The sequence below is a fragment of the Campylobacter sp. RM12651 genome, assembly GCF_022369475.1.
Classification (GTDB): Bacteria; Campylobacterota; Campylobacteria; order Campylobacterales; family Campylobacteraceae; genus Campylobacter_E.
Genome location: NZ_CP059600.1, coordinates 1,903,158 through 2,017,137 on the forward strand (window position 1 = coordinate 1,903,158; position 113,980 = coordinate 2,017,137).

Here is a 113,980-nt window from a genome sequence, read left to right on the forward strand (position 1 = left end):
CAATGGTAAATTTAATGCTCCAGCAAATTTAAATATAGAAATTAATGGCACTCAAATTAGTGGCAGTGTATCAAATGTAGCTGATATAGCAACTGCTATTAATGGAGTAAGTGGTAAAACAGGCGTAAGAGCTGATATAGTAAATGGAAATAGACTTATTTTAGTAAATGATAATAAGCAAGGCACAACAGCAGCTATGAAAAACATAGTTTTAAGAGCTGGAAATGGTGCAACTCAAGATAACACAGGTCTTTTAAATGCAGCAATAGACCATCAAGATGGCAATGGTGCTAGTATTAAAGTAATTACTGCTTATCAATATACTTATGATCCAAACCCAACTAATACAGCACACGCATTAAATGCTAATATGGAAAGAACATTTAATACCACAGAAGATTTAAGAGAAGCTATGCAAAAAGATGCAAGGCTTTATGTAAATTACGATGGAAGACAAGTAACTGATGCTGATTGGGGCACAACTGGGACTAAAAATGATGGAGTTGAAATCATAGTAGATGCTAAAGGACAATTCGTTATCAAAAATCCTAAAGGAGACGCATTTAATGCTGATGATGGCGATGTATTTGATATGAGCACAGAAGCAATCAACGAAAGAGCTAGATTATTATTTAATGGTAATGGTCAAGGGGTAAATTTTCCTAATGGTATGCAAAGACCACCTTTAATAGCGTGGGATCAAGCAACTCCAGCAGAACAAGCTCAATTTATTGAACTTAACCCTGTTGTTAAAACTCCGGCAAATGCTAATCAAAACGAAGATGATTTCAATATGTTCTTAAGCATTAGCAATCTAACAAATCCGGCAAATAATGTTAATGAAAACGATAAGTTTATGAAAACAATGCAAGGTATGCAAGGAGCACTCACAAGTGGAGATGGAATTCGTCAAACTCAAGGGCTTTATATGAGCGCACATAGTTCAAGTATTGATATATTTGACTCACTTGGGACAAAACACTCAATCAAATATGACTTTACAAAAATCGGCTACACAGATGATGGTGGCACAGAGTGGGGAATAGTAATTCAAGTTCCAGAGCCTTGTGAAATCAACATTAGTGGCGAAGGTCCAAAAAATGTCCTAACAGGAACAATTAGATTTAATAGCGATGGTTCATTACAAGGATTTAGCCCAAGTTCAGTAAGCTTTACAGCAAACAACGGCTCAACTCCTAATCAAAACATAGATTTTTATTTCGGTAATCCAAATGATTTTGATGGAATTACAAGTTATGATAGAGAGAGCAATACAAGTGGTATTTCTCAAGATGGCTTTAGTGGTGGGGACTTAAATGGAATTAGAATTGATGAAAGCGGAACGATAATAGGAAGCTTTACGAATGGTAGAAGCTTTGGTCTAGCACAAATTGCGATGGCGACATTTACAAATAACGAAGGTTTAGAAGCTGAAGGCGGCAATGTTTTCACTCAAACATCAAACTCAGGTGAGCCAGTAATCGGAGCTGCTACAACAGGTGGTCGTGGTAAAATCCAAGCATCTAGCCTTGAAATGTCTAACGTTGATTTAAGCACATCTTTAACAAACTTAATCGTAATTCAAAGGGGTTATCAAGCAAACTCTAAGACAATTACTACAAGTGATCAAATGCTTAACACACTTTTACAATTAAAACAATAATTCTTAGGATTTAAGCTTAGCCTTAAATCCTATTTAAAATTTCAAAATTTTCATTATAATAATTAAAATTTATAAAGGATTTTTATGCTTTTTATTTATTATAAAGACAATTTAAATGTATTAAAACGCACTATTAATATCAATGAAGAAATACCTGAAAATACTTTATGGGTAGATTTGTTTAATTTCAACCTAGATGAGATTGCTTATATAGAAAATAATTTTAATATTAAAATTCCAAACGATGATGAAAAATACAACATAGAAGAAAGTGCGAGATATTGGGAAGAGCAAGATACTATTACTATTAATAATGTGTTTTTAAATAAAGACGCTCTAAATCAAACAACCACTACAAAAGATACGATTACATTTTTACTAAATAAAAAAGTATTATTTACAATCCGTGCTAGAGAAATTCCGACCTTTGCTTCTGTAGAAAACATAATTCTAGCAAATCCAACTCATTATAAAAGTGGCTATGAGATATTAAGCGAGATTTTTGATATGAGAGTGGATAAAGATGGAGATGTGCTAGAGTGGATTGATAAAGTTTCAAGATTGCTAAAAACCGAGATTTTAGAGCAAAAAAATGCTCTTGATTATGATTTTTACCTTGCTAAGATTTCAAATCTTCAAGATTTAAATATGCAGATTAGGTATTCGTTATTTGAGAAGAAAAAGACCTTATCATCACTTATTAAAAGCGATAAAATAGGCGTTCATATTAAAGAGAATTTAGACATAATTTTAAAAGATTTAAATTCTTTAATAGATTTTAGCCTTTCGCAACTTGGGATTTTAGATAATATACAGACGATTTTAACTAGCAAAATTGACATAGAACAAAACAAAATCATAAAGCTTTTTACCGTTGTTACCGTTGCTATGATGCCGCCTACTTTAATAGGGACAATTTATGGAATGAACTTTGAGAATATGCCTGAATTAAAATTCCAATATGGGTATTTTATAACCTTGAGCCTAATGATAATCTCTACAATAATACCTATTATATTTTTTAAGAAAAAACGCTGGTTGTAAGGGTGGATTTAAAACAATCATAAATATTTTTTATGCTAGTTTTTTGATTTTGCTTAGTTTTTATAAAAAAGGTGCTAAGAATAGCACCTTAAAATAATTACAATAAAAATATATCGCTAAAATCTAATTTATGTTAAATTATTTATTTTGCTATTATTTACAATGCTAATGCAAGTTGGAATTAATATATTTTTATCTTTTATACACTAGCACTAAATCATTTTTGATATGATAATCTCTACAATATTTTAAATCACTTGCAATGCGTAGTTTTTATAAATCAGCTCTTAGACTTTTGTTAGATTTTATCAGCTTTGCTTAGCTTGTTGTATTGTTTTTTTGTATTGCTTTGATAGATGGATTTCATATATTCTTACTATCCATAGCTTTTTTATACTCATCGTAATTTTTACACTTAATTACATTGCCACTTTCAACTTCTTTTAACGCTTTGTAACACTCATCGCTATTATAGTAATGATTGGCTGGGTATTCAAGAAATCTTACTTTTTGTTTTTTTAATCTTTATCGGCTCATTAAATGCCTTTACTAATTCTTTTAAAGCCTTTAAAAATACGGATTATTATTTGTTGTAATTGTTACATTTATATTTGTTACTTTTGTAATCGTTAGTATTATTAAGCGTTAAGTGAAATTCTAATTTTAAATTCTTAAAAGTGTAAAATGTTTTTTGATTATGTTTTTTAAAAAGTTAAAGAAGTAAAAAAGGTGCTAAGAGTAGCACCTTTTTTGTTATTACAAATAATCTTTAAAACTATTGTAATAATCCTAGTTGTTTTTAAGGCGACAAGCACCTTAAAAACTCCATTCATTAACGCAATAATCTTTATTGCGTTTTTAAAGATAGCCGAAGCTATCTTTAAAACTATTGTAATAATCTCATTACGTTTTGTTGAACAGCGTTAGCTTGGCTCATTGCATATACACCTGATTGAGCTAGGATTTGGTGCTTACTAAATGTAGCACTCTCAGATGCAAAGTCAACATCTCTAATATTACTTTCAGCTGATTTAACATTTACTTGAGTAACTGAAATATTATTAACAGTTGAAACAAGTTGGTTTTGCACAGAACCAAGGTCACTTCTAATTGCTTCAAGAGCTTTTTGAGCTGATTCAGCAATATTCATCATTGCTTGTGCACCTTTTAAAGTCATTACACCTGCTGCGTAGCCGTTAGTATTGTCCCCATTATCTCCAGCTTGCCATTCTTCATTGTTAAATCCCATAGCGTCAGCTTGAGCTCTACTAATTGTTGCATTAGTTTCTCTTAAACTCACTGTTGCTTCGCTAACATTTTTATCAAATCCTAAAGCTGAATTACTTGTAAAGCCATTAGCGTCTTTAACTTCTACTTGAATATCTCTTCCGTTATTTGAAACAAGGCTTAATCTTCCCATATTAGTTGAGTTAGTTGTATTTAAGCCTATAATTGAGCTAAGACCTTCGTTATTAGGCTCATTTAGACCTGCTTTAACACCAGCGAAGAATTGTAAATATGAGTGAGCTACCATACCTTGTTGAGCTTCTGCTGTATTCATTGATTTATCAGCAGCTGCATTTACTACTTCTTCTAATTTTTTAGTTAATTTATCTATAGTAGCGTTAGCATCAGCTTTAGTTGTTTGATTTTTTAAACTAGCAAATAAATCAGTAATTTCTTTAGCTGTAGTTGGATTAGCACCATTAGTGAATGCCGTATTTGCTAGATTTGCAGCACCTATAGCAGCCACATCAAGATTTTTAAAGTCTACTTCTTTTGCACCAATAGGCTTAGCAGTTGTTTCAAAAGTTTTTAAATCAGTTCCTAAAGTTTTTACTGCAGTCATATCTGCAGGTGCTGCTTTAGCTGCTGCATCCAATTTACCTTGTAATGTATTTAAAGCATCATTAACTGTTTTAACATCATCTTTTTGATCGTATGCTGCAAGGTTACCTAACTCTTTATTAGCAGCTGCAGTCGTTGCTGTTGCATAAGTTTGAGCTGCTGCAGTAATAGCTGTTTGTAAATCATCTTGTTTACCTGCAGCTAATGCGCCTTTATTTGCTGTATTAAATGCATCTAGTTTATCAGTGATATCAGCAAAATCAGTTGAATTTTTAATTATATCTTTTAATTTTTCAGCAGCAGCATTACCTTTAACTTTATCTAAATCTTTACCTGCATCAGCAGCTTCTCCAATATATCCATTTAGTGCTTGAATAGCTGCATCTTTAAACTTATCTAAAGCTTTTTGTTCTTCTGTATGGAAAGCATTATAAGCATTACTTGCTGCTGTAGCTTGTTTAGTCTTAGTTAAACCATCGTTATAAATAGCTGCATCTTGCACTCCGTGAGCGTTTTTAACATCTCCGAAACTATTTTCCCCAACTAAAATACCACCATTATTTGCAGTCCAAGTATCAACTAAACTTAAATCCACACCTTTTTTATTGTTGCCATTTACTGCATCTCTTACTACTAAAGAATGAACATCATTAGCTCCATTAGGAACTTTCACATTATCCTCAACCTTAATTCCCCTACCATCTCTATTTGATAATACAAGTCTACCTTTAGTATCTACAGAAGCTTCTACCCCTGTTTGATCTTTAACAGCATTAATAGCAGCTCTTAAAGCACCATTAGCGTCTTTTTCTTGAACGCTTACTGTTCCGATTTTTACACCATTGATTGAGAAATTTGAAGTAGTTTCACCAGCTTTAATAGGTTGCTCAAATGTTGAAATAGCAGTTACACTGGCTTTAATACCTGTCTTATCACTAGCTTTATTAATTGCTTCTGCTAACGCTCCAAGACCTGTGCTAGCACTTACATCGCCTTTACCATTTGTAAGTTTTACAGGTTCTATTGTCACATCATTAATACCATCAACATTTTTAAATGTTACACTAGCAGTTCCTGTCAAATCCGCCGCTCTCACATTATGCCCAGTCTCAAACCTAGTTAAACCAATCTTATCACTTGTAGTTGCCCCTATACTAGCCTTAACTGTCTCATTTGAATATGCACCAATTTGAAATTCTTTGTTTGAAAACGTTCCACTTAGAAGCTTTTGACCATTGAATGATGTAGTATTACCAATATTGTCTAATTCTTCCATAAGTCTTGAAATATCAGCTTGAAGTGAGCGTCTTGTTTCAGTTGTTTGACCATCTTGAGCTGATTGAATAGCTTTATTCTTAATTGTATCAAGTATTTTTATTTGCTCATCCATAGCCTTATCAGCTGTTTGAATAATACCAATAGCATCATTAGCATTCATAATAGCTTGACCAAGAGAACTTGCTTGACTTCTTAAACTATCAGCAATTGCCATACCTGAAGCATCATCAGCAGCAGAGTTAATTCTAAAACCTGAGTTTAACTTGTTTAAAGAACTGTCAATTGATCTATTGTTCATAGATGCGTTTGCATGAGCGCTTAGCTAGTGGGGGTTTGGGGATTAAAGTCTATCCCACATATTCACCCCCAAAATATCGCCTAAATCATCTAAAAATATTTCTATATTGCAAGGCTCGATACCAAAGTTTAAAAGCTCCTTGCCTAAATAAATTTGCGTAAATATTCTAGGGCTTGTTTTTCCATTCTTTTCATACACCTTAAACATATCAGCCCCGTGAAAAGCTCTATTTCTAATCATTCTATAAAGGTTTAAAGCAATTTGCACTTGTATGTGTGTATAGATTTCGGCTATTGAGCCATTGTTTATCTTTATTCTATCTTTATTATTAGAGCAGTATTTTCTAAACTCAAATCCTTTACTATTAAAAACAATATTTTCTAATTTTTCATCAAATATAAGCCTAATCAAAGCCCCTAAACTAGGAGCGCTATGACCTTCGCAAATACTTATATATTCATCTAAAACTATATTTTTTACTCTTTTTCTTATTTCGTTTTCAATAGCTAAAATTTTGCCACTAATATGCTTTATAAATAGTATATTTTCAATCATTTTAACCTACCTTTAAGCAAATATTAATCAATTTTGTATAACATCTCATCACATCTTAGGGGCGAATGGGTCGCCCCCCGCTTTTGCGGGTCTTTCATCAAAACTTTTCACAAATATTTCACATTTTTTAATTTTGTTGACTTATTAGAATAAAAAATGTTAATATATTTCCGACAGTTCCCTAAGAGCCTCTTAACAATGCGCAACCCTTAAGGACTTTAAAAGCTGATTATGGATAAAAAAACATATAATAAACCCCACAGAACTTGGCAAGAACAATTAAAATTGTTAAGATCTAAAAATTTAACTATTTTAAATGAAGATTTTGCTTTAGAAAAATTAAGAAATTTAAATTATTACAGATTAAGTGCATATTTTTTACCTTTTTATGATGATAATAAGAATTTTATTAAAAATACCATTATGGGCAATTGTAGAAGTAATGTCGTTTGGCACTTTATTTAAAATAAAACACCAATATGAAAGAAAAAACAATAAATATTATTAAATAAATAAAATTGTATTAAGACTTTTTTCTCGGTAGCGTTGTTTTTAGATAATCAATATGTTCTGCTAAATCTTCTCTTATTTTCATATGCATTGGATCAAGCACAAAATGAAGCCCTTCTTTTCTAGCTAATTTAGCAGCAGGGACAAAATCACTGTCTCCAGAAATTAACACTATTGTATCCACCAATTTTTTATAGCTTAAATGAGCAACATCTAAACCTATTTTCATATCAATACCCTTTTGTTTTGCTTTATAATGTAAGTCATCAGCACCAATATCATCAAATTGTATTTTACCCTTTAATAAATCATCATATTTATCGCTATTAATTTGCCATTTTGCATTTTTTTCATCTAAATATCCAAACCTAAGTGCAAAACAAGGTAAATTTATAATTTCTTTGTGAAGGTTATTTCTTAGTTCAGCTACAGGACTATTTGATAAATCAATAGATTTTTTACTTATTGGATTATGGCATTTTTTCATAAGCGGCTTACAATCATAAAAATATATTCTATAAAGCATTTCAAAGTCCTTATCAATATGCTTCATACAATGTATTTGCAAGGCTTTTGCTAGTGTCTTGTAATCCAAATCTTGAGTTCTTACTTTAAAAAATTGACAATACATTTTGATATAAAACTCACCATCAACTAATATTGCAACTTTTCTTTTCATTATCTTCCTTTTTTAAGCCTAGGTCAAGAACGCCTAGGCTTTAATGCTAAGGGTTTGCTAGTTTATAAATGTCTTAAACAGGTACTGCCAAAGCATATTGAACCCATTCTAAAAATTAACAGTTAATGATTAGTAATTAAATATTCAATGTTCAAGCATTGATTAAGTCCTTTATAACACACAAATATTTCACATTTTCACAAGTTTTTCACAAAATCCTAATTCTAATTTCAAATTCCGTGAAATTTTGCACTCTCAAATCCTATTCATTTCGGTTAGCTCGTTTAAAAACGAGCTAACACAAGGCTTTTTACGATTTTTTCCTAACAGAAAAAATCACAAAAAGCCACCTATCCCCACATCACAATCACATTTTTAAAAATTTTTTCACATCACCCCTAAAGTTATTTTTTAGCACACCGATATAGTTGTAACTTGATAAGGAAATCAAGACAATTATTTTTTTAAGGAGAAAATTATGGGATTCAGAATTAACACAAACGTGGCGGCGCTAAGCGCTCATGCAAACGCATCTATGAACAATAGATCAATTGACAGTTCTTTAAACAAGTTAAACTCAGGTTTTAGAATTAACTCTGCTGCTGATGATGCTTCAGGTATGGCAATTGCTGATAGTTTAAGAAGTCAAGCAAGTTCTCTTGGTCAAGCTATTATGAATGCTAATGATGCTATTGGTATTATTCAAACAGCTGATAAGGCTATGGATGAGCAAATAAAAATACTTGATACAATTAAGAATAAAGCTATTCAATCAGCTCAAGATGGTCAAACAACTGAAACAAGACGCTCACTTCAAGCTGATATTTCAAGACTTATGGAAGAATTAGACAATATTGGTAATACTACATCATTCAATGGTCAAAAGCTTCTAAGTGGAACGTTTTCAAACAAAGAATTTCAAATTGGTGCATATTCAAATGAGACAGTTAAGGCTAGTATAGGGGCAACTACAAGTGATAAGATTGGTTTAACTAGGTTTGAGACTGGGCATAACGTAAGACAAAGCGACCTTGCTTTAGGAGATAAAATTAATCTTACATTTAAAAACGTAGATGGAATTAATGATGTTACATTTGAGCCAGTGCAAATTGCTCAAGGTAATAATATTAAAGCAGGTCAAGGTTTAGGTGCTTTAGTTGAAGCTATTAATAAATCTACTGATAAAACAGGTATTAAAGCTTCTGTTACGGTTCAAAGTGTATTTGAACAACCTATTAAAGCAGGAACTACTTTACAAGGCTTTAGTATAAATGGTGTTACTATTGGTTCTATTGAAGTTAAAGATAAAGATGGAAATGGGGCTTTAAGAGCTGCAATTAACTCTGTAAAAGATCAAACAGGGGTTGAGGCTAGTGTTGATGAAAAAGGAAGATTAGTACTTGCTAATAGAGATGGTAGAGGTATTAAGATAACTGATGGGGTGGATAAGAGTTTTCAGGCGAATGGAGCGGCGTATACTGAAACAACAAGTAAAACTGTAGCAGATAAACATGTATTGTATGCAAATGGACCAACTGGTCAAAATACTAAGCAAGAACAAAAAGCAATAGATTTTGCAGATGATAAAACTTGGACTACAGGTTCTGCAGTAGCTGGAACAGCACCAACTGCAGATACAGCAGGTTCTATTTATAATGCAAAAAATACATTTGAAGATATTCAAGCAGCTCATTATGAAATGGATGCGAGAATTGCAGCTGATGGTGCTACTAAAGCCAAATCGGCAATACAAACTGATGGAACTATAAACTTTAAAACAGGTGTAGCAGGTAAAGCTTTAAGTGCTGATAAGATTGGTGCTTTACATTCAACAGCAAATGCTGCTGTAACCAATCCTGGCGCAGGCAAAGATGTATCTGACGCATTAAAAGCATTACAAGAAGATGGTTTAAAATTAGAAGATGCTAATAAACTAATAGATAATGCTGTAAGTAAATTACAAGTATTTGTTGATGCAGCTAAAGGTAAAACTATGGCTACAGCTGAAGGTGAAGATGGAATGGCGGCTCACGCTATGATACAATTTTTAAAAGGTGTTAAAGAAGGTATCAATGAGCCTAATAGAGCTGGTCTTAAAGATATGATAGGCTTAACTAGTGACAATAAGACTAACTTCGGAAGATTAAGTTTTTCATCAACTAATGGTAAAGACATAGTTGTAGAAGCTACTAGGGATTATAAAGATATAGATGGTAATATAAAAACTATGGATATTACTAGCTCAATAGGCTATGATAAAAATGTTTCTGAAAAAACAGTTAGCTTAAGAGAAACTAATGCTACTATAGATAGAGAAACAGCAGATGCAATGGGCTTTAATGCTAATGATTGGCAAGCAACTGATGCAGGAGATAATAAGAATGGTTATGCTGCAGGTGTAATGACTTTAAAAGGCGCACAAGCAATGATGAATATTGCTGAATCAGCTCAAAAAGCTCTTGAAGCAATTAGAAGTGACCTTGGTTCTGTCCAAAACCAACTTGTTTCAACTGTTAATAATATTTCAGTTACTCAAGTAAATGTTAAATCAGCTGAAAGTAATATTAGAGATGTTGACTTTGCATCTGAGAGTGCTACATTTAGTAAACACCAAATCCTAGCTCAATCAGGTGTATATGCAATGAGCCAAGCTAACGCTGTTCAACAAAACGTAATGAGATTATTACAATAGTAATAATGAATGGAGTTTTTAAGGTGCTTGTCGCCTTAAAAACTACTAGGATTATTACAATAGTTTTAAAGATAGCTTCGGCTATCTTTAAAAACGACTAAATTATTACAATAGTTTTTAAGGTGCTATCCTTAGCACCTTTTTTACTTCTTTAACTTTTTAAAAAACATAATCAAAAAACATTTTAAACTTTTAAGAATTTAAAGCAAGAATTTTACTTAAAACTTTATAAATTAAACATATTTAGTATAAGATAACGATTATAAAAGGAGTAAATATGAATGTAATAGTAAAGATGAATGATAATCCGCACTTTTTAAAGGCTTTAAAAGAATTAGCAAAGGCATTTAACGAGCCGATAAAGATAAAGAAAGAAAAAAGCAAATTAGATGATTTTTATAATAGTAAAGAATTTTTAGATTCTATAAAAGAAGCAAAAGAATTAAAGGCTGCGTATTTGCGTGGGGAAGTTGAATATATGGACGCTGAAAAATTCGTAGAAGAAAGTATGAAATGGTGAAGTATCAAGTAAGGGAGACTAAAGCTTACAAAACAGCCTTTAAAAAACTAAGCAAAGCTGATAAAGAATTAACAAATAAAATTATTTTAAGATTGGCAAATGATGAAGTCTTAGAGCCGATTTATAAAGACCACGCTTTGCAAGGTAAATTTAAGGGCTATAGAGATTGCCATGTGAAAAACGATTTAGTATTAATCTATGAAAAAGATAAAAATATTCTAACGCTAACTTGCATTAATATTGCAAATCACAGCAATTGATTCAAAAAATAATCTTTTTAAAAAAAATAATAGCTTAAACATAAATTTGAATTTATCATATTATTGATTTAATACTATTTAGGCTATCTCTAAATCAAAATACAAAGCTTTGGTAATAATAAAAATATTGCTTTATATTTTTTAGTTTTTATGTGTAAATTATTGTTTTAAATTCTTTATTTTTTAATACTTAAAAAAAATCAATATCAGTGAGATTTCAAGTGATTTTATGAGTAAAAAATACAATTAAATGCGTAAAAGTAACATAAAAATAACTAAACTTTTAAGAAATTTGTGGATAAAAATTATAAATCTTAGCTATCTTTACCGCTTAGTAATTTGGCAAGATTTAAGAAGTAGTTTAATACAAACAATAACTTAGCAACTTAAGTTTTCTTACTTTTAAAGAAAATTAAAATATTTTTATTTGAATTATTATTTTAATTCTTTATTTTTTGTATTTAGTAATGCGAGTGAATGAATAAAGATTATTATTTAATGGTTATTTTTGCTTCTTTATATCAAAAATTAAGCTTTGCGTCATAATTTGAGTATATTTAGGCGATAAGATAAATGTATTTTGAAACTCTTTATTCTTAAACTCATTAAAAAACCCAATAAATAATATTTATCGGCAAGATAAAAACATATAAAGATTTTGCACCTTTAAAATAGGTGCAAAATAAATTAAAAACTCTTTCTTAAAGTCATATTAAGCGAATAATCCACATTCAAATCACCAAAAAATGTCCTTTCAAACTCGGTCATTAGCCTTAAATTATTCGTGAAATTATAATTAAATGAAGCATTAGTTAGCATTCTTGTATCTTTTTTACCTTCAATTTGTCTAATTACATTTAAATCTCTTATGGTTTTATCGCCGTTTTTAGCTAAATCAGCAGCAATTCCAACCCCAAATCTAAATCCAAATCTTGAATCTTCGCTACTTTGCTTACCAAAACTTAGCATTGTTTTTGTATTAAATGGAACGAATGATTTGCTTTCTAATTTTATATGCTCGGCTTTATTTTCAAGGCTAATCGCACTAACATAGCCACTAATTAACTCAACGCTAGGCTCTAAATAATAATTATTCATATAAAATCTATTGCCTAATTCTACGCTTGCTACTACGCTTTTAGAATGATTATTCGCGTTAATATAAATCGCTTTATTATTGCCATTATTTAGCGTTAGAGTATAGTCATTTTTATAATCAACATATTTTGCAATCATATCAATATAAAAACCATTATTAAAAATAAAGCTTGAATAAAGTCCCCCGCCTATGCCTTTTACTTTACCTTCTAGCATATTTTTTGTATCTAGTTTATAAATTGAATTAGTAAAGATAATTCCCGCATAAGCATTGAAATCATCCATTTCGCTAATCTTATCAGCACCGATTTGTAATTCATAATATTTGGTCTTATTATCTTTTAGATACGAACTTGCTCCACCGAAATTCCTAATCCAAATTCCGCCATTTGCAACCTCATCTCTTAGCTCTCCCATACGCTTTTGCATATTGTTCCACTCTAAAACATAGTTAAAAAATGCTTGATTTAGCGTGTTTTTAGCTGTATTTATTGAACTTTCTTTCTCTCTTACGAAGAAGTATTCTTGATAATGGCCTTTTGTTTCTACATTGCTTGGATTGTTGCTAGGATTTGGGTCAAGCTCAACTATAACAGGCTCTTCTGGGTTATTTGGAGTGCTTGGCTCATCTGGTATTGTAGGCTCATTTGGTGTTGTTGGGGTGTCTGGCTTAGGCTCAACTGGTTTAGTATCAGGCTCGCTTGGAGTTGTTGGAGTGCTAGGAATACTAGGTTCGCTTGGATTATTAACACTAGGCTCATTTGGATTAATAGGCTCACTTGGAGTTGTGTCTGTGTTAGTTGGCGGAGTTGGTTTAGTATCAGGCTCACTTGGTTTATTTGGAGTGCTAGGCTCATTTGGTGTTGGGCTTGGCTCTGGTGATGGAGTAGATGGTATTTTTTCAAGATACCATTTAGCTGTGCCGTTTTCATCATAGTATTTTACATTAGGTTTAAGGTCGGCAAATACTGAAGCTTCACCCTTAATATCAAAATAATTTTCAGCCACTAAAGTATCATTAGCCAAACTTGCTATTAGTATTTTATCATCTCCGTTTAAAAAGTCTTTTTGGATTAGCAAGGTATTATTAGCTCCACTTGTGCTTTTGCTTATATTTAAAGCATTAGTTTTGCTTTCGTAAATATATGTTGTATTGGTTGAGTTTAGGCTACTTGCGTTTATATTTGCATTAATCATTGCACCATTAAACTCAAGGCTAGAACTATCATCAGCTGTTATTGTGCCTTTAAAATCTGTGCCATTTAAAAGGCTTAGTTTTGAATTGGTTTTCAAATCAAAATTTGAATTAATTTTGATATTTTTAGCAATGCTTTTGCCTTTTGTTACTTCTTCTTGATATTTTAGATTATTATAATAACTTTCATTTTCTAAACTTCCTTGAAATTCTGTTGCAATAGAATTTGCCTTTATATTTTCTCCATCAAATCTATCTATATAAGCTAAATTATCGCCAATTTTAATAGTTGAAGAAATAGAATTAATGTTTTTAATATCCACATTTGAATGTTTTAAAATATCAAGACTAGCTTTATCTAAAGTTAGGCTAGCCATTTTATAATTTCTCTCTTCCCAATCTTCTTGATCTAGCCTTGTAGGGGTAGTAAACACTTCTTCTTTTAGCTTATCTTTTACATCTTGTGATACATAATTATGCACTATTGGATGACCTTGTAAAACTAAATTTCCGTTTTTAAATTCCATATTTTGAATATCTAAACCACCATCATAAACAGCGTATTTACCACTATTATTGTGATTTTGAACTATATTAATATTTCCTTTAATATTTCCGTGATAAATAGTATTTGTAGGTTCTGTTGTAGCAAATTTATTGATTTCAAGAGTGCTTAAGTTAGTGCTAGTATTTGTTATCACTGCATTATTATCACTCGCGTAAAAATTATTAAGATTAATATTGTTTCCATTTAAATCAAGCTTACCTGCATTCTCGCCAAAATATAAATAATTTGTATTTATTTGATTTGCGTTATTTATCTTTAAACTTGAATTATTAGTCATATAAATACTACCAAAAGTTGTGCCTGAAGAATTTTTAAACTCAACTTCACCCCCACCTATTCTAAAACCTGCATTAGGGCTACTTGAATTAACTATCAATTTACCCGCACCAATTTTATGTAAATAATCATTTTTTGCTGTTTTAGGGTCATAATTTACAACCGAATTAGCACCTATATCAAGACCGCCGTGTAAAAAGTCAAAATTACCTTTAATATCATAAGTTAAATTATCTTTTATAATCAATGCACTAGAACCTAAATCAGCATTAGCACTAAGAGTTAAAGAACCACCATTTATATAAATATCCTTATCGTTAGCCATTGCTAATACTCTTTTATTGTAATTTAATTTTGTTTGAGCGCCCAACAAACTATAATAGTGTTTAAACGATAAATCAGCTCCCATTGTTTTTTCAAGTTCTACCAAACCATCTTTTAAAGAATCAGCATCAAGTATTAAATTAGCCGTAGTGCTTATATTGTGAATTTTATTAAAATTATCCATAGTGTGATTATTTACTAAATGATAATTAGTATAAGTACAAGTTACACTATCTCCTTTACAATCAGTACCACTAGTAACACCTACCATATACCATTTCTTATCTTGATTATCCCAAACATATAATGCACTTCCACTATCTCCTTTAGAACCAGTACTTGAGAATTGAATTCTATCGCTACCTAATATATTTAGCATATATAAACCATATTCATTTTTAAAGCTATTAAAATCGCTTAAATTTGCAATTCCACCTGTAAAGTATTTATTATTAGTGCTTATTGTTTCAGCGTCATTTCTTTGCTCGGTAATTTTTTGAATACCTGTTCCATTTCTTACAAAAAGTGTATATCTAGAATTATCATATAAAGCAGCCTTACCGCTAGTATCCGAACAGCTCAAACCACCATTTTTACAAGCTTCATAATTTGTGTCTTTTCCATTCTCATCATAGTATTTTATTGGAGCAATATCTGCTTTAGTATTTAAATTAATCTTATTCATTCTAAGCTCAACAAAATCTTCTATATCAGTTCTTGGAGGACAAGTTGTATCAGCACAGTTTTTAAAATAATCATCAAAATTATTAGAAGCACTAACAGCAGTCGTTCTAACTCCACCAAATTCTATTACTGAACCAGCTTGAATTAATTTATCTTTTCTACTAATCATATGAGCTGCCGTTAAAACTCTGTTTGTTCCTATATTGGTAAATTCTCCCCTAAACAAATCCCCCGTTTTATTACTAGCACTAAAATCAATCATAGGCATAGAATAAAAACTATCTACTTTTAAAGTCCCATCTTTAGAACTTACGCTAAGCCCTGTTGTCCCTACTTTAAATTTGCCTTTATTAGCACCAAAATCTAAATAATCTTGATACGAAAATCTACTATCAACGGCACTTGCATTTAAACTAGAATATAAAATACTCATTAAAATTATTGATTTTTTCAACATTTTTTTGCCTTTTTTTATAAAAAATAATCGTTATTTTATAATGTTTTTCTTAAATTAAAAATCTAGAATTTAAAAACGATATTTAAATTCTTTAAATCAAATTCTAAAAACAAATTATTCCTTAACTAACTTAAGATATTTTTCCAAATTACAAAGGATTTTAATGAAAGAAAAATTAGCAAAACTATATTTAACATTTTTTTATTCAGGTCTTAGTCCGTTTGCAAGTGGCACAATGGGGACTATTGCGGCATTACCATTTGCTTATTTGTTACTAATTTACACAGATAAAAGCACTTTAATGCTATTAAGTATTGCAATTTTTATTGCAAGTATTAAAATCATTGACGATTATGAAAAAACTCACGAACACGATGCTAAAGAAATAGTAATTGATGAGGTTTGTGGGGTTTTTTTGGCGATTGGTATGAGTTTTAACAACTCTTGGTGGCATTTTGCTTTAGCTTTTATCTTATTTAGGCTTTTTGATATAACTAAGCCAAGTATTATTGGTAAAGTTGATAAAAAGCTAAAAGGTGGCTTAGGCGTTATGCTTGATGATTTACTTGCAGGATTTTTTGCAGGTCTTTTATGCCTTGTAATTCAAGGAATTTATTTAAATTATTTAAAGGATTTATTATGAAAAAAAGTTTAATTTTATTAGCTTCTAGTGCGGCTTTTGCTTTAGATATTGGTGTAGTTTTACCACTTAGCGGTAGCGTTGCAGCATATGGAAATGCGGCACTTAATGGAATAAAAGTAGCAAATGCAATGCAACCAACTTTAAAAAATGGAGAGCAAATCAATTTAAATATAGTTGATACAAAAGGCGATAAAATAGAAGCCATCACAGCAACTGAAAGAGTTTTACCAAAAGTTAGTGCAATAATTGGAGAAATGATTACTGCAAATACTATAGTGGTTATGAATACAGCTGAAGCGAAAAAAGTGCCTGTAATTGCACCAGCTGCTACAAATGATAAATTATTAAAAGGTAAAAATTACGCTGCTAGAGTGTGCTTTAATGATAGTTTTCAAGGCGAAGCTATGGCAAAATATTTATTAGCTCAAGGTAAAAAAACAGCAGTAATTGTAAAAGACCAAGCGACTGATTATTCACTAGGTTTATCAAAAGCTTACAAAAAAGAATTTATTCAAGGTGGTGGAGAAATATTAAAAGAATTAATTATTACAAGTGGAGATAAAGATTTTAACGCTATTTCAGCTCAAATTGCTAGTTTAAATCCTGATGTAGTGTATTTGCCACTTTATTATCAAGAAGCAGCACTTTTTGTAAGACAAGCAAAAATCGCAGGTGTTAAAAGTATAATCGCTAGTGCTGATGGGGTTGCTGATGAGCAATTTATCAAACTTGCAGCAGAGTATTCAAACAATCATTTATATACAGATAGCTTTGATGCAAATGTTCCACCAACAGAACTTAGCAAAAAATATTTAGCAGAATATGCAAAAGCTTATAATGGAAGTCTTCCATCAAATTTTGCTGCAATTGGTGCTGATGCTTATTTTGTATTAGTAGAAGCTGCAAATCGTTGCGAGCAAATCACTAGCGAATGTATAAATCAAGAGATTAAAAAAACTAAAGATTACGAAGGCGTTAGTGGGATTATTAGCATAGATAGTACAGGAGAGACAAAAAGGTCTTTAATTATTAAAGAAGTAGTAAATGAAAACGCAGTTTATAAAGATAGCGTAAAGTAAGGGAGCAAAATGAAAAAAATATTATTTTCTTTAGCATTATTAACAAGTATGAGTGCTGATATTTTAAGAGTAGCAACAGCACCTAATTATCCGCCTTATGAATATTTAGAAAACAACGAATTAAAGGGCTTTGATGTTGATATTATTAAAGAAATTGCTAAAAGAAATAATTTAGAAGTGGAGTTTAAATATATGGATTTTGACGGATTAATCCCAAGTCTTAAGAGCAATAAAGTGGATTTAATCGGAGCAATTATGAAAAAAACTCCAGCAAGAGCTAAGGCAGTAGAATTTACAATTAATTTTAAAGATAGTTCTAATTATTTCATAAAAAGAATAGAAAATAATGAAAATCAAGAAATTAAAAATTGTAAAGATTTAGATTTTACTAATACGCTTTTTGGGGCTGAACTTGGCTCGGTGCAATATGATATAGCAAAAAGATCTAGCCAAAAAGAAGTAAAAGGCTTTGCAAATTCTAGCATTAGCATACTTTCATTACAAAGCAAAAAAATAGATGCTATAGTATTAGATAAGGTTGCTGCTATTAATTTTTTAAATAAAAATCCTGATTTGCAAGTAGTTTGCGAGTATAAAGACGAAGATTCGCAAGGATTTGCCGTAAATAAAGGTAATACAAAATTACTTGAAATAATAAATAAAAGCCTACAAGAAATGCTAGATGATGGCACAATAAATGAAATTAGTAAAAAGTATAAAATAAATTAATGCTAGTTCATATTTGTTGTAGCGTTGATTCGCACTTTTTTTTGCAAGAATTAAGAAAATTAATGCCTGATGAAGAACTCATCGGGTATTTTTATGACCCAAATATTCATCCTTTTAGCGAATATGAATTAAGATATTTTGATGTAGCAAGGTCTTGTAAAAAGCTTGGTATTAAGCTAATTAAAGGTGAATATGATTATGCTGAATGGTTTAATTATGTAAAAGGCTATGAAAATGAGCCTGAGCGTGGGAAGAGATGTTCTAAATGTTTTGATTTTAGAATGCAAAGTTCTGTTGAAATGGCTTTAAAATTAGGGCAAAAAACATTCACAACCACACTTTTATGCTCTCCTAAAAAAGATTTAGAGCAATTAAGAGTATCTATGCAAGAAGCTTTAAAAGGGACTGATTTAGAGTTTTTTTGTGTTGATTTTAGAAAAGATGGTGGAACTCAAAGGCAATTAAAATTAGCAAAAGATGATTTATTGTATCATCAAAATTATTGTGGCTGTATTTACGGCTTAGCTCAACAAAAAAGCGAAGAGCATTTGATAAAAGAATTAAGCTCAAGTATATATAAAAATCAAATTCTACCTGGCTCAATAGAAGAAAAATTGCAATTTTTTAAAAAAGTCGTAAGATTAGAAAGCAAAAATCAACAATTTAGCATTATTAGAGAAAAGTTTTTAAATTATCGTTTGCTTTATGCAAGAATTAAAGCTAATAAAAATACCGCAAAAGCTTTTGTTTTGTTTTATTCGCATTTTAAATCACGCAAAATTAATCTAAGTCTTGACATAAGTAAAGAGCTAATAATGTGTAATAAAGATGAATTATGTGTAATATCGTTTAAAAAAGCGAATGAGTTTTTTAAATACGAAAATTATGAAGAATTTTTAAAAAATCCACCAAGTATCAAAAAGCAAATAAGCTTTAGAGCAAAATTATTTAATCACTATAACCTAAGTCCTATTATAATTATTGAAAATATCCCTGAAAAAATTGAAATAATTGCAAAAAGCATAATTTTTGAGGATACTAGATTTATACAAGGAAATTAATGGAACTTAGCTCAAATGATTTAAATATTTTATTATTTATATCTTTTGTTGTTTTTTCATCGCCTTATATAGCAAAGCTTACTAGCTTACCTATTTTAGCGGTTGAAATTATTTTAGGAAGTATTGCTGGTGCTATTGGAATAATCACAAAAACACCTGCTTTTACCCTAGCTTCTCATATTGGATTTTGCTATTTAATGTTTATAGCAGGGCTTGAAGTAAGCCTTAAAGAATTTATAAAATTAAATGCAAATGAGCTAAAAAAAATATCTTTATTTTATTTAATTCTTTACGCTTTAGCTATTAGTATTTCATTGATACTAAAACTTAGCTTAGTAGTTGCAATAATAATTCCTGTTATGAGTATAGGGCTTATTAGTATTTTATATAAAGAATACGAAATTACTCCAAAATGGCTTAGTTTTACTATGGTTTTAGCAGCACTTGGCGAAGTAATAAGCATTGTTTTAATAACTCTTTTAAATAGCTTTTCAAACTCAAGTAGCACAATGCAAGTTGTTACTTCTGTATTGTCAATACTATTCTTTTTAGGAGTTTTTGTTGTAATTTATTATATTTTTAATGCGATTTTTTGGTGGTTACCTTGGCTTAAAGAAATTTTAATGCCTGATTATGATAAGGCAGAGCGTAATGTAAGGCTTAGTCTTGCATTGTGGATGCTAGCAGTTGCTTTAATGCTTTATTTTGATTTTGAAATAGCTTTAGGAGCGTTTTTAGCTGGTATGTTTATATCTAGCTTTTTTGGGCATAAAAAGGATTTAGAGCATAAATTAAGCTCATTAGGACACCCATTTTTAATACCTATATTTTTCGTATATGTTGGGCTAAGCCTTGATTTTAGCTTGGTTAATAAAGAGCTTATATTAATGTCATTTGCTATTATTCTTACTATGTTAGTTTGTAGAATAATTAGTTCTTTTGTATTTTATAAAGACTTTAAAATATCTTGCATTTTATTAGCTTTTACATCTTGTATGCCGCTTACTTTATTAATCGCAATTGCAACTTTAGGAATGAAATTAAACTTAATTGATAATTCTTTTTATTTAGCTTTGGTTTTATCATCTTTAATTGAAGCTGTTATATTTATGTGGGCTATTCCTAAAATTTCGTTACTTATTGAAACACATAAGCAAAAATCTAAGTAAGTTTTTTACAATATTTCACAAATTCCTTTTAAAATATACATAACTATTAAAAAAGGAGTTAAAAATGGAAAAAGCAAAATTAATTTACGATGGTAAAGAATTTGAATTTGATGTATTAAGTGGAACTAGAGGTGCAAAATCAATTGATTTTTCGTCTTTATATTCAAAAACAGGTGCATTTTCTTATGATGAAGGATTAACTAGCACTGCAACTTGTAAATCAAGTATTACTTATATTGATGGAGAAGCAGGAGAATTAAGGCATCGTGGTTATTCTATTGAATGGCTAGCAGAAAATAAAACTTTTTTAGATGTAGTGCATTTATTATTACATAAAGAATTACCAAGTCCTGAAAGATTAGAAGCGTTTAGATATGAGCTTAAAAAAAGAAGCTTTATTCACGAAGGTATGCATAAATTATTTGACGCTTTCCCTGACAATGCTCATCCTATGGCAGTTATGCAAGCAGCAGTTGCAGCACTTTCAACATTTTATCCTGACCATTTAAATATGGATAAGCACGAAGATTATATGGAAATGGCAGCCAGAATCGTAGCAAAAATACCAACAATAGCCGCTAGTGCGTATCGCTATAAAAATGGCTTTCCTATGGCATATCCTAATCTTGATCGTGGATTTACCGAAAACTTTTTATATATGCTAAGAACTTATCCATACGAGCATGTAAATCTAAGACCTATTGAGGTAAAAGCACTAGATACGGTTTTAATGCTTCATGCTGATCACGAACAAAATGCAAGCACAAGTGTAGTGCGTTCAGTCGGTAGCACTCACGCTCACCCATATAGCTGTATTAGTTCAGCAATTGGTGCATTGTGGGGACATGCACACGGGGGTGCTAATGAAGGTGTGATTAGAATGCTTGAGACAATTGGCACACCTGATAGAGTTGATGAGTTTATTAAAAGAGCAAAAGATAAGAATGATCCATTTAGACTAATGGGCTTTGGGCATAGAGTTTATAAAAACTTTGACCCTAGAGCAAAAGTTCTTAAAAAATTAAGAGACCAATTAATTAGCGAAATTGGAATTGATGCAAACTTTGTAAAAGTTGCAACTAGAATTGAAGAAATCGCATTAAATGATGAGTATTTTGTAAGCCGTGGATTATATCCGAATGTTGATTTTCATAGCGGCTTAATCTTAAAAGCTCTAGGAATTCCAAATGAAATGTTTGCGGTATTATTCGTAGTAGGTAGAATTCCTGGCTGGATTTCACAACTAATTGAGCAAAAAGAAAGCCCGTTAAAAATAGTTCGCCCAAGACAAATTTATATAGGCGATTAAAAGAATTTGAATTCGGAAATTCCGAATTCAAATCAATGCTTCAAAACTCTTAAAAAGCTTAATATTAAGGCATTTTAAAAATTATCAAAAGTTAAAAATTAATTATTATTGTTATATTCATTTTTACTAATATATTTTATAATGAAGAAAAATAAAAAAGGATTAAAAATGCGTATTAGACAACCACATATTCCTTATGTTTCAAATAAAATTTCAATAGATTTATTAAACTCAAAATTTGTAAAATTAGTAAATGGTTTAGAGCCAGTTAAAGAAGTAGTTTCAAAAATTATTACAGCCTTAGTATTAAAAGAAAAATCACTTGATGAGAAGGTAAATGAGATTTTAGCAGAGCAAGAAAGCCAAATGGATTTAATGCAAGTTGATAGAAAAAATATGTTTTGGTTACTTAAGAAAAAACTAGCAGATGAATATAAAATCCAAATGAATTATGAAGATAGATATAATGCCTTATCTCACGCTATTTTGGACGCTTTGGTTGATGAAGATTTAATCAATTTTAATGTATCAGAAAATAGAGTAAAAAATGTGATTTATTCAAGTATGATTGAATACTTAAAAACTTACGAAGATATTGAAGACCTAGTATTTGATAAAATTAATAATTACAAAAGAAAAATCGTTCCTGGTAGCGAAGAATACGATTTAATTTACGAAAAGCTTTATGAAGAAGAGCTTAAAAAAAGGAAGATGTTATAAACAATCTTCTTAGCACTTTTGTGCTAGGACTAGGTCTTAGTCTTACTCATTGTTTTTTTATGTGTGGTGGGATAATTCTTTTATTCAACCACAAAAAGAGTAATTTTTTTGATATTTTTATATATCATTTTAGTAGAATTTGTGCTTATATTTTAATAGGTCTTATAGCTTATTTTTTAGGTTATTTTTTAAATTCTTTAAACTTACAAGTATTTTTATATTTTATCTTAGGTGCTTTTTGCGTTGTTTTAGGATTTGCTTTGATTGTTAAAGGACAACTACTAGCTTTTATAGAAAATCAATTCATATATAAAAAAATAATGGTATTTTTAAACAATAAAAAAACTTCAAAATATAAAGGCTTTATATTTGGCTTTTTAAATGGATTTTTTCCTTGCGGTTTAGTATATTTTTTCGTAGCAAAATCAATGATTGCAAAAAGCATTAATGAAGCTTGGCTTAATATGTTAATTTTTGGGCTTAGCACTCTTCCTGCTATGCTTTTAGGCTCTATATTTATAAATAAAATTAGAAAAATTAAAAATATTCAATATTTATTTTTTGCTTTAATTATTGTTTATGGATTTTATTTGTGCTTTTTAGCACTTAAATTAAGTAGGTAAAAATGTATAGATTAAATGAATATAAAAATGCAATTGAAAATACAAATATAGTTTCAAAGACAGATATAAATGGGATTATTACCTTTGTAAATGAAGAATTTTGCAATCTTTGTGGCTTTAGTGAAGATGAGCTACTAGGACAAAATCACAATATTATCCGCCACCCTGATACGCCTAAGAGTGCTTTTAAAAAATTATGGGATACTATTTTAGCTGGGCGTGTTCATAAAGGAGTGGTTAAGAATAAAAAGAAAAATGGGGATTTTTTCTACGCACAAACAACGATAATTCCAATTTTTGATGAAGATGGAACAATATTTGAATTTATAGCTATTAGACACGATGTTACTAAACTTTTTACCTTAAATGAAGAGCTTGTTGCAACTAAACAAAAGCTAATGCAATTAAATGAGAATTTAGAACAAGTCGTAGCTCAAAAGACAAATTCTTTAAAAATACTCAATGAGAATTTAGAAAAGAAAATAGAAGACGCAATAGCAATCAATAATGCTCAACAAAAAATAATATTTCAACAAAATCGCCAAGTTATCTTAGGACAAATGTTAGAAAATATAGCTCATCAATGGAGACAACCTTTAAATGAATTATCTTTAGCTATTTATTTATTACATAACGAAAAAAAAGATAAACATTATAAATTATGTCAAAAATTAATCCAAAATATGAGCCAAACTATTAATGATTTTAGAGATTTTATTAATCCTAATACGCCTTTAGAAAAGCATAATTTAATTAAAGTAATTAAGCATAGTTTATACATAAGCTATCAAGCATTGAAAAAAAATAATATAAAAACTACATTTGATATTCGTGCTAAAAAATGCTGCTTGTTTTGTAATTTTAATGAATTAGTGCAAGTTCTTGTAAATATTATAAACAATGCTAAAGATGCTTTTTTAGAACAAGAGCTAGATGATAAAATACTACATTTTAAAGTATTTAAAGAAAAAAAGAATTTGATTTTGCAAATTAGCGATAATGCAGGGGCAATTCCTTCTAACATAATAGAGCATATATTTGACCCATATTTTACAACTAAACATAAAAAACAAGGCGTAGGACTTGGGCTTTACATTTGTAAGCAAATTTTAAATAAAATAAATGCAGATATAAGATGTTTTAACAAGGGCAATTGTGCATATTTTGAACTTATTTTTAAAGGAGAAGAATGTTAAGTTTATTAATTGTTGAAGATGAGAAAAATATAGCTCATCTAATGGGAGATATTTTAGCACCTTTGTTTTATGAAGTGCATTATGCTCAAGATGGCTTAAGTGGATTAAATAAATTTAAAAAACTTCGTCCTGATATTGTAATTTGTGATGTATTAATGCCGCTAAAAGATGGTTTAAGCCTTGCAAAAAGCATTAAAGACCTAAGCCCAAATACGCCTATTATAGTAATTTCAGCTCATAGTGATAAAGAAAAATTACTAAAAGCTATTGATGCTAATGTGAATAAGTATTTAATCAAACCTGTAATTCCAGAAGAATTAATCGCAAGTGTAAAAAGCCTGGTTTCAAATATGAGTAAAGTTACTAAAATAGGTGATTATACGATTGATTATATGAAATCAACTTTTAAAACATTAGAATTTGAAGTTGAACTTACAAAAAAAGAATTAACTTTATTAAAAGCCCTTAGTGAACCTATAGGAAAAGTTGTAAGTCTTGATGAAATAAAAGAGATTTGCTGGGGCAAAAGCGATGTAAAAGATGGTTCTGTAAGAACATTTATAAAGCGTTTTAGAGATAAATTGGGTGTAAATATTATAAAAAATATTACTTCAACAGGTTATAAAATAGTTTTATAATATAGAATTATCGTATTTAATACCCATTCTAATAAATATAGTATTAGAATTGCTTATATTAACACTTACAGCTTCATCGCCCGGAGTGTCTTTGCCTATTAATAGCGATTTAACAGAATCATAACTTAATAATGTAGAACATAATTCCCCTGGTTTTTCAGTTTTTTTAACTATCAAAAAATCTCTAAAAGTGCTAAAGTGTAAGCATTTTTCAGATTTAACAAAAAACCACATATCCTTATCAAGCCCTACTTTAGTCATCAATGGAATATCTATAAAATTTTCATTATTAGAATAATATGTATCTACATCATTAATCAATGTAGCTAAGTTTCTGATTGATTTTGACATTTCTGCTTCATTTTTTGAATTATATACCTTAAGACCTAGTAAAATAAGTAACGCAAGTACCACAATACATACAATAATAATTTCTATTACTAATGCTTTTTTATTCATTACTTAATCTTCCTTGCTGCTTAAAAGACCTGCGTTAGGCAACTTAAAGCTTCTATCCTTTGCATAAATTCTTTGATTATTAATTAAATCGTATTTCCAAATAGGTGCATTTTGTTTAAAATCTTCAATAAACTTAGCAAATATATCTAAGCCGTTTTTTCTATGTGAGCTTGCAATCCCTGCAAAATAAGAGCATTCACCTACTAATACATCTCCTTTTGCATGTGCAAAAAATAATCTAATATTTAAATTCCTAGTTTTCTCACACCAATCATCAAACCATTTTTTTAAAATTGGCTCATATATATCAAAACTAAGACCGCTAATATTGCCTTCTGCTCTAATTATCCCGCTAAAACTTAAAAATGCTCCATAATTTAACTCTTTGCAAATTCCACAAAATTCACTATATAAAGCTTTTTCATCAAGAGCATTATTAAATATTTGAAATTCTTTCACGCTCAACCACCACAAACAGGAGGTAGTATGCTTACTACATCGTTATCTTTTAATGCAATATCTAAACTATCTATGAAATTATCATTTATAGCAATAGCACTAATCTCTAACCATTCTTTTAAATCTTCAATTTTCAATAACTCATTTTTTAATTCACGAACATTTTTTACATTTAATTCAATAGAATTTTTATTAATAGGTCCTAAAAAATTAATCTTTACCATTTTCATATACCTTTTCTAATAAAATATTTTCAGGAACAGGTCTGCTAAAATAATACCCTTGATACTCATCGCAACCTAAGTGTTTTAAGAAATTTAAAATCTCAATATTTTCTACACCTTCAGCTACAGAGCGTTTATTTAAAGATTTAATAACATTTACAATAAACTCAACCAATCTTCTATTTTTTTCATTAGTATCTATATTTTGTATAAAGCACTTATCAATCTTAACAACATCAAAATCTAAATCTTGGTCATTTAAATAAGATAAAGAACTATATCCTTTACCAAAATCGTCCATTGATAAACCTACATTAAGTTTTTTGATTTTATCAATAATAGCCTTACTTGTTGCATTTTCTATTGAAAAGCTTTCTGTGATTTCAAATTCAATTAATCTTGGCGGTATGCCTTGAATGTTTTTTTCTATTGTATGAACTATTCCTTCGCTTAAAAGCTGCTTGGTGCTTAGATTTATACTAAGTTTTAATTCAAGACCTTTTTCTAACCATCTTCTTTGAGCTTCACAAGCCATTTTAATAATTTCATTACCTAAAGTAATAATTAAATTACTTCTTTCGCAAATTCCTATAAATTGGTCTGGAAATATTAATTTATCTCCTTTTTGCCATCTAACAAGAGCTTCTGCTCCTATAATTTTGCCAGATTTTACATCTACTTTTGGCTGATAATATAATAAGAATTCTTTATTTACAATGCCATTTCTTATATCTTGTTGTAGCTTTAAATTAGCTTCATTTTGTTTGCCAATTTCTGCCGTATAACCAAATATCCAATTATCTCCACTAGCTTTATCATTTTCTATTGCTAAATCAGCATTTCCTATACATTCGTGTAAATTCTTGCTATCTTTTGGATATATGCTAAATCCAACTCTAGCATTAATTTTAAATGGCTCATATTCTATTAAATCATCATTTGAATTAATTTTAATGCTTCTTGCGGTTAGTTTTTGATGATATTTTTTAGCTAATGTAAAATAATCTTCATTTTTATCTACTTCAATTACTAATAAAAACTCATCAGCACTAACCCTAGCAAGGCATTCAAAAGTAGTTTTATTTTGTATAAATTTATATTTATCATATTTTATAAAATCTAAGCTCTCAAAATGTTCATTATCGCCTGTTGCCATACCTTTTAAGGTTGTATAAAGTCTATAAGCTACGATTTTTAAAACTTCATCACCAAAACTTCTTCCATACATTGAGTTATAAATTCTGAAATTATCTATGTTAAAAAATAAAAATAATAATACCTTATTATCTTTTTTTACATAATTATCAAGGCTTTCAGTAACACTTATCATATTCATTAGACCGGTAATATTATCAATATACGCTTGTTTTTTGATATTCCCGTCTTTGGCTTGAATTTGTCTTATAAATCTAAGTAAAGCATAACTTAAAGTTCTAAATTCCTTAAATGCAAAATCACTATTTAATTGTTTATTCTTATTAAAATTAGATATATGTTTATTTAATGCTACATCAAAATGCTTAGTAGCTAATTCTATTTGCGATCTTACTTCTTTCTTCTTTCTTATTATATATACCAAAATGCCTAAAAATCCAATTAATATAGAGCAACCTAAAAATGCACCTTGTATTAATGCCGATTCAAATCTTTTACTTTTTACTTCTTCTAAAGCTTCTTTTAATACATCGCTTTTAACGGTAAATTCTAAAGCCAACCACCAATTTTTATCATAGCAAGTGTAAGCTTCATTTTCATATACACAATACCATCTTTCATTACCTAAAAAATTAAAATTATCATCTAATCTTTTTGCATTAAAATAAGAAAGTTGAGCATTGTGAAGATTTTTAATATTATTTAATGCTACTACCCTTTGAGTTTCTTCATATTTTTTAGGATTTAAAGTAACTCTTAATATTTTTTTATTATCTAATTCAACATACCTAGCGTAGTAATAATAAGTCGGGTCAATTCCATCAAAAACATCAATATCAATAGGATAACCCATATTTGCTTTTAAAAATTCTAAAGCTTTTTGTTTATCTTCGTGAGTGTTTAAATAATTTAATGCGAAATTATAAGCACTATCTACAAATTCTTTGGCACTATCGTCTAAATATGAAAATTCTGCATCTAAATATTTTTTAATATTTTTAAGTTCTTCTTTGATATATTTATTTGATGATAAATTGATTTGTTCGTTATATTCTTGTTCTAGGCTATTTACTTCTTCCGTATAACTTGATTTAATAACAAATATTCCAACGCTAAAAATTAACGCAAAAAATATTATTGAATAAAGAGTTAAGCTCTTTATTGATTCTTCTAAAATTGACTTTCTTTCTTTCATAAAATACCTAATATATTATAAATTTAATATGATATTATAGCAAAATTATTAATACCGAAAGGAAATTGTAATGAAATATATTGAAAATAATATTAAAACACCAGCTTACATTTGCTACGAAAGCAAACTAAAAAATAACCTTGAAATCTTTAAAAAAATTCAAGAAGAAAGTGGAGTTAAAGTCTTACTAGCTTTAAAAGGATTTGCATTTAGTGCTGCTATGCCTTTAATTAAAAATTACTTAAAAGGCTGCACTTGCAGTGGGTTATGGGAAGCAAAATTTGCTAAAGAATTTGTAGATAAAGAAATCCACACTTACGCACCAGCATTTAGCAATGATGATTTAGAAGAAATATTAAATCTTAGTCATCATATAGTGATTAATTCATTGAATGAATATAAAAAAGTTATAAATCATAAAAATTATAAAAATCAATCTTTAGGAATTCGCTGTAATTTAGAGTTTTCAGTAGCTCCAAAAGAAATTTATAATCCTTGCGGCAAATTCTCAAGGCTTGGCATTAAAGCAAAGGATTTATTAGATAGCGAAATAATAGTTGATGGGCTACATTTTCACGCTTTATGCGAAGAGAGTTTTGAGAGTTTAGAAAAAGTCTTTAAAGTATTTGAAGATAATTTCTTAAAACCATATCTAGCAAAACACCCATTAAAATGGATTAATTTTGGTGGCGGTCATCATATCACAAAAAAAGGCTATAAAGTAGAAGAATTAATTCAATTCTTAAAAGCTATTAAATCAAAATATAATCTTGAAATATACCTTGAACCAGGAGAAGCTATTGGTTGGCAAACGGGGGATTTAATAGCTAGTGTTTTAGATATTGTTGAAAATGAGAAAAAAATAGCAATTTTAGATATTTGTGCTGAAGCTCATATGCCTGATACTATCATTATGCCTTACACTAGCGAAGTAAAAAATGCAAAAATCCTAGCAAGTCGTGATGAATTAGCAAAAACACAAAGCACTAAAAATAGCTATCTTTTAACAGGTAATTCTTGCCTTGCAGGAGATATTATGGGAGAATATGAATTTAATCAAGAACTAAATATAGGAGATAAGATAATATTTTGCGACCAAATTCATTACACAATAGTAAAAAATACAACTTTTAACGGAGTAAAATTACCAAGTTTAATTTATGTTGGTGAAGATGGTAGCATTAAAAGTCAAAAAGAATTTAATTTTAATGACTATTCAAGGAGAAATTAAAAATATTTTGATATAAATTAAAGAATAAAATCATTTTAGGAAGATATTATGAAAAAGTTTTTTGTATTAGCATTTTTATTTACCTGTTTAAATGCTAGTGATTTAACAACTACAGGAAGAGTTACTAATATTACTAGCTATGAATTAGGAGAAATTTGGACAATATTAGCATCAAGTTACATTGCTTCACTTGCTTTAATTGTCTTAATTGCAGTGCTTTGTGCGTTTTCATTACATTATATGGTAATAGGACCTAAAACATTTAGTCACGAAGGCAAAAAAATATATGCCTTTTCATTATTTGAGCGTGGTTTTCATTTCATTGCTGCACTTGCTTGGATTATATTAATTCCAACAGGCTTAATCATTATGAATGGTCATTATTTTGGTGGTGGAGTATTTGTTAGACTTTGCAAAAATCTTCACGGAGTTGCTACTATTTTATTTTTTATCTCAATTATTCCTATGTTTTTTTGCTGGATTAAAAGAATGTTACCTGCTAGTTATGACATAAAATGGCTTATGATAGTAGGTGGATATTTAAGCAAGGTTAAAAGACCTGTTCCGGCGGGAAAATACAATTTCGGTCAAAAAATGTGGTATTACATAGCCGTTTTTGGTGGAGCTATTATGATAATTACTGGTGCGTTTATGTTCTTTTTAGATTTTCAAAGCGAATTTTTACAAAATATGTTAGGAATTAGTCATATTAATATTTTAAGACTTAGTGCAATAGTTCATAATATCTTAGGCATTGTTTGTGCTGCTATGTTTTTCGTGCATTTATATATGGCTGTATTTGCTATCAAAGGCTCAATTCACGCAATGATAACAGGATATAAAGAAGAAGAAGAAGTATATATTTTGCATTCTTATTGGTATAAAGAACTTACAAAAAATGGAAAAATAACACCGAGTTATAGCTATGAAAAATAAAACACCTAAAATCAAATTCTGGTTAGAAGAAGACGGCGAAATTTTTGGAAAAGGTAATTATGAGATATTAAAAGCCATAGAAAAATTTGGCTCAATTAATGAGAGCTCAAAACAACTTCATATGAGTTATAAAAAGGCTTGGACTAAGAAAACTAGCACAGAAAAATTTTTAGGTGGAGATATATTTATTAGCAAAAAAGGAGCTAGTAAAGATAGCGGAACTATTCTTAGCCCTAAGGCTTTAGAATTTATGAAAAATTATGAATTATTAGAAAAAGAATTAGAAGAATTTTTAGAAAAAAGATTTAACGAACTATTTAAAAAGGAAGAATAATGAAACTAGATTTTAGCGGCAAGGCTTGTCCGATACCTGTAATTGAAACAAAAAAAACATTAATTAATTTAGCAATTAATGATGAGTTAGAAATAATAGTTGATAACGAAGCAGCAAAAGAAAATATCCAAAGATTGCTTAAGAATTTAAATCAAGAATTTGAGCTTAATGGATTTTGCTTTAAATTAAGAAAAAGCGAAATAAAAAGCTCAAAAGATGAAACAAAACAACAAGAAGGGATATTTTTAAAATCTTTAAAAGTCGGCGAAGGCGAATTAGGAGCAATGCTTTTAATTGGATTTTTAACTGCTGTAAAAGAAAGAAAAATTCAAAAAGTTGTATTAATAAACGAAGCTGTTTTTATAGCTTGTGATGATACTCATCCAGCATTTAATGCTTTAAAAGCTTTAAGTGATGATGGAGTTGATATTTTATGTTGTGCGAATTGCTTAAATTATTTTCAAGTTAGTCCAAAAATTGGTAGAAGTTCAAACGCAGTTGAGATAATAGATACTTTATTTGAAACAAAAATGGTAAATCTATGAAACTTACTCAATTTAGCAAGCACGCAGGTTGAGGAGCTAAGCTAAGTCAGGCTGACTTACACAACGCATTAGCTAATATTAAACCTAGCGAATTTATATTAAGCTCAACTACTAGTAATGAAGATGCTTGTGTTATTGATTATCCTAAGGTAATTTCTACTAATTTAGAAGATTTTGCCTTAGTTCAAACACTTGATTTTATTACCCCAATCGTAAATGATGCTTATGATTACGCTGTAATTGCTGCAGCAAATTCATTAAGCGATATTTTTGCAATGGGTGCAAAAGTTATGAGTGCTATGAATATAGTTGCATTTAGCGAATGCTTATCTCAAGATATTTTAAAACAAATGATAGCAGGGCTTAATGATACTATTAATTTAGCGGGTGGGTTTTGTGCTGGCGGGCATACTTTAAATTCTAGTGAAGTATTTTTAGGGCTTAGCGTTACTGGTTATGTTAAAAAAGATAGTTTTTTAAGCAATAACAAGTCCTTAGAAAATGATGTTTTAATAGCTACAAAACCACTAGGAACAAGTCTTAACGCTATGGCTATTAAGGCTAATTTAGACGATGATTTTAGCGAATGTATAAATGGTATGAAAAGTCTAAATAATAAAGCTTTAGAACTTTTAGATGGCATAAAAATCAATGCTTGCACTGATATTACAGGCTTTGGACTTATTGGGCATTTGAGCGAAATGCTAAATGATAAAATATCAATTGAAATCAATTCTGATGCGATAAAGTATTATAAAAACACTTTAAATTACGCTAATTTGGGGCTTTTTGGAGCAGCTAGTTATACAAACAAAAATAGTTTAAAAGGACTTGTAAAATCATTTATTGAAGATGATTTACTTTTATATTCTCCAGAAACAAGCGGTGGATTAATCCTTAGCATTAACGAAAAAGATACTCAAAAAGCTTTAGATATTTTACACAATGCAAACATAAACGCCTACGCCTTTGCTAGAGTTGTAAAGAAAAACGATAATAGAATTTGTATTTTTTAATAAATCAGTTTTCTAAAAATATTTATCATACATTAACTTAGGGGGGGGGGTATAATTATTATCTAATTACAAATAAGGAGATATAATGAAAAAAACCCTTGCTATTTTAGTTGCATTAGTTTTTAGTGCTTGTAATGATTTTAAATTAAGTAATTTAAACCCTATGGAACTTTTATCAAACCCTGATTTAATAAGCAATCAAACAAAATGTATAAAAGATAAAGATGCAAATTCTTGCATTAAAGTCGCTGATGAATTAGCTAAAAACTCAAATTCTAAAGAAAACTTAGACAAAATAAAACAACTATATAATCTTGCGTGTTCGTTCGGCTCAAAAGAGGGTTGTGTTAAATTAAATAATTATTAAAAAGGGGAAAATCCCCTTAACTATGCTTTCATAGGCTCATTAAATACTATGAGTTTTTAATATTCAAATTTAAATTATAAATTCACTTGTAATTATTAATTTTAAGGAATTTAAAACTTAGTAATATAAAAAATTTATCTCATATTTATCGCACAGACTTCTTTATAAAAAATACTAATCAACCCACTTGCTTAGCAAAACCACTAAAAATAGTGCCAAATCTTGAGTGAATTTTTTACTCTTTAATTCTTAGATTGAATACAACCATCAAGATAACAATTAAATACCAAGTGGTTAATCACTATAAAAACTTTTCAACAAGCTAATTAAATAATTTCAATCTAAATCAAGGGAAGATTATGGAATTAATAGAAATTTCTAGTGATGAGTTTTTTAATTTCGCAAAAGATATGCAAAATACTTTTCAAATAAGTCTTAGAGATAAAACCAATGAAAATGTAATCACCATCGATGAGATTTTCAAATCTTTAGAGAATAAAAATGCTAAAAATTTTTATGTATATGACAATGGTGTAAAAATAGGTGGAGTATGTCTTTTAATAGATGAAAATACCCAACAAATAATCTTGATTTATTTTATATACTTGAAGAATTTCATAATAAAGGCTATGGTTTTAAAACTTGGCAAATGGTGGGAAAAACTTTTCCTAAAACTAAAGTTTGGACTACAACCACACCTTATTTTGAAATAAGAAATATTCATTTTTATGTTAATAAATGTGGTTTTAAAATAGTTAAATTATCAAATTTATCCGATAAATTTAATGATATTGAAGAAGTAGAATGGTTTTTTGATTTTGAAAAAATAATGAATAATTAAAATTAAATTCTAGGGGCAAATGCCCCTAATATTATGCTTTTACAGGTTCAGTGAATACTACGATTTCAGGTTTTTCGCCTTCAAATTTTTTGATATTTACTAAAGCTGTATGAGAGATATTTCCGTTTGCAAGTTCGCTTGTTGGAATATCTATTGTTAGCACATTCGCACATCCGTATTTGCAATCATTATTATCATCAGGGTCATACCAGCCACCTTCTTGTAACACTACTACGCCTTTTAATACATCATTGCTTACAACTGCTCCTGCAATAACTTTACCACGAGCATTGAAAACCTCAACTAAATCTCCATTTTTAATACCTTTAGCCTTAGCATCTTCGCTATTGATTAAAATAGGCTCGTGCCCATTTACAGCATAAGTTTCTCTTAAACTTGTGTGGCATAGTTGTGAATGTAAGCGGCTCGTTGGATGCGGGCTAATCATATGAAATTCTGCGCTCTTTTCTTTCATACCAAGCCATTCAATTGGTTCAAACCACATAGGATGGGCTTTACAATCTTTATAGTTCATTTTTTCAATAGTTTCACTATAAATCTCAATCAAACCACTCGGAGTTCCTAATGGATTTAAGATAGGGTCTTCTACGAAGTCTTTAAATCTAACGAACTCATAAGCATCTTGAGAAGCTTCAAATTTCAATGCTTTATTGTTTTCCCAAAACTCTTTAAATTCAGGCATTTCTACGCTTGTGCTTTTCTTAGCAGCGTTATAGTATTTTTCTATCATTTGCTCTGGAGTTTGATTTTCTGTATAAGCATTTACTAATTTTGTAGCTAACATTGCTGCATCTTTTTCACTTGCACCCTTGCTAATCGCACAAAGAGTTCCATAAACTTTAGCAAGTTCAACAAAGATTTGCATATCATCTTTACTCTCTTCAACTGGCATAACAGCAGCTTTCATAGGAACTATATGCATATTAGAATAATCCCCACTCATAGAAATATCATTTCTTTCATATTGGCTAGTTGTAGGTAATAATATATCAGCCATTCTAGCAGTTGGAGTCCAGTAAATCTCATTTACTACAACGGTTTTTAGCTTTTGCCAAGCTTTTTTTAGAGTTTTTAAATCTTGATGATGAACGAATGGGTTACCACCTACCCAATAAACAAAATCTATATCACTATAAGTAATTTTTTTGCCATTGTGGTCTATTGTTTTACCTGGGTTTAATAGCATATCAGCAATTCTTGCTACAGGAATTTCATTATCACTTGTCTTTGATAACCACTCAGGTAGATTTTCACCTGCACCACTATTTCCAGGTATAAATTTACCATTTTTATCAAATGTTCCTTGTTTAACGCCCTTAAATACACCTTTATCCCAAAGACCATTCATACTAGCGTTAATTCCACCTACTATTGGAGCATTAGTTGTAGCAACACCACCATTTGAATAATGATAGCTTAAACCAAATCCGCCACCATCTTTACCAATATGACCTAGCATTGCACATAAAGTTACAAGCATCCAATGAGGTTGCTCTCCGTGATGAGCTCTTTGCATACCCCAACCACTCATTACTAAACTTAGATTTTCTCTTAATTCCTTAGCTAAATTCTCAATTACACTTGCTTTAATTCCGCAAATATTTTCAGCCCATTTGCTATCTTTTTTAACGCCATCAGTTTTACCCATTAAATAATCACTAAATTTATCAAATCCTATTGTGTAATTCTCCATAAATTCAGCATCATAAAGCTTATTATCAATTAAATATGTAGCCATACCCATCATCATTGCCACATCAGTATTTGGGCGTGGAGCTAACCACTCACCTTTACCTTCAAAGAATTTAACAGTTGAACTAGCTCTTGGGTCTATGCAAATTACTTTTATTTTGCTTTCTTTGATTTTTTCCATATATGCACGACCTTCGCCATCAGTTACAGTCCAAGCAATTTTTAAAGTATCAATAGGATTTGCACCCCAAATAACTATAACTTTTGTATTTTCTAATACTAAATCCAAGTTAGTTTGTTGCTCATAAACTTCAATAGAACCAACAACATGAGGCATAATAACTTGCGATGCACCAGTTGAGTAATCTCCTAATGAGCCTACAAATCCACCCGTTAAGTTCATAAATCTATGAAGTAATATTCTTGAATTATGCACATTTCCGCTTGATTTCCAGCCATAGCTACCTGCAAAAATCCCATTAGCTCCTTTTTCATCATAAGTTCTTTTTAAACTTTCTGCAACTAATTTTAAAGCTTTATCCCAGCTTACCCTAACCCACTCATCTTTACCACGAAGTTCAGGTTTATTATCTAGTGGATTTTCTAAGAAACTTTTTCTAACATAAGGATATTTAACACGATTAGCATATACTAAATCAGGTGTGTAGTGTTGTAAATCATTTTTTAAATTCTTAGTTTGATTTGCATCAAATGGCTCACTTTTTACTACCTTACCATCTTTTATAGTAAGTTTTAAAATACCCCAATGTGCACCCGTTACAACTTCGCCATTTTTTACTAAACCACTAGCAACTGCTTTACTTTCAGCTCCTAATACATTTATAGGTGCAAAACTCATAGCACCAACTGCAGCTGAACCTTTTAAAAAACTTCTTCTATTTAGCATAATGTCTCCTTTATTTCATATCTTTTGCATGTTTTTGTAGATATTGCACTACTAATTGTCTATCAGCTTTATCAATTCCTGTTCTAGTCTCCATTGCCTTAAATGTAGCTGGCCATTGATTTGCATTAAATTCACTAACAGGATGAAGTGGATGACAAATGCCACAATTTTCTTCAAACATAGCTTTACCTTTTTCAAAAAGTGGTTTTGCTGATTTTTCTAAATCTACTAGCTCATCTTTTTTAGCAAATACTTTAATACTAGCTAATTTAAAACCATTTTTTAATTCTTTTTCAACCTTAAAATCTACTTTAGCATTTTTACCAAATGCTGCTACTAAAATTCTATTTTTGTCATTAAAATATAAAATATTACCTTGATTAGGATTGTAATATCCTTTAATTTTAAGTTCAGCTAAATCGCCGTCTTTTACTATCTCAAAAGCATTAGTTGGAAGTAGTTTTCCTTCTGCTTTTTTCGCATCTACTGAAGTGTAAAGATTAATAATTTTACCGCTAAATTGCTCTGCAGCAAATACTGAAGCCGCTAAAGCACAGCTTAAAAAAATCTTTTTCATAAATCTCCTTAAAATAAAATTAATTTTTAAAACTTGTTAAAAATTATAAAATTATTGCACTAAATAGTAAATAATTTTTATTCATAAAATATTTTATTGAATATTTAATTTGCCTTAGATTAAGGTGCTTGCTAAGAATAATTTTAGAATGCAAATATTATTTGGAATAATAATAAAACTTAAGAATTTGAAAAATCACTTTCAAATTCTTAAAGATAAATTACTTTAAAACTTTTGGAAGAGTTATGCCTGTTTGATTTTGATATTTACCTTTTTTATCAGCATAAGAAGTAATGCAAGGCTCATCACCTTGTAAAAATAACACTTGAGCTATACCTTCATTTGCATATATTTTTGCAGGTAGTGGAGTGGTGTTGCTAATTTCTATTGTAATATGACCGCAAAATCCAGGCTCAAAAGGTGTAACATTTACAATAATTCCACATCTTGCATAAGTGCTTTTACCAAGACAAATTGCTAATACATCTCTTGGCATTTTAAAATATTCAACCGTTCTTGCAAGTGCAAATGAATTCGCAGGAACAATACACTCATCACCTACGAAATCAACTACATTTTTATCATTAAAATCCTTAGGGTCAATCATAGTGCTATTTACATTTGTAAATATTTTAAACTCACGCCCAACACGAATATCATACCCATAACTAGAAAGTCCATAGCTAACCACATTTTTACCTACATTCTCTTCACAAAATGGAGTTATCATTTCGTGTTTTAATGCCATTTCTTTTATCCAAGCATCACTTTTTAGTCCCATTCATATCCTTTTTATGATTTTTAACTATTATACATTTAATTTTTAATATAGGTTTTATTTTATTATTAGATGAAATTTATGAATTTAAAGGAAGATTATGTTAAGTGCAAGAAATATATTAAAAATACAAATAACTAAAGTTGAGAGTTCGCCTATTATTTCATTAGTTACTGCAAAATTAGAAAACAATAAAACAATCAAATCTTTAATAACTACAGAAAGTGTAGATGATTTAAATCTAAAAATAAATGATAATGCTATAGCAGTATTTAAAGCAAATTCTGTAATTGTTAGCAAAAACGAATGTGCTACTCGTTTAAGTAGTGCAAATGAACTAAATGGCAAAATCGTAAGTATAAAAAATGGTTCGGTATATAGCATAATAGAAATTAATTGTAATGGAATTTTAATTACAGCTAGCATAACCAACGATAGTGCAAATAAGATGGATTTAAATATAAGTGATAATGTAAATGTTTTAATAAAAGCGAGTGATATTTTAATAGGAATTAAAGAATAAAATATGAAAATATTTTTAAACTGGCTAATAAGTGAGATTAAATCAAATGAAAGATCTTTCATAGCTTTTTCTTTTTCTATTAAAAAATTAAATATTTATTATTATTTATTTTTTGCTTTATACTTGCTTATAAAACCTGATAATATCACTAAAATATTTCGTATATTTATAGATGAAAAAGCAGTATATGATGATATATTTTTATTAATTCCTTTTGCAGGACTTCAGATTATTTCTTTTGTGATATTTATCCCATCTTTTATAGTGGTTTTATTTAGCTTATTAATTGATAAAAATAAAATCAATCTTGCTTGTGAATTAGAAGATTTTTTCAAGGCTTTGTTTTATGCGTTTATATTTGTATTTTGCATATTTTGTGCCTTAAGTTTTATTAGCCAATCTAACGAGCTTTTCTTTATTTGTTTAATGGCATTTGTATTTATATCTATATTATTATTTATAATTGCTAAAGATAATTTATATTATTTTTTTAGCATTATTTTATATCTTACTTGCTCGTTACTTCTTTATGAGCTCATAGATATTTTTTATATTTTAGTTTCTTTTTTGATTTTACTTATAATTTCAATTTATATAAGGCTTAGAAGTATTTATTTATTTTTATTATCAATGCCTTTGATACTTCATTATTTTATAGAATTTGCACATAGTTATTTTGCAAGCAGTAAAGGTGTGATAAATGCTTTAAGTGAGTTGTTTATTACTTTGGCTATATTTATTTTGATTTTTGCATATGATAAAAGAATTAGGCTAGAAAATCTAGCCTAAGAATTATAGACCTTCAAACGGATTTGTAACTACGTTTTTGCGGTCGCATACATAAGGAATTAAAGCAACTGCTCTTGCTCTTTTAATAGCTAGCTCAACCATTTCTTGGTGTTTTTTGCTTGTTCCTGTTAATCTTCTTGGCATTATTTTAAAACGCTCTGATAATGCGTGTTTTAATAATGCTGTATCTTTATAATCAATAAAATCAACTTTTGCTTCTGTAAATTTGCAATATTTTCTTGAATACTTTCTTTTTTCTGCCATAATTTATCCTTTAAAATGGTATCTCTGCATCATCTGCCGAGTTATAATTATAATTATTTCTTTCTTCAGCAAAATTATTTTGTCTTTGATAATTCTGCTCTTCTCTTGCATAATTATTTTGTTGATAATTATTTTGAGTAGGTCTATTGTAGTTATTATTTGCTTGATAATTGTTTCTAGGAGCATTATTATTTTGCATTTCATCAGGTTTGTTGTCTAACATTTCCATATTTTCAACTACAAGTTGAATTTTTGAACGATTTTGATTGGTTGCTGTATCTACCCAAGTTTGTTGTTGTAAATAGCCTTCAACCATTAGTTTTGAACCTTTTCTTAAATATTGTCCTACAATTTCTGCTAATCTAGCATAAAACACTACATCTATAAATAAAGTTTCTTCTATTCTTTCGCCTGTGTTTGAGCTTCTATATCTACTAACAGCCATTGCATTATTTACTACCGCACTACCTGTTGTACTAATAGTTTTTATTTCTACATCTCTTACCAAACGACCTATTAGAATAACCTTATTCATATCTTATCCTTTATTCTGCTGGAGTTTCAGCCTTAGTTTCTTTTTTGCTTTCTTTTTTACCTAATCTTTTGCCTTGAGAAAGTATTTCCCACGCAGCGATTTCGCGTCTGTTTTCGTATTTAACGATTAAAAATCTAATTACATCTTCAGTGATTTTTAAAACACGCTCAAGTTCTTTAATTAATGAACCTGGAGCTTTAAAATATATTACATAATATACGCCACGCTCATATTTATCAATTTGGTAAGCTAATTTTCTAGTACCCATTTCAATAGTATTTGCAATTTCAGCACCATTTTTTACTAGAGTTTCTTTAACAAACTCAACTCTTGCTTTTAATTCTTCATCAGTTAGCGTTGGCTTTGCGATGAATAAAACCTCATAATGTCTCATGATTCTCCTTTTGGATATTAAGCCTAGATTTACTAAGCAAGGAATTTTGCATAAAGCAAGGCTTGATTTTAGCAGTTTAATCTTAATATTTTATGAGTTTATTAAAAAATATATTTTTAAAAGATTTGAATATGCTATTTCTTTTGAAGAATTATTGTTATTTAGTTTTAATTCATATTCAGCGTTTAATAAAATTGCGAAAATTTCTTCATAAAAATTAGATAATTTTCTAGCTTGATTTTCTAATTCTACGCAAACTTGTCTTGGTGGAGTGTAACCAAAGGCTATTTTATAATCAATTCTACCATTTGTTTTTAGATTTGCACTTATTGTAAAAAGTCTTATTAAACTTGAATAAAGTTTATTGATTAAAGCGATTTCATCTTCATTTTCTAAGATTTTATAAATATATTCATTTGGCTCTTTTGTCTTTAAAAAATTACTTAAAAAATCATCAAACCCTAAAGCATTATCGCTTTCTAAATGCTCTTTAATAGTGCTTAAATCTAGTGTTTGATTTTTATATTTTAAAAGCTCACAACCTGCTTTAAATATATCAAATTCATAATTTTTTTGAAGATATTGCAAGGCTTCTTCACTAGCATTTATTTTATAAAAATTAGTAATTTCTTTTAATAAAGCAATTTGCTCAAAGCTAGTCTTTTTCTCAAAAAATCTAACAAAATTATTATTAATACTTAATTCTAAATCTTTTAAAGCTTTTCCATCATAAATAGCTAATATTAATTGATTTTCACTATTAATATGTTTTAGAATTTCTTTTAAATCCTTACTTGAAATTCCTTTTTCAAATTCCAAAATCAATTGCTTAGAACTAGCAAATAACGAACTCTCACTTAAAAAATCAACAGCTTTATTTAATTTATAATCGCTATCTCTTAAAATCAGCCTTTCATCGTATTTTTTCAGACTTTTTATGATTTCTAAGTTTATAAATATGCTTAATCTACACGCCCCATAAAGCATAAAGGCATTAGGAAGATTGTTTTTTATTTTGTTAAATTCTGCTTCATACATCTTTAACTATCCTAGCAAAAACCTTAGCGCTTATTAAATCTACTTCATAAATCTCAACTAAAACCCTAGAAAATAAAGTTACATTAGGATTTGCAATAAATATCCTTGCACCCTTAAACTCATCATCTAAAACACCTATTGTAATATCTTCGTTTTTAGTGATTTTTACATAAAATCTTTTACCAATATTTTTATGAAAATATCTTGCATAAACCCTATCACAAAAATCCATTGCCACCTTATCAGCTTCTCTTTCAAGATTACTAACTTCAAAACATTTATTCTCAAGGTTCGTGCTAAGGTATGTAAATAGTTTATCTTGATTTTTCATAAGAGCTTTTAATAATCTATGCAAAATCAAATCCGAATATCTTCTAATAGGACTTGTAAAATGCGAATACCTTTCAAATCCTAATGCAAAATGCCCTTTATTTTCATGTCCATATTCAGCTTTTTTAAATGAACGAATGATGATTTTATCTACTTCAGCACGGATATTTAATTCATCTGCTAAGCTCTGAATATTTTTGATATTTTCATAGATATTTTCTCCACCACTAAAATCAAGTCCTAATAATTGCAATTCTTCATACATAGCAGCGATTTTATTGTAATTTGGGCTTTGATGATTTCTAAAAATAGCTAAATCAGGGCACATTTTAGCCGCTGCTTTATTAGCAAGTAGCATACAATCCTCAATCAATTGATGAGACCTTGTTGATTGCTCGTAATATGTCTTAGTAATTTGCCAGTCGCTATCAATCTCCATTCTTAGCTCTTCTGTTAAAAAATTAAAACCTTTATTTAATCTAGCGTTTCTTATCTTTTTTGTAAGCTCATTTAAAGAATATAAATAATTGCATTCTTTTAAATCAGTTTTTTTGTCTAAATACTCATCTACTTCATCGTAATTAAATCTTCTTTTTGAATTAATTATGCCTTCATAGATTTCTTCTTTTATTACTTTTGCACCTTCAAAATATATTTTAAAACCAAAGCAAAGCCTGTCTTCATTTGGGTTTAAAGAACAAATTCCCTCACTTAAAACTCTTGGCAACATAGGAATGCTTTTATGTGGAAAATATATACTAAATCCACGCTTTAAAGCTTCGTTATCTAAAGCACTAAAAGCCCTTACATATTCGCTTACATCAGCAATTGCTACATATAAAATCTGATTTTTTTCATCAAAATAAATAGCATCATCAAAATCTTTTGCGTGAATTGGGTCTATCGTGCAAAATGGCAAATGCCTTAAATCAAGTCTATCAGGATAAAAACTAGCATCAACACTGCCACTATAAGCATTTGCTTCATCTAAACACGCTTTATCAAATTCTTCAGTTTTATTAAATAAAGCCATAGAGATTTTTTCATCTACTTTTTCATCACTAATATGCCCTAGCACTTCTACTACATTTGAACTTGCATTATCAATCTTTAAAATAGTGCCAACAGGTAAGGCTTTTAATGATTTTTGAGACACACTAAGTTGTCTTAAAAGTCCTGTTTTAAAGCATTTTCCAAATACTACATTTTTTAGCATTTGAGTAATAACTAAAGAAAATTCTTCTTCTCTTTTTAAGACAAGTATTACAGCAGCACTTGGGCGACCTTTTTGCTTTTTAATCTTTTTTGCAATTACAATATCGCCGTATCTTGCTGAATGTAAGTCTTTTGATTTTATGAGTAAATCTCGCTCTAAAAACGACGCTTGTAAAAATCCATCGCCTTTAGAATTTATATCCATTTTGCCATAATAAAATCCATTATTAAAATAGATTTTATTATTGTATTCGCTTACTATTTTTTCTGTTAATAAGACTTTAATTATTTCTTTTTGTTTTGAATTAGCATTAAGCTTATTAAAACCTTGCCTAATGTTTTCTAAAAACTCAAGCATCTTGTTCTACTACTTTAATAGCGTCTATTAATTTATCTCCTAATAAGCCATTATTTTTAGCGTCTAATACACATTGAACTATCATTTCTTCATTAAAAAATCCAAAAATATTAATAAGATTTGAAACTATATTTAATGCAATTGCATTCTTTTTTATATCATTACTTGCGTTTTCTGGATTTACACTATAAAAAATAGCATCAATCATATCAACTTCAAGATTCCATTTATCAAATATCATAGAAGTTACTTCTTCGCTACTCATTCCTAAAAATTGCTTTTCATAATCACTTAATTCTTTAATATTTCTTAAATCACTTAATCCATTTTTAAATTCTTCTGCTTTATTTGTTTCAACTAATTCAGAAGATATAATTATCTTGCCAATTTCTAGCAAAAACGATGCTGGAATTACGACTTTTTTAGTATTGTCTGCACTTCTATTAAGCCAATTAATTGCTAATGAATTTTGCATAGTTGAGATTTTTGCAAACATTGCTTCATTCATATTGTAAGCACTTAAATTGATTTTAAAAGAGTTTTTAACAGCTGCATTTAAAGCAAATCCTTTAATAGTTGTCATTCCAAACAAATTAACAGCCCTATCAACACTACTAATTTCTCTTGAAAATCCGTATAAAGGCGAATTTGCTGATTTTAAAATATTTGCAGTTAGCATTGGGTCTTTTTCAACTATTTTCGCTAAATCTTTTAAAGATGAGTTTTCGTCATTACAAATTCTTTGAATTTCTAAAGTGCTTTCATTAAGCGGAGGTAGGCTTTTTATTCTTTTACTAATAAAATCTTGCATAATAAACCTTTTAAGTAAATAAAATTTGATATTTTTTTATTAGATTGTAACTAAAATAGTTATAATTTGCTTAATTAAATCAAAAGAAAAAGGAAAAATATGGCAGTAAATGTTTATTATGATCGTGATTGCGATTTAGGTTTAATTAAAAGCAAAATAGTTGCGATTATTGGTTTTGGCTCACAAGGACACGCTCACGCTGAAAACTTAAGAGATAGTGGTGTAAAAGTTATAATTGGTCTAAGAGAAGGAAGCTCGGCTAATAAAGCTCGTGCTAAAGGTTTTGAAGTTTTAAGCGTAGCTGATGCGACTAAAAAAGCTGATGTTATTATGATTTTAACTCCTGATGAGTTTCAAGCTCAAATTTTTAATAGCGAAATTAAACCAAACTTAAGCGAAGGAAAAGCTATAGCATTTGCTCACGGATTTAATGTTCATTACGGACAAATTGTAGCTCCAAAAGGAGTAGATATTATAATGATAGCACCTAAAGCACCAGGTCATACGGTAAGAAATGAATTTGTAATTGGTGGTGGTGTTCCTGATTTAATAGCAGTTGCTCAAGATGAAAGCGGTAATGCAAAAGCTCTAGCACTAAGCTATGCAAGTGCAATTGGTGGCGGACGCACAGCTATAATTGAAACTACATTTAAAGACGAAACAGAAACAGACCTTTTCGGCGAACAAGCAGTGCTTTGTGGAGGTTTAACTGCACTTATTGAAGCAGGATTTAATACACTTGTAGAAGCTGGATATGAGCCTGAAATGGCATATTTTGAGTGCTTACACGAAATGAAATTAATCGTTGATTTAATGTATCAAGGCGGAATTGCTGATATGAGATATTCTATTTCAAATACGGCTGAATACGGCGATTATATTACAGGCGAAAAAGTTATAAACGAAGATAGCAAAAAAGCTATGAAAAAAGTATTAAAAGATATTCAAGATGGCACATTTGCAAAAGATTTCATCTTAGAAAGCCGTGCAAATTATCCAAAAATGAATGCAAGACGCAATATTACTAAAAACAGCCTTTTAGAACAAACTGGCGTTAAATTACGCAAAATGATGCCTTGGATTGAAAAAAGCAAATTAGTTCAACAAGATAAAAATTAATGGCTAAAAAAAAGCAAAAAAGCAAAGCTAATTCTAGCTTTGCTAAAACTCTTAAAATAATTTTTTTATTTTTATTATTATTTGGCATAGGGCTTTTAGTATATTTAAATATATACGAAAGCAAAGAGCAAATTAGCGAAACTAAAGAGATAAAAACTCAAAAAGAAATTCAAAAACCAAAACCGCAAACAATAGTAAATGCTATAAATAATTATAAAAATGAAAAAAGCATTGATAAAGAAAAGAATTTAAATCAAAATTTTAGTGATATATTTGCTAATATGGATTTAGAAAAAAATGATGATAATTGTAAGGTAACTAGCGTAACTTGTTTTGATACTAAAGAAACTTCAGCCTTTGGTTCTTTAGCAAGTGCTACTAATATTAAGGCAAAGTTAGCAATTATTATTGATGATGTTGCGACAAAAGAACAAAGCGAAGAAATCAAAAAAATTATTAAAAATGGTAAAAAAATCACTCCGAGCTTTTTTCCTAACACAAACAATCACCCAGACACTAATAAATATTCAAAAGAATTTAAATCTTTTATGATACACCTTCCTTTAAGGGCTTTAAAGTTTAATAAAGAAGAGCCGCTAACCCTTACTCCAAGTGATAGTTATCAAGTGATTGAAAATAGGATTAAAAATATCAAAATCGCTTTTCCAAATCTAAAATATCTAAACAATCATACAGGCTCATTATTTAGCGAAGATGAAAACGCTATGAGAAATTTATTTAAAGCATTGAAAAAATATGATTTGATTTTCGTTGATTCAAGGACTAGTGCTAACACAAAAGCACCTACAATTGCAAAAGAATTTAATCAATTTTATATACACAGAAATGTATTTTTAGATAATTCACAAGATTTAAATGATATTCGCAAAAAGCTAGATGAAGCAGTAGAATTTGCCCTAAAACACAAAAGAGCAATAGCCATAGCACACCCACACAAAAATAGCCTAAAAGCAATTAGCGAATATGACTTTTCTAAAGTTGAGCTAGTTTATATAGATGATATATACAACGATTATAAATGAGTTTAATACTCTTAAAAACCCGCCTAATAAGATTTATTATAAAGGCAATTTAGAACTTTTAAAAATGCCTAAAATAAGTATAGTAGGCTCTAGAAAAATGAGCGTTTATACAAAAAATCTAACCTTTAAACTAGCACAAAAACTAAGCCAAATAGGTATTTGCGTAGTAAGTGGTGGAGCAATTGGAGTAGATATTGAAAGTGCAAAAGCAAGCCTGCCTTATCATATAGGAATTTTTGCAAATGGGCTTAATAAAATCTATCCAAAAAGCAATGAATTAATCATCAAACAAATATATGAAAACGCCCTAGCGCTAAGCGAAAACGAGCCAAATCATATCCCATTAAAACACGATTTTTTAGCTAGAAATCGCCTTGTAGTAGCTCTTGGAGATATTTTAATCATCACCCAAGCAGACCTTAAAAGCGGTTCATTAAATTCAGCAAAACACGCCCTAGAATATGGAAAAGATATTTATGTGTTAGCCCAAAGAATAGGAGAAAGTGATGGCACAAACGAGCTAATCGCAAACTATAAGGCAAAAATAATTTATGATATTGATATTTTCGTAGCACAAATGCAAGAATACTTCAGCGTTCAAAAATGCTACACTCAAAACTACGATGAGTTTTTAGAATTTTGCAAAAACGGAGCAAATCTTGATGAAGCCTTAGAGCGATACGGCGAATTAGTATATGATTATGAACTTGATGGAAAAATAATAATTGATGGAGTTTTAGTTAGGAGTGTTTAATGGAAAATATACTTGCACTTGATTTAGGACTTAAACGAATTGGCGTTGCAATTAGCATAATGAAAATTCCTATGCCACAACCTGCAATAATTAGAATAAATCGCAATCAAGCAGCCACAGAAGTAAAAGAACTAATCAAAAAGCACAAAATCACTAAAATTGTAATAGGAATTCCAATGGGTGGTAGTGCTGAAGATGAGATGAGAAGAAGAGTGGAGCATTTTTCAAAACTAATTGAATTTAGCAATATAGTCTATCACGATGAGAGTTTTACAAGCAAACAAGCAGCAAAAATTATTAGTAGCAAAAAAAAAGATGGCAAACAAGATAGCATTGCAGCATTTTTATTGCTTAAGGATTATTTAGGAATTTAAATTGAAAAAGCTCGTTTGTTTGCTTATATTTAAAGTTTTGTTAGCAAATGATTATGACTTAGGATTTGAGATTTTTAAAAATATTGATTTTACAAAAGAGCCAATTGAATACGAAAATGATTTAAAACAAGTTTATAATTTATGGTCTAAAGCTTGTAAGAATAAAAATATGCAAGCTTGTTATGATTTAGGGTTTTTATATGAGAGCGGAATAGGAACTAAGCAAAATTATACTAAAGCCATAAATCTTTATACTAAAGCTTGTGAAAATAACTTATATGAAGCTTGTTATGCAGTAGGTTTTATGAATGCTTATGGGATTGGAACGCAACAAAACAAGAAAAAAGCTATTAAATTCTATACCAAATCTTGTAATCATAATTATGCTGTTGGGTGTTATTTTTTATCATTTTTATATAAGAATAAAAAAGCTAAAGAATATTTAAAAAAAGCTTGTGATTTAGGCGATGAAAGAGCTTGTAAAAGTATTGAGAATTTGAAAGATTAAATTAGAAATTTAAAGGAAGTAAGGTGAAAAAATTATTATGTTTAGCACTTTTAGGTGCAAGTGTTTTAGGTGCAGTTGATATTAGTGGATTAGAAAAAGCTTGCAATAAAAACGATTATAAAGCTTGTGATGCTCTTGGATATTTATATGCAAGTGGCGAAGATGTGGAGCAGGATTTTAAAAAAGCGAATAAATTATGGATTAAGGCTTGTAAAGGTAAAGATGCTTCTTCTTGTTTTAATATAGGATTATCTTACGAACAAGGAAACGGAGTAAAACAAGATTTAAAAAAAGCAAGTGAGTTTTATATTAAAGCTTGTGATGGTGGACATACTTTTGCTTGCACGAATTTAGGTTCTATGTATTTTAAAGGAGATGGCATAAAACAAGATTTAAATAAGGCGAGAGAATTTTATACTAAAAGTTGCGAACTACAAGATTTTGGTGCTTGTGGATTTTTAGGCTTTATGTATTATTCTGGAATTGGCGTTGCAAAAGATATTGAAAAAACAAAAGAATTATGGACTAAAGCTTGCGATAATAAAGACGGGGAAAGCTGTTTAGCTTTATCAAGTTTATATGAAAATGATATTAAAAAGTCTATTGAATTAATTAAAAAAGCTTGTGATTATGGAGAACATACTAGTTGTTTGCTGTATAAAAAAATAAACAAGCAATGACATTAAAGGAGATAAAATGAAAAACTTATTATGTTTAGCACTTTTAGGTGCTGGTATTTTAAGTGCAAATGAGCTTGAAAGTCAGTGTAATAAGGGCGATTTGGAAGCTTGTTCAGATTTAGGAGTAGAATATGCTAAAAATCAAGATTATGCTAAAGCAAAAGAATATTTTACTAAGGCTTGTGATAACGGAAATGCTACAGGTTGCAATAATTTAGGGGTTGTTTATGCGAATGAATTTGGAGTAAAACAAAATTATACAAAAGCAAGAGAGTTTTATACTAAAGCTTGTGATAATGGGGATACTATGGGTTGCTCTAATTTAGGGTTTTTATACGAAAAAGGACTTGGAATAAAGCAAGATTATTTTAAAGCAAGAGAGTTTTATGCCAAAGCTTGCAATAACGGAAATGCTACGGGTTGCTTTAATTTAGGAATTTTATATGCAAATGGATTTGGAGTAAAAAAAGATTACATAAAAGCAAAAGAATATTTTACTAAAGCTTGCGATGGTGAAAACGCTAGTGGTTGCTCTAATTTAGGGGTTGTGTATGCAAATGGATTTGGAGCAAAACAAGATTATGCAAAAGCAATAGAACTTTATGCTAAAGGTTGTGATGGTAACGATGCTATGGGTTGTTATAATTTGGGGGCTTTATATAATAACGGGCAAGGCGTTAGAGAAGATAAAAGAAAAGCTAAAGAATACTTAAGAAAAGCTTGTGATTTAGGCGAACACAACAGCTGTAGTCATTATGAAATATTAGATGAGCAAGGGTTTTGATAAATAACAATGATAAATTTAAAGGAAGTAAAGTGAAAAAATTATTATGTTTAGCACTTTTAAGTGCTGGTATTTTAAGTGCAAATGAACTTGAAAGTCAGTGCAATCAAGGGGATTTTGAAGCTTGTTTTAATTTAGGAGTAGAATATGCTAAAAATCAAGATTATACTAAATCAAAAGAATATTTTACTAAGGCTTGTGATGGCGGACAAATTCTTAGTTGCCTTAGCTTGGGTGAATTTTACTTTTTTATAAATCAAGATTATGCTAAAGCAAAAGAATATTTTATTAAGGCTTGTGATGAAGATGCTACGACTTGCTCTGATCTAGGGTTGTTATATAGTGAAGGGTTTGGAATAAGACAAGATTATATAAAAGCAAAAGAGTTATTTACTAAAGCTTGTGATGCAGGAAGTGTTGTTGGCTGTGTTAATTTAGGAAATTTATATGCTAACGGAAATGGTGTAAAGCAAGATAATGATAAAGCAAAAGAGCTTTATACTAAAGCTTGTAATGATGAATTTACTGAAGGTTGTTACGGTTTAGGATTATTATATAGCAAAGGGGTAATTAGAACAAGCGAAGATTATTTAAAGGCAAGCGAATTTTATACTAAATCTTGTGATGGTGGAGAAAGTGTTGGTTGTTATAATTTAGGTGTTTTATATAGCAGTGGGTATGGAGTAAAACAAGATCCTATTAAGGCAAAAGAGCTTTTTACTAAAGCCTGTGAAGATGGGTTACCTAATGGTTGTTTTAATTTAGGCAGTTTGTATTATAAAGGCAAAGGTGTAAAACAAGATAAAACAAAGGCTAAGGAATATTTTGGCAAAGCTTGTGATTTAGGCGGTCAGAATAGTTGTTATTGGTATAGAAAATTAAACGAGCAAGGATATTAATAATAAGAAATTTTAAGGAAATAAAATGAAAAAATTATTATTTTTGATGCTTGTAGGTATGAGTTTATTTGCAAATAAAACCAATAAAGAATGTTTAAATATGAATTATAAAACTTGCTACGAGATAAATGATAAGAATTTAGAAAGTAAATGTGACAATAAAGATTATCATGCTTGTTTTTTATTAACACTAATTGAGTTAGATAACAATTGCAACAAAAACGATTATGAATCTTGTCATAAACTAGCTAACGAATATGAGAGTGATTGGAAATTTAAAAAAGCTATAGAATTGCATACAAAGGCGTGTAATGGTGGATATTTTCAAAGTTGTGATTTTTTAGGCTTTTTTTATGAACATGCTCGTGGGGTAAAGCGAGATATTGCTAAGGCGATACATTTTTATAAAATAGCTTGTGATAACAAGGAATATTTAGCATGTGAAAGCATAGGTTATATATATTCTGAAGGTTTTTGGCTTATGCAAAATCATAAAAAAGCGATTGAATATTATAAAAAAGCTTGCGAGTATAATAAAGGAAGATGTGAAAAATTAGCTTGGCAATATGAAAAAATAGATGATTTCAAAAATGCTATTAAGGCTTATGAAATTTCTTGTGATGCTAAAAATAATAATGCCTGCTTACGCTTAGGAATAATGTATGAAAACGGCGAAAATATAGAGCAGGATATAAATATGGCAAAAAAATATTATAGTCTTACATGCCGATATAAAGGCGGCATAACTTGTGATAAACTAGAAATGTTAAACCAACAAGAAATTATAAAATAAATATGTAGGATAAAATATGAAAAAATTATTATCTTTGGTATTTTTTAGTATAAGTATTTTAGTTGCAAATGAAAACAATAACGAATGCTTAAATATAGATTATAAAACCTGCTTTAAACTTAATGAAGCCGAACTAAAAAGCAAATGTGATAAAAAAGATCACCCATCTTGCTATCTTTTAAATACGCTAAAATATGAAAAATTATGCGCTCAAAATGATTTAGAAAGTTGCTACGAACTAGCTGGGCAGTATGAAGATCATAAAAAATATAAAAAAGCCTTTAAACTACACACAAAAGCATGCGATGGTGGGTATTTTTCAAGCTGTGATTATTTAGGTTTTTTTTATGAACAAGCTCGTGGTATAAAGCGAGATATTAAAAAAGCTATGCAGTTTTATGAAATAGCTTGTGACAATAGAGTAGCGAATGCTTGCAAAAGTTTAGGCAATAAGTATTCTACAGGTTTTTGGGTTAAGCAAGATCATAAAAAAGCGATTGAATATTATAAAAAAGCTTGTGAATATGACCGACCATATCAATGTGAGGAATTAATATACGAATATGAAAAAATAAAAGATTATAAAGAAGCGATTAAGATTTATAAAAAAACCTGTGATAACGGATATTTCCCAAGCTGTGAGCGTTTGTTTTTGATGTATAAAAATGGCGATAGGGTAAAGCAAGATTTAAATTTAGCAAAAAAATATTTAGCCGATGTTTGTCGTTATAGTCCTGAGTACTGCGAAGAATTAGAAATAAATGAAGAAGAAATCTTTAATCAGGAAGTAAAATGAAAAAATTATTATTTTTAGTGTTTTTAGGCGCTGGTATTTTAGGTGCGAATGAGCTTGAGAGTAAATGTAATAAAGGCGATTTGGTAGCTTGTGTAAAATTAGGTGAAATATATTTTAACGAACAAAACTATCAAAAATCTATTGAATTTTTTAAAAAAGCTTGTGATGGTGGTTATGCTTTGGGATGTACCGGTCTAGGAAAATTTTATGCAGATGGAAGAGGTGTTAAACAAGACTTGGTAAAAGCAAGCGAACTTTACACTAAAGCTTGTGATGGTGGAGATGCCTTAGGCTGCTTTGTTTTAGGATTTTTATATGAACAAGGATTTGGAGTTACGCAAAATTATACAAAAGCTATCAATCTATATATCAAATCTTGTAATAATAGATTCGGTGTAAGCTGTTCTATGGTAGGGGCTTTATATAGTAATGGCAAAGGTGTGAAAAAAGACAAAATAAAAGCTCAAGAATACTTTAACAAAGCTTGTGATTTAGGTTATCAGGGCGGTTGCGATGAGTATAGAAAACTAAATGAACAAGGATATTAATGATATTTAATCATACCGAGCATTTTAGCGAGATTTATGGCTTTAAAAAGCCAATTGATTTGGAGTATTTCGGAGTATTTATAAACTCTATCAAATGCGATGAAGAAAAGTTTTTAAGCGCATTTAGCACTTACGAACCTACAAAAATAGATAATAATTTTTATATTTTTAATCAAGAATTTAAAATAAGAATTTCAACTCACGATTTAGCAATAAATGGCGGTATTTATATACAAGATTATTCAAGCTATTTATGCGCTAAGGCTTTAAATGTTAGCTCAAGCGATATTATTTTGGATATGTGTGCTGCTCCAGGGGGTAAAAGTATAAATCTAGCTAATTTTAGCGACAATTGTGAAAATCTAAGCTCAAATGAGCTAAATAGCAAAAGATTTCATAAGCTTAAAACAATCCTAGCAAACTACGGCGTAAAGGCAAAAACCTATAATCACGATGGCGTTTTGATAGGTCGTAAAACGCCCGAGCGATTTAGCAAAATATTGCTTGATGCTCCGTGTAGCACATTTATGCACGATTTTTCTATCACAAAAAGTCAAAAAGAAATAAAGCAAATCGCCACTACTCAAAAAAAGCTTTTAAACTCTGCCCTAACAGCTTTACAAATAGGTGGGGAGCTAGTTTATAGCACTTGCACGCATAATTTTTATGAAAACGAAGCAGTGATTTTTAATGCGCTTAATTCTAAATTTAATATAGAACTTTTAGAAATTGATTTGCCTTGCGAGTATTTACAAGGACTAAGTAATTACGATGAAAAATATAGCGATATTAGACTTGCTAAAACTTATCGCATAAAGCCAACCAATACTCATTCAGGCTTTTTCATAGCAAAATTAAGGAAATTAGGTTAAATCATTTTGCTAATAAATTTGTAATATTCTAAGAAATATTGAGCTAATTAGTGAGTTTAAATTATAAAAACTACATAGATAGATTTAATAGTATTAAAAAGACTTAAAAGTAAGAAAACGATAAGATATTTAATCAATACATAGCAAAATCTTATAAAAAAATAAATTATTTTAATAATCTGCCTTGCCTAATCAACTGCAAAATATTCTAATTAGCTATTTTAATTGTTTGGCTTGGCAATTAGTGTTTTTACAATAATTAGTTAAAACCTAAATACTTAATAGTATTTAGGGAGAGTTTTAATTATTTGTTTGTTCTTTTAGTTTTTCTTCAAGTTTTTTAAGCTTTTTTTCTGATTTTTTATGTTCTTTTTCAACTTTTTCCACTTTATCATCAACTTTATTTTCTAATTCTTTAGCTTCTTTTTTAGCTTTATTTTTTAATTCTTTTTCTTCTTTATCAGCTAATTTTTTAGCTTCTTTATCTTTTTTAGCTTTGATTTTTTCTAAATCATCTTTGTATTTATCTTCAACTTTTTCTTTTTTAGCATTTAGTTTTGCTTGGCTTTTTTCTAATTTTTTACTCTCGTAATCATATTTAGTTTCAGCTTTGATGGTTTTTAATTTTTCATTATCTATTTTACCATCTACACAATTTTTGCTGATTTCTTGTTTTTGTGTTTTTAAATATTCTAACCTTTCTGGATTTGCCTTTTTTTGATTTTGAACTTTTGTGATTTGCTCATCAAGTTTATTTAAAACCTTATCACACGATGTAGCAGCAAAAAGCGATGAAGCTAAAGCAACACTTAAAATTAACTTATTCATAAATTCTCCTTAAAAAATATTCAGCAAATAGTATAAAAACACTCATTAAACAATTAGCTTAGCTAAATAAATTATATGTAGCCAATACAAATTAAGTAAAACTTAAGAATGGGGGGGGGTATTATACTGATTTTTAAAATATTTAAGGAGAAAATATGAAAAAATTATTAACAGCTAGTTTGTTTTGTGGCGTGGCATTATTTATGAGTGCTTGTTCTGATGAAAAAAAGAATTAAGTCAAGATGCGTTTAAGTTTGATATTGAAACTGAAACAAGAGGATTCGGTCAATATATAAGACACATTTTAAGTCTAACAGCTAAAGATGATATTGAAATTAAAAAAATTACAGCAAATCGTGGTGCTTGTGAAGTAAGAGATTGGAATAAAGAACATGATGAATACAATTTAAGCGATAACTTAATATCTGATGAAACTCCACCAAAAGTATGTAATGCTGGAATATTAAATAAAAATTGGATTAATTATTGCGAAACATTAATTAAATGGGCAGAACTAAGTAAAGAAGATTGTAGTTATGAGTACAAATACGATTTAGAGGATACAAGCGAAGGTTTTAAACACATAAATGAAAGAGTAGAAAAAACGAAATATTCACACTATATTGAAAGTTGTGAAAAAGCAAAACAAATTGCTAAAGAAAAATACAATGGGAAATATTATTATGATTATAAAGTGCCAATGAAATTTGGTGAAACTAAACAATTTGGCATATTTAATTGTTCTAATGTTGTGGAATTTAGCGTATATACAAATAAAGGCTTTGTAACTTATAGCGTTAAATAATAGCTTAGCTAAAGGAAAACCTTTAGCTAATGCAAACTTGTCCTGCATAAACGATAAAAAATCTTAACATTACTACTCCAACTAGCACAGCAAGAGAGTTTATTATTATGAATGCAGGTTTATAGGCGTGGTTTTTAAGTGCGGTTAGGGCTATTAAAATAGGTAAAATAAGCCCCGTTCCTAACACTCCAAACCAAAATAATTTTGAATAAAACTCATGAGAAAAAATAGCCTTAAGCGATATTAAACTCTCGCCCCCACTATAATACATCCCTACAAAAAGTAAAAGCAAGATAGGGATTTCAAGCATTATTGCTCTTAAATCTAAAACTAATAAATACTTTATGTTTTCTTTATTTAAATGAGCTTTAAAAAATAAAATTCCCACAAGTATATTTGCAGCTATTCCACAAGAAAACGCAGAAACCACAAAAAGTAATGGTAAAATAGGGGTATTCCATAAAGGGATTTTAGAAATCGCACTTAATAAAAATCCCGTATAAGCACCAACACATAAAGCTAAGAAAAACAATACATATTCAATCATCTTTGCAAAATTAGCCATTTTTCTTATGGAATTTGTAATAGGAATTAAGAACCTAAAATAAAGCCCTATTTCACGCTCAAAAATGATTAATGCGTATAAAAATGCTAAAGGTGTATAAACTAATAAAAACAAAACACCTAAAGTCATAACCGAAGTAAAATTGTATTTTATTAGCAATAAATAAAACGTAAGTGGTTTGCCTAAATCAATTATCAAAAGCAAAAGCCCCAAGCTAATAGCAAGTGGAGAAATTAACGCTCCTGCTTTAATCGTAGCGTCCCAAATACTATTAGTATTATGTGTAAATCTATTAAATTTTACTATTAATGAAACCATCAAACACCCAGCACTAAGCCCTGCTAAAAACAAATATAGTGCAATAGGCCAAGGCCAATAAATCTCATTATATTGCATTAAGCTTCCTGCCATATTATTCATAGCGTCCTCCTTTTGTGTTTTTTATAAAACCTAGTTTTGGTTTAGTGCCTAAATGAGCTTTAGGATATTCAACGCTTTTACTTGCTAAGACTTTATTAACTTCTGAATTGTTATCATTTATATCCCCAAAAATTAGTGCATCAGTAGGACATACGCTAACACAAGCAGGGGTTAAACCATCGCTTACTCTATTTGGATAACAAAAAGTGCATTTATCAATTGCTTTTGTGATAGGATTAAGAAATCTTGCATTATAAGGACAGGCTAATATGCAGTATTTGCAAGATACGCATAAATTTTCATCAATTAATGTTATTCCATTTGCTAGTTTAAAACTAGCTCCCGTAGGACATACGCTTACACACGGGCTATCTTCGCACATTACACAACTTGCCCTTGTAAAATCTGTTTGAAGATTTGGAAAAACTCCCTTCATTTTCGCATGAACTTGCACTCTAAAAACCCCACTTGGAATTTGATTTTCGTTTTTACAAGCTACGCTACAAGCCTCGCAACCTATACATAAATTTTCATCGTGAATCATTACAAACTTTTTCATCTTTAAGCCCTTTTAATATCTACGCCTATATTTGTAACCATTGTGCTACAAACATAACCACTTCTTGAACCTAGCACTATGCTATCATTTGCACCTATTTCGTGAATATTTTTAAGTGCTGGAGTGTTACGACCAAATCCGTGATAAATAAACAATGTATCAGGACGAATGCCTTGAGTTAGCATAAGTTTTACTTGGATTTTGCCAAATTCATTTTCTAAATATACTAAATCGCCATCTTTAAAGCCTAATTCTTTAGCCTTAGTTTCATTTATCCACACAGGACTTTCACTCATTAATTCATTTAAAATTGGGATATTTTGAGTATGAGCATTTGTATGAATTGGAGTTTTGCCACTTGTTAGACAAAATTCATGATTTTTAAACACATCATAATCAGTTGTATTTAAACAGCCGTGAGTTGGGAATAAGTTTTCAACTTTTTCTATGAAAAGCTCTATTTTTTTACTAGGTGTCTTAAAGTTAATTAGTGAACTAAGTTCGCCGTTACTATCAATTTTATCTTTAATTTGTGGATAAGTTTTAGCAAATTCTTTTATGGTTTTTGGCTCTCTTAAATAAAGACTAGGGACTTTATAAGTTACTATGCCATCTTTTTTAAGATTTGCTAGTAAATCTACATTACCTTTAGCTTGCTGCATTCTATACTCATCTATTGTCGTATAAGTATAAAGCTCATCAATTTTCATCATACTTGCTAGTTTTCTAAAAATATCAAAACCACTTTTTGTATCGCCTATAACTTCTACGGCTTTATTTCTCATATAATAGCCATTTCCTATAGTTGCAATGCTCTCATCTCGCTCTAAATATGAGCTTTCTGGTAATACCACATCAGCTAAATTGCTAAAATCATTTAAATATATATCAATACTTACTATAAAATCTAGCTCATTTATAGCCTTTAAACTCTCATTTACATTTGCTACATTTACTAAGTGATTAAACCTAGTATTTACCCAAGCTTTAATAGGATATGGCTTTTTGCTAAGTATTGCAGGGGCAATATCCATTAAAACTCCGTGTTTTCTGGATACAAAATAATTTTTATTTCCAACTTCACCTGCACCATCAATTCTAGGAGTGTTAGGAACCTTAAAAACATTGCTAGGATTATCAAGAGTAGGGAAAATATCTTCGCCTATGATTTTGTTTAAAGTATTTGTATTTTTGCTAGTGTGAATGCCACCTTTTTTCTCGTAATTTCCCATTAAAGCGTTTGCTATTGCAATAGCTCTTGTGCGTTGATATTCTGCATAAGTAGTAGTGGTTTTATGTCCCCAATCAATTACTACTTTAGGAGCAGCTTTATAGATTTCATCGGCAATTCGCTCAATAGTATCAGCACTAATTCCAGTGATACTTTCTTGCCATTTAGGGCTTGTATCTTTTACACTAGCTTTAAGTTCATCAAGTCCTATGCAATATTCATTTACAAATTCTTTATCGTATTTTTCATCTCTTAGCCAAATATGAATTAATGCCATTAAAAATGCCACATCAGTTCCTGGCTTAATAGGTAGCCACTCATCAGCCTTAGCAGCAACTACGCTAAATCTAGGCTCAAGGACAAGTAGTTTTGTATCACTTGCAGCTGCAAATTTAGCTAGTTTTTTAGCATCACTTATTACTATACCTTCAAATAAATTATGTCCGAAATTTACAATATATTTTGCATTAGCAAAATCTCTTGATAAGCCGCCGCCATAAGTATGCTCTAAAACCATATTATAAGTAATCGGACAGCTTGAATAATGTGAAAATATATTAGGACTGCCGTAAGCACAGGCAAAATTACTCATATGAGTGTGAGATTCTCCGGCTTTGCTTGTAAATATTACGCTACTAGCTCCGTGCTTTTCTTTTATTTCATTTAACTTTGTTGCAACTAAATTTAAAGCTTCGTCCCAACTAGCTTCACGCCATTTGTTTTCCCCACGCTTACCTACACGAATTAAAGGCTTAATAAGGCGGTTTTTATCATATAATTGATTAATTCCTGCTCCACCCCTTGCACATACGCTAGTTTTATTTGTGCTAAATTTTGGATTACCATTAATAAATACGCCTTTATTATCTTTAACGCTTATTTCAATAGGACAGCGAGTAGAACACATCTCGCAAACCGAAAAAACACTTTTTTTATCCCCTTTTGTAAAGGCATTAGCACTCAAAACTGGATTAATACAGGCTAATGAACCTAAAAATGCAGAGCCTTTTAAAAATTCCCTTCTTTGCATTAATACTCCTTAAATTTCAATACTTTCAAAGTATTTAATTAAATTATACTTAAAAATTTTAATTAAATTATAAAATTATAATATTTTTTATTTTACATTATCGGAATTTAAATTCTTTTTATTTTTTATGCCAAATTCTTGAATTAAAATATAATTTTTTAGATTTTTCTTGACAATTAAAAATTTTTTTTGTATTATTCAACCTTTCACAAATATTTTAATGTCTTGTTAGCTCAGCAGGTAGAGCATCTCACTTTTAATGAGGGGGCCGCTGGTTCGAATCCAGCACAGGACACCATCAATCTTGGTCGCTTAGCTCAGTTGGTAGAGCGCCACCCTTACAAGGTGGATGTCATAAGTTCGAGTCTTATAGCGACCACCATTTCTTAAACTAGGTTGCGGCGGTAGTTCAGCTGGTTAGAATATCGGCCTGTCACGCCGGAGGTCGCGGGTTCGAGCCCCGTCCGCCGCGCCATTTCCCTTTCTTTTAAAAATTTAAACAATAGTTCTCTCTTTTAATATTTTTATTTCTTAATTTATTTAGGATAAAATCTATCTCTTAAAAAAATATTAAAGGAGAATTATGAAAGATTTTTTCATTAACTTTTTTACACTTTCAGAGCCTTTATCAATTACTTTTGTATTAGTTTATTTAATATTATGCTTTTGGCTAAATCGTTTAGCATATACTATAAGTTTTGCAAAAAGAATGACATTGGCACTATTTTTAGGCGTTATTTTGGGTGTATTAGCTCAATATTTGGCAAATTATCCTGCAAATTCTAAAGAAATTTTATGGCTTGAGCAAACTAGAATTTGGTATTCTTTCGTTGTAAGTATTTTTATTAGCTTATTAAAACTTATGATAGTTCCTATTGTGTTTTTTGGAATTTCATCATCTTTATTAAAGCTTGAAGGTGGAGTAAAAATTTCATCAATTCTTAGTAGAAGTATTTTTTGGCTTTTAATAACTACTGCAATTGCAAGTGCTATAGGTCTTAGTTTAGGTGTAATATTTAATCTAGGAAGTGATGTTGTAGTGCAAACTTCAAAAACTATAAAAGAAGCTAGAACCCTAAGCTCAATTTTATTAGGTTTAATGCCAAATAATATTATAGATTCTTTTGCAAATAATAATATTTTAGGAGTAATTTTAGTAGCATTTTTATTCACTCTTGGTGCAAGAAAAATAGGCACAAAAGAAGAAAATAAAGAAATATTTAGCACCTATAAAAACCTAGTAATTTTTATAAACAAAATTATTATGAATGTAATTACAAATATAATCCAACTAATGCCTTATGCTGTTGTCGCGATGATTGCAAATGTGCTAATAGCAAATGGAGTTGCAGCTATGAAAGAAGCTGGGTTATTTATAATACTAACTTATGCAAGTGGAATTTTAATGATTATTGTATTTTCTATCATTTTAGCATTTCACGGCTTATCTCCTATGGTGTATTATAAAAAAGCGTTTGAAGTGCTATTATTAGCTTTTACTTCAAGAAGTTCAGCGGGTGTTTTACCGATTACCATTCGCACACTTCATACTAAATTAGGCGTTAGTGAAAACAATGCAAACTTCGTAGCAGGGCTGGGTGCTACTATAGGAATGAGTGGCTGTGCTGGGTATTATGTAGGGCTTGTGGCTGCATTTATTATGCATAGTGCAGGGCTTAGCATTGATTTATCTAGCGCCGTTTTAATTATTATAATTACTCTTGTTGGGTCTTTAAGCATCGCAGGAATTCCTGGAATTTCAATTGTAGCAGCTTCTATTATGATTACAGGGCTTGGACTTGGGGATAAGTTTTATTTACTAGGTGTGATTTTTGCAATTGACCCTATTATAGATATGGTAAGAACTATGAGCAATGTAAATGGTGCTATGATTGCAGCAATTGCGACTGATAGCGAGTTAAAAACATTAAATAAAGATGAATATAAGGATTTAAACAATGAAAGAGATTAATTATCAAGAATATTTAGATATTAAAGACAATGCAACTTGTGTTATAGCTTTTGGAGCACCTTGGTGTAGGGATTGTAAGATTGCTGAGCCGTTTTTGGTAGAGCTTAGTCAAAAATATACTAATATAAATTTTTACCATGTAAATGTTGATAAAGATGAAAATATAAGAGCTGATTTGGGTATTCGCCATATTCCTACGATACTTTTTTTAAAAAATGGAGAAGAAGTGCATACAAGAGTGGTTGAGCCGCACTCAATTTCTTTAATTGAAGAAGGCGTTTTAAAGCTTTAAAATGTTTAAAAATCCATCACTTAACAATGTGTTTTCACAGAATTTTGATGGATTTTATATATATTCTAAAAATAGCGAAATTGAAATTCTTTTAAAAGAATTAGCAAATAATCTAAGCAAAAATAATCTAGTTTTATATATTTGTAATACTGATACAAAAGGCTTAAATAAAAATATTTATCACATAGATATTTTTAATGATTTAGCGATTTTGCAAGTTAAAAAATTGAAATATTTTGATTATATTTTCATTGAAAATTTATCATTTTTAAAAAATATAAATTTTCCAAAAAATACAACAATTATTGCAAACGGATTTTTAAAATCAGATTTAAGACATTTCAAGGGTAAAAAAACTAGATTTTTAAGATTTATATACACTCAAGATTTTATAAAAATATTTAATCAAAATTGTGAGTTTTTATATAATTTTAAACCCAAAAATCATAGTATTTTTAGCCCAAATGAGTTAGATTTTGATATAGATAAAGAAGTGGAATTTTATTTAAACTGCATTAAGCAAGGCTTTAGGTTTTATGATTTTAGAAAAAGTAGAAAAGATGAGATTTTTAAAGCACTTGGAAATGGCAATGTATCTTTTAATGAAATTCCGTTCGCAAATAATATTAGCAAAAAATATTTTTATATAAATAATCACAAAATTAACAAAGACTTTATACCAAATAATATAAATAATATAAAAGTAAATTTTATAAGTAAGAAAACAGAAGTGAAAAAATCAATATTTAAAAAATTATTTAATTTTAAGTGGGCTAGGAAAATCCTAGCCTTTAAATTATAGTTTTTCGCTATTGTTAGCTAGGTAATCAGCAACACCTTTTGGATCAGCTTTCATACCTTTTTCGCCTTTATGCCAGCCAGCTGGACATACTTCACCATGCTCATTTGTAAATAGCATTGTATCTACCATTCTAATCATTTCATCAATATTTCTTCCTAATGGTAGGTCATTAATTACTGCGTGGCGAACTGTTCCATCAGCGTCTAATAAGAATGAACCTCTTAAAGCTACTGCTTCATCAAATAATACATCAAAACCACGAGCGATTTCTTTTGTAAGGTCTGCTACTAATGGAAATTGAACATTGCCAATACCGCCTTGATTTACTGGAGTATTTTTCCAAGCAAAATGGCAGAATTCATTATCGCCACTAATTCCGATTACATTAATTCCTCTATCTTGGAAATCTTTAAATCTTTTATCAAATGCGATAATTTCACTTGGACATACGAATGTAAAATCTTTTGGATAAAAGAATACTACTGTTCCTTTTTTACCCATATTTTTGTATAGATTAAAATTGTTATCTATTGTATTGTTTCCTAATACAGCTGGAGCTGTAAAATCTGGTGCTTTTTTTGTAACTAACATAATTTGTCTCCTTATTAATAATTTTTATTTGTTAAAAAATTATAAATGTTAAAAGTTAATAGAGATGTTAATCATACAAAAATTATCCTAAAATAATTTAAATCAAGATTTTAAGTAATTTTATAAAAATTATAAATTAGTATTAGTTTTAAAATTATTTAATTTAAATAACTATTTAAAATATTTTTAATAAAAATTAATTTATAATATAATTTGCTTTTTCATCTATTAAACTTTTAAACTCTTTATCTTCATTATATAATTTTTGAAATTCTTCATAAGTCATCAAAACTCCTTTTAATTAAATTAAAAAGAGTTTAGCGTTTTGTAAAATCTCATTTTAGTGCTATAATTTTTACAAAAGGAGTTATTATGGCAACGATAATCATAGAAAACACCAATATTTCAAATGAAGTTTATAGTGCGTTAGAAACCTTTATCAAAAACCTTGATAAAAGTGCTAATATCAAAAGAATTAATCTATTAGATGAAGCAATAAGCGGAGAATTTTATAAAGCTAGTGATATTTTAAAAGAGCTAGAGAATGAATAAAAATCAATTAATATATTTTTACAAAACACTAACTGCTAATTTTGATGATTTGGTCGTTTTTTCATCGGTTTTTAAAAAACAACTTAAAAAACTAGAGCTTAAAAACGATGAGCTAGAAGTGTTATTAGAAGTTATAAGCACTTTAGCAAATCATAAAAGCCTAGATGAAAAATACAAAAATCATAAACTTAGTGGCAAATATTCTAAATATTATGAATGTCATATAAAGCCTGATATTTTACTCGTTTATAACTACGAAAACGGCAAATTGATTTTATATCTTTATGCGATAGGTTCGCACTCTGAATTATTCTAAAGCTTCTTTGATACTTAATGCGATTTCTTTTATGAGTGGCACTACGACACTATTACCGGCCGCTATATAAAGTTGTGTTTTAGATATATTTTGTGGATAAATAAAATCATCAGGATAGCCTTGCAGCTTAAAACACTCGTTAGGAGTTAATGCTCTAATCTTATCATCACTTGTCTTTATAAAAGGTGTTCTACCACCACCTTTACCCATACTTGCAAGTAAGCAAGGGCATACATTATCTTTATTTGTTCTAGCTTGTTTGAATGCAATAGTATATATTTTATATTTTTCTATATCTTTTACCAATTCATATCTAGTAAAACTCTCTTTTATATAGTATTTCTCATCTACTAAAGCATTAAAATCTACAAACTCATTTATACTTTTAGTTAAAGGCACTTTTCCTAAAGGCTTGTATCTTTCATAAGCTCTTTTATCTTGAAATCCGATTATAAATATTCTTTCTCTATTTTGTGGGATATTTGCATATTCCTTTGCATTATAAATATTTATATGTAAGTAATATCCTAGCTCTTCTAAAGTATTTTTAATAATATTTAGCGTTTTACCCTTATCGTGATTTACAAGTCCTTTTACATTTTCAAGCATAAATGCTTTTGGGTTTTTAAGTTTTATCATTCTTGCAAGTTCAAAAAAGCAATTACCATTTATTTTATCACTAAATCCAAGCTTAAGACCAGCAAGGCTAAAGCTTTGACAAGGAAAACCACCCACTATTACATCACAATTAGGCACATTATCTACATCTTTTATATCTTTAATATCTACTTTGTGTTTGAAGTTTGCTTCGTATATTTTAGCTGCTAGTAGATTTATCTCGTTTGCATAAATTATATTAAATCCAGCTTGGCTAAATCCAAGTTCAATCCCACCACTACCTGCAAAAAATCCTGCAACTTTTAGCATTCGTCTATCCTTTTTATTTTCAAGATAGCGTAAAGCAAAAAGTCGTTTTAGTGCCGTAATTTTTAAGCTTTTTTTGATTTTTAAACTTTCGCAAGTTGCTTGCAAAAGTTTAACAAAAAATCAAAATCAAATTTAGTGCCATAAAATTTTTAATCATTAATTAAAGTTTTTTTGATTTAATTACAAAAATGTAAAGTTTATTGAGGGAGTAGTGATATCGCATTAAGCGATATTTTTTAGAAGGTGTTTTGTTACCTTATAATGTAATGTGTAGTAGAATTAAATTATGAAAGTAGATATAATATTAAAATCATTAGCCCTTTCGCTTCTATTATGTAGTAGTTCTTTAGATGCTGAAAAGATACACGAAGTAACTAAGGTTAATGTTTGTAAAAGTGATGATGAATGTTTTGTTTTGTTAAATCAATACAAAGAAGCTTGTAATCGTTTGGAGCAGTGTTTTTTTGATTTGTTAAAAATAGGATATATTGAAAGCGATTTAAAAGATGATGCACAAGCTTGTATAGAGCAAATAAACAAAACTTTAAAATTATTTGCAGAAGATATTGTGGTAAATGATGAGTTTTCAAAAATAGATTTAAAAGCTAAATCTTTATTAATAGCTACAAAAAATTCATTAGAAACAAGATTAGATAAAGATTTGTTTGATTTTGTAGGCGATATTAGTTACAAAATGGCTAAAAGTAAAGATTTTGATATTATAGAATATGCAAAAGGCTTAGCTAATGCCTAATTCTATATCAGTTGGTCGTGGAAAAATAGCCTTAACAGAATTATTTAAAAAATATTTTAAAGAAAAGAATAAAAGCAATTTAGATTTTATAAAGAACGCTTTATGTAGTGGTGCTTTAGTAAGCTATGATGATATAAACAATTATTGTGGTTCTAGCGAATGTAAGCACAAAGATATCAATGAGGCTTTTGCTGTTTTATTTAATTATGACTTAATAGGTATTACAAATCTTATTAGTAAAGTTAAAAAATATCATAATTCTAGTGTAGAAGATTTAGAAACTTGCTTAGCTTATTTTAATTAAAGTGGTTATTTCCAAAACGGAAAATACCATAAAAATATTATTTAAAATGTTTTTAATAAAAATTAATTTATAATATGATTTGCTTTTTGCCTTAGGCTTGTTAGGGTGGAAAGGTGGTAATATGGGGGAAACAATTATTTTAATCGTTTTAATCATAGCTTTACTTAGAACCTTAAAAAAGTTCTAGTAAAGCAACTACTTTGAAAATACCTTAATCAAATTATAGTGAAGCACGGCTTAGCCTAAGCTTAAAGCAATTCACCTAACCCTAGCAAATTAGCCGTGTTTTGCTAGGGTTTACACATATTTAAGTAATTTTATTCCGATTACAAAATAATCAATCGTTAAACCTATGATAAATAATAAAACAGGACTTATATATACTAATGCCTTATGTTTATATTTTACACACAGAACTACGCCTACAATTAGCCCTAAAAAACTTACTAGATAGTTTAAAACAAATGCCTTTAAGGTGTAATAATTAAAGCTTTCTATATCGCCTACATTTACACTAAGTCCTAAGGCTTTGTCCGTTGCTATTATTTCATTTTTTGCATTTTTATTTAATTCATATTCGTTAAAATGAGATTTTATAAAGATATTAAATACTATTTCATCATAGCTTGAGTTCATCTTTAAAGCCTTATTATAATCCCTTGCATATTCATTTAGCCAAGAGTTTTTTATATTACTAGCATTTAATACTGCATAATAGCTTTGTAATTCCGATTTTAAATCACTTTCTAATCTACTAATTTTGTTAAATACAAAAGCGTTAAAATCTAGGGCGTTTTCTTTTTTTAGTGTTTTATCTCTTAAGTAATCTATGTAAGCATTAATTACTTTATGCTTATCATTTAACTCATAATGAGCGTAAAGATTATCATCGTTAATTAAGTATTCTGATTGTTCGTAAAGTTTTGAAAAATCATTTCCTGTATCGTCAGCATACTCGTTTATATTCTTGTATTTTTTACCATATTTTTTATAGTATTTGATTATTTTGTGTTTTTGTTCTTCACTCCAACCTACATCTAATTGATTAAATAATTCATCATCGCTAAAAGCAAATAAGCTACTACATATTAATAATAAATAAACTATATATTTCATTAAAACTCCTTTTATTTATATTAACATAAAAGGAGTTAAAACTTATATAGTTGCACCTGCATAAGGATTGTTATAACCAAGTCCTTTATTAGAATAATTAGTTTTTATACCTTGATAATTTGCTTTTTTAGGTTTGTTTTTGAAATAATATTCTACAGGCTTAAGGTCGTATTTTACCCCTTGTTTTATCATATTTTTTTGTCTATCATTAAACGCTGTTAATACACTATCTACTTGAGTAGTTAAGAAATTATCAAATATCTTAGCATTTTGCATAAGTCTTTCATCGTTTTGTCCGAATAAGCTATTATCATCAACTAAAGAAGCAAATATTTCATATTGTTGTTTTAGCTTCATACTTTTTGTCTGTGCTAATACTTTTATTTGTTTTGCTACTTCTCTTAAGTTGTCTTTAACTGTTCCATATCCTAAAATATTAAGCGTTTTATTTAATACATTTCCATCCCATCCGTGTAGGTTAGACTCTTCAATTAATCCTGCATAAGTATTCAATAGTTTCTTTTGTGCCGCTAGATTTTCTAGTTCGTTTTGTCTATTAAGTCCTTCTTCTTTACCATAAATTTGTTGCAATGCTCCTAAAGTATGTATTACTCCTACATTAGGGATATTAATATTTTCATATTGTTTTAAATTGTTTTTTAATTCATCTTTTCTTTGCTCTAATTTTGCTACATCTTCTAAACGCTCTTCATTATCTGCTAATTGTATTTTACTATCAATATCTTTTAATTCTTTTTCTAGGTTTTCTTTTGTATCGCTTACTTGTGAAACTTTGTCTAAAACTCCAAAATAATCATTCATACTATTTGCACCATTACCACCTTTAGGAATAGGGTTAAAGTTATCTTCGTTTGCACGATAGTTTTGTCCTGTATATCCTAAATGTTTTTCAAATAAACGCTGTTTATCTAAGTATTTTTGAGCGCTTGCTATTTGAGTAGGGGTATCTGTTGCTAATGGGTCATTAAAAGCAGCCATTTGCATATAGTTTAAATGCTTATAATAACCATTCTTTAAATCATCTCCTTTTAAGTTAGGATTTTTAAGTGAAAACTCATTAAAATCACTCATTACTTTTTTAGCTTCTTCTTGTTCTTTATAAACTTGGTCTTTAAAGAACATATTTTGCTTACGCTCACTTATAATTGAATAGGTATTGCTTAAGTTTACTTTGTGATTTTCCTTTTGCATTTTAAATATTTCAGGTTGTGTTTTTGTAGCGAATTGATTTTGCTTTAGAGTTTCCATATCGTTTGCAGTTTTTATTTGCTCTTGTGCGATTTTTTTATCTTTAGTTTGCTTAGCTATATCTAAATCAATAGCACCTTTTTGCACTTGATTTTCTAGGTTCTTTGTTCCTAGCTTAATAAAACAAGAGATTTTTATTAATTTATTTAAAGTAAAAAAGCAATTTCAAATTCTATAAAAATTTCACATACAAAACTAGGAATTTCCTTAAGAAATCCCTAAAATTATTTCATTTCATTCAAACCATCAAGGTCTAAAACACCGCCGCTACTAGCATTACTAACTAGCTTTTGATACATTCTAAGCCATCTTGAATTAAGCTCTTTTTTAATAGGCTTAAATTCTGCTCTTCTTCTAGCCATTTCTTCATCATCAATTAATAGATTTATAGTGCATTTAATAGTGTCAATTTCTATTAAATCTCCATCTTTAATAAGCCCTATTTCGCCACCTTCAGCAGCTTCAGGTGAGCAATGCCCTACACTAAAACCACGAGTCGCCCCACTAAATCTACCATCAGTAAGTAATGCAACCGACGCACCTAAGCCCCTACCCATAATAAGACTTGTTGGGCTTAACATTTCTTGCATTCCAGGACCACCTTTTGGACCTTCATAGCGAATTACTACACAATCTCCAGCAACCACTTTTCCACTGCTAATCCCTGCTATTGCTTCATCTTGAGAATTAAAGCAAACACATTTACCACGGAAAACCTTATCACCAACGATACCGGCTACCTTTATTACCGCACCTTCTCTTGCGATATTGCCAAATAATACGCATAATCCACCACGCTCAGAGTATGGATTTTCAAGCGTTTTAATAGCCTTTCCATTAGGATTACTATCCTTAATAAGTTCTCCTATGCTATCTCCACTAATAGTAAGTGCATCTTTGCTAAAGAATTTACTTTTTTTACTAACTTCATTCATTATTGCATATATTCCACCACTACTTCCTACATCTTGCATATGAGTTCCTGGCAGACTTGGGCTAACCTTAGCTATATGTGGTGTATCTTGAGCGATTTCGTGCATTAATTTTAAATCAATCTCATCAGCATAAGCTTCTTTTGCAATTGCTAAAGTGTGTAAAATTGTATTCGTGCTACCGCCCATTGCCATATCACAAACAAGAGCGTTTTTTAAACTCTTATTATTTAAAATATTTCTAATTTTGTATTTTTCGCTTAGCTCTTCGCTCTTTGCAATCTCACAAATTCTTCTTGCAGCACTTCTTAATAATTCTTCTCTTTCAGAAGTTAAAGCTAAAATAGTTCCATTTCCTTTAAGTGCAATACCAAGGCTTTCCATTAAAGAATTCATTGAATTTGCAGTAAACATTCCACTGCAACTTCCAGCTCCAGGACATGCAGCGCATTCAATTTCTTTTAATTTCGCTTCATCAATTTTACCAACTTCGTATTCGCCAACTGCTTCAAACGCTGTATTTAAATCAATTTGAGAACCATCTTTAAGCTTACCTGCAGCCATCGCTCCACCACTTACAAAAATAGTAGGCACATTCACTCTTAAAGCCCCCATAATCATACCTGGAGTAATTTTATCGCAGTTTGGAATAGCTATCATTGCATCTAGGCTATGTGCGTTCATAACCGTCTCAACACTACTTGCTATTAATTCGCGACTTGGCAACGAATAAAGCATTCCACTATGTCCCATAGCAATACCATCATCAACACCAATGCAGTTAAACTCAAATGGCACACAGCCGTTTTTGCGTATTTCATCTTTGATAATTTCAGCATATTTGTTTAGATAAAAATGCCCTGGAATAATCTCTATAAAACTATTACAAACCCCAATAAATGGCTTTGCAAAATCTTCATCTTTTAGCCCAACGGCTCTTAATAATGACCTACTTGGTGCTTTTGTATAACCTTTTTTAATAGTATCACTTCTCATTATTGCTCCTTTTAATAGATTTTCAAATTCCTATTTTAAATTCTAAATAAAAATATTATGTGGTTCTTCAGGTTTGCTTAGCTCATACCCTTGAGATTTTTCTATTCCGTAATCTTGAACTATTTTTAAAATTTCTTGATTTTTTACAAACTCAGCTACAACTTCATAACCTTGCTTATGAGCAAATCCTACTAGAGTTTCAAGAACGGTTCTAGCATTATTATCAATTACTAAACTTTCAATAATTGAGCCATCAATTTTTAAGTAATCAAACTTAATTTTTAATAATCTATAAAAGTTTGAATATCCACTACCAAAATCATCTATTGCTATCTTGCAACCCCTAAATGAAATTGATTTTAAGAAATTTGATAAATCATCGTATTTATCAATACTTTCGCTTTCTAATATCTCAACGCATAAAGCTTCTGGGCGAGAGCATTTTTCTAATCTATTTTCAAATACATCTCTAGTTTCTTTATTGATAATATCAGAGTTAGCTAGGTTTATACTAAAATTCGCATTAGGATATTGCTCTATCAAATCAAAAACCTTATTAATTACTACTTCTTGAATATCTTTATAAAGACCCACTTTTCTTGCTACATCTAAGAAAAGTCCCGGTGATACTATATTATTATGCTCATCTCTTAACCTTACTAACACTTCATAATAAGAAACTTCTTTTGTAATAGAATTATGCACACCTTGACAAACCACAAATATTTTATCATTTTCTAAAGCATATCTTATCTGACCTACTACTCTTTGTTGCTCTGCGTGTTGTTTTTCTATACTTAAACCTTCTTTATAAACACAATAAGGCTCTTTTGTTTTAATAGTCTCATAACTTGCTAAGATTGCTTGTGCAAGTCTATTAATAATCTCTTGATTTGACTTTCTAATATCACGCTCACTTGAAATTCCGATATTTAATTCTAAGTCTTTAAGTTCCATACCAGAATTTATTTTTAACTCAAATTTATTTTTTTTGCCCCGTGTAGAGTTCATTGTTTGGGTTTTAAAATGATTTTGTATCAAATCAGCTGCTGCCATAGCTTCTTCGTGGTTTTTATAAACTATACAAAACTCATCTAGTTGCAAATGATAAATACTAGTGCTTTTTAATACCTCATCGTTATTTTTCACATTTAAAGCATTTTTTAAAGAATTTGCAAAAACTTTTATAATCTCATCAATCATAATAGTTGAATAATTCAGCCTTAAATCATTGAAATTATCAATTTTTAAATATAAGAAAATATTATTTTTATTAGCTTTATCGTCTTTTAATTCCCTATCTTGTAAAGCTTGTAAAGATAATAAACCTGTTAAGCTATCTGTATCTAATTTCTTTTGCATATTATCAAGCTTGGTTTTATAATCTTTAATTTGTAAGATTTTTTTAGTTACATCAACTTTATTAATCAGCTCAATATTATCACCTAAATTTTTTCTAAATACAGAGAAAAATCTAGTTTCTTTTCTACTTGTAATATCATTTTCATTATAAGCTTGGATTTTGCTATGACTTTCTTGAATTAGCGTTCCATAATCAAACCCTTTAGCACTATCAGTCAAATCAATAATTCCATCTAATGAATCATAAAAATTCACCGCTTGTGCTTTTCTTATACTTTCACTTTGTTCGGTTGGTGCATGAACATTGAATGTAAAAGTATCATTTACATATTCAGCATATAAATTCTTTTTATTTTTTGTATTTATTAAAACTTGTTGAATTGGAGAATTTAAAAATGCTTTATATAAAATATTTAATGCACTTGTTAAATCTAGGCTATATTTAAAAATAATAAAAGTAGTAAATATTAATAAAACTGCAAAAATTGCACCAACTAAAACTAATTGGTCATTTGTCTTTTCTAAATGCTCAATTTTACTTAAAACTTGCAATTTTAATTGAGTTAAAATATTTTCAAAATCTGTGAAATTTTTAATTTCATTTTTTTCTTCGTGAAGTTTTTTCACTCCATCTAATAATTTTCTACTTAATATTAAATATGTTTTTTCATCATCAATAGTTGATATTTTATCTTCTAAAAGCTCTATGTATTCTTTATCTTTATCTAATTTGGTTTTTGCATAATTTTGTTTTAATTCAATTAATTGTGTTTTATAATCAATAATTTGTTTTGTATTATTTTCTATTAATGAGTCTAAAAACTCAATATATCCTTTTATTGAACTCACGCTAATTTTAGTAGCAAATATATACTCTAAAACATTTTGTTTTACATCAACCAATTTTGATTGAGAATAAAGCACATTAAAGCTTTTAAAATCACTTCCGCTAGTCCCTAATAAACTATTAAAATCTTTTATATATTGTTTTAATTTTTCTATACTACTTTTAATTTTTTCTTCTTCATTAGCATTTAATTGTTTATTGTTTTTAAGAATTTGAATTAGCTCATTAGTTTTAACATCAATCTCACTTAACTTCTTGCCACTATTTTCAAAATTTGCATAAATACTTGGTCTTTCTATATTTAGCATTAATTCTTGATTATCTAACATAATTTCGTGTATATGATTATTTATATCGTAATTAATATCTATTTGATGAAGTTTGGTAAAAAATATTCCAGTGCATACAAAAATGCCAACCATCATTGCAGCAATGAAAATCTGTAAAATCTTTTGAACAAATGTTTTTATTTCTATATTTTTATATTCTCTATTCATTTCTCTTCCAAAATCTTAGGTCTTTTTCCTTCAAGTGTTTTTAAAAATTCTATTATATCATCAACATCTTTATCTGGCATAACTATGCCTAATTGACAAGCAGACATAACTCTAACAATATCTTCTAAATTATTAAATGCTCCTTGATATGTATATGGTTGGGTAATTGTAATATTTCTTAAAGTAGGCACTTTTACTTTTTTATCTTCTAATTTACAGCCTTCTGAAAAGCTAGTATTTATATCAGCAATTATATTACTTCCAAAATTACTACCATTATGACACGACGAGCAGCCATAAAAATTAAATAATTTAAGTCCTCTTTTAGCATTATCACTTATAGCATTTTTATCTCCTTTTAAATACAAATCAAAAGGAGAATCAAGGGTAACTAATGCTTTTTCAAATTCCACTAGCACATTAACTAAATTATCATAATTAGCGGCTAATCCTATTTCATTAAACCATCTTTGATATGTTACATTTAACTTAACCCAACTATTAAATTCATCAGGCGTAATATTCATATCGTCTTTTAATGTTTGTTTAATTTGTTCTCTTAAATCAGTAATATTTGCGTCTTTAAAAAATAAATTAGAATATACAATATTTAAAATTGTTGGTGGATTTGTTAAATTATCAGAATTTATACCAGAATTATTCGTCCCACTACCAGTAAGATTTAAATTATGACAGGTATTGCAAGATACTTTATTAGGACTTAAATTTACATCAAAATATAATCTTTTACCAACGGCAGCTAATTTTTTATCATAAGGTATGCTAGTTAAAGGTTTATATATATTCTCATCTGCAAAAGCAAAAACAATAAATACAATTAAAAATATAATCTTATTCATCATTGTCCTTGCATTCCTCACAAACTCCTTTTACCAAGACAGAATTAACTTTTAAATTATTAATTGTTGGAAACTCCAAATCTTTAGTATGATGACAAATATCACACACAAAAAGTGCATTATTACCTTTATTTATTTGATAATAACCCTTGCCATCTAAATCAATTTTATTTACCAATTTAGACTTTTGAAACTGCTCCATCGTCCTATAAAATGTAGTTTTATTTGCCTTAGTTTTAAATTCATCAAAACTCATAGGCTCTTTAGCAGCTAAAAGCTCATCTAATAATAAAATTCTAAGTTCTGTAATACCGATATCGTGCTTTTTTAATAATTTTACTGAATTCATCTCGTAAATAATAGCAAAAAAAATTAAAATTTAAACCTAATTTATTTTTTGCAACTAAGTTGCATTTAAGCAACAATTTACTACACTTGCAACTTTAAAACATTTATGAAAAGGAATTGCAATGAAAAAGATATTATTAAGTTCATTAGCTAGCGTGTATTTATTAGCTAATAATGTAGGAGTTAGCATATTACCACAAGTTGAAATTGTTAAAAAACTATTACCAAATGCAAATATTACAACTCTTATGCCAGCAGGAGCTGACCCGCATACTTACGAGCCAAAACCAAAGCAAATGATGGAGCTTAGTAAGGCTAAAGTATTTTTAGGTATCGGGGTTGAAATTGAAGATATATGGCTTAAAAGACTTGCCGAAAATACCAATATAAAAATAATTCACACTGATGAAAATATTCAAAAAAATAATTATTCTCATAAAGAATTAAACGAGCACCATCACGAACATAATGATGATATATATAATGGGATTTTTGATGATAATGATGTAAAAAATAGAGATTTAAGTGATTGGATTGGTAATTGGAAATCAATTTATCCTTACGCTAAAAATGGGGATTTAGATGAATATTACAAATTAAAATCAAATGCAAAAAAAGATAAAACTGAGCAAGAATATAAAGAATATTATCTAAATGGCTATAAAACCGATGTAGAAAGCATAATCATTACAAAAGATAGTATGGAATTTATACAAAATGGTATAAGTAAAAAATCAAATTATAAATATATTGGATACAAAATACTAACCTATGAATCAGGTAAAAAAGGTGTTAGATATTTATTTGAAGCTACCAATAAAGATGCAGAATTTAAATATGTGCAATTTAGCGACCACAATATCGCTCCTACAGAAGATTTAGAACATTTTCATATATTTTTTGGCAACTCTAGTCAAGAAGAGTTGCTAAAAGAAATGGATAATTGGCCAACTTATTATCCTAAAAATATGAGCGTAAAAGATATTAAAAAAGACTTAATTCACCACATAGGCTCAAATCATAAAGAAGAGCACCATCACCACGAGCATCAACACGAGCATTCAGGCTTAGATGTGCATATTTGGACTGACCCTATTTTATTAAAACAAATTGCACAAAATTCAGCTAATGCTTTAAAAGAAGCTTTTCCTAATGAAAGCAAAACAATTGATGAAAATCTAAAAAATTATGAAAAAGAATTAGATGAATTAAACTTAAAAATATATGATTTAACGAAAAATGTGAATGTAAAAGGTTTTATAAGTGCTCATCCATCGTGGGGATATTTTGCTAAAAGATATAATCTTGTTGAATATACTTTAGAATTTGAAGGTAAAGAAATAAAACCTAGTGAATTAGCAAAAATCATAGAAATTGCAAAAGATAAAAAAGCTTGCCTTGTTTTAAAAGCACCGCAATTTAATGATAAATTGGCAAAAACCATTCACAAGGAAAGTGGATTAAAATTAGTAGAAATTAATCAACTTTCTAATGAATTATCTAAGGAGCTTTTAAACTTTGCGAAAATTATTAACGATAATTGTTCTAAGCATTAATATATACGCTTGTGCTTTATGTGCTTTATATACGCCAACTGCTCATGTTAGCTTTAAAGGAAATTCCATTTCATGGGAATTTTCTTCTAATTTTTCACAAACACTATTAGACGGCTATGATTTAAATAATGACAAGAATTTAGATGAAAAAGAATTAGTAGCCGTTCGTGCTGCTTTGCTTGATTATTTACTACCTAGAGATTTTTTGACTACTTTAAAATATTATGATTTGCCATTCGGAGAAAGCAAAAAAATCAAATTTATTGTTAAAGATATTAAAGTAAGTTTTGATAAGGAGCTTTTTTTAGAATACTTTATAGATTATGATTTTATCCCTAAAATTGATAGAGTTTTAATGTTTTCGGTAGAGGATTTAGATGGGTTTTTTAATTTTAAAATAAAAGAAAATACCTATAAAGTAGATGGTTTTAGCATTAATGAAAATATTAATCTAAATGCAGTTTATTATGAATTTCAAAAAGCAAATGTAATAGAAAAAATAGCTCAAAAAGTAGATGAAAAAGTAGAAAAACCAAAAGAATTTGAAACCAACACTTCAAAATCTTTTTATGATATTTTATTAGAAAAATTAGCAAAATTACAGAGCAAAATGCTTGAATTATTAAAAAACAATAGCATATATTTATATCCTATCGCACTAATTTATGGCTTTTTTCACGCTTTATTACCAAGTCACGGAAAAAGCATAACCGCAGCTTATTTTATGAACTCTAAGAAAAAAATATTATTTTTTAGTCTAAAAGTAGGTTTTATTCACTTAGTAAATGCCTTTATAATTGCTAGTTTTTTCTCTTTATTTAATCTTTTAAATCTTAATAAAATTTCAGGATTTTTAATAAGTTTCTTAGCACTTATTTTGCTTTATTTAAAGCTAAAAAAACCACAAATTTCACAAATTACAAAAACACCAAATAATATAAAAAGCTTTAGCGTGGCTAATGAGAATAGAATTTTAAATGTAGTAAATAAAGAAAAAGTTCTTGATAATTTCTTAGCATTTAGCATAGGTTTATTGCCTTGTCCTGGACTTATTTTAGTAATTGGCTTTATAAGTAGCTTAGGTGCTAGAGCTTTTATAGCGGCTTTATTAATCGCATTAGGTATGAGTTTGGCTATATTTTTAAGTGCATTTATAATAACAAGATTTAAATTTAGCTCAAAAATAGAGATTTTAAGCCTTGTATTTGTAATATGCGTTGGATTATTTATAGGATTTTTGGATGATTGAAGTAAAAAATGTAAGCTTTTCTTACGATACGGAAGAGATTTTAAGCAATATTAGTTTTAATGTAGAAAAAAATGAATTCGTAGGAATTATAGGAGCAAACGGCGGTGGAAAAAGCACAACTTTAAAGCTTTTATTGGGTTTGTTAAAACCAAGTAAAGGCGAAATTATTATAAACACAAATAAATTAAGTTATGTCCCGCAAGTTGCTAATATAAATCCTAGTTTTCCTATCAATGTTTTAGATGTAGTTTTGATGGGAACTTTAAAGAAAAATTCATTCTTTTTTAATTCAAAACAAGATAAATTAAATGCACTTTTAGCACTTGAAAAATTGGGCTTAAAAGATTATGCAAATAAAAGATTTGCAAGTTTAAGTGGCGGGCAAAAGCAAAGAGTTTTAATAGCTAGAGCAATACTTAGTGGCTGTGAATTATTATTACTTGATGAGCCTACTGCTAGTATTGATGCAAAAGGACAAATAGAAGTGTTTGAATTATTAAAAAGTCTTAATAATCAAGGAATTAGCATAATTTGTGTTTGCCACGATATAGCTTTAATTTCTTCGTATGCAAATAAATTAATTCATATTAGCAAGACCGCACATTTACACAAAATCACAAAAGGTCTTGATAGCAACAAATTATTACACTTAGCAACGCATAAAAATAATTTATGCGAAGTTGATATATGGGAAAATTATGGAATATCTAAATTATAATTTTATTCAAAATGCAATTTTAGCAGCAGTTTTAGTAAGCATTGCTTGTGGGATTATAGGAGCGCTTGTTCTTACAAATCGCCTTGTAGCAATGGTAGGTGGTATTTCTCACGCAGCTTATGGTGGGCTTGGGATTTCGCTTTATTTTGGAGTTAGCACTATGCTTAGCACTTTAGCTTTTGTTATTGCTTGTGCTGTTTTGATTGCATATTTATCAAGAAATTACAAAAATCAAGATGCTGTAATTGGTGTAGTATGGGCTTTTGGAATGAGTGTTGGGATATTGCTTAGCGATTTAAGTCCTAATTCAAATTCCATAGTTTTTAGCTATTTATTTGGAGCTATTTTGGCAGTTGAATTAAGTGATATTTATATTATGCTAGGTGCTGATATAGCTTTTATCATAATGGCTTTTGTATTTTATAGACAATTAATAGGAGTTAGCGTTGATAGTGAGTTTTGCAAAGCAAATGGTGTTAATGCAAATCTAATTTATTATATGCTAATAATTGCATCTGCTGTTTGTATAGTGATTAGTTTAAGAGTAGTTGGAATGGTTTTAATACTAGCTTTGCTTTGTATTCCTAGCTATATTTCTTCTATGTTTTGCACTAAGCTTTCATCTATGATGATTATTTCTGTATTATTATCGCTATTTTTTTGCTTAGGTGGATTAATTTTAAGTATTGCTTATGAATTAAGTAGCGGAGCTTGTATAATTTTACTTGCTTGTTTTTGCTTTATGATTGCTTATGTTTTAAGTTTTATTGTGAAAAAAAGAATTTGAAATAAGATAAATCTCATTTCAAATTCTAAAATTATTTTATAAATATCTTTGCAAGTGCTTCATTTACCTGCATTGAAGCTTTTTCATAATTTTCATTTTTTACCCATAGTTGAATTGCTATTTCTATATTAGCATCATTTACATTTTTAACCCCAACATAAATTGCTGGATTTTTTAAAATTAATTCATTTTGACCTAATGCTGTTTCAACTTCTTTTCTAACATTACATAAAGTTGATGGGTCAATTACTTTAGAATAATCAATTCTTCTTGTTTTTTCACGAGAATAATTATAAATATTATCGCTTATAACTTTTGAGTTTGGAACTATTATATTTGTATTATCGTATGTTCTAAGCGTAACCGAAAACAAACATATATCAGATACAAATCCTTCTCCTGCACCAAATTTTACATAATCACCTATTTTAAAAGGTCTAAACACTACAACCAAAACACCCGCAGCTATATTTGATAAAGTTTCTTTAAATGCAAAAGATATAGCAAAAGATGTAGCTGTAAATAAAGCAACGAATGAAGTCGTATCAACACCAACATTATTGAGTGCTGCTAGAATTCCAACAACTAAAATTATAATTTTTACAAGCTTAACTAAGAAATTGGTTAAAGTCTCATCTGTGCTAATTTTAATTAAAGTAACTCTTAAAATTTTTCCTACAACTTTCATTAAAAACAATGCTAAAACAATAATAAGAATTGAACCTAAAATCTTAAAACCATATTTTAAGAAAAATCCTTCAAAATCAAAACCTGCACTTTGCAAATCAATTAGTTTATTCAGAGTTTCTGTGGTTGTGGCTTTTACATCTTGAATTGTTGTATCCATCAATATCCTTTTTAAAAAATTTGAAAATGAATATTAACAATTAATTACTTAATTTTAATTAATATTATTCTCTAATCTAATTAAAAGGAGTAAAAATGAAAAATATTTTAGTGCCTATGCAAATGGAGCTGAAGATATTGAATTAATTAGTATTATTGATATTCTTCTAAGAGCGAAAAATTATGGAGCTAATATAAATGTAATTTGTGCTAGTTTAGATGATAATTTAGAAGTTACACTAGATACTGGTATGGTTTTAAAAGCTAAGGTAAAACTAAGCGAAGTTGATACTAAAAACATTGATGCAATTGCTCTAGCAGGTGGTTTTGGTGGTATGACAAACCTTAAAAATAGTGAAAAAATCAAATCAATTTTACAAGATTTAAATTCTCAAAACAAATTAATAGCAGCAATTTGTGCTTCTCCAATAGTTTTAGCAAATGCTGGGGTTTTAAGTGATGAATTTACTTGCTATCCAGGTTGTGAAGAAGGAATTAAAGGAAGAAGATTAAATGAGCCTGTAGTAGTTCGTAAAAATATAATCACAAGTGCTGGACCTATCACTTCATCTTATTTTGCACTTACAATAGTAAAAGAAATGGGATTTTTAGACCAATTTAATGGAATGCTTGATGGTTTATTAATAAATCAATTCGGAATTAAATTCTAATTAAAATATATTGAGTGTTTTTCAACACTCAATTAAAATATTTTCTTCTAACAAAGGAGCTAAAAAAGCTAGAACAAAATACTTTTTTAAAAAAATATAAAATGAAAAAGATTGTTAAAAATGAAGTGGCCGGGAGAAAGGGATTCGAACCCCTGGAGGCTTGCACCTCAACGGTTTTCAAGACCGCCGCTTTCGACCACTCAGCCATCTCCCGAAAAATTATCAAACAAGCGATAAAAGATTTTTTGCAAAAGCCTTATTGGAGGTGATACTCGGATTTGAACCGAGGATCAAGGCTTTGCAGGCCCATGCCTTACCGCTTGGCTATATCACCTTATGGTGCCCAGAGCCGGACTTGAACCGGCACGGTAAAAACTACCGAGGGATTTTAAGTCCCTTGCGTCTACCATTTCCGCCATCTGGGCAAAATATGTAAAATAATGGAGCGGGAAACGAGGTTCGAACTCGCGACCCCAACCTTGGCAAGGTTGTGCTCTACCACTGAGCTATTCCCGCACTTATGAAATAAAGACAGAATTATATATTTTTTTTCTTAAATTAAACTTAATTATAAAAAAATTATGAAACTTGTATATTTACACAATTTTTGCCGCTTTTTTTACCAAAATATAATTCTTGATCGGCAATTTTAAAATAATGCTCAAAACTATCTTTACAAGGATTTTTAATAAAAATACCACCAATTGTTATAGTTGGTTTTATGTTATATTTTTTCAATTCTTGTTTTGAAACTGAATTTTTTACTACATTCATATAGTATTCTGCTTCTTGATTGTTTTTCACATTTAATTTCACTACAAATTCTTCGCCACCCCATCTAGAAACAACGCCTTTAAGCCCTAACATTTCATACTGAATTGCTGATGCTACACTTTTTAAAACTATATCGCCTATATCATGACCATAAGTATCATTAATTCTTTTGAAATTATCTATATCACAAATTGCTATTAAAAGTGATTCATCTTTATTGAAGTTAGGAATTATCTTTTCTTCAAAGTATTTTCTATTAAAAAGACCTGTTAGAAAATCTCTATAAACCAAATAAGTTAAGTCGGATAATTTTTTATTTGAAGTAACCGTTGCAAGACCACCATAAATTAACATAAAAACAGAGCTTGAAAATGTATTGATATAGAAAAACAAATCTTGACTATTACTATATTCACCTACTAAATAATGTCTAAAATAATATAAACCATATATGCTAAAAAGCAAAAATAAACTTACTGATATTCTATAAAGCCACTTGCTAAAAAATGTAAATTGCAAGAAAAATAAGCACATCATAATAGTGCTAAATCCACTTTCAAACCCTAAATAATAAGAACCCATAATTTGGTGTAAAAATATTTCGGCAAATGCTACAAAAAACGCTGCTGTTATTTTGTCTTTTAAATAAAAGCAAATTGCTACAAAATAACTCGTTATTGAGTAAATATTAAAAATAGCCATAGGAAAAATACCATTAATTAAAAACAAAAAACAATAAACACAATGTGTAATAAATATAGAAACAAGTAGCCAAAGGTTTATGTCTATTTCTTTTAATAATTTAATAAAGTCGTTTTTAATTGTTTTTCCTTGTTTTAATTATAGTTAAGTAATTTTGCCTAAAATTGTTTAACACTTTGATGATAAGGATTAATATGGAAAGCACTTTAGTTGCACTTGGGGTATCAACTTTTAAAATAGCACTTTTATTATCACTTCCGATGCTCTTAGCTGGACTTATTGCAGGACTTTTAATAAGTATATTTCAAGCGACAACCCAAATTAACGAAATGACTTTAAGTTTTGTACCAAAAATCATTTTGGTTGTTGTAATAATAATATTCTTAATGCCTTGGATGATGAATCAAATGATAGATTTTACAACTATGATATTAAATAAAATTCCAAGTTTTGTTAAATGATTTATCTAGCACAAACCGATACTACAGCTGGATTTTTAAGTAAAGATTATAAAGAAATTAATTTAGCTAAAAAAAGAGAAATCAATAAACCTTGCATAATAACAAGCGCATATCTAACTAGCCTTAAAAACCTTGCAAGAGTTCCAAATAAATTTAAAAATCAAGTAAGAAAAGCTAAAAAAACAACCTTTATATATAAAAACCAAATATCATTTAGATTAGTAAATGATAATAAACATAGTTTATTTTTAAAGAATTTTAAATATTTATACTCAAGTAGTGCAAATTTGCACGGATATGAATTTGATATAAATTATGCAAAAAATATAGCCAATGTAATTGTGGATTTGGATTTAGCTCAAAAAAGTTCATCAAAAATGTTTAAAATAAACAATTCTAAACTAAAACAAATTAGATAAATTATGATTTAAGTTTAAAAAAACTACCACCACTACCACTTAAAAATAAACCCCTATTAGCATAGTCTAAAGTGATAGAATATAAAGCATTGCAAGATTTTAGCAAATCGTTTAAATCATAATTTGTAAAATTATTTAAAAGCTCTTTTGTCTTTAATTTACTTAATTCATCATTTGCATAATATTTTGGCTCTTTTGCAAATTCACTAAAAACATCTTTTGTGCTACAAGGTGTGCTAAATTCTAATGAAAAATCGCATAAATCATCGCTAAAATCATCAATTATCTCACCATATCCACTAACATTAGCACTCTTTAGCCCACTTTCAAAAAAGCTCACATCAGCCCCACTAAGCCTAGCAATTGCTTTAGTATCAAAAGGCTTTATATCATTTAATAGTTTTATAAAACAAGCAGCATTAGAACTAGCACCGCCAAGTCCTGCAAAAGTAGGGATATTTTTGTGTAAAACTAAAGCGAAATTATTTTGAAATTCCTGTTTTAAATTCTCATCAACTAAACTTAAAACTTTTGAAAAAATATCGCTTTTAGAATAAAAATTACTTACTAAATTATCATTTATCAAATAAAATTTATCCATCAATTCATCTTGTTTAAACTCATTTTCGTAAGTAATTCCATTGATTTTTAATAAAGAATTTGAATTAGGAATTAAAGTTTTATCTAAATTCCTAGCTTCGTTTTTAGGTATAAAATAAAGCTCATCATATAAATTATCAATCCTATAAAATCTTGAAATTAATTGATGATAATTATCCTTTTTGCCTGTGATTTTTAAAAATATATTAATCTTTGCAAAAGCTTTCATTATTTATCTTTTTTATACATTGAAAGTGAGCTTACTAAACTATCTAACAATTCACTTGAAGATGCAGCTGATTGGATATTTTCATCTTTTATAGAATCTACTAATTCATCTCTTAAAATTAAAGTTTGTTTAGGAGCTTCTATACCGATTTTTACCGAATCGCCCTTTATTTCAAAAATCTTAATTTTAATCCCACCATCAATAACTATTCCTTCACCTGCATTTCTTGATACTACTAACATTTTTCCACCTTATTTAAAATATATTCTATTTTTTCATCTAATCTAATAATGCTAAAACAATCTCCTAAATCTATTTTATAAATTTTATAATCTTGTTTTTTAAAATCATTTAAGCTTAATTTTTTGCCTAATAGCAAGTCGTTTATATCGCCTAAATAAAAATTTTCTTCTAAATCAACACTTCCAAAAGCATCATAATTTTTAAATTCTTTAAAGCCGCCTTCACTAAGTCTTCTTAAAGCACTTAAAGTCCCTTTTACACCTAATTCATCGCAAATTAGCTTGGCGTATGAACGAACATAAGTGCCTTTGCTAGCACTTAATCTAAAACTAATAAAAGGGAAATTATAATGCAAAAACTCAGCTCTCACACTCATTACACACTCATTTAGCTCAACCTTTTCGCCATTTCTAGCTAACTCATACGCTCTTTTGCCATTGATTTTTTTAGCACAAAATATAGGCGGAGTGTAAGTTATATCTCCTTGATACTTAGCAAAAGCTTGCATAATTTGCTCTAAACTAGGCTCTTTAACACTACAAAAGCTTATGTTTTCATTATCTAAGCTAGGACTAACTGCACCAAGCCAAATCGTTGCTTCATAGACTTTTGGCTCAAGATTTAAAAAGCGAAATAATTTTGCGTGTTTTTTATCAGCACAGAGTAATGCCCCGCTAGCAAATGGGTCAAGTGTGCCTGAATATCCTAATTTTAGCCCTAATTTTTTACCTAATTTTAAAGCGTAAGAATTAGAGCTAATATTAATTGGTTTGTTTGCTAGAAAAATCATTATTCAAAAATAATTTTTACTTTATCGTTTTCTAAGCCATTTTCTATTATTTGCATACTTGTAAGACTACTAGCAACTGCGTTTTCTACTTCCATTACTTGATTAGGGCACATCATTTTTGTGCTTGCTGGATTTTCATAATAAATATTATTATTTTCTTGTTTTATAGCACTAAAAATTCTATTGCAACCTACAAACATTCCTAATTTATTATCTTCAATTATTAAAGACCAATTACTAGAATTGCTATATTCTTTATTTGTGTCTTTAACTATAATTTTTGATATTTTATATTCTTTATTTTCTAATTTTTTCACTTCTTTTGCTACCTCAACATTGTTAGTATTTACACAACCAAACAACACTAATACACTTAATAAGATTAAAGATTTTTTCATTTATTTTCCTTTGCTTTATTTATACTTTCTCTTAATAATCCTTCATCGGCTTTACCTAAAATAAAATACTCATTTCCTAATTTTTGATATTTACCATCTTTTAACATTACTTTAAAAGGTAATTGAACCTGAGTATTATATTTTATATCATCTGTTATTGCTTCTACTATCAAATCTGCTCTTTTATCATTTGTTAAAAAATAATACGCATTATAGTTCTTTGCAAATTCTTTTAATTTTTCATTATCAGCTTCTTCTGCATAAGATAATCCAACAAACACTAAATCATCTAAATGCTTTGATTGTATATCAAAAAGCATTGGAGCTTCGGCTCTACAAGGCTGACAAAAAGTCCCAAATATATCAATAATTAAAATTTTATTGCTATCAACCAAACTAAAGCCATTTTCTTCTCTTTTGATTTTTATTTCTTGATTATCCCAACTTTTTAAAGTTAATATATCTCCAGTTTTAATACTTGTAGTTTTAGCTTCATCGTTGCAAGCACTAAAAAATACAGCAATAAAACTAGCGACAAACAATAATTTTTTCATACCCACTCCTTAAAAACTTCTAATAAATACGCTATGCATAGGTTTTCCATCTTTATCAAGTTTGTAATACTTAAATGCAATTTTGGTTCCTATGTTTAATGGTTTATTTATTTCGTTAATATTAAAACCACTGCCTATAGTAATAGTTGTAAGTTCGTTATTATTTAATTTTTCATCAGTAAATTTAGTAAGGGCTCTTAAAGCGTTAATCTTTTTCCATTGGCATTCATAATTAATTAGCTTACCTTCATTGTTTAAATTAGTTTTTGATATAACGCAATTATCTTTATAAAACTTTCTAATTTGCACTATTTTATCTTGTCTTGGAACATCATAATCAGTATTCTTTTTGTGTAAATACACACCTTCTGATTCTTTTAATATAACTTCATTAAAAAAATCTACAAATTCATCTTCACTATTAAATTCATTCTGAACTACGAATGTAATATTTTTATTAGGGTGTTCTTTTAAATAATCTCTTAAATAATTTAATCTATCCTTTAAATCTCCCTTTTGATTAGGGACATCAACCACATAAAACTTAGCACATTTAAGCTTGTTTAACATAACATCATTAAAGGTATCATAATAATCTGTCCCACAAAATAAAAGACCTTTTATCTCAAAAGGTGGAAAATCCTTTGTAAAATCTTTGCTAATTTCATAAGTTTGATTATGATTATTATATAACTTTTTACCATCCCAATTAGCACCCATACCATCAATATATTCGCTAATATAATAATCTCTTACATCAATACTTTTTAACTCATCAAAATCACTTCCTTTAAATGAGCTACCTAGTAATGTTGAAAAAAACATACAAAAAATTAAAAAAAATTTCATCCATTCTCCTAAAATCTATATAATTCTTTAAAAAACTTTAAAATAAAAATCTAAATCTATTAATTAAGGGGACTTATGATTTCTAAAATATCTATTTCTAAAAAACTTTTATTGCTTACAAGCACATTTTTAATTATATTATTAATTTATAATATTTTGCTAATTAAAAATAGTTATAAGACATATAATTCTTCAATAACTGCACAAGATAGCGTAAAGATAATATCTCAAACCAACGAAATAATTCACTTATTACAAGTTGAGCGTGGGCTTAGCGTAGGATTTTTAGCTGGTGCAAATAAACAAACTTTAATAGAACATAGAGCTAAATTTATTTTAAATAACGACTTAAAAAACGAAGTTGATAGTCTAAGAAATATGGTAGATAATAAGGCTAATAGAGCTGTAGTATTACAAAATTATACTAATTTAATAAATCAACAAATCAAAAAAGTTAAAGATATTTCTCAAAGTCTTGATGAAAGCTATGCTAGTTTAAGCGATGCTCTTAATTTAGTAGCTACTACAAAAGAAAGATATGGCTTATTAAGGGGGACTTTAAACGGAGTATTTAATGCAAATACTATGGATATTAACACTTTTTCAAACATTAGTTACCTAAATACAAGTATTTCTGGAAAATTAAAAGAATTAAAAGAATTAAAAATTAATTTTATAGATGAATATTTAAAAAATCTTTCAAATCTTGAAAGTTATAAAAAACTTCAAGAATTTATATCAACTACTATGAATAATAATATAAATGGTAATTTTAATATAAATGCAAATGAATTTTTCCAAGTAGCTACTAATGTGATAGAAGATTATAAAAAATTAGAAAACGAAATAACAAATCAAATTCTAAATAAAGCAAATATAAATAAGTCTGAAGCTCAACAAGAAATAATTATTCAAATAATAATAGCCTTATTAGCACAAATTTTAAATATGTTTTTAGCTTATGTAATATCTAAAAATATCATTAAAAACCTTACTTTAATCAATACTGGTCTTAATAGTTTTTTTGATTTTTTAAGATATAAAAGTAATGATGTAGATAAAATAATCACAAACAACAAAGACGAATTTGGCAAAATGGCTATGCAAATAAATGCAACCGTATTAGAACTAAAGCAAAATTATGAAAAAGACCAAACCTGTATAAATGAAATTACAAATATTACAAATTCTATTAAACAAGGTAGTTTAAACAATGAAATAACCAGCGAACCTTACAATCCAAAAATAAAAGAATTAAAAGAAATTCTAAAAGAAATGTTGCAAACTCTAAAACTAAAAATAGGAAAAGATATTAACCAAATTGATGAGCTATTAAAAGAATACTCAAATATGAATTTCAAAAATAATATAAAAAACCCAATAGGAGAGATAGAAAATAGCCTAAATACCTTGCAACAAGAAATTAAAAATATGCTTTATTCTCAAGAAAATATAAGCAATACTTTAAAATCAAATTCTAATAATTTAAAAGAAAATATGAAGCTTTTATTAAATGGTAGCAAAAAGGCTAAAAACAACCTTGAAGAAAGTGCAGTAGCAATCAATCAAATGTCAAGCTCAATGACTGCAGTAGCTCAAAAAAGCCAAGAAATCATTCAACAAAGCGATAGCATAAAAAGCGTTATTGATGTTATTAGAGGCATTGCAGAAGATACAAATTTATTAGCTTTAAATGCTGCTATTGAAGCAGCGCGTGCAGGTGAGCATGGGCGTGGATTTAGCGTGGTTGCAAGTGAAGTTGGCAAATTAGCTAATAACACTAGCTCATCATTAAATCAAGTAGAAGCTAATGTAAAATTATTAGTCCAACAAATTCACGATATTGGTATGAGTATAGATGAGCAAACTCAAGCAATTAATCTAATCAATACAACCATAAGCGAAATTGATGAGCTAAGTAAAGAAAATGATAATATTGCAAATGATACAAATAAAGCTGCAAATAGCGTAGATAGTCTAGCTAGCAATATTTTAGATGATTTAAACAAAAAAGAATTTTAATTATCCTAGTTTTTAGGATAATTAAAATAAGAATTTAAATTATAAATTCTTAATAATTTTCGGAGCTTTAAAGCAGTCTTTCTCCCAGTTTTTAATACCATTAAATTTTTCTATATCTACTTTACAAGTGTGAGCTGTGTTGCTATTTGATACCGCTGAACTTGGGCTTGAGCTTGTTAGCACATTTACATTTCCATTTAGGCACCTTTTACCATCAATTTGCCACCAAGCACCTTGAAAAATCAAAATATTATTAGGATTAATATCACAAATTATTCTAGCCCCCACTAAAATCTCGCCCCTATCATTAAAAACTCTTACAATATCTCCTTGTTTAATGCCCTTTTTAATAGCTAAATCTTTATGCAAATAAACAGGCTCTAAATCATTTTCACTATCTCTTATATCGCTATTATGTAGTTGTGAATGAAGTCTATAAGGACTATGTGCAGAAGTTAAAAACAAAGGATATTCGCTTAAAAGCTCATCTTTTTGCTCGTATTTTGCGATATTGTTTTTTATACTTAAATTAATATTTTTTATGTTTTTAAATCTTGTAAAAGGCTCTAATTCACTTAAGCCCTGCACTTTTTCATAAGATTTTTCTAAAAACTCATCAAACTCACTTAAAATTATTCCTTTTTTAAAATATCTTTCTTTAATATCTAAATAAGCCAATTTTACTAGGTCTAATTCATCTAAATCGTGGCAAAATTCATAAGATTTATTAAATCTTTTTGCTATTTCTTTGCATATTTCAAAATCACTTTTTGCGTTATAAAAAGGCTCTTTTATAGGTTTTAGTGCAAAAATTATTTCTTTATTCGTGCTTTGTTCTATATCATAACGCTCCCCTTCAATAGCAATAGGCAAAACAATATCACTCATCTTAGCTTGAGCCGTCCAAAAAGGCTCAAGTGTGATAATACACTCAAGATTATTTAAAGCCTTTAAACTCTCATTGCTATTTGGCTGATGGGTAAGATATGAGCCACAAGCATTTATCATTAATTTTATATCAGGATAAATGATTTCTTCATCTTTATAAGTGCTTTTTGTATTAGACCTTAATAAGCACTCGCTAAGCCTTGAGCTTGGGATATAATGATTTTTGCCTTTTATTTCGCCTAAAAGTGTATTTATATCACTTAATTTTTCTGTATTTTTTGCACTCTCACCCTTGCAACCACTGCTTAAATTAAACTCAATCCCTAAACCATCTTTGCCTATATGTCCGCACATAGCAGCTAAGCAAATTATTGCTAGGTAGTTAAATTCTCCGTTTAATTGTCTTTGAATTGACCTACCTAATAAAATATTACTAGGATTATTTTTAAGCTTTAAGGCTAGATTTTCTAAATCAGTTTTGCTAATACCACAAATCTTACTAGCCCATTCTAAGTCCTTATTTACCCCGTCGTTTATGCCTAGAAAATAGTCTTTAAATGTATCAAATCCTGTGGTTTTACTCTCTATAAATTCTTTATCATAAAGCTTGTTAGTATAAAGATAATTGCACATTCCAATAGCCATTGCCATATCAGAATTTGAATTAGGAGTTAGAGTTGTTGCATTCATCATTTTTGCACTCTCATTAGCTCTAATATCTATAAAAATTACTTCAATATCTTTATTTTCAGCCATTTGTTTTAGATATTTTTCGTGTTCGTGCATAGGAATATCGTGAGCAATTTTACTTGTAATAATAGGATTAGCTCCCCAAAACACCACTACTTTAGCGTGTTTGATTATTTCTTTATAATCAGTTGCTCTTTCATAAACACAAGATGAGCCAAAAACATAAGGCATACTAGCTATTGCAGAGCCGGTTGAATAATCTCCTAACTCAAAGACCCCACCACCAAGAGCATTGATAAGTCTATGAATTAGCATTCTACCCCAGCCGATTTTACCTACCCCACCCCATTCGTAACTTTCAGCATAAATACTGCTAGAGCCGTATTCTTCATAATATTTTTTAAGATTATTTGCAATTAATTCAAAGGCCTTATCCCAAGAAATCTCTATAAACTCATCATCTAATCTATCCTTAGAACCATCTAAAAATCCACGCCTAACGCAAGGATTTTTAATTCTTGAGCTATGATTTATTCTGCTTGTGTAATGATTAATCAAATCAGTCGGGGCTTCATCGTAAATAAAAGGCGTAATTTTATCATCTTCTAAATAAAACGCCCCTACTCTAGTGGCTATTAAATGTTTTTTCATAATTCTTCCTTTATAAATATTATTTTTAGTATATAATCATTTTTTAATTTTACAAAGGAGGGATTATGTTAGCAGCTTTAAAAAGTTTTTGCTTAAAGAAAAATACTGCAAGCAATACAGCTAAAGTATTACTAGCAAGTATTTTAATAGCATTTGCTGCTAATTTAAAAATAAGCATAGACATCATACCCTTTACTATGCAAACTATGGTGGTTTTAACTATATCTTATGCTTTAGGCTCAAGACTAGCTTTATTTAGTTTGATTTTATGGTTTTTAGAAGGTTTGTGTGGCTTTCCTGTGTTTGCTAGCGGTGGTGGTTTGCACGCAATTTTAAGCCCTAGTGGTGGGTATATTTTTGGTTTGATTGCTATGGGTTATATTATGGGAAAAGCTAAAGACCATGATATAAACAATGTCTTTGCGTTAAGTTTATATGCTCTAGTAGCTACTGCGGTGCTTTATATTTGTGGCTTATTTATTTTAAGCTTTTATGTTCCTAAGGATAAAATACTTAGTATAGGGTTATATCCTTTCATAGTAACTGATATTGCAAAAGCATTTTGTGCTGCATTGCTTATAAATCCTGCTTATAAGCTATTTAAAAACTTATAATTTATAAGTGCTTTTAAGTCAATAAATCATTTTGACTAAAAGCATTTTTTATTAAATTTCACATTTTTTTATATTTTTTTCAAAAAACTCTTGACAAACAAAATTTTCTTGGCTATTATTACGCTTTTACTTAACGATTACTACTTATTCCGGATTAGCTCAGCGGTAGAGTAGGCGGCTGTTAACCGCTTGGTCGTAGGTTCGAATCCTACATCCGGAGCCACTTTTTTATTTCCATTAGTTTTATTTATTTTGTCTTTAAGAAAAGATATTAGGTTAGTGAAAATTAGGAGCTTATATGAAAGATAATAATGTAAAACTTAAATCAATATATGATACTTCTATTGTTATAAAAAATAATGATCTTTTAGCAAAACAAATTTCTGATTACTTAAAAGAATATTTAAAAATTAAACGATTTGGAGGCAATGGTGGAAAATTTGCTTATATTGATGATGAAGGAAAATTTATTAAGCATATAGATATAAACGAGTTAAGCATTAAGGATCTGTAAAAGGAAAAATATGAAAGAAGAAAATAATAAACTTACACCGTTACATAAAGCCAACATAAGCGATATTAAGAAAAAATTACCCAAATTAAAACAAGCTTTAAAGAATGAAATAGAAACATATAACGAAGAAATGCGTTTTAAAATATTTGATGAAATCAAAGAAGTAATAATTATTGCATTACAATGTGGTAAAACATATAAAGAAATAATTGAATTACTAAAAAATAATTTAGAAGTTATGGTTACAGATAAACAGCTTGCAAGATATGTTAAAGAAGTATTAAAGTTAAAAAGAATAGGCACACAAGGCGGTAAATTAGCTAATATTGATTCTGATGGTAATTTCATAAATTATGTTGACATAGAAAATATAAATATAGATTTATTAGATGATAATTAAAATACTTTAATTGTCTGTTACTTGTCTGACACTAGTCTGACACTAGTCTGCTCTATAAAATAGACTAGTCTGACTAGTCTGTATATTTTTTACATATAAAAATTATTAAAATTTAAAAAATAGCAAAAAAAGTAATGAATTTTAAGTATTTTTAACGCTTGTCTGACACTAGTCTGCTCTATAAAATAGACTAGTCCGTAATCTTATGCACTAGTCTGAATTTTATTAATACTTGTCTGGAATTTATATTAATTTATAATTTAAAATAGTTTATTTTAAATTATTTTAGTTTAGAATATATCTATAACATTTTTTTATTATGTTTTTAATTTTATTAATATTTTTTGGCTATAATAATTAATATATGGCAGATACTTCAGCCAAAAAACTGCCATATTATTTTAAACTTTTCTCGTATTTATTAATTTTTTTAAAAATCATTTTTTCTTTTAATACATTATGGCAAAAATAAGCACTACCAAAATGATTTCCCTTAGTCGTTTTTTCAAAATTTCTATTAGTGTGATAATCTATCCTTAAATCAAAAACTATTAGTTCTAACCCATATTTTAAAAATAAATCTACTCTAGCCTTACCTTGCAATGCATTTATTGGCATTAATAAGCAAAATGGTTTATTTAACTCGTAGCACTTTTTCAAGACTTTATCTTTTTTGCTATACGGTGGATTTGAAATAATAATATCGTAATGTTCTTTAGGTTCATAATAAAAAAAATCCCCCCCCCTACTATCATCAATGTGAGAGTAGATTACCTTATTACCATTTTTTGTAAAAAGCTGAACGAATGCTGACCATTCCTTATCAAATGGACACCATATTGTTTTGCTTTTAGGAATAAATTCTAGTAATGGTTCTACTGCATAAAAAGGTGTATATACTTCATCACCAGATGGAGTTTTATCACAAGTTAAATATGCTTTATTAACTGCCATGCTTATATTTATATATTCTATTGTTTAAAAAGTAACATTGCATTTTACCAATTGATTACATCGTTTTTATTAGATATGTTAGTATTTTTAAACATTATGTTTTCAATAATTTCTGAGCTTTTAATTCTTAGTAAAATATAAATTCTGCTATAAAAAATAATGCAATTTATTAAATTCTCTTTTGTGATTTTATCATTTAATTCAAGTTTAAAAATATTATTATTTTTTATACATTCATATTCTGTTGCGTGTTCTGTTGCGTGTTTAACAATATTATCTATATCTAGTTTTTTTAACTCATTTAATGTAAAATCTTTTAATTCAAATTTACAAATATAAAGAAAAAAACCTATATTATTATATTTATCTGCTACATATTCTATTTTAGCATTCCACTTATCTAATTCATTAAAGCATAAAATACTTTCTGCATTAATAGAACAACCATAAGCTTCATAATTAAGTTCTAATCTATTTAATTCTAAAATATCAATCATATAATCAATACCACATTTGAAAAAATCAAAAACATTTTTTTTACTATCTTTTTTTGTGTCTAAAAAACAATTATCTTGTAGATGTTTTTTTAATTTTTCTATATAAAAATCAGCTTCTTTATTAATAATATAATTCATCTTTTTTCCTTTTATCTATGTATAGGTTTTGAAATGTCTTTTTGACTCTCTTTTACATTAGCAACTTTATTTTCTTTTATAATTTCTACAATGTTTTCTTTAAGTTTTTGTGTAGCCTGTGCTTCTTTTAACGAAATGGCTTGTTTGGAATTATCAATAACTTTTGCATTGCCATCTTTAAACATTTCAAAAAAATCTAAAGTAGCTTGATAAACTCCATTTAATTCTTCATCGTGTAAATTTATTGAGCGTAAATCATTAAATATATTTTTAAAATTTTCTTGTTTTTCAGGTTGTTTAAACTTACCACCTTCGCCAAATCTTTCTAACAATTCAAATACTTGTTTGTTTGTATTTTTGTCTGCAACTTCTTTATTTAAATTCGTATTTGATAAATTTATCAAGTGGTTTAAATCCTTACTAAATGCCCCAACGCCTAAAGGAGTATTTAGTTCTTGCTCTTTTCCATTGAGCTTTATTTTTAATTTTATAAACTCGTTGGGGAATTTTAAATTTTCTTTTGCACTGGCTTTAATAATATCATCTAACATAGCTAAAGATTGAAGCAATGCATTTTTTTCGTTATCTTTAAATTCTTTATTAGTTGAAAATATATCCTGTCTTTTTTTATCCATATCTTCAACTGATATTATTGTAATGCTTTCAAATTTATCTTTCATGCTCTTTCTCCTTTATAGATAAATCATTTATTATTTTTAAATCATATTTTTTACATAACTCATCAAATAAAGAATAGAATTCTTTTTCTTTTTCTAAAAGCATCATTGCTTGCTTACCTAATTCAAGAAAAAATTTATTTTCTAAATCTTTTTTCTTTTGCTTGGCATCTTTAAGTTTTTCTTCTAACGATGCAATAATTTGATCTTGTTTTGAATACATAATATCTCCTTGAATAATTTTATTTATTATATCACAAAATAATTATTATTTTAATAAAAAAATCTTTTTATTAATTAATTTATATCTTATAATTTTAATATTTTAATATTTCTATTTACTTAAAAAAGTTATTATTAATTTTAGAATAAAATAAGGTTAGGCAGGATAGACAAAGTATCCAAAAAGTGCCATACACTTTTTTTATACTATTGTCAAAACTGCTGTTAGCTCTTATATGTTATTAGCGTGAAAGGAATAGATATGGATAAAATTAAGAATGATATTTTAACTTTAGGAAGTGTTACTAAATTAGTTGAACATGAAGATTTTGAAAATTTTATAAATAAATTAAATAATGTTGATTTTAAAACTATTACACGTCGTATTTTACATAACCTTTCTTTTCATTTTAGATATGATGATTATACACAGCAAACCATAAATCATCCAGAGCAATTAATTCCATTATTATATAGTCATAGCAAACGCTTTGAAATTCGTTGCATTATCAGACAAAGTCTTTATAAAATAATGTCAAATTATTTTCCTAAAATAGATATTAAGTTATTAGATATTGAAACTATAAAAAATAATTTTTTAGAAGAACAAAAGAACTATAAAGACTATCATGCAGATTTAGTAACAAAAAATATAAGACCAAGATTCGATGATAAATATCGTTATGGTTTTAAAGTTAGAGTAACCGAAAACGAATTTTTTTATAATGCAAAAGATTGTGATAATTTAAATAAACTTGAATTTAAATTTCATCAAGATTTGGGTGTTCATTTAACTCTAGTGGATACTTCAAAATGTTATTCAATGGATATAGATACCGTTTCTAAAAATGTAAATATTTTAAGTCACCCAAAGTTAATTGCCGAAGAATTTGTATCTATGCTTGAAAAAATAAATAATAGTCAACCATATTTTAATTTTATATGCTAGTGGGAAAAAATGAGCTCTAAAAAAACTACAATTAGATTAAAAGATTATGCACTTGAATATTTAGATAAGTTAAAAGAAACTAAAGGAGTTTCATATACTCAAGTAATACATGAGCTTATACTAATATGTATTAAGGAGAATTATAAATTTTTAAAAGATGAAAATATTAAAGATGTGGAAACCAAGTATAAAGAGATTAGAATTTTCATAAGCAAAGATGAGTATGAAACATTAGAAAATTTTAGAAAAATACACGGCTTTAATTCAATAACTAAAGAAGCTAAATATTTAATATTATCATCTTTAAAAGATGAAAAATATATTAGCAAAAATCAATTTAATGAACTAATGAAAGCTATTGTAGAAATTAAAAAAATAGGTGTAAATATAAATCAAATTGCAAAAGTTTTAAATGAAAAAAGATTTGATAACTTTAGTCCTGACATGCAAAAATTTAATAAAATTGTAGAAGATACAAACAATGAAATTAAACTAACAATAAAGCAAATTGTATCAGACTATATGGCTTTAACAAAGAGATTAAATGGCTAAAAAAATATATTTAGAAGATGAAGAATTAAGAGCTAAAAAAGTATTTATTAAAAAAGAAAAAGTTGCAAAACTTCCTAAAAATTATAAAAAACGCACATTACATAAAACATATATTAATAGTAAAAAAAATACTGAAGTTATGATTAAAATAGCCAGTTCATGCTATGATGCAAAAAGCTTGAAACGGCATTTAAATTACATTTCAAGAAAAGAAAAGTTGGAATTATTTGATCAAGATAGCAATATATATAATAACAATAATGAAGCTATTGAAAATTTTTTAGCGTATGATGAATTTGAATATGATACAAGTAAAAATAAAAAGCAAATAAAGGAAACACACAATATCATATTTTCAATGAAAGATCATAAAAATGCACCAGTAGAAAAAATCAAAGAAGCTTTAACAAAGACTTTAAAAACTAAGTATCCTAATAATAGTTTTCTAGTAGCTATGCACAAAGATACAGATAATCCACATTGCCATGTTGTATTAAAAGTAAAAGATAATTTTGGTAAAAGACAACATATAAGAAAAAAGGATTTGCAAGATTTAAGAAAATTATTTGCACTAGAACTCAATGCTTTAAAAGTAGAAGCAACTGCAACAATAAAAACTAAAATTAATTTAACTCCTAAAGTGTATAAAGAAAAAGATAAATATATGAATTATCATGAAGTGGTAAGTTTCGGTGATGCATTATATGATTTTAAAGAAGATAATGAGCCAAGCTTTTATGTAAAAATGAAGGATAAAAATGATAAAGAATTTATATTGTGGGGCAAAGACTTAAAAGAAGTTGTAGATAACAATAATGTATGCGTAGGTGATAAATGCTATTTTGCTGTGACTGATCAATTAGAAGCAAAAGTGACAGCTAAGAAAAAATTACCTAATAAACAATTTCAATATTATGAATTAACCACTTATAAAAATATATGGGAAGTATCTATAAAAGATAAAAGCGAAAAGCATTTGCAACCTTTAAAGCAAAAGCAGAAATCTAAATATAAAATATTAACCAAAGATGAGTTTAAAACAGAGAGCCTTAAAAGTAATACACTAAATAAGCAAGATGAATTTCAAAATAAATTTAAGTTTAAAGATAAAACAAAATATAAAAATATAGAAAATATAGAAAAATAAAATATTTTAATACTTAATAAGGAGACAGTATGATTGTTTTTCTTACCAAATTGAAAAGAAAATTTTCAAAAGAAATTATAGAGAAAGAACCTAATGTGGTAGAAAATATTATTGAAGTTTTCGCAGATATTTGGAGTCTAACAGTAGTAATCGCAAGATGTAGCAACAATATAGTGCATGGTGAGTTTTTGAGTAGCTTTCCATTTGATAAATCTTTATCACCTAAGTTTATTCATTATATAATAAACTATACAAGAGATAGAAAGCTAAAAGAATTAAAAAATATATTACTTAGCTTAACTAAGAATACGCCTTTAGAAATTCTATATAGATCATTATATAAAACCTTTTTAAACTTGGAAAAACATAGTGAATCATATTTAACATATCCAAATCAAAATATAGATAAACAAGAGCTACAAAAAGCACTAAATAAAATTAAAAAAGATATTGATGATTTATCAGATCATATTCCATGCTCATATCACATAAAATTAGAATTTAACAAAAGGAGAAAACAATGTTGAATACATTTAAAACATTATTTACAGAAGTTTTGCCTTATGCATATCAAAGTAATGATTTTGCTTCAATTATATTTATATATTTAATACCTATTATGTATATGTTTTTGTTCTTCTATAAATGGTTTGTAATAGGTAGAACACTTAAAGAACAATGGGATGCTATGACAATATATACAAGCTTTATATTAATAATGACTCTCGGAGCGTATATAGCACAATACGCTGTAATTTTAGATTACAAAAATCTATACCCTGTAACTATTTTTATAGTGTTTTATGCAATTATATTTTTTACAGTATTAACATTATTTAATATATTAGGATTAATAATAATTAAATTGGAATTAAAAGAATTAATATGAAAATTATGCAAATAAAAAAAATCTTTGAGTATTTACCTATCATTATAATCGTATATTTAGTTTATATTTTTGCTAATGATTATATTAACAATAAATATGAAGATTATGTTTTTATAGATACCGATAACAATATAAAGATACATATAGTATCTAATCCTGTAATACAGATTCCAAAACATAATGAACTTTATAAAGAAAAAGAGCGTGGTCAAAAATTTTCATTGCAACACTTACTTAGAAGTGAGAAATTATATATTTGTGAATTTGGCTCTAATTCTAAATATAAAATAATAGATGATACTTATTGTATTAGAATGATTTTAAAGTATGGACAAACTAATTTTAAGAGTAAAATTTTAATTAATTTTATAAAAACTCAATATGAAGAAAAATTAAAGGAGTTATAATGCCAATATTTATTGCTATATCAGCTATGCTTTCAATTGTTGCGATTATATTGATAATTATTTTTATTTATGAATATTTTTTTGGGAGTTTTCCATTAATTAAAAAATATTATAAAATAAAATTTCATGAATTTTTATTACTTGATGAAGATGCTATTAAAGATTTAAGAGAAAGTGCTACAAGAAAATTATATAATGCAATAATCAATAGGAATAATAATGAATAAAATATATTTTAAATTTTTAAAATATATTAATTTAATTGATATTTTTGTTTTAATACTTTTGTTTCTAAGAAATTATTCTACAACTGATTATGAGGCAAAAATACATATAATTACTATTATTGTTTTTTTACTTGTTATAATTAATAATATTTATCATATTAAAAGAATAGGAATTAAGCGTAAAATTTTATTTATCTTATATACTGCTGGTATAAAATTATTTTCCTATCAATTAATTATAAGCCTTTTGCTAAGATTAGATGAAATTAAAGATTTTGAAAACATTATAATGTTTTTATTTTGGCTTTATTTAGGATATTTATTTTTAAATAGCTATGGATTTATACTAGAAGATAAAAAAGAAAATTAACAATATAATGCTTCCACCAACACACATTATCTTCTTTTTTATTTTTTTATGGTAGAATAAAATTAAACATAAAAAAAGGAATTTGTCTATGGAAGAATTGATATTTTTTGTAAAATTTTGTGAGTCAATCTTTGGTAACGATTATTCAACTCGCTTTGATGCATTAAACTATACATGTATTATTTTATTTATATTTTTCAGCATTTTTAGCAATACTAGATCTCTTTCTTTTATTGGGTCTGGTGGTTTATTGTTTTTAAATATATGTAATGCATTAACAGGGTATAGTTTGGCTCAAAATTCTGGTGCATACTTACTTGCATACTTTACAATCATGTTATCAGTTTATTTATTAGAAGAAAAATCAAATACTACAACAATTCATAGCTAAGTAGTTTTACTTAGCTATTTCAATATCGCTTCCTTTTGTTTTATTTAATACATTTTTTAATACATTATCCATAACATTTTTTGATATAGCATTTTCTTTTTTGATATTTTTATCAATACTAAAATCGCTAACATATTCAACTATTTTTAAAGCATCTTTTGTTGCTTGATATAATTCATTTGGATTATTGTTTATAATCTTTTTCCATGAATTAATATATGATAAATGTTCGCTAGGATCAAAATCAATATTTAATTTTTTACATAACATATAACTAGCAATTTCTGCTCTCAATTCTTCTCTTGCGTATTGCTCACTACCAAAACCACCTTCTAAATTTCTATTTAATCTATTTTTATGTCCTGTCCAATGACCTAATTCATGTAATGCTACACTATAATAACCCATTTCGTTTTTAAATTGCTGTTTTTCAGGTAATACTATTTTATCTAATGAAGGATTATAATATGCTCTATCGCCTAGTTTATGCTCAATAATAGCTCCTGAATTAGCCAATATTTTTTCTGCATTTTCAATTGATTTAAATTCAAAATTAGGATCTACTTTAAATTGTTTTCGTTCTGGCATATTTTCTATTTGCTCTGCATTAAATAAAGTATAATGCTTAACTATATATTTTTTATCATCATTTAAAGATATAAGTCCTTCTTCCATCTCTTTTTCTAAATCTGTTGTTTTAGGTTCAATAACACTAACAAACCTAATAGGAACGCCTTTCTCGCCTTTTTTAACAAAACCCACCTAGATCTTTTGCTTGTTTAAAGGTTAGCCATCTAGGATCTTTATATCCCTTTTCAGCAGTAATTATCTCTAATAACAAAGCATTACAACCGTTATATTCTTGTTCTGTAATAGCATTATGTGGATTATTTTTTAGACCTGTTGCTTTCCATGGCTGTATCCATGGTGCAGTGTTATTTTCTAATGATTTTATAAGTGTATTTGTAAAATCTTCAATATATTGATGATTTTTATCAGCACTAGAGTTATTGAATTTTATATCACTCATTAATATCACCAGCACTTTCCAAAAAGTCAATAATACCTAATTTTTTAGCTTCTTCTTCACTATAAATTGCAACCACTTCTCCATCTTCTAATAAATCTATTTCTTGATTAAAATCTTTATTTTGCATTAATTTCCCCTATCTTTTGTTTTATCATTATGTTTTTTTTCATTTGTTATTTTCATAAAATCAGTAAAATCAAAACCTTTAGACAATTCAATTTTAAACTGCTTAGATACTTGCTCCCAATCAAAAATTTCTATCTTTTTGCAGGTATTTTTAAGTTGTTCTGCAAGTGCTTTTGCTCCATTCTTCCCAGCATCATCATAGTCATAACAAATAGTTATATTAGTATCTTTAAAAAGATGAATATATTTATCTTCTACTAAACTTGTAGCAGAACCAAGAGTGATCGCTCTAAATCCATTTGCAATTGCATTTAAACAATCTTTTTCTCCTTCAACAACCAAAATAGCTTTATTTAAATTAGTTCTATATTCATTAAGATCGTTTAAATTAAAAGGGCAACGCTTTTTACCTTTTGAAAACATTACTTTTGGTAACTGTATTAATTCTTTATTACTACCCACGAATGGCTTAGGACTAGGATTATATTTCCATAAAGTCATAGCCTTATTATCAAGATCACGAATAGGCATTATTAACCTATCTGATTCTTTAGAATATCCTATCTGATATTTTTTAGCTAATTCAATTCTTTTGTGATTATCAATATTTGGCAATGTTTGTTTTAAAAGTTCGCTATAACGAGTAAAATTTTCTTTTCTTTGCAATTCGTAATTAGATATATAATCTTCACTTATAGATAGCGATGAATGCTCCTTGTTTTCTTTAAAACTAGGTTCGCTTAGTGCATATTGTTTATTATTTACACCCATAAATTCATTTACTTTATCAAAAGCTTCCTTTTTAGAATAATTATGAAATTCACACAATAAATCAACACAAGAACCATACCAACCACTACCGAAATCTTTAATTCTGCCATTAAGATTGATTGAAGCACTTGCAGTTTTTTCATCTCTTAATTTAAATCTAAAATATCTATCAACTTCATAACCTAATTGAGTAAGTATGTATGCAGTATCTTCTCTAGTATTCATTTTACCCCCTTTATTTAATAATTGCATTAGTATTTTTATATACTATTTTTTGTTTTTTTCGCAATTTATTTAAAACCTTTATATTGTAATTGTTATTTGAAATTCTACCATTATAACAATTTAGACCTTTGTAATTAAATCCCCATTTTTTAAAACATTTGGCTAGATATGCACTTGCATATCGCACATTAATTTCTGGATCATACAAATCATTTAATGTTAAACCTAATTTTTTTAAATTTTCTTCATGTATAGAATTAACTTGCATCAAACCTATATCGTAAGTGCCATTGTCGTTTGCTTTATTTATCGCACTTGGATTAAAATTACTTTCAGTTTTTGCTATTGCCCACAAAAGCTGCGATGGAATCTTATGTATTTTAGAGTATTTAACAAATAACGCATCATAGGCATTTTCATTTGCAAAACAAATAAAAGGCAATAGTAAAATAAAAATTAATTTATTTTTTATCATCTTTTTTGAGATCTTTATACTCAAATTTACCTATATCTGTTTCTAATATTAATTTTTTTATAGGATAACAACCTGAAACGAAGTAAAATTTTTCCCCTTCTTTCAATTTAATTTCAATTTTTTTTCTTTCTATTATTGATTTGGTATTTTTCACACCTTTGTCTGTAAATTCTGTTGAATAGCCATATTTAATCATTTCATTACCGTTTTCCGATACATCCCAAAAATTATGCATATTTATAGGGATCTCTAATCCACATTTTCCATCTTCAGCAACAATAGAAGTAATAGTAGTATCAGTTTTTGCTTGAAAAAATAAACAATGTTTTATATATTTACTAACATATTCATGTCCGAAATTTGGTTTATTAATATCTTCTCCACAAGAGATAAAAAGTGTCGCTGTAGCTAATGCTACTAAAATTTTATATTTTTTCATTAAATTCTCCTTAAATAATATTTAAATTAATTTTAATTTAAAATAACTTTATATAACTTGAAATGATTGTTTTAAAAAATATTTTAATTAAAGGTATATTTTAACACACCCAATCGCTTCACTAACTTCTTCATTTGCAAAACAAATAATAGAAATCAATAAAGAAAAAAAATATTTTCCACATCTAAAGTTCTTTATTTATATCTTTATTTTTACCAATATCAGTCATTTTTTCAATATTTTTAATAGGCAAACATAAATTACCGTTTTCGTTAAATAATATATTAGAACACACATCACTAACCCATTTTTTCAATGGCGTATTCAAATCTATTAATTTTTGCTTATCCACTTCTAAACATTTAATTAATTTATTTGTTGAATTATCGTAAAGTTTTAAGTTATCAATAAGTGGCAGTGATTTTATTAAATTTAATCTACTTTCTTTATATCTTTTAATAATAAGATTAGTTTCAATATTATGCCCACCACGATTAACCCTTGCTTCAACTCTTTGTATATTAAGATTAGAGTTATCAAGCCCAATATATATCATTTTGACATTAAAACCATTGTTTTTAGCCTGTTTTATTCTATTTAAAACACTTTTACCTGAAAGCGTAGTTTCCATAGAAAAAGAAATTTTATTTTTAATACACGCATTAAATGTATTTATAGCCAACTTAGAGCCTAATGCATTATTGCCATTATTATCTTTAATAAATTTATCTGGATCTATATTTATTAAATTTAAAAATTCAATTTTATTTGCAAACCTATAAGTAGATTTCCCACTTCCATTTGCACCTGCCAAAAATAAAGCTATAGGTTTATTCATCTAACAATACCTTCGGCTTTTAAATAAATATTCATATTTTCGGTCATCTTTTCACTTTTATAAACATCAGCTTCTTTAGTTTTTCCTAATTCAATCAAGTTTTCATATTCAATATGATCTCTTAATGATTTTTCAGTAATTATTCCTTCATCATCGCTATCGTATGATTTATGCAAACCCATCTGTATCTTTTGATAAATATTCTCACTCATAGTATCTTTTAAGCTTTCAAGGTATTTTAATGCTTGTTCTTTATTTTCTAAAATTACAAAATCTGACATCTTATCTCCTTTCAATTATTTTAATTTATTTTAACATAAAATAAATTAAAATAAATTAAAATAATTTTTCAAAAATATCTTAATTAAGGTATGCCTTAACATACTCAACCACTTCTTTACTTGCTTCTTCATTTGCAAATGTTTTTATTTGATTTATGTAATACTTATTTCTATATTTTATAATCTCTATTGTATAGTGCTTATACTTATAATCTAAAGTAAAAATTCCACATTTTTCACTATTGATTTTATCTATATAAGAAGCAACGCAGTTTTTATTTCTTCTACCTTCTTGGATTAAATCAAAATTAGTTTTAATCATTTTAAAATTATCAGGTAATTTTAACTTTAAGAATGGATTATCTTTTTTAATAACCATTTTGTTCTTTTTAGCTATTTTATAGTCATATTCAACCACTAAATCATCGTGTAGCGATTTAAGTCTTTTTACTGAAGTTATATCTAAATTAATAGGTCTTTTAAGCGATATTGATAGTTTTATATAATCTGATAATAGTATTCTAAAATCATCAAGACTATAATTTAAATCTATTTTAAAATCATTAAACTTAAACATATAATTAGATAATATTCGTTCTTTTGAATAATTTCCATAATCATCATAATTTAGTTTTAAAACATTATGCCATACTCTTTTATAGTGTGTGGCACTTAAATATTTTTCTAAATTAAATAATGCTTTTGATTTTGCTAAATCAATTTTATTTACTACTTTAGGTATATTTTTATTCGGATATTTTAATTTTAATAATTCTTGTTTGTTTGGTGTGTTTTCTAATAGTTTTATTTCTATTTTCATATAATAGCTTATAAAATCTTCTTCATTAGCATTTTTTAAATCATATAAAATATCTTTAGCTACATTTGAGTTTAAAAATGATAAATATGTATATGCAAAATGCTTATTTAAACTACATAAATGCTTTAAGGTTGCTGGATACTTATTTTTATTATTCATAAAACCATATATATCATATAGGCTATTTTCTAAAATAAATGTTCTTATTGTTGTATTTCTTCCATAAGTATTAATAATATCATCACGAAAACTACAATATAAGTAATTATTTATATCAAACTTTATAGTATTGTAATATAATGAAACGCTTATTGTAAGTAAATATATTTTTTTATCATTTAATGAAAAATAATCGCACACATTAGTTTCTTTAATAATATTCAGCATATTAAATAGCTTATAAGTATCATCAGTTACTAATATAGCAATTTTATCAATTTGATAGCATACTAAATAATTACTCTCGTAATATTCTATAAAAGGGATAAGATAAGAAAAATCACTCCTTATCTTATCTTTAAATTGCTTTCTATCATCTAAACAAGAACAGTTAAAAAATTGCATTATTTTTTAGGTTTTCCATTATCATCATAAAACATTGCTTTGCAACCATTACGCCAATTAGAACAACCCCAAAAGTAATTACCTTTTTGTGATTTTTTACGCTCTAATACTCCAGCACCACATTGTTTGCAAGGATAAATATTTGCATTATAACCATCAGGTTTTCCAGCTTTATCATTATATGTTTTGGAGCAACCACCCTTATAATTAGAACAACCCCAAAAATATTTATCATCTTTTGTTTTTCTTCTTTGCATATAACCATTATTGCAAACTTTACATGGATATGTTTTATCTATTGCATTATCACTTGCAAATGTTTTTAAATCATCATTGTTTTTCAAACTCTCTATATCGTTTTTTACATCATTAAATACTGCTCTTAAAAAATCATTTCTGCTTAATTTAAAAGCTTCTATATCTTTTTGATTTTCAAACCACAACGCAGTCATATCAGGACTTGTCAGAAGCTTAGGTGATAGCTTTATTAAATTTCTTCCTAAATCAGTAGATTTAATCTTTTTCTTAACTTCAACAATATATCCACGCTCAAATAACTTTTTAATATGCTCACTTCTTGTTGCTGGTGTGCCTATGCCACCACTTTCACCCTTTTTATCCTTATCCTTTTCTTTTAGAAGTGCTTTTATTTTTTCATCTTTTACATATTTACTTACACTTGTTAAATCTTTTAATAAAGTTGCCATAGTATATAATGGTCTAGGTTTAGTTTGTTTTTTATTTATATTTATATTACTTGAATAAGATTTGCAGTTTTCAAGTGTGCTTAGATCTTGTGAATACTCTTCGTTTTCTTGCTCTTCATCGGTATTAATTTCGCTATCATTAGTATCAATAAATTCGCTAAAACCTGCAAATGTAGTTTTATTTGAGCTTGTGCTAAATTCATATTCATCATACTTAAAAACTACACTAGTATGCAAATATTCTTTAGGTTTAAAAAATTGTAATGCAAATCTTTTTGCTATCATTTCATAAACATTTAATTCATCTTTACTTAAAGCTTTTATATCAACTTTTTGTTCCGTTGGAATAATACCATAATGAGCCGTTATATTGTTATCATTAAATGCACTACTTTTAATACTAGTATCAGAATTATTTATAATATTTGTAAAACCTGTTAGATTATTTTTTATAGCTGATAAAATTTCTGGGCTTTCTTTATGCAAATTCTCTGGTAAATATTGACAATCTGATCTATTGTAAGATATTAGCTTGTGTTTTTCCCTTAAACTTTGTGTAATTTCTAATGTTTTATCAGGCTTATAGTTAAATATTTTAGAGCATTCAGCTTGAAGCAAAAGCAAATTATATGGTAGTGGTGGATTTTCTATTTTGTTTTCATGATTAACTATGCAATCAAATTCTTTATTTTCACATTTTGATTTTATATCATTTGCAACCACTTCATCAACAATTTTTTCGCTTGTTTTTAAATTAGCTTTTAATTTTAAATTTTCTGTTTCAAATTCTCCTGTTAAAGTATAATAGTAACTTGATTTATGATTTTCGTTTTCCAAATCTCTAGCAACTATCATAGCTAAAATAGGAGTTTGAACACGACCAACACTTAAAACACCTTTATATCCACTACTTTGAGCTATAGTAGTATATGCACGAGTTAGATTGATTCCAACAATCCAGTCAGCTTGGCTTCTAGCAAATCCACATTCGCTAATACCTTTAAAATCGCTATTATTTTTAATTTCACTTAAAGCTTTTTTAACACCTTTATCAGTTAAATCATGTAATAATAATCTCTTTACGCTTCCTTTATAGTTTGCATAATTTATTATTTCATCTACTAAAATTTGACCTTCTTCATCTGCATCACCACAATTTATAACTTCAGTAGCTTTTTTTAACAAATCACAAATTATTTTAAGCTGCTTTTTAGAGCTGTCTTTAGGCTTGTATCTAAACTCATCAATTTGTAGTGGCAAATCATTTATATTCCACTTGCCCCAATCTTGCTTATAGTCTTCAGGCATAAAAAGTTCTAAAATATGTCCAAAAGCCCAAGTAACAATATCATTACCTTTTTGAATATATCCATCATTTTTAACAGTATTTTCATTTAAATTATTTGCAATCACTCTTGCTAATTCAGGTTTTTCAGCTATGAATACTCTCATCATTTCTCCCATTCTTTCTTGTTATTTTCGCTACTGGTTTTTACCACACCTTTTTCTATTGCTTTATTTAAGCTTTCACTAAAGAACTTTTTATTATTTTCTTGTATAATGTCTTTATTATCCGTAGAAAGTGCGTTTGCACCAGATGAATTTTTATTCATCAGCTCCAAGTCGTGAGGTTTTTCCAACATAGTCGTATGCAGGGTGTTGGGGTCTGCATCTACGGATTGCTCTAAATTAATATTTTTTTGTATTCTTTTTAATTCACTAACTCTCATTTTATTAGCATGATAAATTTTTAAGTTATTTTTACCTATAACTACATCACCTATTTTTTCTTTACTTTCATATAATTTATCAAGTTTTTTCATTGCATAAACATCTATATTGTTTTTTGCTTCTTTAACAACTTCAGGATTGCTTACTACTTCTTGTATTACTTCTTTTACTTCAATTAGATTTTTAAACATTTCAGGGTGTTTATCGTATAAAGCTTTTAAATCTGCTTTTGCTTCATTGCTTGATAAAATATTTGCTAAATCCTTACCAAGCTTAAAAATCTCCAATTCTTTCTCACTCATATCAGTCCTTTAGTGGGCTAAATAGCCCACATATTATTTATCTATCCATACTTTTATCTTTAGCATAATTCATAATTTGCTCTGTTCCACTTTCTAGTTTATTACCTGCTGGACTTTGAATAGATTTAATTACTGCACCTTGCGATTGAACAAAATCAATCTCTATATTTGCTGATTTATCAATTTTATTTACAACTTGCATTAAATTTGGATATTTTTCAAGAGTTGTGTTTTTTGTAGCACTTAATGTAAAATCAACACCATCTTTAATTAGTGAATTAAATTTGTCAATTATTGCATCATCATTTGTCTTATCAAATGCATATCCTTCTTTAGTTTTAGTTGCGTATAATTTTTCAGCATTTTGCATTAATTCTCCTGCTTCATTGCGTTTTTCAGGTTGAATTTCTATTGCTATTTTATTAAACGCATATGCTTTACCATCTTTACTAATACCTTTTTGATAATATGCATCAGCTTTCATATAGGTTTCGCCAGTTTCTTTATTTCCTACTTTTAAATTCAATGGAATTTTATCAGCATCAACTGACTTTAAAAAAGCATCAATAGAATTAATCTTATTAAAAACATCTCTTGCATTAGGCTTTTGCCCTTCATATTCTTGCAATGAACCAAAACCGATGATGGTTTTATCATCTCCTACTTTACCACTTGTTACAAAAACATTCATATTTTCTCCTTTGTAAAATAATAAATAAAATTATATATACATATAATTTTATGTATAATTTTGCGTATTTTTAAGCAAGCAATTTAAAAATTACTCCACCTAAAATAAAAGCTAAAATAAAATTTAAACCAAGCAAAATATTAAAAGTCATTTTTGCTTTCTTCATCATTGAATTTATGCTTTTGGCATAATTTTGATTTAATTCTTTAACTTGATTTTCAAATTTGTTTAAATAGTTTTCTTGTCTTGTTATAAAATTCTTTAAAAACTCATCAAATTCTTGTGCCGTTGTTTCTAGTTTAGCTTCTTGATTATTTATAAAATTAGAAAAATTGGTATTAAATATTTTAGATTTTTCTTCTATTTGCAAATCTTTAAAATGAGAATGAATTTGATTAAAATCATTTATTATTTTTTTGGTTGTTAAAATATTATTTTGAGCTATCAACTCATCTTGCGTAGGTGCTTTTTTAAATAAAATACAAAAATTTACCCAAGTATTAAAAAAAGTATTAAAATTACTTTCTAGTTCATAAAACAAACTCTTTTCAACTTCACTTAAATTATTGTAACTTCTAGCTGTATCTATTAAGCTTAAAATTTTACTCTTAAGCTTATTTTGACTATCTATGAGTTTTGAATAATTTAATATATCTTTTTCATCACCATCATGATATTCTATTAGACCTTCTGCAACTAAATCAATTATATTATCTTGATTGCTCATTTTAATACACCCAACATTCTTTATTGATTTTATGCTTTTGCGTATATACATCGTAGTAATATGTTTTATCAAAATTTTCAACACTTTCTACTATATAACTACAACGATATTTGCTAACTTGATATTGGTCTTGTCTGTATAAATTTAACCATAAATTAGAAGGTTGTGAAAATTTATTTAACTTATAAATATTCTGAAAATCATCACTCCTATTAATAATGGTTTCATAGTGTCCACGATTAAAATCATTAATAGTATAATATTTGCCATCACATATATTTTTAGGCATTTTTAAATCTGTATATGCATTGTTAATTAGCTTTATACATTGTGGTGGTAGCTTATGTGTAATTCTAATTAATTTATCTTTATTACTAACTTTGCAATTTTTTTCTGGATAATACCCTTGTCCTATAGTATATTCATATTGCTTATTTAATATTTCTGCTGTGCATTCATGTGGAACATTCAAAATTGATTCTTTTAAATCAGCCATAATTAAATCATCATCAACTTCATTCCCATTGCTCGTTGGACATAGTTTTAAAAAATCTCTTCTTAATTCAAAAGTCTTCCAAGGCTTCTTAGCTCTAATTGAAAAAAATTTTCTTATAGGTGCATTGCATTCTGAAGGTTTTTTACCACTTGACATACATAATATAACTTCACAAGCAGTTCTTTTATCGCCAGTAAATTGATCGGCATATAGGCTACTAATACTAAAAAACAATATAACTATAAATTTAATAGAACTTTGCATATCAATCTCCTTATTTATGTTCAAAAATAATATTTACCAAATTAGGTTCATTTGCTATAAAGTCATATATAACTATATTTGCTGTTATTCCATTATGTTTTAAATAAAAAGCATATTTTTCAGCAAGTTCTTTTCTTGCAAATATATATATTTGATCACTATTATGTGCATAGTAAAAAAAGCTTACCTTCTTATTATTTTCAACTAAAATATTTTCTTTAAAATAAAATAAGTAATTAGTAACCCACGAGTAGTTTAGACTAGGATCTTTGATAACATTAAAAGTCGTATTTTCTACTACTTGTTGTTTTACAAGATCATATTTTGGACTATCAATTTTTACTGAACTTTTTGCACAGTTTGTAATAAATAATCCTACTAAAATAAATAAAAATAATTTTAATTTCATGCTGCTTCCTTTGTTAGTTTTAATAAATTTTCTTCTAAAAGTTTTTCATTTTCTTGTTTCATAATTTCAAAATTTTGATAAGGTATATTTATTCTTGTTTCTCCATTTTGGATTACAGTTTCCAACTCTTTTTTAGTTGGCAAATCTTTTATTTTTGCTAGAGATTTTGAAATAGATTTAAATTTGTCCATAAAATAATTATCACTATAATAAAATGCCTTATCACATAAAATAGGTTTTCCTGCATCTATTGTTACAAGTTCTTTTTCAAATGGCATTTCACGAAGTTCTTGTGGAAGCATTAGTGCCCTTACTGTTTTGCTTTCACTACCACCTACATTTAAACTTAATGCGTTTTGATAATTTGTTGATTTGTTGATTACTGTCATATTTCCTAAAATTTTTGAAATTCTTTCAGCATCTTCTTGCTCTCTAGGTGCATAATATATTTGACATGCATGATTTGTTAATAAAGTTTTTGCACCTTCTTTGCCATACCCATTAGGAATTGGCATTTCAAGTTGTGAATCTGACTGGTATATCATTAAACTTCTAAATCCAAAACCTGCCATAAATGCAACTCCTGTTAAGTATTTTGATAAATAACCACTTGAAGTAAATTCATCCATCAAACACAATACTGTATGTTGTAGCTCTGGATTTTGTTGTGGTAACTCTTTTGTATTTAATAGTATTAACTGTTGCCAAAATATATTTAAAATGAGTTTTGCATTATCTAATTGATCAGGAGTAATGCCAACATATATTGTCATTTTTTTCTTTCTTAAATCTCTAAAATCAAAATCGTTAGCACTAGTTGCAAGTCGCATATTATCTGCTCTAAAGATCATTAATGGAGCATTAAAAGAACTCATCACTCCACTTCTAGTATTATCAGAAGCTATTGCCAAATAAGATTTTATACGCTCTTGTGCTTTAGGGCTTGCAATTCCTAGCTCACACAACCAATTATAAGTATTTTCAAAACCTTTAATTTCTTGTTTTATACTTTCTTCTTCATCTTCACTACTTTCAACAGTAAAATTAAAACCTTCGCTGATAGATAATATCCCATAAAGCGTAAAAGAAACATCTAGTTTATAATTTCTAATAAATGCTAGTCCCATTTCAGAACTTAATAAGTCGTGAGTTAAATAACACAGTCCTATAAATAAATTTTGTGCTAATTGATTAAAAAATTGTGTTGTTGGATCTCCTACTACTGGATATAAAATATTTGCAAAATCAGTTAATTCTGCATCAACATTTGTGCCATTCATATTTATGTATGCTAGTGGGTTATATCTATGTGTTCTTCTATCAAATGGATTAAATAAATATACTTCATTGCCCAATTTTTCTTTTCTATATTTTGAAGTATAATCAAAGCATTCTTGTTTAATGTCTTGAACTACTGCACTTTCTTTCCATTCAAGTAAATTAGGAATAACAATACCAACACCTTTACCACTACGAGTTGGAGCACCAAGGGCAACAAATTGCTGACCACCAAATTTTAACAATTTGCCTTGATATTTACCAACGATAATACCTTTTTTGCCAAATAACCCCATTTTTTTAATTTCTCTTTTAGTGGCAAATCTTGCATCACCATGTAAAGATTGCTGTCGTGGTATTAAAGGAATAATTAAACATATCAAAGAACTTATCAAAGTTGCAAAACCTAAAGATTTGTAAATATAAGGATAGTTATTAATAATAGCACTAAATACAAATCCAATTTTAATCAAATATATTTTTTTTAAAAGCCCATTAAAATACAAACAAAAAATTATAGTTAGTGCATAATCAATCAAAATAAATAAAAATACTAAAGCTATAATTTGTGATTTAGTTAGCTTTTTCATTATAAACCTTATGTATTTTACCATCATACAAATACTCAAGTATTTGTCTTTTACCATTTATATTTTTAAAAACTATGATTATATCTATGGCTTTTTTTACAACATCTATTAACATATCTTTTCCTAATGCCCTTGCCATATCATTTTGCATAGACATCATTACAAGCCTGTCAATACAACCACCAACACTTCCAGCGTGGCAACTTGTCATAGAGCCGTTATGCCCACTTGAGATTACATTTAAAAAATCATAAGTTTCCCCACCCCTAACTTCAGCTAACAAAATTCTATCAGGCTTCATTCTTAAACAACTTTTTAATAAAGTAGCAGAATTTACTGCATCGGTTATTTTTGCTTCACTAGGATAAAATAGTTGCACATAATTTTTATGGTCATAAAATTTAATTTCTTCTACATCTTCAATAGTAATAATACGATCATCTAATGGGATAAAATCAATTAAGGTTTTCATGAAGGTAGTTTTTCCACTACCTGTTTCACCACAAATAACGACATTTTTACCATTTTTGATAGCTTCACCTAAATTATTTGCAAATTCTTTAGTTATTGCACCCCTTTCTATGTAATCATTGATTGTATATCTAACTTTACTAGGCTTTCTAATAGTAATTGATACAATTTTATCTTTTGTAGCAGGTGAAATTACTATCTGAATACGCTCACCAGTAGGTAAAATGCAAGATAATATAGGTTTATTTTTATCTATTTCATCTTTTTTAAAACTAGCACTAGCTTTAGCAAAAGATAAGGCTTTTTGTTCATTAATATCGTTTTCATAAGCAGTCCATTTTCCTTGAATATCTTCACACCAAATTAAATTGCCACCTTGATAGCAAACTTCATTTATTGAATCATCTTTCAAAAATTTACCAAAAAGCATTTCCGCATATTTATTTAAAGAAGTATTATCGCTCATAGCCTTGCCCTATTTTAGTCTTCATTTTTAGCTTATAAACTTTAGAAAAATCAACATCTTTATTTACATATACGCTTACTATTTCGCCTTGATTTTTATATAAAACAGGCTTTATTTTTATAAATTCTTGCAGTGCAGTATTTGCTAATTCTCGTGCATTTTCTCTTGTATTTTCAGTATAATCAACATTATCTTTACCCCTTTTACCATTAATAGCTACATTAACTGCATCATCAATTATGCTTAAAAATATAGCAGAGCCAAATCGTTTTAAATATTGATGATCTACATAGCCACTCATACCACTTGCACCAAGTCCATCTGTTGCAGGTGAGTTTATAGGAATAATTAAATTATTAGGAGTTCTTATTTCTTCCCAAACAACAAACAATCTATTTACACCATCACTAATTTCACCACTTTTAAAAGAACCAAACATGGTTGAACCACGATCAATCAACAAAACAGTGCCATCTGCACTATATACATCATTACTAATAGTGCAACTAACATTACCTGCTAACATAGAAACAATTCTTGTGTTTAAAGAACAATGAATAAAACTACCTTTTGATAATAAAAAATGTGGATTAATATTATTTATTCTCGCCATATTTATTTGATACGAGCTATTATTTGAATAGTTTTGTGATGAGTTATTAAAATCTAAATTATTAGAATTATTGTTAAAAGATTCTGGGTTACTCATTAATAAGTTAAGCCTGTTTGTTTCTTCTGCTATTTTATCATTGTAATAATTATTTAAATTTTGTGCTTGTGCTATATTTTCATCAAGTAATTCTAATTGACTTTTATTTGTGTTTTGAGATGAGTTATTAACACTAAAATTTGCACTAGATTTTAAAACCCTAGGTTTATTAACTAGCTTATTGTTTTCATTTGTATTCAGTATAATAGCTGGTTCTAAAGTAGTATTTTGTTCTTTTAATCCAAATAAAGCTTCTAAATCTTTTTTTACTTCCAACTCATCTTGAATTTGTGTATTATTCTTTATTTCAAAACTACGATTTTTTGCACTTATAATAGTTTCTGTATTTTGCTTAATTGGTTCTTCTTTTGTCTTGTCTGTTTTTACAAATTGATAAAAAACCAATATAGCAATTACAACGCATAAACAAATAACTGCAGTAGCTTGTAGTTTTATTTTAGAATTAGTATCTACATCTAATTCTAAATTATTATTTATTTTTTCTTGTTCTTGATTTATTTCATTAATTTTACTTCTATTTTGTTCGTTATTGCTCATTTATTACCCTTTCAACTTTATCAGATTTAGTATTTTTTAATGGATATAAATTTTTACCAGCACCTAAATTTTTAATACCAACTAATTTATCACCTGAACGAAGCAAAATTTGTTTTGGAATTTTATGAATCACTAAAACTGTATAATCATTATCTTTAGTAATATGAGTATTTAATATGCTCTCTTTATTTTGTTTATCATATTCAAATACAGATGGTATTGTTTTATTTGTATTAAAAGCTAAATATGTAAAAACACCATCATCATACGCATAATCAACGCTTATATCTTCGCTATTTTTATTAACATGTTGAACAAAATGATAATTTTTAGGAACATTGATATTGTTTAATTCTTGCTCAATTTCTTTTTCTTCGTTTTCAAGTTTAGTTTTATTAGCAATTAATTGATTTACTTTTGCAATATCATCAGTGTATTTAAAATCAACTCTATAAGAAGAATCTAATTTTGCAGTTAGAAGTAAATCAAATGTATAAATTCTTTTATTTGTA

122 protein-coding genes, 8 tRNA genes and 3 pseudogenes (2 of these 133 only partly in view) are annotated in these 113,980 nt (G+C 28.2%); 68 read left to right on the forward strand and 65 right to left on the reverse strand.

The genetic code is table 11. The annotated features are described in order from the left end of the window. Positions 1 to 1,663: the 3' portion of a flagellar hook protein FlgE gene (gene flgE, locus AVBRAN_RS09480; protein ID WP_239803123.1), read on the forward strand. Its footprint begins 842 nt before the window's first position; only the last 1,663 of its 2,505 coding nucleotides appear in the window; its start codon lies off the left edge, out of view; it ends in the stop codon at positions 1,661 to 1,663. 84 nt (positions 1,664 to 1,747) lie between these two features. Then, a complete protein-coding gene (gene corA, locus AVBRAN_RS09485) occupies positions 1,748 to 2,707 on the forward strand; it encodes a magnesium/cobalt transporter CorA (RefSeq protein ID WP_239803124.1) in 960 nt (319 codons plus the stop codon). Between the two features lie 886 nt (positions 2,708 to 3,593). Here corA and AVBRAN_RS09490 read toward each other — a convergent pair. Together AVBRAN_RS09490 and AVBRAN_RS09495 are read right to left on the reverse strand one after the other, a co-directional pair. Further along, positions 3,594 to 6,155, reverse strand: a pseudogene (locus tag AVBRAN_RS09490) (flagellin); the annotation flags it as partial. An 18-nt stretch (positions 6,156 to 6,173) separates the two neighbouring features. Continuing rightward, complete coding sequence (locus tag AVBRAN_RS09495) at positions 6,174 to 6,686, reverse strand: hypothetical protein (RefSeq protein ID WP_214119005.1); 513 nt, start codon at positions 6,684 to 6,686, stop codon at positions 6,174 to 6,176. A gap of 231 nt (positions 6,687 to 6,917) precedes the next feature. On the opposite strand from AVBRAN_RS09495, the gene AVBRAN_RS09500 reads away from it, so the two are divergent. Beyond that, positions 6,918 to 7,151 (forward strand): hypothetical protein, encoded by a 234-nt coding sequence (locus AVBRAN_RS09500; RefSeq protein WP_239803126.1) that lies wholly within the window; start codon positions 6,918 to 6,920, stop codon positions 7,149 to 7,151. 58 nt (positions 7,152 to 7,209) lie between these two features. Here AVBRAN_RS09500 and AVBRAN_RS09505 read toward each other — a convergent pair whose 3' ends face one another. Further along, positions 7,210 to 7,875, reverse strand: a complete 666-nt coding sequence (locus tag AVBRAN_RS09505) for an NYN domain-containing protein (protein WP_239803127.1) — start codon at positions 7,873 to 7,875, stop codon at positions 7,210 to 7,212. A gap of 478 nt (positions 7,876 to 8,353) precedes the next feature. On the opposite strand from AVBRAN_RS09505, the gene AVBRAN_RS11090 reads away from it, so the two are divergent. From AVBRAN_RS11090 to AVBRAN_RS09525, 3 genes are all read left to right on the forward strand, one after another. Then, complete coding sequence (locus AVBRAN_RS11090; RefSeq protein WP_345774107.1) at positions 8,354 to 10,567, forward strand: flagellin; 2,214 nt, start codon at positions 8,354 to 8,356, stop codon at positions 10,565 to 10,567. Positions 10,568 to 10,844: 277 nt separating this feature from the next. Beyond that, complete coding sequence (locus tag AVBRAN_RS09520) at positions 10,845 to 11,087, forward strand: hypothetical protein (protein ID WP_214120675.1); 243 nt, start codon at positions 10,845 to 10,847, stop codon at positions 11,085 to 11,087. Continuing rightward, complete coding sequence (locus AVBRAN_RS09525) at positions 11,084 to 11,347, forward strand: type II toxin-antitoxin system YafQ family toxin (protein WP_239803738.1); 264 nt, start codon at positions 11,084 to 11,086, stop codon at positions 11,345 to 11,347. Before AVBRAN_RS09520 ends, AVBRAN_RS09525 begins: the two co-directional genes overlap by 4 nt. Before the next feature lie 687 nt (positions 11,348 to 12,034). On the opposite strand, the gene AVBRAN_RS09530 is transcribed toward AVBRAN_RS09525, so the two are convergent. Beyond that, positions 12,035 to 15,949, reverse strand: a complete 3,915-nt coding sequence (locus AVBRAN_RS09530) for a S6 family peptidase (RefSeq protein ID WP_239803128.1) — start codon at positions 15,947 to 15,949, stop codon at positions 12,035 to 12,037. 163 nt (positions 15,950 to 16,112) lie between these two features. On the opposite strand from AVBRAN_RS09530, the gene AVBRAN_RS09535 reads away from it, so the two are divergent. The 10 genes from AVBRAN_RS09535 (at position 16,113) to AVBRAN_RS09580 (ending at position 25,116) form a co-directional block, all read left to right on the forward strand. Then, positions 16,113 to 16,592 (forward strand): phosphatidylglycerophosphatase A, encoded by a 480-nt coding sequence (locus tag AVBRAN_RS09535; RefSeq protein ID WP_214119583.1) that lies wholly within the window; start codon positions 16,113 to 16,115, stop codon positions 16,590 to 16,592. Next, complete coding sequence (locus AVBRAN_RS09540) at positions 16,589 to 17,671, forward strand: ABC transporter substrate-binding protein (protein WP_239803129.1); 1,083 nt, start codon at positions 16,589 to 16,591, stop codon at positions 17,669 to 17,671. The genes AVBRAN_RS09535 and AVBRAN_RS09540 overlap by 4 nt, the downstream gene beginning before the upstream one ends. Before the next feature lie 9 nt (positions 17,672 to 17,680). Further along, positions 17,681 to 18,400 carry a transporter substrate-binding domain-containing protein gene (locus tag AVBRAN_RS09545; protein WP_239803130.1) on the forward strand — a complete coding sequence of 240 codons (720 nt, stop codon included), beginning with the start codon at positions 17,681 to 17,683 and terminating at the stop codon, positions 18,398 to 18,400. Continuing rightward, complete coding sequence (locus tag AVBRAN_RS09550) at positions 18,400 to 19,461, forward strand: epoxyqueuosine reductase QueH (protein WP_214116431.1); 1,062 nt, start codon at positions 18,400 to 18,402, stop codon at positions 19,459 to 19,461. Before AVBRAN_RS09545 ends, AVBRAN_RS09550 begins: the two co-directional genes overlap by 1 nt. After that, positions 19,461 to 20,630 (forward strand): cation:proton antiporter, encoded by a 1,170-nt coding sequence (locus tag AVBRAN_RS09555; RefSeq protein ID WP_239803131.1) that lies wholly within the window; start codon positions 19,461 to 19,463, stop codon positions 20,628 to 20,630. Before AVBRAN_RS09550 ends, AVBRAN_RS09555 begins: the two co-directional genes overlap by 1 nt. Before the next feature lie 64 nt (positions 20,631 to 20,694). After that, entirely contained in the window at positions 20,695 to 21,939 is a 1,245-nt protein-coding gene (locus AVBRAN_RS09560) for a citrate synthase (protein WP_214116418.1), read from the forward strand. Positions 21,940 to 22,107: 168 nt separating this feature from the next. Beyond that, on the forward strand, positions 22,108 to 22,659 hold the full coding sequence (locus AVBRAN_RS09565) for a DUF507 family protein (protein ID WP_214116410.1): 552 nt from the start codon (positions 22,108 to 22,110) through the stop codon (positions 22,657 to 22,659). Positions 22,660 to 22,679: 20 nt separating this feature from the next. Beyond that, positions 22,680 to 23,282: a sulfite exporter TauE/SafE family protein gene (locus AVBRAN_RS09570; RefSeq protein WP_239803132.1), complete on the forward strand. Its 603-nt coding sequence runs from the start codon at positions 22,680 to 22,682 to the stop codon at positions 23,280 to 23,282. Between the two features lie 2 nt (positions 23,283 to 23,284). Further along, entirely contained in the window at positions 23,285 to 24,478 is a 1,194-nt protein-coding gene (locus tag AVBRAN_RS09575; protein WP_214149905.1) for a PAS domain-containing sensor histidine kinase, read from the forward strand. Then, positions 24,472 to 25,116, forward strand: a complete 645-nt coding sequence (locus AVBRAN_RS09580) for a response regulator transcription factor (RefSeq protein WP_239803133.1) — start codon at positions 24,472 to 24,474, stop codon at positions 25,114 to 25,116. Before AVBRAN_RS09575 ends, AVBRAN_RS09580 begins: the two co-directional genes overlap by 7 nt. Here the strand turns inward: AVBRAN_RS09580 and AVBRAN_RS09585 are convergent. Genes AVBRAN_RS09585 through AVBRAN_RS09600 form a run of 4 tightly spaced genes read right to left on the reverse strand, consistent with a single transcriptional unit; the run spans position 25,111 to position 28,608 of the window. Then, the gene (locus tag AVBRAN_RS09585) at positions 25,111 to 25,575 is read right to left on the reverse strand and encodes a hypothetical protein (RefSeq protein ID WP_214149903.1); all 465 of its coding nucleotides are present in this window, start codon (positions 25,573 to 25,575) and stop codon (positions 25,111 to 25,113) included. The two genes, AVBRAN_RS09580 and AVBRAN_RS09585, sit on opposite strands and share 6 nt — an antisense overlap. A 3-nt stretch (positions 25,576 to 25,578) precedes the next feature. Next, entirely contained in the window at positions 25,579 to 26,034 is a 456-nt protein-coding gene (locus tag AVBRAN_RS09590; RefSeq protein ID WP_214149902.1) for a molybdenum cofactor biosynthesis protein MoaE, read from the reverse strand. Positions 26,035 to 26,036: 2 nt separating this feature from the next. Next, positions 26,037 to 26,258, reverse strand: a complete 222-nt coding sequence (locus AVBRAN_RS09595) for a MoaD/ThiS family protein (protein ID WP_214116399.1) — start codon at positions 26,256 to 26,258, stop codon at positions 26,037 to 26,039. Continuing rightward, entirely contained in the window at positions 26,245 to 28,608 is a 2,364-nt protein-coding gene (locus AVBRAN_RS09600; protein WP_239803134.1) for a bifunctional diguanylate cyclase/phosphodiesterase, read from the reverse strand. The genes AVBRAN_RS09595 and AVBRAN_RS09600 overlap by 14 nt, the downstream gene beginning before the upstream one ends. Positions 28,609 to 28,678: 70 nt before the next feature. Between AVBRAN_RS09600 and nspC the strand changes: the two genes are divergently transcribed. The 7 genes and pseudogenes from nspC to AVBRAN_RS09635 all read left to right on the forward strand — a co-directional run bounded on the left by nspC (position 28,679) and on the right by AVBRAN_RS09635 (position 33,750). Further along, the gene (gene nspC / locus AVBRAN_RS09605) at positions 28,679 to 29,839 is read left to right on the forward strand and encodes a carboxynorspermidine decarboxylase (protein ID WP_239803135.1); all 1,161 of its coding nucleotides are present in this window, start codon (positions 28,679 to 28,681) and stop codon (positions 29,837 to 29,839) included. A gap of 117 nt (positions 29,840 to 29,956) precedes the next feature. Beyond that, positions 29,957 to 30,775 (forward strand): annotated as a pseudogene (locus AVBRAN_RS09610) (formate dehydrogenase subunit gamma); the annotation flags it as partial. Continuing rightward, positions 30,765 to 31,109 (forward strand): hypothetical protein, encoded by a 345-nt coding sequence (locus AVBRAN_RS09615; protein ID WP_214116391.1) that lies wholly within the window; start codon positions 30,765 to 30,767, stop codon positions 31,107 to 31,109. The pseudogene AVBRAN_RS09610 and the gene AVBRAN_RS09615, both read left to right, overlap by 11 nt. Further along, a complete protein-coding gene (gene yedF / locus AVBRAN_RS09620; RefSeq protein ID WP_214116389.1) occupies positions 31,109 to 31,654 on the forward strand; it encodes a sulfurtransferase-like selenium metabolism protein YedF in 546 nt (181 codons plus the stop codon). The genes AVBRAN_RS09615 and yedF overlap by 1 nt, the downstream gene beginning before the upstream one ends. Before the next feature lie 44 nt (positions 31,655 to 31,698). Next, a pseudogene (gene selD / locus AVBRAN_RS09625) lies at positions 31,699 to 32,670 on the forward strand (selenide, water dikinase SelD); the annotation flags it as partial. An 85-nt stretch (positions 32,671 to 32,755) separates the two neighbouring features. After that, positions 32,756 to 33,037, forward strand: coding sequence for a hypothetical protein (locus tag AVBRAN_RS09630; protein WP_214116386.1), 282 nt, complete (start codon positions 32,756 to 32,758; stop codon positions 33,035 to 33,037). Positions 33,038 to 33,396: 359 nt separating this feature from the next. Further along, positions 33,397 to 33,750, forward strand: a complete 354-nt coding sequence (locus tag AVBRAN_RS09635) for a hypothetical protein (protein WP_239803136.1) — start codon at positions 33,397 to 33,399, stop codon at positions 33,748 to 33,750. A gap of 159 nt (positions 33,751 to 33,909) precedes the next feature. Here the strand turns inward: AVBRAN_RS09635 and AVBRAN_RS09640 are convergent, their stop codons facing one another. The 3 genes from AVBRAN_RS09640 to dcd form a co-directional block, all read right to left on the reverse strand. Beyond that, a complete protein-coding gene (locus tag AVBRAN_RS09640; protein ID WP_214116383.1) occupies positions 33,910 to 36,498 on the reverse strand; it encodes a molybdopterin-dependent oxidoreductase in 2,589 nt (862 codons plus the stop codon). 10 nt (positions 36,499 to 36,508) lie between these two features. Then, entirely contained in the window at positions 36,509 to 37,075 is a 567-nt protein-coding gene (locus tag AVBRAN_RS09645) for a cytochrome C (protein WP_214116380.1), read from the reverse strand. Between the two features lie 220 nt (positions 37,076 to 37,295). Continuing rightward, on the reverse strand, positions 37,296 to 37,856 hold the full coding sequence (gene dcd, locus AVBRAN_RS09650) for a dCTP deaminase (protein ID WP_214116378.1): 561 nt from the start codon (positions 37,854 to 37,856) through the stop codon (positions 37,296 to 37,298). Positions 37,857 to 37,953: 97 nt separating this feature from the next. On the opposite strand from dcd, the gene AVBRAN_RS09655 reads away from it, so the two are divergent. Continuing rightward, positions 37,954 to 38,376, forward strand: coding sequence for a TOBE domain-containing protein (locus tag AVBRAN_RS09655; protein ID WP_214116375.1), 423 nt, complete (start codon positions 37,954 to 37,956; stop codon positions 38,374 to 38,376). Between the two features lie 3 nt (positions 38,377 to 38,379). Beyond that, positions 38,380 to 39,165, forward strand: coding sequence for a hypothetical protein (locus AVBRAN_RS09660; protein ID WP_239803137.1), 786 nt, complete (start codon positions 38,380 to 38,382; stop codon positions 39,163 to 39,165). A 3-nt stretch (positions 39,166 to 39,168) separates the two neighbouring features. Here the strand turns inward: AVBRAN_RS09660 and rpsR are convergent, their stop codons facing one another. The 6 genes from rpsR to AVBRAN_RS09690 all read right to left on the reverse strand — a co-directional run bounded on the left by rpsR (position 39,169) and on the right by AVBRAN_RS09690 (position 44,110). Further along, on the reverse strand, positions 39,169 to 39,429 hold the full coding sequence (gene rpsR / locus AVBRAN_RS09665; protein WP_214116366.1) for a 30S ribosomal protein S18: 261 nt from the start codon (positions 39,427 to 39,429) through the stop codon (positions 39,169 to 39,171). A 10-nt stretch (positions 39,430 to 39,439) separates the two neighbouring features. Then, complete coding sequence (gene ssb, locus AVBRAN_RS09670) at positions 39,440 to 39,964, reverse strand: single-stranded DNA-binding protein (RefSeq protein WP_214116364.1); 525 nt, start codon at positions 39,962 to 39,964, stop codon at positions 39,440 to 39,442. 10 nt (positions 39,965 to 39,974) lie between these two features. Continuing rightward, positions 39,975 to 40,358, reverse strand: a complete 384-nt coding sequence (gene rpsF, locus AVBRAN_RS09675; protein ID WP_214116362.1) for a 30S ribosomal protein S6 — start codon at positions 40,356 to 40,358, stop codon at positions 39,975 to 39,977. Positions 40,359 to 40,448: 90 nt separating this feature from the next. Continuing rightward, complete coding sequence (locus tag AVBRAN_RS09680; RefSeq protein ID WP_214119599.1) at positions 40,449 to 41,396, reverse strand: hypothetical protein; 948 nt, start codon at positions 41,394 to 41,396, stop codon at positions 40,449 to 40,451. Beyond that, positions 41,389 to 43,299, reverse strand: coding sequence for a ribonuclease R family protein (locus AVBRAN_RS09685; protein WP_214119601.1), 1,911 nt, complete (start codon positions 43,297 to 43,299; stop codon positions 41,389 to 41,391). The genes AVBRAN_RS09680 and AVBRAN_RS09685 overlap by 8 nt, the downstream gene beginning before the upstream one ends. After that, a complete protein-coding gene (locus tag AVBRAN_RS09690; RefSeq protein WP_214116357.1) occupies positions 43,292 to 44,110 on the reverse strand; it encodes an HDOD domain-containing protein in 819 nt (272 codons plus the stop codon). The genes AVBRAN_RS09685 and AVBRAN_RS09690 overlap by 8 nt, the downstream gene beginning before the upstream one ends. A 99-nt stretch (positions 44,111 to 44,209) precedes the next feature. On the opposite strand from AVBRAN_RS09690, the gene ilvC reads away from it, so the two are divergent. The 12 genes from ilvC to AVBRAN_RS09750 are packed head-to-tail and all read left to right on the forward strand — an operon-like array spanning position 44,210 to position 53,280. After that, positions 44,210 to 45,229: a ketol-acid reductoisomerase gene (gene ilvC, locus AVBRAN_RS09695; protein WP_214116355.1), complete on the forward strand. Its 1,020-nt coding sequence runs from the start codon at positions 44,210 to 44,212 to the stop codon at positions 45,227 to 45,229. Beyond that, the gene (locus AVBRAN_RS09700; RefSeq protein WP_239803138.1) at positions 45,229 to 46,272 is read left to right on the forward strand and encodes a divergent polysaccharide deacetylase family protein; all 1,044 of its coding nucleotides are present in this window, start codon (positions 45,229 to 45,231) and stop codon (positions 46,270 to 46,272) included. The genes ilvC and AVBRAN_RS09700 overlap by 1 nt, the downstream gene beginning before the upstream one ends. Beyond that, entirely contained in the window at positions 46,247 to 47,026 is a 780-nt protein-coding gene (locus AVBRAN_RS09705; protein WP_214150099.1) for a DNA-processing protein DprA, read from the forward strand. The genes AVBRAN_RS09700 and AVBRAN_RS09705 overlap by 26 nt, the downstream gene beginning before the upstream one ends. Then, the gene (gene ruvX / locus AVBRAN_RS09710) at positions 47,026 to 47,400 is read left to right on the forward strand and encodes a Holliday junction resolvase RuvX (protein ID WP_214119608.1); all 375 of its coding nucleotides are present in this window, start codon (positions 47,026 to 47,028) and stop codon (positions 47,398 to 47,400) included. Before AVBRAN_RS09705 ends, ruvX begins: the two co-directional genes overlap by 1 nt. 1 nt (position 47,401) lies before the next feature. Beyond that, positions 47,402 to 47,908 (forward strand): tetratricopeptide repeat protein, encoded by a 507-nt coding sequence (locus AVBRAN_RS09715; RefSeq protein WP_239803139.1) that lies wholly within the window; start codon positions 47,402 to 47,404, stop codon positions 47,906 to 47,908. 23 nt (positions 47,909 to 47,931) lie between these two features. Further along, on the forward strand, positions 47,932 to 48,588 hold the full coding sequence (locus AVBRAN_RS09720) for a tetratricopeptide repeat protein (protein WP_239803140.1): 657 nt from the start codon (positions 47,932 to 47,934) through the stop codon (positions 48,586 to 48,588). Positions 48,589 to 48,604: 16 nt separating this feature from the next. Then, complete coding sequence (locus AVBRAN_RS09725) at positions 48,605 to 49,372, forward strand: tetratricopeptide repeat protein (RefSeq protein ID WP_239803141.1); 768 nt, start codon at positions 48,605 to 48,607, stop codon at positions 49,370 to 49,372. A 32-nt stretch (positions 49,373 to 49,404) separates the two neighbouring features. Continuing rightward, positions 49,405 to 50,271: a tetratricopeptide repeat protein gene (locus AVBRAN_RS09730; protein WP_239803142.1), complete on the forward strand. Its 867-nt coding sequence runs from the start codon at positions 49,405 to 49,407 to the stop codon at positions 50,269 to 50,271. Positions 50,272 to 50,296: 25 nt separating this feature from the next. Beyond that, positions 50,297 to 51,064, forward strand: coding sequence for a tetratricopeptide repeat protein (locus tag AVBRAN_RS09735; RefSeq protein ID WP_239803143.1), 768 nt, complete (start codon positions 50,297 to 50,299; stop codon positions 51,062 to 51,064). A 16-nt stretch (positions 51,065 to 51,080) separates the two neighbouring features. Continuing rightward, positions 51,081 to 51,860 (forward strand): tetratricopeptide repeat protein, encoded by a 780-nt coding sequence (locus tag AVBRAN_RS09740; RefSeq protein ID WP_239803144.1) that lies wholly within the window; start codon positions 51,081 to 51,083, stop codon positions 51,858 to 51,860. Beyond that, the gene (locus tag AVBRAN_RS09745) at positions 51,857 to 52,408 is read left to right on the forward strand and encodes a tetratricopeptide repeat protein (RefSeq protein WP_239803145.1); all 552 of its coding nucleotides are present in this window, start codon (positions 51,857 to 51,859) and stop codon (positions 52,406 to 52,408) included. The genes AVBRAN_RS09740 and AVBRAN_RS09745 overlap by 4 nt, the downstream gene beginning before the upstream one ends. Continuing rightward, positions 52,408 to 53,280: an RsmB/NOP family class I SAM-dependent RNA methyltransferase gene (locus AVBRAN_RS09750; RefSeq protein WP_239803146.1), complete on the forward strand. Its 873-nt coding sequence runs from the start codon at positions 52,408 to 52,410 to the stop codon at positions 53,278 to 53,280. The genes AVBRAN_RS09745 and AVBRAN_RS09750 overlap by 1 nt, the downstream gene beginning before the upstream one ends. A gap of 300 nt (positions 53,281 to 53,580) precedes the next feature. Here AVBRAN_RS09750 and AVBRAN_RS09755 read toward each other — a convergent pair whose 3' ends face one another. The 4 genes from AVBRAN_RS09755 to phsA all read right to left on the reverse strand — a co-directional run bounded on the left by AVBRAN_RS09755 (position 53,581) and on the right by phsA (position 58,718). After that, positions 53,581 to 54,108 (reverse strand): hypothetical protein, encoded by a 528-nt coding sequence (locus AVBRAN_RS09755; protein ID WP_214119628.1) that lies wholly within the window; start codon positions 54,106 to 54,108, stop codon positions 53,581 to 53,583. Between the two features lie 827 nt (positions 54,109 to 54,935). Beyond that, a complete protein-coding gene (gene nrfD / locus AVBRAN_RS09760; RefSeq protein WP_239803147.1) occupies positions 54,936 to 55,898 on the reverse strand; it encodes an NrfD/PsrC family molybdoenzyme membrane anchor subunit in 963 nt (320 codons plus the stop codon). After that, complete coding sequence (locus tag AVBRAN_RS09765; RefSeq protein ID WP_239803148.1) at positions 55,891 to 56,457, reverse strand: 4Fe-4S dicluster domain-containing protein; 567 nt, start codon at positions 56,455 to 56,457, stop codon at positions 55,891 to 55,893. Before AVBRAN_RS09765 ends, nrfD begins: the two co-directional genes overlap by 8 nt. A gap of 2 nt (positions 56,458 to 56,459) precedes the next feature. After that, positions 56,460 to 58,718, reverse strand: coding sequence for a thiosulfate reductase PhsA (gene phsA, locus AVBRAN_RS09770; protein ID WP_239803149.1), 2,259 nt, complete (start codon positions 58,716 to 58,718; stop codon positions 56,460 to 56,462). 222 nt (positions 58,719 to 58,940) lie between these two features. Here phsA and AVBRAN_RS09775 point away from each other — a divergent pair. The 6 genes from AVBRAN_RS09775 to AVBRAN_RS09800 all read left to right on the forward strand — a co-directional run bounded on the left by AVBRAN_RS09775 (position 58,941) and on the right by AVBRAN_RS09800 (position 61,784). Continuing rightward, positions 58,941 to 59,016, forward strand: a tRNA-Lys gene (locus tag AVBRAN_RS09775). A gap of 8 nt (positions 59,017 to 59,024) precedes the next feature. Then, positions 59,025 to 59,100: transfer RNA gene (locus AVBRAN_RS09780), tRNA-Val, on the forward strand. Positions 59,101 to 59,116: 16 nt separating this feature from the next. Next, a tRNA-Asp gene (locus AVBRAN_RS09785) sits at positions 59,117 to 59,193 on the forward strand. Positions 59,194 to 59,301: 108 nt separating this feature from the next. Next, positions 59,302 to 60,690 (forward strand): cation:dicarboxylase symporter family transporter, encoded by a 1,389-nt coding sequence (locus AVBRAN_RS09790; RefSeq protein WP_239803150.1) that lies wholly within the window; start codon positions 59,302 to 59,304, stop codon positions 60,688 to 60,690. After that, positions 60,677 to 60,982, forward strand: a complete 306-nt coding sequence (locus tag AVBRAN_RS09795; protein ID WP_214116323.1) for a thioredoxin family protein — start codon at positions 60,677 to 60,679, stop codon at positions 60,980 to 60,982. Before AVBRAN_RS09790 ends, AVBRAN_RS09795 begins: the two co-directional genes overlap by 14 nt. Before the next feature lies 1 nt (position 60,983). Next, a complete protein-coding gene (locus AVBRAN_RS09800; RefSeq protein ID WP_239803151.1) occupies positions 60,984 to 61,784 on the forward strand; it encodes a hypothetical protein in 801 nt (266 codons plus the stop codon). Here the strand turns inward: AVBRAN_RS09800 and AVBRAN_RS09805 are convergent. Beyond that, positions 61,779 to 62,375, reverse strand: a complete 597-nt coding sequence (locus tag AVBRAN_RS09805; RefSeq protein ID WP_214116319.1) for a redoxin domain-containing protein — start codon at positions 62,373 to 62,375, stop codon at positions 61,779 to 61,781. The genes AVBRAN_RS09800 and AVBRAN_RS09805 overlap by 6 nt on opposite strands. A gap of 372 nt (positions 62,376 to 62,747) precedes the next feature. Here AVBRAN_RS09805 and AVBRAN_RS09810 point away from each other — a divergent pair, with 372 nt between their 5' ends. Then, positions 62,748 to 62,927, forward strand: coding sequence for a hypothetical protein (locus AVBRAN_RS09810; RefSeq protein ID WP_239803152.1), 180 nt, complete (start codon positions 62,748 to 62,750; stop codon positions 62,925 to 62,927). Next, a complete protein-coding gene (locus AVBRAN_RS09815; protein ID WP_239803153.1) occupies positions 62,920 to 63,243 on the forward strand; it encodes a type II toxin-antitoxin system YafQ family toxin in 324 nt (107 codons plus the stop codon). The genes AVBRAN_RS09810 and AVBRAN_RS09815 overlap by 8 nt, the downstream gene beginning before the upstream one ends. Here the strand turns inward: AVBRAN_RS09815 and dcm are convergent. Then, positions 63,235 to 64,170, reverse strand: coding sequence for a DNA (cytosine-5-)-methyltransferase (dcm, locus tag AVBRAN_RS09820; protein WP_239803154.1), 936 nt, complete (start codon positions 64,168 to 64,170; stop codon positions 63,235 to 63,237). The genes AVBRAN_RS09815 and dcm overlap by 9 nt on opposite strands. A gap of 286 nt (positions 64,171 to 64,456) precedes the next feature. Here dcm and AVBRAN_RS09825 point away from each other — a divergent pair, with 286 nt between their 5' ends. Beyond that, positions 64,457 to 64,924, forward strand: a complete 468-nt coding sequence (locus AVBRAN_RS09825) for a hypothetical protein (protein WP_239803155.1) — start codon at positions 64,457 to 64,459, stop codon at positions 64,922 to 64,924. Beyond that, complete coding sequence (locus AVBRAN_RS09830) at positions 64,917 to 65,228, forward strand: hypothetical protein (protein WP_239803156.1); 312 nt, start codon at positions 64,917 to 64,919, stop codon at positions 65,226 to 65,228. The genes AVBRAN_RS09825 and AVBRAN_RS09830 overlap by 8 nt, the downstream gene beginning before the upstream one ends. 297 nt (positions 65,229 to 65,525) lie before the next feature. Here the strand turns inward: AVBRAN_RS09830 and AVBRAN_RS09835 are convergent, their stop codons facing one another. From AVBRAN_RS09835 to AVBRAN_RS09860, 6 genes are all read right to left on the reverse strand, one after another. Beyond that, on the reverse strand, positions 65,526 to 66,344 hold the full coding sequence (locus AVBRAN_RS09835) for a hypothetical protein (protein ID WP_239803157.1): 819 nt from the start codon (positions 66,342 to 66,344) through the stop codon (positions 65,526 to 65,528). Between the two features lie 42 nt (positions 66,345 to 66,386). Further along, positions 66,387 to 67,700, reverse strand: coding sequence for a hypothetical protein (locus tag AVBRAN_RS09840; protein ID WP_239803158.1), 1,314 nt, complete (start codon positions 67,698 to 67,700; stop codon positions 66,387 to 66,389). Positions 67,701 to 67,837: 137 nt separating this feature from the next. Beyond that, positions 67,838 to 69,541, reverse strand: a complete 1,704-nt coding sequence (ilvD, locus tag AVBRAN_RS09845) for a dihydroxy-acid dehydratase (RefSeq protein WP_239803159.1) — start codon at positions 69,539 to 69,541, stop codon at positions 67,838 to 67,840. A 42-nt stretch (positions 69,542 to 69,583) separates the two neighbouring features. Beyond that, positions 69,584 to 72,247 (reverse strand): GGDEF domain-containing protein, encoded by a 2,664-nt coding sequence (locus tag AVBRAN_RS09850; protein ID WP_214150050.1) that lies wholly within the window; start codon positions 72,245 to 72,247, stop codon positions 69,584 to 69,586. Beyond that, positions 72,244 to 73,107 carry a cytochrome c peroxidase gene (locus AVBRAN_RS09855; protein WP_239803160.1) on the reverse strand — a complete coding sequence of 288 codons (864 nt, stop codon included), beginning with the start codon at positions 73,105 to 73,107 and terminating at the stop codon, positions 72,244 to 72,246. The genes AVBRAN_RS09850 and AVBRAN_RS09855 overlap by 4 nt, the downstream gene beginning before the upstream one ends. Next, positions 73,100 to 73,456, reverse strand: coding sequence for a transcriptional repressor (locus AVBRAN_RS09860; protein WP_214116307.1), 357 nt, complete (start codon positions 73,454 to 73,456; stop codon positions 73,100 to 73,102). Before AVBRAN_RS09860 ends, AVBRAN_RS09855 begins: the two co-directional genes overlap by 8 nt. Positions 73,457 to 73,577: 121 nt before the next feature. Between AVBRAN_RS09860 and AVBRAN_RS09865 the strand changes: the two genes are divergently transcribed. The 4 genes from AVBRAN_RS09865 to AVBRAN_RS09880 are packed head-to-tail and all read left to right on the forward strand — an operon-like array spanning position 73,578 to position 77,765. Beyond that, positions 73,578 to 75,011, forward strand: a complete 1,434-nt coding sequence (locus AVBRAN_RS09865) for a ZinT/AdcA family metal-binding protein (protein ID WP_239803161.1) — start codon at positions 73,578 to 73,580, stop codon at positions 75,009 to 75,011. Beyond that, the gene (locus tag AVBRAN_RS09870) at positions 74,974 to 76,260 is read left to right on the forward strand and encodes a hypothetical protein (protein WP_239803162.1); all 1,287 of its coding nucleotides are present in this window, start codon (positions 74,974 to 74,976) and stop codon (positions 76,258 to 76,260) included. The genes AVBRAN_RS09865 and AVBRAN_RS09870 overlap by 38 nt, the downstream gene beginning before the upstream one ends. Then, positions 76,253 to 76,978 (forward strand): metal ABC transporter ATP-binding protein, encoded by a 726-nt coding sequence (locus AVBRAN_RS09875; protein WP_239803163.1) that lies wholly within the window; start codon positions 76,253 to 76,255, stop codon positions 76,976 to 76,978. The genes AVBRAN_RS09870 and AVBRAN_RS09875 overlap by 8 nt, the downstream gene beginning before the upstream one ends. Next, positions 76,956 to 77,765: an iron chelate uptake ABC transporter family permease subunit gene (locus tag AVBRAN_RS09880; protein WP_336614069.1), complete on the forward strand. Its 810-nt coding sequence runs from the start codon at positions 76,956 to 76,958 to the stop codon at positions 77,763 to 77,765. The genes AVBRAN_RS09875 and AVBRAN_RS09880 overlap by 23 nt, the downstream gene beginning before the upstream one ends. A gap of 31 nt (positions 77,766 to 77,796) precedes the next feature. Here AVBRAN_RS09880 and AVBRAN_RS09885 read toward each other — a convergent pair whose 3' ends face one another. Further along, on the reverse strand, positions 77,797 to 78,612 hold the full coding sequence (locus tag AVBRAN_RS09885; protein WP_239803165.1) for a mechanosensitive ion channel family protein: 816 nt from the start codon (positions 78,610 to 78,612) through the stop codon (positions 77,797 to 77,799). 160 nt (positions 78,613 to 78,772) lie between these two features. Between AVBRAN_RS09885 and AVBRAN_RS09890 the strand changes: the two genes are divergently transcribed. Then, positions 78,773 to 79,282 (forward strand): DJ-1 family glyoxalase III, encoded by a 510-nt coding sequence (locus AVBRAN_RS09890; RefSeq protein ID WP_239803740.1) that lies wholly within the window; start codon positions 78,773 to 78,775, stop codon positions 79,280 to 79,282. A 126-nt stretch (positions 79,283 to 79,408) separates the two neighbouring features. Here the strand turns inward: AVBRAN_RS09890 and AVBRAN_RS09895 are convergent. The 5 genes from AVBRAN_RS09895 to AVBRAN_RS09915 all read right to left on the reverse strand — a co-directional run bounded on the left by AVBRAN_RS09895 (position 79,409) and on the right by AVBRAN_RS09915 (position 80,758). After that, positions 79,409 to 79,496 (reverse strand) — tRNA-Ser (locus AVBRAN_RS09895). Positions 79,497 to 79,542: 46 nt separating this feature from the next. Beyond that, a tRNA-Cys gene (locus AVBRAN_RS09900) sits at positions 79,543 to 79,616 on the reverse strand. A gap of 3 nt (positions 79,617 to 79,619) precedes the next feature. After that, positions 79,620 to 79,707: transfer RNA gene (locus AVBRAN_RS09905), tRNA-Leu, on the reverse strand. Positions 79,708 to 79,723: 16 nt separating this feature from the next. Then, positions 79,724 to 79,798 (reverse strand) — tRNA-Gly (locus tag AVBRAN_RS09910). A gap of 63 nt (positions 79,799 to 79,861) precedes the next feature. Beyond that, positions 79,862 to 80,758: a GGDEF domain-containing protein gene (locus tag AVBRAN_RS09915; protein WP_214116278.1), complete on the reverse strand. Its 897-nt coding sequence runs from the start codon at positions 80,756 to 80,758 to the stop codon at positions 79,862 to 79,864. A 194-nt stretch (positions 80,759 to 80,952) separates the two neighbouring features. On the opposite strand from AVBRAN_RS09915, the gene fliQ reads away from it, so the two are divergent. Further along, positions 80,953 to 81,219 (forward strand): flagellar biosynthesis protein FliQ, encoded by a 267-nt coding sequence (gene fliQ, locus AVBRAN_RS09920; protein WP_214116269.1) that lies wholly within the window; start codon positions 80,953 to 80,955, stop codon positions 81,217 to 81,219. Further along, the gene (locus AVBRAN_RS09925) at positions 81,216 to 81,638 is read left to right on the forward strand and encodes a Sua5 YciO YrdC YwlC family protein (protein WP_239803166.1); all 423 of its coding nucleotides are present in this window, start codon (positions 81,216 to 81,218) and stop codon (positions 81,636 to 81,638) included. The genes fliQ and AVBRAN_RS09925 overlap by 4 nt, the downstream gene beginning before the upstream one ends. Position 81,639: 1 nt before the next feature. Here the strand turns inward: AVBRAN_RS09925 and AVBRAN_RS09930 are convergent, their stop codons facing one another. From AVBRAN_RS09930 to AVBRAN_RS09955, 6 genes are read right to left on the reverse strand one after another with little or no spacing between them, the layout of a single operon-like run. Next, complete coding sequence (locus AVBRAN_RS09930) at positions 81,640 to 82,467, reverse strand: hypothetical protein (protein ID WP_239803167.1); 828 nt, start codon at positions 82,465 to 82,467, stop codon at positions 81,640 to 81,642. After that, positions 82,467 to 82,709 (reverse strand): carbon storage regulator CsrA, encoded by a 243-nt coding sequence (gene csrA / locus AVBRAN_RS09935; protein ID WP_214116264.1) that lies wholly within the window; start codon positions 82,707 to 82,709, stop codon positions 82,467 to 82,469. The genes AVBRAN_RS09930 and csrA overlap by 1 nt, the downstream gene beginning before the upstream one ends. After that, positions 82,703 to 83,500: a tRNA pseudouridine(55) synthase TruB gene (gene truB / locus AVBRAN_RS09940; RefSeq protein ID WP_239803168.1), complete on the reverse strand. Its 798-nt coding sequence runs from the start codon at positions 83,498 to 83,500 to the stop codon at positions 82,703 to 82,705. Before truB ends, csrA begins: the two co-directional genes overlap by 7 nt. Continuing rightward, on the reverse strand, positions 83,500 to 83,898 hold the full coding sequence (locus AVBRAN_RS09945) for an META domain-containing protein (RefSeq protein WP_214116259.1): 399 nt from the start codon (positions 83,896 to 83,898) through the stop codon (positions 83,500 to 83,502). The genes truB and AVBRAN_RS09945 overlap by 1 nt, the downstream gene beginning before the upstream one ends. Beyond that, complete coding sequence (locus tag AVBRAN_RS09950) at positions 83,895 to 84,452, reverse strand: TlpA disulfide reductase family protein (RefSeq protein ID WP_239803169.1); 558 nt, start codon at positions 84,450 to 84,452, stop codon at positions 83,895 to 83,897. Before AVBRAN_RS09950 ends, AVBRAN_RS09945 begins: the two co-directional genes overlap by 4 nt. A 9-nt stretch (positions 84,453 to 84,461) precedes the next feature. Then, positions 84,462 to 85,301: a hypothetical protein gene (locus AVBRAN_RS09955; RefSeq protein ID WP_239803170.1), complete on the reverse strand. Its 840-nt coding sequence runs from the start codon at positions 85,299 to 85,301 to the stop codon at positions 84,462 to 84,464. Positions 85,302 to 85,376: 75 nt separating this feature from the next. On the opposite strand from AVBRAN_RS09955, the gene AVBRAN_RS09960 reads away from it, so the two are divergent. Beyond that, positions 85,377 to 87,323 (forward strand): methyl-accepting chemotaxis protein, encoded by a 1,947-nt coding sequence (locus AVBRAN_RS09960; protein ID WP_239803171.1) that lies wholly within the window; start codon positions 85,377 to 85,379, stop codon positions 87,321 to 87,323. Positions 87,324 to 87,362: 39 nt separating this feature from the next. Here the strand turns inward: AVBRAN_RS09960 and AVBRAN_RS09965 are convergent, their stop codons facing one another. Continuing rightward, entirely contained in the window at positions 87,363 to 89,552 is a 2,190-nt protein-coding gene (locus AVBRAN_RS09965) for a molybdopterin-dependent oxidoreductase (RefSeq protein ID WP_239803172.1), read from the reverse strand. A gap of 65 nt (positions 89,553 to 89,617) precedes the next feature. Here AVBRAN_RS09965 and AVBRAN_RS09970 point away from each other — a divergent pair, with 65 nt between their 5' ends. The 4 genes from AVBRAN_RS09970 to AVBRAN_RS09985 all read left to right on the forward strand — a co-directional run bounded on the left by AVBRAN_RS09970 (position 89,618) and on the right by AVBRAN_RS09985 (position 91,080). Beyond that, on the forward strand, positions 89,618 to 90,166 hold the full coding sequence (locus tag AVBRAN_RS09970; protein ID WP_214116243.1) for a biotin transporter BioY: 549 nt from the start codon (positions 89,618 to 89,620) through the stop codon (positions 90,164 to 90,166). A 148-nt stretch (positions 90,167 to 90,314) separates the two neighbouring features. Then, positions 90,315 to 90,389 (forward strand) — tRNA-Asn (locus AVBRAN_RS09975). 75 nt (positions 90,390 to 90,464) lie between these two features. After that, complete coding sequence (locus AVBRAN_RS09980; protein WP_239803173.1) at positions 90,465 to 90,680, forward strand: hypothetical protein; 216 nt, start codon at positions 90,465 to 90,467, stop codon at positions 90,678 to 90,680. Between the two features lie 10 nt (positions 90,681 to 90,690). After that, on the forward strand, positions 90,691 to 91,080 hold the full coding sequence (locus AVBRAN_RS09985) for a hypothetical protein (RefSeq protein ID WP_239803174.1): 390 nt from the start codon (positions 90,691 to 90,693) through the stop codon (positions 91,078 to 91,080). Positions 91,081 to 91,476: 396 nt separating this feature from the next. Here the strand turns inward: AVBRAN_RS09985 and AVBRAN_RS09990 are convergent, their stop codons facing one another. The 4 genes from AVBRAN_RS09990 to AVBRAN_RS10005 are packed head-to-tail and all read right to left on the reverse strand — an operon-like array spanning position 91,477 to position 93,569. Beyond that, positions 91,477 to 92,034, reverse strand: a complete 558-nt coding sequence (locus tag AVBRAN_RS09990) for a sugar-phosphate nucleotidyltransferase (RefSeq protein ID WP_239803175.1) — start codon at positions 92,032 to 92,034, stop codon at positions 91,477 to 91,479. Positions 92,035 to 92,078: 44 nt separating this feature from the next. Continuing rightward, positions 92,079 to 92,669, reverse strand: coding sequence for a hypothetical protein (locus tag AVBRAN_RS09995; protein WP_239803176.1), 591 nt, complete (start codon positions 92,667 to 92,669; stop codon positions 92,079 to 92,081). Between the two features lie 11 nt (positions 92,670 to 92,680). Continuing rightward, the gene (locus tag AVBRAN_RS10000; protein ID WP_239803177.1) at positions 92,681 to 93,349 is read right to left on the reverse strand and encodes a hypothetical protein; all 669 of its coding nucleotides are present in this window, start codon (positions 93,347 to 93,349) and stop codon (positions 92,681 to 92,683) included. Then, positions 93,339 to 93,569 carry a hypothetical protein gene (locus AVBRAN_RS10005; RefSeq protein WP_239803178.1) on the reverse strand — a complete coding sequence of 77 codons (231 nt, stop codon included), beginning with the start codon at positions 93,567 to 93,569 and terminating at the stop codon, positions 93,339 to 93,341. The genes AVBRAN_RS10000 and AVBRAN_RS10005 overlap by 11 nt, the downstream gene beginning before the upstream one ends. 261 nt (positions 93,570 to 93,830) lie before the next feature. On the opposite strand from AVBRAN_RS10005, the gene AVBRAN_RS10010 reads away from it, so the two are divergent. From AVBRAN_RS10010 to AVBRAN_RS10050, 9 genes are all read left to right on the forward strand, one after another. Next, complete coding sequence (locus AVBRAN_RS10010; protein WP_239803179.1) at positions 93,831 to 94,517, forward strand: hypothetical protein; 687 nt, start codon at positions 93,831 to 93,833, stop codon at positions 94,515 to 94,517. A gap of 9 nt (positions 94,518 to 94,526) precedes the next feature. Beyond that, on the forward strand, positions 94,527 to 95,069 hold the full coding sequence (mobC, locus tag AVBRAN_RS10015; RefSeq protein WP_239803180.1) for a plasmid mobilization relaxosome protein MobC: 543 nt from the start codon (positions 94,527 to 94,529) through the stop codon (positions 95,067 to 95,069). After that, positions 95,062 to 96,216 (forward strand): MobP1 family relaxase, encoded by a 1,155-nt coding sequence (mobP1, locus tag AVBRAN_RS10020; protein WP_239803181.1) that lies wholly within the window; start codon positions 95,062 to 95,064, stop codon positions 96,214 to 96,216. Before mobC ends, mobP1 begins: the two co-directional genes overlap by 8 nt. A gap of 29 nt (positions 96,217 to 96,245) precedes the next feature. Beyond that, positions 96,246 to 96,743 (forward strand): hypothetical protein, encoded by a 498-nt coding sequence (locus tag AVBRAN_RS10025; RefSeq protein WP_239803182.1) that lies wholly within the window; start codon positions 96,246 to 96,248, stop codon positions 96,741 to 96,743. Then, positions 96,737 to 97,105, forward strand: a complete 369-nt coding sequence (locus AVBRAN_RS10030) for a hypothetical protein (RefSeq protein ID WP_239803183.1) — start codon at positions 96,737 to 96,739, stop codon at positions 97,103 to 97,105. The genes AVBRAN_RS10025 and AVBRAN_RS10030 overlap by 7 nt, the downstream gene beginning before the upstream one ends. Continuing rightward, positions 97,102 to 97,512, forward strand: a complete 411-nt coding sequence (locus tag AVBRAN_RS10035; protein ID WP_239803184.1) for a hypothetical protein — start codon at positions 97,102 to 97,104, stop codon at positions 97,510 to 97,512. Before AVBRAN_RS10030 ends, AVBRAN_RS10035 begins: the two co-directional genes overlap by 4 nt. Next, positions 97,512 to 97,739: a hypothetical protein gene (locus AVBRAN_RS10040; RefSeq protein ID WP_239803185.1), complete on the forward strand. Its 228-nt coding sequence runs from the start codon at positions 97,512 to 97,514 to the stop codon at positions 97,737 to 97,739. The genes AVBRAN_RS10035 and AVBRAN_RS10040 overlap by 1 nt, the downstream gene beginning before the upstream one ends. Further along, positions 97,732 to 98,109 carry a hypothetical protein gene (locus AVBRAN_RS10045; protein ID WP_239803186.1) on the forward strand — a complete coding sequence of 126 codons (378 nt, stop codon included), beginning with the start codon at positions 97,732 to 97,734 and terminating at the stop codon, positions 98,107 to 98,109. Before AVBRAN_RS10040 ends, AVBRAN_RS10045 begins: the two co-directional genes overlap by 8 nt. 88 nt (positions 98,110 to 98,197) lie before the next feature. Next, entirely contained in the window at positions 98,198 to 98,500 is a 303-nt protein-coding gene (locus tag AVBRAN_RS10050; protein ID WP_239803187.1) for a hypothetical protein, read from the forward strand. A 6-nt stretch (positions 98,501 to 98,506) separates the two neighbouring features. On the opposite strand, the gene AVBRAN_RS10055 is transcribed toward AVBRAN_RS10050, so the two are convergent. The 19 genes from AVBRAN_RS10055 to AVBRAN_RS10140 form a co-directional block, all read right to left on the reverse strand. Next, the gene (locus AVBRAN_RS10055; RefSeq protein WP_239803188.1) at positions 98,507 to 99,262 is read right to left on the reverse strand and encodes a zincin-like metallopeptidase domain-containing protein; all 756 of its coding nucleotides are present in this window, start codon (positions 99,260 to 99,262) and stop codon (positions 98,507 to 98,509) included. Further along, on the reverse strand, positions 99,249 to 99,545 hold the full coding sequence (locus AVBRAN_RS10060; protein ID WP_239803189.1) for an ArdC family protein: 297 nt from the start codon (positions 99,543 to 99,545) through the stop codon (positions 99,249 to 99,251). Before AVBRAN_RS10060 ends, AVBRAN_RS10055 begins: the two co-directional genes overlap by 14 nt. Next, on the reverse strand, positions 99,523 to 99,657 hold the full coding sequence (locus tag AVBRAN_RS11075; RefSeq protein WP_275591983.1) for a hypothetical protein: 135 nt from the start codon (positions 99,655 to 99,657) through the stop codon (positions 99,523 to 99,525). The genes AVBRAN_RS10060 and AVBRAN_RS11075 overlap by 23 nt, the downstream gene beginning before the upstream one ends. Continuing rightward, positions 99,657 to 100,652: a toprim domain-containing protein gene (locus tag AVBRAN_RS10065; RefSeq protein WP_239803190.1), complete on the reverse strand. Its 996-nt coding sequence runs from the start codon at positions 100,650 to 100,652 to the stop codon at positions 99,657 to 99,659. The genes AVBRAN_RS11075 and AVBRAN_RS10065 overlap by 1 nt, the downstream gene beginning before the upstream one ends. Before the next feature lie 10 nt (positions 100,653 to 100,662). Beyond that, positions 100,663 to 101,127 carry a lytic transglycosylase domain-containing protein gene (locus AVBRAN_RS10070; RefSeq protein ID WP_239803191.1) on the reverse strand — a complete coding sequence of 155 codons (465 nt, stop codon included), beginning with the start codon at positions 101,125 to 101,127 and terminating at the stop codon, positions 100,663 to 100,665. Then, the gene (locus tag AVBRAN_RS10075) at positions 101,114 to 101,566 is read right to left on the reverse strand and encodes a hypothetical protein (protein ID WP_239803192.1); all 453 of its coding nucleotides are present in this window, start codon (positions 101,564 to 101,566) and stop codon (positions 101,114 to 101,116) included. The genes AVBRAN_RS10070 and AVBRAN_RS10075 overlap by 14 nt, the downstream gene beginning before the upstream one ends. 184 nt (positions 101,567 to 101,750) lie before the next feature. Next, positions 101,751 to 102,404 (reverse strand): zeta toxin family protein, encoded by a 654-nt coding sequence (locus AVBRAN_RS10080; RefSeq protein ID WP_239803193.1) that lies wholly within the window; start codon positions 102,402 to 102,404, stop codon positions 101,751 to 101,753. After that, positions 102,401 to 102,685 (reverse strand): hypothetical protein, encoded by a 285-nt coding sequence (locus AVBRAN_RS10085; RefSeq protein ID WP_239803194.1) that lies wholly within the window; start codon positions 102,683 to 102,685, stop codon positions 102,401 to 102,403. Before AVBRAN_RS10085 ends, AVBRAN_RS10080 begins: the two co-directional genes overlap by 4 nt. A 79-nt stretch (positions 102,686 to 102,764) precedes the next feature. Further along, entirely contained in the window at positions 102,765 to 104,069 is a 1,305-nt protein-coding gene (locus AVBRAN_RS10090; RefSeq protein ID WP_239803195.1) for a PcfJ domain-containing protein, read from the reverse strand. Continuing rightward, positions 104,069 to 106,228, reverse strand: coding sequence for a DNA topoisomerase 3 (locus AVBRAN_RS10095; protein ID WP_239803196.1), 2,160 nt, complete (start codon positions 106,226 to 106,228; stop codon positions 104,069 to 104,071). Before AVBRAN_RS10095 ends, AVBRAN_RS10090 begins: the two co-directional genes overlap by 1 nt. Next, complete coding sequence (locus tag AVBRAN_RS10100) at positions 106,228 to 106,809, reverse strand: hypothetical protein (RefSeq protein ID WP_239803197.1); 582 nt, start codon at positions 106,807 to 106,809, stop codon at positions 106,228 to 106,230. The genes AVBRAN_RS10095 and AVBRAN_RS10100 overlap by 1 nt, the downstream gene beginning before the upstream one ends. Before the next feature lie 37 nt (positions 106,810 to 106,846). After that, positions 106,847 to 107,500, reverse strand: a complete 654-nt coding sequence (locus AVBRAN_RS10105) for a hypothetical protein (protein ID WP_239803198.1) — start codon at positions 107,498 to 107,500, stop codon at positions 106,847 to 106,849. A gap of 70 nt (positions 107,501 to 107,570) precedes the next feature. Then, entirely contained in the window at positions 107,571 to 108,227 is a 657-nt protein-coding gene (locus tag AVBRAN_RS10110) for a hypothetical protein (protein ID WP_239803199.1), read from the reverse strand. A gap of 1 nt (position 108,228) precedes the next feature. Further along, entirely contained in the window at positions 108,229 to 108,987 is a 759-nt protein-coding gene (locus tag AVBRAN_RS10115; RefSeq protein WP_239803200.1) for a TrbM/KikA/MpfK family conjugal transfer protein, read from the reverse strand. Between the two features lie 10 nt (positions 108,988 to 108,997). Beyond that, on the reverse strand, positions 108,998 to 109,396 hold the full coding sequence (locus tag AVBRAN_RS10120; RefSeq protein ID WP_239803201.1) for a cag pathogenicity island Cag12 family protein: 399 nt from the start codon (positions 109,394 to 109,396) through the stop codon (positions 108,998 to 109,000). Then, a complete protein-coding gene (locus AVBRAN_RS10125) occupies positions 109,393 to 111,264 on the reverse strand; it encodes a type IV secretory system conjugative DNA transfer family protein (protein WP_239803202.1) in 1,872 nt (623 codons plus the stop codon). The genes AVBRAN_RS10120 and AVBRAN_RS10125 overlap by 4 nt, the downstream gene beginning before the upstream one ends. Then, the gene (locus AVBRAN_RS10130) at positions 111,248 to 112,201 is read right to left on the reverse strand and encodes an ATPase, T2SS/T4P/T4SS family (RefSeq protein ID WP_239803203.1); all 954 of its coding nucleotides are present in this window, start codon (positions 112,199 to 112,201) and stop codon (positions 111,248 to 111,250) included. The genes AVBRAN_RS10125 and AVBRAN_RS10130 overlap by 17 nt, the downstream gene beginning before the upstream one ends. Further along, positions 112,191 to 113,468, reverse strand: a complete 1,278-nt coding sequence (virB10, locus tag AVBRAN_RS10135; RefSeq protein WP_239803204.1) for a type IV secretion system protein VirB10 — start codon at positions 113,466 to 113,468, stop codon at positions 112,191 to 112,193. Before virB10 ends, AVBRAN_RS10130 begins: the two co-directional genes overlap by 11 nt. Beyond that, positions 113,458 to 113,980: the 3' portion of a TrbG/VirB9 family P-type conjugative transfer protein gene (locus AVBRAN_RS10140; RefSeq protein ID WP_239803205.1), read on the reverse strand. The gene runs 386 nt beyond the window's last position; 523 of the gene's 909 nt are visible here — the last part of the coding sequence; its start codon lies beyond the right edge, outside the window — the gene reads right to left on this strand; its stop codon occupies positions 113,458 to 113,460. The genes virB10 and AVBRAN_RS10140 overlap by 11 nt, the downstream gene beginning before the upstream one ends.

What these genes read in the sequence shown, in the direction of transcription:
- corA (WP_239803124.1), top strand. Translation starts at nt 1,748, where the DNA reads ATGCTTTTTATTTATTATAAAGACAATTTAAATGTATTAAAACGCACT.
- AVBRAN_RS09495 (WP_214119005.1), bottom strand. Translation starts at nt 6,686, where the DNA reads ATGATTGAAAATATACTATTTATAAAGCATATTAGTGGCAAAATTTTA.
- AVBRAN_RS09500 (WP_239803126.1), top strand. Translation starts at nt 6,918, where the DNA reads ATGGATAAAAAAACATATAATAAACCCCACAGAACTTGGCAAGAACAA.
- AVBRAN_RS09505 (WP_239803127.1), bottom strand. Translation starts at nt 7,875, where the DNA reads ATGAAAAGAAAAGTTGCAATATTAGTTGATGGTGAGTTTTATATCAAA.
- AVBRAN_RS11090 (WP_345774107.1), top strand. Translation starts at nt 8,354, where the DNA reads ATGGGATTCAGAATTAACACAAACGTGGCGGCGCTAAGCGCTCATGCA.
- AVBRAN_RS09520 (WP_214120675.1), top strand. Translation starts at nt 10,845, where the DNA reads ATGAATGTAATAGTAAAGATGAATGATAATCCGCACTTTTTAAAGGCT.
- AVBRAN_RS09530 (WP_239803128.1), bottom strand. Translation starts at nt 15,949, where the DNA reads ATGTTGAAAAAATCAATAATTTTAATGAGTATTTTATATTCTAGTTTA.
- AVBRAN_RS09535 (WP_214119583.1), top strand. Translation starts at nt 16,113, where the DNA reads ATGAAAGAAAAATTAGCAAAACTATATTTAACATTTTTTTATTCAGGT.
- AVBRAN_RS09540 (WP_239803129.1), top strand. Translation starts at nt 16,589, where the DNA reads ATGAAAAAAAGTTTAATTTTATTAGCTTCTAGTGCGGCTTTTGCTTTA.
- AVBRAN_RS09545 (WP_239803130.1), top strand. Translation starts at nt 17,681, where the DNA reads ATGAAAAAAATATTATTTTCTTTAGCATTATTAACAAGTATGAGTGCT.
- AVBRAN_RS09550 (WP_214116431.1), top strand. Translation starts at nt 18,400, where the DNA reads ATGCTAGTTCATATTTGTTGTAGCGTTGATTCGCACTTTTTTTTGCAA.
- AVBRAN_RS09555 (WP_239803131.1), top strand. Translation starts at nt 19,461, where the DNA reads ATGGAACTTAGCTCAAATGATTTAAATATTTTATTATTTATATCTTTT.
- AVBRAN_RS09560 (WP_214116418.1), top strand. Translation starts at nt 20,695, where the DNA reads ATGGAAAAAGCAAAATTAATTTACGATGGTAAAGAATTTGAATTTGAT.
- AVBRAN_RS09565 (WP_214116410.1), top strand. Translation starts at nt 22,108, where the DNA reads ATGCGTATTAGACAACCACATATTCCTTATGTTTCAAATAAAATTTCA.
- AVBRAN_RS09575 (WP_214149905.1), top strand. Translation starts at nt 23,285, where the DNA reads ATGTATAGATTAAATGAATATAAAAATGCAATTGAAAATACAAATATA.
- AVBRAN_RS09580 (WP_239803133.1), top strand. Translation starts at nt 24,472, where the DNA reads ATGTTAAGTTTATTAATTGTTGAAGATGAGAAAAATATAGCTCATCTA.
- AVBRAN_RS09585 (WP_214149903.1), bottom strand. Translation starts at nt 25,575, where the DNA reads ATGAATAAAAAAGCATTAGTAATAGAAATTATTATTGTATGTATTGTG.
- AVBRAN_RS09595 (WP_214116399.1), bottom strand. Translation starts at nt 26,258, where the DNA reads ATGGTAAAGATTAATTTTTTAGGACCTATTAATAAAAATTCTATTGAA.
- AVBRAN_RS09600 (WP_239803134.1), bottom strand. Translation starts at nt 28,608, where the DNA reads ATGAAAGAAAGAAAGTCAATTTTAGAAGAATCAATAAAGAGCTTAACT.
- nspC (WP_239803135.1), top strand. Translation starts at nt 28,679, where the DNA reads ATGAAATATATTGAAAATAATATTAAAACACCAGCTTACATTTGCTAC.
- AVBRAN_RS09615 (WP_214116391.1), top strand. Translation starts at nt 30,765, where the DNA reads ATGAAAAATAAAACACCTAAAATCAAATTCTGGTTAGAAGAAGACGGC.
- yedF (WP_214116389.1), top strand. Translation starts at nt 31,109, where the DNA reads ATGAAACTAGATTTTAGCGGCAAGGCTTGTCCGATACCTGTAATTGAA.
- AVBRAN_RS09630 (WP_214116386.1), top strand. Translation starts at nt 32,756, where the DNA reads ATGAAAAAAACCCTTGCTATTTTAGTTGCATTAGTTTTTAGTGCTTGT.
- AVBRAN_RS09635 (WP_239803136.1), top strand. Translation starts at nt 33,397, where the DNA reads ATGGAATTAATAGAAATTTCTAGTGATGAGTTTTTTAATTTCGCAAAA.
- AVBRAN_RS09640 (WP_214116383.1), bottom strand. Translation starts at nt 36,498, where the DNA reads ATGCTAAATAGAAGAAGTTTTTTAAAAGGTTCAGCTGCAGTTGGTGCT.
- AVBRAN_RS09645 (WP_214116380.1), bottom strand. Translation starts at nt 37,075, where the DNA reads ATGAAAAAGATTTTTTTAAGCTGTGCTTTAGCGGCTTCAGTATTTGCT.
- dcd (WP_214116378.1), bottom strand. Translation starts at nt 37,856, where the DNA reads ATGGGACTAAAAAGTGATGCTTGGATAAAAGAAATGGCATTAAAACAC.
- AVBRAN_RS09655 (WP_214116375.1), top strand. Translation starts at nt 37,954, where the DNA reads ATGTTAAGTGCAAGAAATATATTAAAAATACAAATAACTAAAGTTGAG.
- AVBRAN_RS09660 (WP_239803137.1), top strand. Translation starts at nt 38,380, where the DNA reads ATGAAAATATTTTTAAACTGGCTAATAAGTGAGATTAAATCAAATGAA.
- rpsR (WP_214116366.1), bottom strand. Translation starts at nt 39,429, where the DNA reads ATGGCAGAAAAAAGAAAGTATTCAAGAAAATATTGCAAATTTACAGAA.
- ssb (WP_214116364.1), bottom strand. Translation starts at nt 39,964, where the DNA reads ATGAATAAGGTTATTCTAATAGGTCGTTTGGTAAGAGATGTAGAAATA.
- rpsF (WP_214116362.1), bottom strand. Translation starts at nt 40,358, where the DNA reads ATGAGACATTATGAGGTTTTATTCATCGCAAAGCCAACGCTAACTGAT.
- AVBRAN_RS09680 (WP_214119599.1), bottom strand. Translation starts at nt 41,396, where the DNA reads ATGTATGAAGCAGAATTTAACAAAATAAAAAACAATCTTCCTAATGCC.
- AVBRAN_RS09685 (WP_214119601.1), bottom strand. Translation starts at nt 43,299, where the DNA reads ATGCTTGAGTTTTTAGAAAACATTAGGCAAGGTTTTAATAAGCTTAAT.
- AVBRAN_RS09690 (WP_214116357.1), bottom strand. Translation starts at nt 44,110, where the DNA reads ATGCAAGATTTTATTAGTAAAAGAATAAAAAGCCTACCTCCGCTTAAT.
- ilvC (WP_214116355.1), top strand. Translation starts at nt 44,210, where the DNA reads ATGGCAGTAAATGTTTATTATGATCGTGATTGCGATTTAGGTTTAATT.
- AVBRAN_RS09700 (WP_239803138.1), top strand. Translation starts at nt 45,229, where the DNA reads ATGGCTAAAAAAAAGCAAAAAAGCAAAGCTAATTCTAGCTTTGCTAAA.
- AVBRAN_RS09705 (WP_214150099.1), top strand. Translation starts at nt 46,247, where the DNA reads ATGATATATACAACGATTATAAATGAGTTTAATACTCTTAAAAACCCG.
- ruvX (WP_214119608.1), top strand. Translation starts at nt 47,026, where the DNA reads ATGGAAAATATACTTGCACTTGATTTAGGACTTAAACGAATTGGCGTT.
- AVBRAN_RS09725 (WP_239803141.1), top strand. Translation starts at nt 48,605, where the DNA reads ATGAAAAACTTATTATGTTTAGCACTTTTAGGTGCTGGTATTTTAAGT.
- AVBRAN_RS09735 (WP_239803143.1), top strand. Translation starts at nt 50,297, where the DNA reads ATGAAAAAATTATTATTTTTGATGCTTGTAGGTATGAGTTTATTTGCA.
- AVBRAN_RS09740 (WP_239803144.1), top strand. Translation starts at nt 51,081, where the DNA reads ATGAAAAAATTATTATCTTTGGTATTTTTTAGTATAAGTATTTTAGTT.
- AVBRAN_RS09745 (WP_239803145.1), top strand. Translation starts at nt 51,857, where the DNA reads ATGAAAAAATTATTATTTTTAGTGTTTTTAGGCGCTGGTATTTTAGGT.
- AVBRAN_RS09750 (WP_239803146.1), top strand. Translation starts at nt 52,408, where the DNA reads ATGATATTTAATCATACCGAGCATTTTAGCGAGATTTATGGCTTTAAA.
- AVBRAN_RS09755 (WP_214119628.1), bottom strand. Translation starts at nt 54,108, where the DNA reads ATGAATAAGTTAATTTTAAGTGTTGCTTTAGCTTCATCGCTTTTTGCT.
- nrfD (WP_239803147.1), bottom strand. Translation starts at nt 55,898, where the DNA reads ATGAATAATATGGCAGGAAGCTTAATGCAATATAATGAGATTTATTGG.
- AVBRAN_RS09765 (WP_239803148.1), bottom strand. Translation starts at nt 56,457, where the DNA reads ATGAAAAAGTTTGTAATGATTCACGATGAAAATTTATGTATAGGTTGC.
- phsA (WP_239803149.1), bottom strand. Translation starts at nt 58,718, where the DNA reads ATGCAAAGAAGGGAATTTTTAAAAGGCTCTGCATTTTTAGGTTCATTA.
- AVBRAN_RS09790 (WP_239803150.1), top strand. Translation starts at nt 59,302, where the DNA reads ATGAAAGATTTTTTCATTAACTTTTTTACACTTTCAGAGCCTTTATCA.
- AVBRAN_RS09795 (WP_214116323.1), top strand. Translation starts at nt 60,677, where the DNA reads ATGAAAGAGATTAATTATCAAGAATATTTAGATATTAAAGACAATGCA.
- AVBRAN_RS09800 (WP_239803151.1), top strand. Translation starts at nt 60,984, where the DNA reads ATGTTTAAAAATCCATCACTTAACAATGTGTTTTCACAGAATTTTGAT.
- AVBRAN_RS09805 (WP_214116319.1), bottom strand. Translation starts at nt 62,375, where the DNA reads ATGTTAGTTACAAAAAAAGCACCAGATTTTACAGCTCCAGCTGTATTA.
- AVBRAN_RS09810 (WP_239803152.1), top strand. Translation starts at nt 62,748, where the DNA reads ATGGCAACGATAATCATAGAAAACACCAATATTTCAAATGAAGTTTAT.
- AVBRAN_RS09815 (WP_239803153.1), top strand. Translation starts at nt 62,920, where the DNA reads ATGAATAAAAATCAATTAATATATTTTTACAAAACACTAACTGCTAAT.
- dcm (WP_239803154.1), bottom strand. Translation starts at nt 64,170, where the DNA reads ATGCTAAAAGTTGCAGGATTTTTTGCAGGTAGTGGTGGGATTGAACTT.
- AVBRAN_RS09825 (WP_239803155.1), top strand. Translation starts at nt 64,457, where the DNA reads ATGAAAGTAGATATAATATTAAAATCATTAGCCCTTTCGCTTCTATTA.
- AVBRAN_RS09830 (WP_239803156.1), top strand. Translation starts at nt 64,917, where the DNA reads ATGCCTAATTCTATATCAGTTGGTCGTGGAAAAATAGCCTTAACAGAA.
- AVBRAN_RS09835 (WP_239803157.1), bottom strand. Translation starts at nt 66,344, where the DNA reads ATGAAATATATAGTTTATTTATTATTAATATGTAGTAGCTTATTTGCT.
- ilvD (WP_239803159.1), bottom strand. Translation starts at nt 69,541, where the DNA reads ATGAGAAGTGATACTATTAAAAAAGGTTATACAAAAGCACCAAGTAGG.
- AVBRAN_RS09850 (WP_214150050.1), bottom strand. Translation starts at nt 72,247, where the DNA reads ATGAATAGAGAATATAAAAATATAGAAATAAAAACATTTGTTCAAAAG.
- AVBRAN_RS09855 (WP_239803160.1), bottom strand. Translation starts at nt 73,107, where the DNA reads ATGAATAAGATTATATTTTTAATTGTATTTATTGTTTTTGCTTTTGCA.
- AVBRAN_RS09860 (WP_214116307.1), bottom strand. Translation starts at nt 73,456, where the DNA reads ATGAATTCAGTAAAATTATTAAAAAAGCACGATATCGGTATTACAGAA.
- AVBRAN_RS09865 (WP_239803161.1), top strand. Translation starts at nt 73,578, where the DNA reads ATGAAAAAGATATTATTAAGTTCATTAGCTAGCGTGTATTTATTAGCT.
- AVBRAN_RS09875 (WP_239803163.1), top strand. Translation starts at nt 76,253, where the DNA reads ATGATTGAAGTAAAAAATGTAAGCTTTTCTTACGATACGGAAGAGATT.
- AVBRAN_RS09885 (WP_239803165.1), bottom strand. Translation starts at nt 78,612, where the DNA reads ATGGATACAACAATTCAAGATGTAAAAGCCACAACCACAGAAACTCTG.
- AVBRAN_RS09915 (WP_214116278.1), bottom strand. Translation starts at nt 80,758, where the DNA reads ATGGCTATTTTTAATATTTACTCAATAACGAGTTATTTTGTAGCAATT.
- fliQ (WP_214116269.1), top strand. Translation starts at nt 80,953, where the DNA reads ATGGAAAGCACTTTAGTTGCACTTGGGGTATCAACTTTTAAAATAGCA.
- AVBRAN_RS09925 (WP_239803166.1), top strand. Translation starts at nt 81,216, where the DNA reads ATGATTTATCTAGCACAAACCGATACTACAGCTGGATTTTTAAGTAAA.
- AVBRAN_RS09930 (WP_239803167.1), bottom strand. Translation starts at nt 82,467, where the DNA reads ATGAAAGCTTTTGCAAAGATTAATATATTTTTAAAAATCACAGGCAAA.
- csrA (WP_214116264.1), bottom strand. Translation starts at nt 82,709, where the DNA reads ATGTTAGTAGTATCAAGAAATGCAGGTGAAGGAATAGTTATTGATGGT.
- truB (WP_239803168.1), bottom strand. Translation starts at nt 83,500, where the DNA reads ATGATTTTTCTAGCAAACAAACCAATTAATATTAGCTCTAATTCTTAC.
- AVBRAN_RS09945 (WP_214116259.1), bottom strand. Translation starts at nt 83,898, where the DNA reads ATGAAAAAATCTTTAATCTTATTAAGTGTATTAGTGTTGTTTGGTTGT.
- AVBRAN_RS09950 (WP_239803169.1), bottom strand. Translation starts at nt 84,452, where the DNA reads ATGAAAAAATTATTGTTTGTCGCTAGTTTTATTGCTGTATTTTTTAGT.
- AVBRAN_RS09955 (WP_239803170.1), bottom strand. Translation starts at nt 85,301, where the DNA reads ATGAAATTTTTTTTAATTTTTTGTATGTTTTTTTCAACATTACTAGGT.
- AVBRAN_RS09960 (WP_239803171.1), top strand. Translation starts at nt 85,377, where the DNA reads ATGATTTCTAAAATATCTATTTCTAAAAAACTTTTATTGCTTACAAGC.
- AVBRAN_RS09965 (WP_239803172.1), bottom strand. Translation starts at nt 89,552, where the DNA reads ATGAAAAAACATTTAATAGCCACTAGAGTAGGGGCGTTTTATTTAGAA.
- AVBRAN_RS09970 (WP_214116243.1), top strand. Translation starts at nt 89,618, where the DNA reads ATGTTAGCAGCTTTAAAAAGTTTTTGCTTAAAGAAAAATACTGCAAGC.
- AVBRAN_RS09980 (WP_239803173.1), top strand. Translation starts at nt 90,465, where the DNA reads ATGAAAGATAATAATGTAAAACTTAAATCAATATATGATACTTCTATT.
- AVBRAN_RS09985 (WP_239803174.1), top strand. Translation starts at nt 90,691, where the DNA reads ATGAAAGAAGAAAATAATAAACTTACACCGTTACATAAAGCCAACATA.
- AVBRAN_RS09990 (WP_239803175.1), bottom strand. Translation starts at nt 92,034, where the DNA reads ATGGCAGTTAATAAAGCATATTTAACTTGTGATAAAACTCCATCTGGT.
- AVBRAN_RS09995 (WP_239803176.1), bottom strand. Translation starts at nt 92,669, where the DNA reads ATGAATTATATTATTAATAAAGAAGCTGATTTTTATATAGAAAAATTA.
- AVBRAN_RS10000 (WP_239803177.1), bottom strand. Translation starts at nt 93,349, where the DNA reads ATGAAAGATAAATTTGAAAGCATTACAATAATATCAGTTGAAGATATG.
- AVBRAN_RS10005 (WP_239803178.1), bottom strand. Translation starts at nt 93,569, where the DNA reads ATGTATTCAAAACAAGATCAAATTATTGCATCGTTAGAAGAAAAACTT.
- AVBRAN_RS10010 (WP_239803179.1), top strand. Translation starts at nt 93,831, where the DNA reads ATGGATAAAATTAAGAATGATATTTTAACTTTAGGAAGTGTTACTAAA.
- mobC (WP_239803180.1), top strand. Translation starts at nt 94,527, where the DNA reads ATGAGCTCTAAAAAAACTACAATTAGATTAAAAGATTATGCACTTGAA.
- mobP1 (WP_239803181.1), top strand. Translation starts at nt 95,062, where the DNA reads ATGGCTAAAAAAATATATTTAGAAGATGAAGAATTAAGAGCTAAAAAA.
- AVBRAN_RS10025 (WP_239803182.1), top strand. Translation starts at nt 96,246, where the DNA reads ATGATTGTTTTTCTTACCAAATTGAAAAGAAAATTTTCAAAAGAAATT.
- AVBRAN_RS10030 (WP_239803183.1), top strand. Translation starts at nt 96,737, where the DNA reads ATGTTGAATACATTTAAAACATTATTTACAGAAGTTTTGCCTTATGCA.
- AVBRAN_RS10035 (WP_239803184.1), top strand. Translation starts at nt 97,102, where the DNA reads ATGAAAATTATGCAAATAAAAAAAATCTTTGAGTATTTACCTATCATT.
- AVBRAN_RS10040 (WP_239803185.1), top strand. Translation starts at nt 97,512, where the DNA reads ATGCCAATATTTATTGCTATATCAGCTATGCTTTCAATTGTTGCGATT.
- AVBRAN_RS10045 (WP_239803186.1), top strand. Translation starts at nt 97,732, where the DNA reads ATGAATAAAATATATTTTAAATTTTTAAAATATATTAATTTAATTGAT.
- AVBRAN_RS10050 (WP_239803187.1), top strand. Translation starts at nt 98,198, where the DNA reads ATGGAAGAATTGATATTTTTTGTAAAATTTTGTGAGTCAATCTTTGGT.
- AVBRAN_RS11075 (WP_275591983.1), bottom strand. Translation starts at nt 99,657, where the DNA reads ATGCAAAATAAAGATTTTAATCAAGAAATAGATTTATTAGAAGATGGA.
- AVBRAN_RS10065 (WP_239803190.1), bottom strand. Translation starts at nt 100,652, where the DNA reads ATGAATACTAGAGAAGATACTGCATACATACTTACTCAATTAGGTTAT.
- AVBRAN_RS10070 (WP_239803191.1), bottom strand. Translation starts at nt 101,127, where the DNA reads ATGATAAAAAATAAATTAATTTTTATTTTACTATTGCCTTTTATTTGT.
- AVBRAN_RS10075 (WP_239803192.1), bottom strand. Translation starts at nt 101,566, where the DNA reads ATGAAAAAATATAAAATTTTAGTAGCATTAGCTACAGCGACACTTTTT.
- AVBRAN_RS10080 (WP_239803193.1), bottom strand. Translation starts at nt 102,404, where the DNA reads ATGAATAAACCTATAGCTTTATTTTTGGCAGGTGCAAATGGAAGTGGG.
- AVBRAN_RS10085 (WP_239803194.1), bottom strand. Translation starts at nt 102,685, where the DNA reads ATGTCAGATTTTGTAATTTTAGAAAATAAAGAACAAGCATTAAAATAC.
- AVBRAN_RS10090 (WP_239803195.1), bottom strand. Translation starts at nt 104,069, where the DNA reads ATGCAATTTTTTAACTGTTCTTGTTTAGATGATAGAAAGCAATTTAAA.
- AVBRAN_RS10095 (WP_239803196.1), bottom strand. Translation starts at nt 106,228, where the DNA reads ATGAGAGTATTCATAGCTGAAAAACCTGAATTAGCAAGAGTGATTGCA.
- AVBRAN_RS10100 (WP_239803197.1), bottom strand. Translation starts at nt 106,809, where the DNA reads ATGAGTGAGAAAGAATTGGAGATTTTTAAGCTTGGTAAGGATTTAGCA.
- AVBRAN_RS10105 (WP_239803198.1), bottom strand. Translation starts at nt 107,500, where the DNA reads ATGAATGTTTTTGTAACAAGTGGTAAAGTAGGAGATGATAAAACCATC.
- AVBRAN_RS10110 (WP_239803199.1), bottom strand. Translation starts at nt 108,227, where the DNA reads ATGAGCAATCAAGATAATATAATTGATTTAGTTGCAGAAGGTCTAATA.
- AVBRAN_RS10115 (WP_239803200.1), bottom strand. Translation starts at nt 108,987, where the DNA reads ATGCAAAGTTCTATTAAATTTATAGTTATATTGTTTTTTAGTATTAGT.
- AVBRAN_RS10120 (WP_239803201.1), bottom strand. Translation starts at nt 109,396, where the DNA reads ATGAAATTAAAATTATTTTTATTTATTTTAGTAGGATTATTTATTACA.
- AVBRAN_RS10125 (WP_239803202.1), bottom strand. Translation starts at nt 111,264, where the DNA reads ATGAAAAAGCTAACTAAATCACAAATTATAGCTTTAGTATTTTTATTT.
- AVBRAN_RS10130 (WP_239803203.1), bottom strand. Translation starts at nt 112,201, where the DNA reads ATGAGCGATAATACTTCTTTAAATAAATATGCGGAAATGCTTTTTGGT.
- virB10 (WP_239803204.1), bottom strand. Translation starts at nt 113,468, where the DNA reads ATGAGCAATAACGAACAAAATAGAAGTAAAATTAATGAAATAAATCAA.